The organism is Arthrobacter sp. R3-55, assembly GCF_054161505.1.
In genome coordinates this window covers 1,192,094-1,307,436 of sequence record NZ_CP096423.1, presented here as the reverse complement: position 1 = coordinate 1,307,436, position 115,343 = coordinate 1,192,094, and the positions used below count along the sequence as shown (strand labels likewise).

Annotated in this window: 100 protein-coding genes, 3 tRNA genes and 3 pseudogenes (2 of these 106 running past the window's edge); 52 read left to right on the top strand and 54 right to left on the bottom strand. The window is 62.6% G+C overall.

Features of this window, described 5'->3' with window-relative positions; all coding sequences use genetic code 11:
• Both M1D51_RS06115 and M1D51_RS06110 read right to left on the bottom strand, forming a co-directional pair.
• Positions 1-616: the 5' portion of a DUF2797 domain-containing protein gene (locus M1D51_RS06115; RefSeq protein WP_458108938.1), read on the bottom strand. The gene continues 299 nt to the left of window position 1, outside the view; the window shows 616 of its 915 coding nt (coding positions 1-616); the start codon lies at positions 614-616; the stop codon falls past the left edge of the window.
• A 2-nt stretch (positions 617-618) separates the two neighbouring features.
• Positions 619-1,482: an HpcH/HpaI aldolase/citrate lyase family protein gene (locus tag M1D51_RS06110; RefSeq protein ID WP_172324648.1), complete on the bottom strand. Its 864-nt coding sequence runs from the start codon at positions 1,480-1,482 to the stop codon at positions 619-621.
• Positions 1,483-1,850: 368 nt separating this feature from the next.
• On the opposite strand from M1D51_RS06110, the gene M1D51_RS06105 reads away from it, so the two are divergent.
• The 4 genes from M1D51_RS06105 (at position 1,851) to M1D51_RS06090 (ending at position 5,714) form a co-directional block, all read left to right on the top strand.
• Positions 1,851-2,876, top strand: coding sequence for an ABC transporter substrate-binding protein (locus tag M1D51_RS06105; protein ID WP_458108937.1), 1,026 nt, complete (start codon positions 1,851-1,853; stop codon positions 2,874-2,876).
• Positions 2,877-2,878: 2 nt separating this feature from the next.
• Entirely contained in the window at positions 2,879-3,766 is an 888-nt protein-coding gene (locus M1D51_RS06100) for an ABC transporter ATP-binding protein (protein WP_458108936.1), read from the top strand.
• Positions 3,766-4,677: an ABC transporter permease gene (locus M1D51_RS06095; RefSeq protein WP_458108935.1), complete on the top strand. Its 912-nt coding sequence runs from the start codon at positions 3,766-3,768 to the stop codon at positions 4,675-4,677. The genes M1D51_RS06100 and M1D51_RS06095 overlap by 1 nt, the downstream gene beginning before the upstream one ends.
• Before the next feature lie 104 nt (positions 4,678-4,781).
• Positions 4,782-5,714: a TauD/TfdA dioxygenase family protein gene (locus M1D51_RS06090; protein WP_458108934.1), complete on the top strand. Its 933-nt coding sequence runs from the start codon at positions 4,782-4,784 to the stop codon at positions 5,712-5,714.
• A 97-nt stretch (positions 5,715-5,811) separates the two neighbouring features.
• Here M1D51_RS06090 and M1D51_RS06085 read toward each other — a convergent pair whose 3' ends face one another.
• From M1D51_RS06085 to M1D51_RS06065, 5 genes are all read right to left on the bottom strand, one after another.
• On the bottom strand, positions 5,812-6,771 hold the full coding sequence (locus M1D51_RS06085) for an aldo/keto reductase (protein WP_458108933.1): 960 nt from the start codon (positions 6,769-6,771) through the stop codon (positions 5,812-5,814).
• 43 nt (positions 6,772-6,814) lie between these two features.
• Positions 6,815-8,569, bottom strand: coding sequence for a glycoside hydrolase family 13 protein (locus M1D51_RS06080; RefSeq protein WP_458108932.1), 1,755 nt, complete (start codon positions 8,567-8,569; stop codon positions 6,815-6,817).
• Positions 8,570-8,645: 76 nt separating this feature from the next.
• A complete protein-coding gene (locus tag M1D51_RS06075) occupies positions 8,646-9,521 on the bottom strand; it encodes a carbohydrate ABC transporter permease (RefSeq protein ID WP_458108931.1) in 876 nt (291 codons plus the stop codon).
• On the bottom strand, positions 9,521-10,498 hold the full coding sequence (locus M1D51_RS06070; protein ID WP_458108930.1) for a carbohydrate ABC transporter permease: 978 nt from the start codon (positions 10,496-10,498) through the stop codon (positions 9,521-9,523). Before M1D51_RS06070 ends, M1D51_RS06075 begins: the two co-directional genes overlap by 1 nt.
• Positions 10,499-10,522: 24 nt before the next feature.
• Complete coding sequence (locus M1D51_RS06065; RefSeq protein WP_458108929.1) at positions 10,523-11,797, bottom strand: ABC transporter substrate-binding protein; 1,275 nt, start codon at positions 11,795-11,797, stop codon at positions 10,523-10,525.
• Positions 11,798-12,048: 251 nt separating this feature from the next.
• Between M1D51_RS06065 and M1D51_RS06060 the strand changes: the two genes are divergently transcribed.
• A complete protein-coding gene (locus tag M1D51_RS06060) occupies positions 12,049-13,281 on the top strand; it encodes an ROK family protein (RefSeq protein WP_458108928.1) in 1,233 nt (410 codons plus the stop codon).
• A gap of 16 nt (positions 13,282-13,297) precedes the next feature.
• Here the strand turns inward: M1D51_RS06060 and M1D51_RS06055 are convergent, their stop codons facing one another.
• From M1D51_RS06055 to M1D51_RS06015, 9 genes are all read right to left on the bottom strand, one after another.
• The gene (locus M1D51_RS06055; RefSeq protein WP_172322820.1) at positions 13,298-14,869 is read right to left on the bottom strand and encodes a Na+/H+ antiporter; all 1,572 of its coding nucleotides are present in this window, start codon (positions 14,867-14,869) and stop codon (positions 13,298-13,300) included.
• 106 nt (positions 14,870-14,975) lie between these two features.
• Positions 14,976-15,632, bottom strand: coding sequence for an NAD(P)-dependent oxidoreductase (locus M1D51_RS06050; RefSeq protein WP_458108927.1), 657 nt, complete (start codon positions 15,630-15,632; stop codon positions 14,976-14,978).
• A 65-nt stretch (positions 15,633-15,697) separates the two neighbouring features.
• Positions 15,698-15,771, bottom strand: a tRNA-Met gene (locus M1D51_RS06045).
• A gap of 61 nt (positions 15,772-15,832) precedes the next feature.
• A tRNA-Thr gene (locus M1D51_RS06040) sits at positions 15,833-15,904 on the bottom strand.
• 162 nt (positions 15,905-16,066) lie between these two features.
• Complete coding sequence (locus tag M1D51_RS06035) at positions 16,067-16,312, bottom strand: LysM peptidoglycan-binding domain-containing protein (protein WP_458108926.1); 246 nt, start codon at positions 16,310-16,312, stop codon at positions 16,067-16,069.
• Positions 16,313-16,815: 503 nt separating this feature from the next.
• Positions 16,816-19,035 (bottom strand): DEAD/DEAH box helicase, encoded by a 2,220-nt coding sequence (locus M1D51_RS06030; protein ID WP_458108925.1) that lies wholly within the window; start codon positions 19,033-19,035, stop codon positions 16,816-16,818.
• A gap of 391 nt (positions 19,036-19,426) precedes the next feature.
• Positions 19,427-20,080: an MOSC domain-containing protein gene (locus M1D51_RS06025; protein WP_458108924.1), complete on the bottom strand. Its 654-nt coding sequence runs from the start codon at positions 20,078-20,080 to the stop codon at positions 19,427-19,429.
• Positions 20,081-20,128: 48 nt separating this feature from the next.
• Complete coding sequence (locus M1D51_RS06020; protein ID WP_458109550.1) at positions 20,129-20,803, bottom strand: response regulator; 675 nt, start codon at positions 20,801-20,803, stop codon at positions 20,129-20,131.
• A complete protein-coding gene (locus M1D51_RS06015) occupies positions 20,800-22,314 on the bottom strand; it encodes a sensor histidine kinase (protein ID WP_458108923.1) in 1,515 nt (504 codons plus the stop codon). The genes M1D51_RS06020 and M1D51_RS06015 overlap by 4 nt, the downstream gene beginning before the upstream one ends.
• A gap of 152 nt (positions 22,315-22,466) precedes the next feature.
• Here M1D51_RS06015 and M1D51_RS06010 point away from each other — a divergent pair, with 152 nt between their 5' ends.
• From M1D51_RS06010 to M1D51_RS06000, 3 genes are read left to right on the top strand one after another with little or no spacing between them, the layout of a single operon-like run.
• On the top strand, positions 22,467-23,159 hold the full coding sequence (locus M1D51_RS06010) for a Tat pathway signal protein (protein WP_458108922.1): 693 nt from the start codon (positions 22,467-22,469) through the stop codon (positions 23,157-23,159).
• A gap of 2 nt (positions 23,160-23,161) precedes the next feature.
• Positions 23,162-24,367: a glutathionylspermidine synthase family protein gene (locus tag M1D51_RS06005; RefSeq protein ID WP_172326099.1), complete on the top strand. Its 1,206-nt coding sequence runs from the start codon at positions 23,162-23,164 to the stop codon at positions 24,365-24,367.
• Positions 24,364-25,890, top strand: coding sequence for an APC family permease (locus tag M1D51_RS06000; protein WP_458108921.1), 1,527 nt, complete (start codon positions 24,364-24,366; stop codon positions 25,888-25,890). Before M1D51_RS06005 ends, M1D51_RS06000 begins: the two co-directional genes overlap by 4 nt.
• Before the next feature lie 140 nt (positions 25,891-26,030).
• On the opposite strand, the gene M1D51_RS05995 is transcribed toward M1D51_RS06000, so the two are convergent.
• Both M1D51_RS05995 and M1D51_RS05990 read right to left on the bottom strand, forming a co-directional pair.
• A complete protein-coding gene (locus M1D51_RS05995; RefSeq protein WP_458108920.1) occupies positions 26,031-26,780 on the bottom strand; it encodes a glycosyltransferase 87 family protein in 750 nt (249 codons plus the stop codon).
• Between the two features lie 97 nt (positions 26,781-26,877).
• A pseudogene (locus M1D51_RS05990) lies at positions 26,878-27,261 on the bottom strand (glycosyltransferase 87 family protein); the annotation flags it as partial.
• A gap of 259 nt (positions 27,262-27,520) precedes the next feature.
• Here M1D51_RS05990 and M1D51_RS05985 point away from each other — a divergent pair.
• Positions 27,521-28,696 (top strand): acyl-CoA dehydrogenase family protein, encoded by a 1,176-nt coding sequence (locus M1D51_RS05985; protein WP_458108919.1) that lies wholly within the window; start codon positions 27,521-27,523, stop codon positions 28,694-28,696.
• Between the two features lie 21 nt (positions 28,697-28,717).
• Here M1D51_RS05985 and M1D51_RS05980 read toward each other — a convergent pair whose 3' ends face one another.
• A complete protein-coding gene (locus M1D51_RS05980; RefSeq protein WP_458108918.1) occupies positions 28,718-29,329 on the bottom strand; it encodes a TetR/AcrR family transcriptional regulator in 612 nt (203 codons plus the stop codon).
• 149 nt (positions 29,330-29,478) lie between these two features.
• Between M1D51_RS05980 and M1D51_RS05975 the strand changes: the two genes are divergently transcribed.
• Genes M1D51_RS05975 through M1D51_RS05960 form a run of 4 tightly spaced genes read left to right on the top strand, consistent with a single transcriptional unit; the run spans position 29,479 to position 35,775 of the window.
• On the top strand, positions 29,479-30,813 hold the full coding sequence (locus M1D51_RS05975) for an ABC transporter substrate-binding protein (protein ID WP_458108917.1): 1,335 nt from the start codon (positions 29,479-29,481) through the stop codon (positions 30,811-30,813).
• Positions 30,810-31,778, top strand: a complete 969-nt coding sequence (locus tag M1D51_RS05970; RefSeq protein ID WP_458108916.1) for a carbohydrate ABC transporter permease — start codon at positions 30,810-30,812, stop codon at positions 31,776-31,778. Before M1D51_RS05975 ends, M1D51_RS05970 begins: the two co-directional genes overlap by 4 nt.
• Entirely contained in the window at positions 31,775-32,689 is a 915-nt protein-coding gene (locus tag M1D51_RS05965) for a carbohydrate ABC transporter permease (protein ID WP_458108915.1), read from the top strand. Before M1D51_RS05970 ends, M1D51_RS05965 begins: the two co-directional genes overlap by 4 nt.
• Positions 32,689-35,775 (top strand): glycoside hydrolase family 2 TIM barrel-domain containing protein, encoded by a 3,087-nt coding sequence (locus M1D51_RS05960; RefSeq protein WP_458108914.1) that lies wholly within the window; start codon positions 32,689-32,691, stop codon positions 35,773-35,775. Before M1D51_RS05965 ends, M1D51_RS05960 begins: the two co-directional genes overlap by 1 nt.
• Before the next feature lie 85 nt (positions 35,776-35,860).
• Here M1D51_RS05960 and M1D51_RS05955 read toward each other — a convergent pair whose 3' ends face one another.
• Both M1D51_RS05955 and M1D51_RS05950 read right to left on the bottom strand, forming a co-directional pair.
• The gene (locus tag M1D51_RS05955) at positions 35,861-37,249 is read right to left on the bottom strand and encodes an MFS transporter (RefSeq protein ID WP_458108913.1); all 1,389 of its coding nucleotides are present in this window, start codon (positions 37,247-37,249) and stop codon (positions 35,861-35,863) included.
• A 142-nt stretch (positions 37,250-37,391) separates the two neighbouring features.
• Complete coding sequence (locus M1D51_RS05950; protein ID WP_172326002.1) at positions 37,392-38,258, bottom strand: helix-turn-helix transcriptional regulator; 867 nt, start codon at positions 38,256-38,258, stop codon at positions 37,392-37,394.
• Positions 38,259-38,389: 131 nt separating this feature from the next.
• On the opposite strand from M1D51_RS05950, the gene M1D51_RS05945 reads away from it, so the two are divergent.
• The 5 genes from M1D51_RS05945 to M1D51_RS05925 all read left to right on the top strand — a co-directional run bounded on the left by M1D51_RS05945 (position 38,390) and on the right by M1D51_RS05925 (position 42,163).
• Entirely contained in the window at positions 38,390-39,766 is a 1,377-nt protein-coding gene (locus M1D51_RS05945) for an MFS transporter (protein ID WP_458108912.1), read from the top strand.
• Between the two features lie 29 nt (positions 39,767-39,795).
• The gene (locus M1D51_RS05940; protein WP_458108911.1) at positions 39,796-40,206 is read left to right on the top strand and encodes a (R)-mandelonitrile lyase; all 411 of its coding nucleotides are present in this window, start codon (positions 39,796-39,798) and stop codon (positions 40,204-40,206) included.
• 31 nt (positions 40,207-40,237) lie between these two features.
• Positions 40,238-41,095 carry an aldo/keto reductase gene (locus tag M1D51_RS05935; RefSeq protein ID WP_458108910.1) on the top strand — a complete coding sequence of 286 codons (858 nt, stop codon included), beginning with the start codon at positions 40,238-40,240 and terminating at the stop codon, positions 41,093-41,095.
• Positions 41,096-41,110: 15 nt separating this feature from the next.
• Positions 41,111-41,773 (top strand): flavodoxin, encoded by a 663-nt coding sequence (locus M1D51_RS05930; protein WP_458108909.1) that lies wholly within the window; start codon positions 41,111-41,113, stop codon positions 41,771-41,773.
• A 63-nt stretch (positions 41,774-41,836) separates the two neighbouring features.
• Positions 41,837-42,163, top strand: coding sequence for a carboxymuconolactone decarboxylase family protein (locus M1D51_RS05925; protein ID WP_172322812.1), 327 nt, complete (start codon positions 41,837-41,839; stop codon positions 42,161-42,163).
• A 9-nt stretch (positions 42,164-42,172) separates the two neighbouring features.
• Here the strand turns inward: M1D51_RS05925 and M1D51_RS05920 are convergent.
• Positions 42,173-43,190: pseudogene (locus M1D51_RS05920) on the bottom strand (IS110 family RNA-guided transposase).
• A 390-nt stretch (positions 43,191-43,580) separates the two neighbouring features.
• Here M1D51_RS05920 and M1D51_RS05915 point away from each other — a divergent pair.
• The 3 genes and pseudogenes from M1D51_RS05915 to M1D51_RS05905 all read left to right on the top strand — a co-directional run bounded on the left by M1D51_RS05915 (position 43,581) and on the right by M1D51_RS05905 (position 46,840).
• On the top strand, positions 43,581-43,820 hold the full coding sequence (locus tag M1D51_RS05915) for a hypothetical protein (protein WP_458108908.1): 240 nt from the start codon (positions 43,581-43,583) through the stop codon (positions 43,818-43,820).
• 421 nt (positions 43,821-44,241) lie between these two features.
• Positions 44,242-44,562: pseudogene (locus tag M1D51_RS05910) on the top strand (LysM peptidoglycan-binding domain-containing protein); the annotation flags it as partial.
• 139 nt (positions 44,563-44,701) lie between these two features.
• Positions 44,702-46,840, top strand: a complete 2,139-nt coding sequence (locus M1D51_RS05905; RefSeq protein WP_458108907.1) for a phosphocholine-specific phospholipase C — start codon at positions 44,702-44,704, stop codon at positions 46,838-46,840.
• Between the two features lie 79 nt (positions 46,841-46,919).
• Here the strand turns inward: M1D51_RS05905 and M1D51_RS05900 are convergent, their stop codons facing one another.
• The 4 genes from M1D51_RS05900 to M1D51_RS05885 all read right to left on the bottom strand — a co-directional run bounded on the left by M1D51_RS05900 (position 46,920) and on the right by M1D51_RS05885 (position 51,260).
• Positions 46,920-48,182: a glycosyltransferase 87 family protein gene (locus M1D51_RS05900; protein ID WP_172322810.1), complete on the bottom strand. Its 1,263-nt coding sequence runs from the start codon at positions 48,180-48,182 to the stop codon at positions 46,920-46,922.
• A gap of 4 nt (positions 48,183-48,186) precedes the next feature.
• Positions 48,187-49,356, bottom strand: a complete 1,170-nt coding sequence (locus tag M1D51_RS05895; protein WP_172322809.1) for a cystathionine gamma-synthase — start codon at positions 49,354-49,356, stop codon at positions 48,187-48,189.
• Positions 49,357-49,431: 75 nt separating this feature from the next.
• Positions 49,432-50,817: a cystathionine beta-synthase gene (locus tag M1D51_RS05890; RefSeq protein WP_458108906.1), complete on the bottom strand. Its 1,386-nt coding sequence runs from the start codon at positions 50,815-50,817 to the stop codon at positions 49,432-49,434.
• Between the two features lie 50 nt (positions 50,818-50,867).
• On the bottom strand, positions 50,868-51,260 hold the full coding sequence (locus tag M1D51_RS05885; RefSeq protein ID WP_458108905.1) for a VOC family protein: 393 nt from the start codon (positions 51,258-51,260) through the stop codon (positions 50,868-50,870).
• A 145-nt stretch (positions 51,261-51,405) separates the two neighbouring features.
• Here M1D51_RS05885 and M1D51_RS05880 point away from each other — a divergent pair, with 145 nt between their 5' ends.
• The 3 genes from M1D51_RS05880 (at position 51,406) to M1D51_RS05870 (ending at position 54,261) form a co-directional block, all read left to right on the top strand.
• On the top strand, positions 51,406-52,377 hold the full coding sequence (locus tag M1D51_RS05880; protein ID WP_458108904.1) for a DNA-3-methyladenine glycosylase family protein: 972 nt from the start codon (positions 51,406-51,408) through the stop codon (positions 52,375-52,377).
• 103 nt (positions 52,378-52,480) lie between these two features.
• Complete coding sequence (locus M1D51_RS05875) at positions 52,481-53,449, top strand: ATP-binding cassette domain-containing protein (protein WP_458108903.1); 969 nt, start codon at positions 52,481-52,483, stop codon at positions 53,447-53,449.
• Entirely contained in the window at positions 53,449-54,261 is an 813-nt protein-coding gene (locus M1D51_RS05870) for an ABC transporter permease (protein WP_172322804.1), read from the top strand. Before M1D51_RS05875 ends, M1D51_RS05870 begins: the two co-directional genes overlap by 1 nt.
• Here the strand turns inward: M1D51_RS05870 and M1D51_RS05865 are convergent, their stop codons facing one another.
• Complete coding sequence (locus M1D51_RS05865; protein ID WP_458108902.1) at positions 54,262-55,953, bottom strand: AMP-binding protein; 1,692 nt, start codon at positions 55,951-55,953, stop codon at positions 54,262-54,264.
• Between the two features lie 83 nt (positions 55,954-56,036).
• On the opposite strand from M1D51_RS05865, the gene M1D51_RS05860 reads away from it, so the two are divergent.
• Positions 56,037-56,315 (top strand): putative quinol monooxygenase, encoded by a 279-nt coding sequence (locus M1D51_RS05860; protein ID WP_024817673.1) that lies wholly within the window; start codon positions 56,037-56,039, stop codon positions 56,313-56,315.
• Positions 56,316-56,418: 103 nt separating this feature from the next.
• Here M1D51_RS05860 and M1D51_RS05855 read toward each other — a convergent pair whose 3' ends face one another.
• Together M1D51_RS05855 and M1D51_RS05850 are read right to left on the bottom strand one after the other, a co-directional pair.
• Positions 56,419-56,796 carry a thioredoxin family protein gene (locus M1D51_RS05855; RefSeq protein ID WP_172322802.1) on the bottom strand — a complete coding sequence of 126 codons (378 nt, stop codon included), beginning with the start codon at positions 56,794-56,796 and terminating at the stop codon, positions 56,419-56,421.
• Between the two features lie 90 nt (positions 56,797-56,886).
• Positions 56,887-58,740, bottom strand: a complete 1,854-nt coding sequence (locus M1D51_RS05850; RefSeq protein WP_458108901.1) for a GDSL-type esterase/lipase family protein — start codon at positions 58,738-58,740, stop codon at positions 56,887-56,889.
• A gap of 151 nt (positions 58,741-58,891) precedes the next feature.
• Here M1D51_RS05850 and M1D51_RS05845 point away from each other — a divergent pair, with 151 nt between their 5' ends.
• The 3 genes from M1D51_RS05845 to M1D51_RS05835 are packed head-to-tail and all read left to right on the top strand — an operon-like array spanning position 58,892 to position 61,366.
• Entirely contained in the window at positions 58,892-59,551 is a 660-nt protein-coding gene (locus tag M1D51_RS05845) for a TetR family transcriptional regulator (RefSeq protein WP_458108900.1), read from the top strand.
• Between the two features lie 14 nt (positions 59,552-59,565).
• Positions 59,566-60,573, top strand: coding sequence for an ABC transporter ATP-binding protein (locus tag M1D51_RS05840; protein WP_458108899.1), 1,008 nt, complete (start codon positions 59,566-59,568; stop codon positions 60,571-60,573).
• Positions 60,566-61,366 carry an ABC transporter permease subunit gene (locus M1D51_RS05835; RefSeq protein ID WP_458108898.1) on the top strand — a complete coding sequence of 267 codons (801 nt, stop codon included), beginning with the start codon at positions 60,566-60,568 and terminating at the stop codon, positions 61,364-61,366. Before M1D51_RS05840 ends, M1D51_RS05835 begins: the two co-directional genes overlap by 8 nt.
• On the opposite strand, the gene M1D51_RS05830 is transcribed toward M1D51_RS05835, so the two are convergent.
• Complete coding sequence (locus M1D51_RS05830; RefSeq protein WP_458108897.1) at positions 61,363-61,908, bottom strand: acyl-CoA thioesterase; 546 nt, start codon at positions 61,906-61,908, stop codon at positions 61,363-61,365. The two genes, M1D51_RS05835 and M1D51_RS05830, sit on opposite strands and share 4 nt — an antisense overlap.
• A 177-nt stretch (positions 61,909-62,085) precedes the next feature.
• Between M1D51_RS05830 and M1D51_RS05825 the strand changes: the two genes are divergently transcribed.
• Together M1D51_RS05825 and M1D51_RS05820 are read left to right on the top strand one after the other, a co-directional pair.
• Positions 62,086-62,307 carry a hypothetical protein gene (locus M1D51_RS05825; RefSeq protein WP_172322796.1) on the top strand — a complete coding sequence of 74 codons (222 nt, stop codon included), beginning with the start codon at positions 62,086-62,088 and terminating at the stop codon, positions 62,305-62,307.
• A gap of 89 nt (positions 62,308-62,396) precedes the next feature.
• On the top strand, positions 62,397-63,188 hold the full coding sequence (locus M1D51_RS05820) for a potassium channel family protein (RefSeq protein WP_458108896.1): 792 nt from the start codon (positions 62,397-62,399) through the stop codon (positions 63,186-63,188).
• Between the two features lie 299 nt (positions 63,189-63,487).
• On the opposite strand, the gene M1D51_RS05815 is transcribed toward M1D51_RS05820, so the two are convergent.
• Together M1D51_RS05815 and M1D51_RS05810 are read right to left on the bottom strand one after the other, a co-directional pair.
• Positions 63,488-63,569 (bottom strand) — tRNA-Tyr (locus M1D51_RS05815).
• Positions 63,570-63,697: 128 nt separating this feature from the next.
• Entirely contained in the window at positions 63,698-63,964 is a 267-nt protein-coding gene (locus tag M1D51_RS05810) for a hypothetical protein (RefSeq protein WP_172322794.1), read from the bottom strand.
• Between the two features lie 182 nt (positions 63,965-64,146).
• Here M1D51_RS05810 and M1D51_RS05805 point away from each other — a divergent pair, with 182 nt between their 5' ends.
• The 4 genes from M1D51_RS05805 (at position 64,147) to efeB (ending at position 68,366) form a co-directional block, all read left to right on the top strand.
• Positions 64,147-64,638 (top strand): YajQ family cyclic di-GMP-binding protein, encoded by a 492-nt coding sequence (locus tag M1D51_RS05805; RefSeq protein WP_017200185.1) that lies wholly within the window; start codon positions 64,147-64,149, stop codon positions 64,636-64,638.
• Positions 64,639-64,836: 198 nt separating this feature from the next.
• Positions 64,837-65,691: an iron uptake transporter permease EfeU gene (efeU, locus tag M1D51_RS05800; protein WP_458108895.1), complete on the top strand. Its 855-nt coding sequence runs from the start codon at positions 64,837-64,839 to the stop codon at positions 65,689-65,691.
• Positions 65,692-65,754: 63 nt separating this feature from the next.
• The gene (efeO, locus tag M1D51_RS05795; RefSeq protein ID WP_458108894.1) at positions 65,755-66,927 is read left to right on the top strand and encodes an iron uptake system protein EfeO; all 1,173 of its coding nucleotides are present in this window, start codon (positions 65,755-65,757) and stop codon (positions 66,925-66,927) included.
• Entirely contained in the window at positions 66,924-68,366 is a 1,443-nt protein-coding gene (efeB, locus tag M1D51_RS05790; RefSeq protein ID WP_458108893.1) for an iron uptake transporter deferrochelatase/peroxidase subunit, read from the top strand. The genes efeO and efeB overlap by 4 nt, the downstream gene beginning before the upstream one ends.
• A gap of 17 nt (positions 68,367-68,383) precedes the next feature.
• Here the strand turns inward: efeB and htpX are convergent, their stop codons facing one another.
• Positions 68,384-69,253, bottom strand: a complete 870-nt coding sequence (gene htpX / locus M1D51_RS05785) for a zinc metalloprotease HtpX (RefSeq protein ID WP_458108892.1) — start codon at positions 69,251-69,253, stop codon at positions 68,384-68,386.
• 264 nt (positions 69,254-69,517) lie between these two features.
• On the opposite strand from htpX, the gene M1D51_RS05780 reads away from it, so the two are divergent.
• The 4 genes from M1D51_RS05780 (at position 69,518) to M1D51_RS05765 (ending at position 73,075) form a co-directional block, all read left to right on the top strand.
• On the top strand, positions 69,518-70,306 hold the full coding sequence (locus tag M1D51_RS05780) for a hypothetical protein (RefSeq protein ID WP_172325237.1): 789 nt from the start codon (positions 69,518-69,520) through the stop codon (positions 70,304-70,306).
• 30 nt (positions 70,307-70,336) lie between these two features.
• On the top strand, positions 70,337-70,813 hold the full coding sequence (locus M1D51_RS05775) for a Fur family transcriptional regulator (RefSeq protein WP_017199873.1): 477 nt from the start codon (positions 70,337-70,339) through the stop codon (positions 70,811-70,813).
• Between the two features lie 14 nt (positions 70,814-70,827).
• Positions 70,828-72,309: a catalase gene (locus tag M1D51_RS05770; RefSeq protein ID WP_026539710.1), complete on the top strand. Its 1,482-nt coding sequence runs from the start codon at positions 70,828-70,830 to the stop codon at positions 72,307-72,309.
• A gap of 130 nt (positions 72,310-72,439) precedes the next feature.
• Complete coding sequence (locus tag M1D51_RS05765) at positions 72,440-73,075, top strand: DUF2461 domain-containing protein (RefSeq protein ID WP_458108891.1); 636 nt, start codon at positions 72,440-72,442, stop codon at positions 73,073-73,075.
• Positions 73,076-73,189: 114 nt separating this feature from the next.
• On the opposite strand, the gene M1D51_RS05760 is transcribed toward M1D51_RS05765, so the two are convergent.
• The 6 genes from M1D51_RS05760 to M1D51_RS05735 all read right to left on the bottom strand — a co-directional run bounded on the left by M1D51_RS05760 (position 73,190) and on the right by M1D51_RS05735 (position 80,998).
• The gene (locus M1D51_RS05760) at positions 73,190-74,743 is read right to left on the bottom strand and encodes an amino acid permease (protein WP_458108890.1); all 1,554 of its coding nucleotides are present in this window, start codon (positions 74,741-74,743) and stop codon (positions 73,190-73,192) included.
• Positions 74,744-74,909: 166 nt separating this feature from the next.
• Positions 74,910-75,326 (bottom strand): DUF779 domain-containing protein, encoded by a 417-nt coding sequence (locus tag M1D51_RS05755; protein WP_172326012.1) that lies wholly within the window; start codon positions 75,324-75,326, stop codon positions 74,910-74,912.
• Entirely contained in the window at positions 75,326-76,348 is a 1,023-nt protein-coding gene (gene adhP / locus M1D51_RS05750) for an alcohol dehydrogenase AdhP (RefSeq protein WP_458108889.1), read from the bottom strand. Before adhP ends, M1D51_RS05755 begins: the two co-directional genes overlap by 1 nt.
• Positions 76,349-76,443: 95 nt before the next feature.
• On the bottom strand, positions 76,444-77,967 hold the full coding sequence (gene exaC / locus M1D51_RS05745) for an acetaldehyde dehydrogenase ExaC (protein WP_091549829.1): 1,524 nt from the start codon (positions 77,965-77,967) through the stop codon (positions 76,444-76,446).
• A gap of 96 nt (positions 77,968-78,063) precedes the next feature.
• On the bottom strand, positions 78,064-79,407 hold the full coding sequence (locus M1D51_RS05740) for a GAF domain-containing protein (RefSeq protein WP_458108888.1): 1,344 nt from the start codon (positions 79,405-79,407) through the stop codon (positions 78,064-78,066).
• Positions 79,408-79,555: 148 nt separating this feature from the next.
• Complete coding sequence (locus M1D51_RS05735; protein ID WP_458108887.1) at positions 79,556-80,998, bottom strand: FAD-dependent oxidoreductase; 1,443 nt, start codon at positions 80,996-80,998, stop codon at positions 79,556-79,558.
• 118 nt (positions 80,999-81,116) lie between these two features.
• On the opposite strand from M1D51_RS05735, the gene rarD reads away from it, so the two are divergent.
• Both rarD and M1D51_RS05725 read left to right on the top strand, forming a co-directional pair.
• The gene (gene rarD, locus M1D51_RS05730) at positions 81,117-82,196 is read left to right on the top strand and encodes an EamA family transporter RarD (RefSeq protein WP_458108886.1); all 1,080 of its coding nucleotides are present in this window, start codon (positions 81,117-81,119) and stop codon (positions 82,194-82,196) included.
• 180 nt (positions 82,197-82,376) lie between these two features.
• Positions 82,377-84,809 carry a polysaccharide lyase 8 family protein gene (locus tag M1D51_RS05725; RefSeq protein WP_458108885.1) on the top strand — a complete coding sequence of 811 codons (2,433 nt, stop codon included), beginning with the start codon at positions 82,377-82,379 and terminating at the stop codon, positions 84,807-84,809.
• A gap of 796 nt (positions 84,810-85,605) precedes the next feature.
• Here the strand turns inward: M1D51_RS05725 and gabT are convergent.
• Both gabT and M1D51_RS05715 read right to left on the bottom strand, forming a co-directional pair.
• A complete protein-coding gene (gene gabT / locus M1D51_RS05720) occupies positions 85,606-86,961 on the bottom strand; it encodes a 4-aminobutyrate--2-oxoglutarate transaminase (protein ID WP_458108884.1) in 1,356 nt (451 codons plus the stop codon).
• A gap of 46 nt (positions 86,962-87,007) precedes the next feature.
• Entirely contained in the window at positions 87,008-88,438 is a 1,431-nt protein-coding gene (locus M1D51_RS05715) for a gamma-aminobutyraldehyde dehydrogenase (RefSeq protein ID WP_458108883.1), read from the bottom strand.
• Between the two features lie 143 nt (positions 88,439-88,581).
• Here M1D51_RS05715 and M1D51_RS05710 point away from each other — a divergent pair, with 143 nt between their 5' ends.
• The 3 genes from M1D51_RS05710 (at position 88,582) to M1D51_RS05700 (ending at position 92,033) form a co-directional block, all read left to right on the top strand.
• Positions 88,582-90,024: a PucR family transcriptional regulator gene (locus M1D51_RS05710; RefSeq protein WP_458108882.1), complete on the top strand. Its 1,443-nt coding sequence runs from the start codon at positions 88,582-88,584 to the stop codon at positions 90,022-90,024.
• 75 nt (positions 90,025-90,099) lie between these two features.
• Positions 90,100-91,356, top strand: coding sequence for an MFS transporter (locus tag M1D51_RS05705; protein ID WP_458108881.1), 1,257 nt, complete (start codon positions 90,100-90,102; stop codon positions 91,354-91,356).
• Complete coding sequence (locus tag M1D51_RS05700) at positions 91,353-92,033, top strand: FadR/GntR family transcriptional regulator (protein ID WP_089595901.1); 681 nt, start codon at positions 91,353-91,355, stop codon at positions 92,031-92,033. Before M1D51_RS05705 ends, M1D51_RS05700 begins: the two co-directional genes overlap by 4 nt.
• Positions 92,034-92,043: 10 nt before the next feature.
• Here the strand turns inward: M1D51_RS05700 and M1D51_RS05695 are convergent, their stop codons facing one another.
• The 9 genes from M1D51_RS05695 to M1D51_RS05655 form a co-directional block, all read right to left on the bottom strand.
• A complete protein-coding gene (locus M1D51_RS05695) occupies positions 92,044-93,423 on the bottom strand; it encodes a rhodanese-like domain-containing protein (protein ID WP_458108880.1) in 1,380 nt (459 codons plus the stop codon).
• A 111-nt stretch (positions 93,424-93,534) separates the two neighbouring features.
• The gene (locus M1D51_RS05690; protein WP_458108879.1) at positions 93,535-94,041 is read right to left on the bottom strand and encodes a hypothetical protein; all 507 of its coding nucleotides are present in this window, start codon (positions 94,039-94,041) and stop codon (positions 93,535-93,537) included.
• A gap of 5 nt (positions 94,042-94,046) precedes the next feature.
• Complete coding sequence (locus M1D51_RS05685) at positions 94,047-94,661, bottom strand: hypothetical protein (RefSeq protein ID WP_458108878.1); 615 nt, start codon at positions 94,659-94,661, stop codon at positions 94,047-94,049.
• 54 nt (positions 94,662-94,715) lie between these two features.
• Complete coding sequence (locus tag M1D51_RS05680) at positions 94,716-95,102, bottom strand: hypothetical protein (RefSeq protein ID WP_155854049.1); 387 nt, start codon at positions 95,100-95,102, stop codon at positions 94,716-94,718.
• 435 nt (positions 95,103-95,537) lie between these two features.
• A complete protein-coding gene (locus M1D51_RS05675) occupies positions 95,538-97,004 on the bottom strand; it encodes an FAD-dependent oxidoreductase (RefSeq protein WP_172322572.1) in 1,467 nt (488 codons plus the stop codon).
• A gap of 20 nt (positions 97,005-97,024) precedes the next feature.
• A complete protein-coding gene (cobA, locus tag M1D51_RS05670) occupies positions 97,025-98,302 on the bottom strand; it encodes a uroporphyrinogen-III C-methyltransferase (RefSeq protein WP_458108877.1) in 1,278 nt (425 codons plus the stop codon).
• Positions 98,303-98,392: 90 nt separating this feature from the next.
• A complete protein-coding gene (locus tag M1D51_RS05665; RefSeq protein WP_458108876.1) occupies positions 98,393-99,133 on the bottom strand; it encodes a DNA alkylation repair protein in 741 nt (246 codons plus the stop codon).
• Positions 99,134-99,148: 15 nt separating this feature from the next.
• Entirely contained in the window at positions 99,149-100,060 is a 912-nt protein-coding gene (locus M1D51_RS05660; RefSeq protein WP_026539691.1) for a glutaminase, read from the bottom strand.
• Between the two features lie 5 nt (positions 100,061-100,065).
• Complete coding sequence (locus M1D51_RS05655; RefSeq protein ID WP_458108875.1) at positions 100,066-101,682, bottom strand: PucR family transcriptional regulator; 1,617 nt, start codon at positions 101,680-101,682, stop codon at positions 100,066-100,068.
• A gap of 387 nt (positions 101,683-102,069) precedes the next feature.
• Here M1D51_RS05655 and M1D51_RS05650 point away from each other — a divergent pair, with 387 nt between their 5' ends.
• Both M1D51_RS05650 and M1D51_RS05645 read left to right on the top strand, forming a co-directional pair.
• Positions 102,070-103,500 carry an amino acid permease gene (locus M1D51_RS05650; RefSeq protein WP_458109549.1) on the top strand — a complete coding sequence of 477 codons (1,431 nt, stop codon included), beginning with the start codon at positions 102,070-102,072 and terminating at the stop codon, positions 103,498-103,500.
• A gap of 28 nt (positions 103,501-103,528) precedes the next feature.
• Complete coding sequence (locus tag M1D51_RS05645) at positions 103,529-106,246, top strand: aminotransferase class I/II-fold pyridoxal phosphate-dependent enzyme (protein ID WP_458108874.1); 2,718 nt, start codon at positions 103,529-103,531, stop codon at positions 106,244-106,246.
• A 25-nt stretch (positions 106,247-106,271) separates the two neighbouring features.
• On the opposite strand, the gene M1D51_RS05640 is transcribed toward M1D51_RS05645, so the two are convergent.
• Positions 106,272-107,309: an LLM class flavin-dependent oxidoreductase gene (locus M1D51_RS05640; RefSeq protein ID WP_458108873.1), complete on the bottom strand. Its 1,038-nt coding sequence runs from the start codon at positions 107,307-107,309 to the stop codon at positions 106,272-106,274.
• A gap of 143 nt (positions 107,310-107,452) precedes the next feature.
• Here M1D51_RS05640 and M1D51_RS05635 point away from each other — a divergent pair, with 143 nt between their 5' ends.
• The 6 genes from M1D51_RS05635 (at position 107,453) to M1D51_RS05610 (ending at position 111,807) form a co-directional block, all read left to right on the top strand.
• Entirely contained in the window at positions 107,453-107,701 is a 249-nt protein-coding gene (locus M1D51_RS05635; protein ID WP_458108872.1) for a hypothetical protein, read from the top strand.
• A 216-nt stretch (positions 107,702-107,917) separates the two neighbouring features.
• On the top strand, positions 107,918-109,372 hold the full coding sequence (locus tag M1D51_RS05630; protein WP_458108871.1) for a hypothetical protein: 1,455 nt from the start codon (positions 107,918-107,920) through the stop codon (positions 109,370-109,372).
• Positions 109,369-109,893 carry a hypothetical protein gene (locus M1D51_RS05625; protein ID WP_172322579.1) on the top strand — a complete coding sequence of 175 codons (525 nt, stop codon included), beginning with the start codon at positions 109,369-109,371 and terminating at the stop codon, positions 109,891-109,893. Before M1D51_RS05630 ends, M1D51_RS05625 begins: the two co-directional genes overlap by 4 nt.
• An 86-nt stretch (positions 109,894-109,979) precedes the next feature.
• Positions 109,980-110,534 (top strand): hypothetical protein, encoded by a 555-nt coding sequence (locus M1D51_RS05620; protein ID WP_458108870.1) that lies wholly within the window; start codon positions 109,980-109,982, stop codon positions 110,532-110,534.
• Positions 110,535-110,641: 107 nt separating this feature from the next.
• The gene (locus tag M1D51_RS05615) at positions 110,642-111,166 is read left to right on the top strand and encodes a hypothetical protein (protein ID WP_458108869.1); all 525 of its coding nucleotides are present in this window, start codon (positions 110,642-110,644) and stop codon (positions 111,164-111,166) included.
• A gap of 107 nt (positions 111,167-111,273) precedes the next feature.
• Complete coding sequence (locus tag M1D51_RS05610; RefSeq protein WP_458108868.1) at positions 111,274-111,807, top strand: hypothetical protein; 534 nt, start codon at positions 111,274-111,276, stop codon at positions 111,805-111,807.
• A 57-nt stretch (positions 111,808-111,864) separates the two neighbouring features.
• Here M1D51_RS05610 and M1D51_RS05605 read toward each other — a convergent pair whose 3' ends face one another.
• Positions 111,865-112,422 carry a dihydrofolate reductase family protein gene (locus M1D51_RS05605; RefSeq protein WP_172322583.1) on the bottom strand — a complete coding sequence of 186 codons (558 nt, stop codon included), beginning with the start codon at positions 112,420-112,422 and terminating at the stop codon, positions 111,865-111,867.
• Between the two features lie 693 nt (positions 112,423-113,115).
• Between M1D51_RS05605 and M1D51_RS05600 the strand changes: the two genes are divergently transcribed.
• Positions 113,116-113,733, top strand: a complete 618-nt coding sequence (locus tag M1D51_RS05600) for a DUF305 domain-containing protein (protein ID WP_458108867.1) — start codon at positions 113,116-113,118, stop codon at positions 113,731-113,733.
• Between the two features lie 110 nt (positions 113,734-113,843).
• Here the strand turns inward: M1D51_RS05600 and M1D51_RS05595 are convergent, their stop codons facing one another.
• Both M1D51_RS05595 and M1D51_RS05590 read right to left on the bottom strand, forming a co-directional pair.
• Positions 113,844-114,383, bottom strand: a complete 540-nt coding sequence (locus M1D51_RS05595; protein WP_458108866.1) for a hypothetical protein — start codon at positions 114,381-114,383, stop codon at positions 113,844-113,846.
• 376 nt (positions 114,384-114,759) lie between these two features.
• Positions 114,760-115,343, bottom strand: partial view of an ABC transporter permease gene (locus tag M1D51_RS05590; protein ID WP_172322586.1) — the 3' portion only. It continues 361 nt past the right edge of the window; the window shows 584 of its 945 coding nt (coding positions 362-945); its start codon lies beyond the right edge, outside the window; its stop codon occupies positions 114,760-114,762.

Genomic DNA, 115,343 nt, shown 5'->3' with positions numbered 1-115,343 from the left:
GGCCGCCTAGCAACTCGCGCACCCGGCCGGCATGCTGCCGGTTCAATGCCAAAAGCTCGACGCCGGCACGCGGCTCCACCAGGCCTGCCACTTTGGAGCCAGAACGGACTTGTTGGACGAGGCCGAGCTCGCGGGTGACCATGTCCTCGAGGACGCGGACTACCCGGCCGTCCTCGGCGTGGGCCACATAGGAAGCGTGCACGGCGCCCTGCTCAGCAAGCCGGTTCCACTTTCGCGGCGCGGAGGCCGTGCCTACTTTGGTGGCACCGTTGGCGAAGGTGGCGACGTAGAGCCAGTGCGGCTGCATGAGGTAGGCACGGAGCCCGGCGGGAACGGAGGTGCCACGGTGGAAATCGTGCATCAGCCGGGAGTCGTCCCGGGCAAAACAGGCCCCGCATTGTTTCCCACGTTCTGCTGGGGAACTACCGCGGCAAGGAACGTGCGTGCGATCCCCCGGCCCGTGGACTTTAGTGTGTCCAAGGCACCATAAGCCCGGGATAACGCGCAGGCCCAGGGCTGAGCCCCGGGCCAACGCAATATCAGTGAACCCCGCGTCCGGTGTGAACATACGCAGGGAAGGGGACGAAGAGTCCCAAACGACTCCGTGAACCAGCATGCCTACAGGGAAGGCTGGACTCCGAAAGCCACTGCAAGCTTCATGATCTTCTCGGCGCGGCCCAAACGCGGGAGGTCGGAGCCGTCGCGGATGACCCGGCCGTTGGCCTCGAAGTCGTTCATGAAGTCCGTGGCCCAGGCAACATCCGACGGCGTGGGGCTGATGACCTCGTTGATCACGGTGGTCTGGTCGATGGCCAGGCAGAGCTTGCCGGTCATGCCCATGGTCACCGTGATGCCCGTCTGCTCACGCAGGATGGGGTGGTTGGTACCGACGGTGGGGCCATCGATGGGGCCCGGCAGGTTACCGACACGGCTGGCGACCACCAGTTTGGCCCGCGGGTAGGCCATGGCTTCCGGTGTTGCTGCCATGCCGGTGTCGCGGCGGAAGTCGCCGGAGCCGAAAGCGAGGCGGAACGCACCCTGGGCGCGGGCAATGTGGTTGGCTTCCTCGATGCCGAGGGCGGACTCAACCAGGGCAATCACGGGAGTCTTGCCGTCCATGCGGTGGTAGGACTCAGTGACCTGGTCTGCGGATTCGGTTTTGGCCAGCATCACGCCGAGCAAGCCCGGCGTGCCGCGGAGGCCGGCGAGGTCGTCGGCCCAGAACGGGCTGGTGGCGTCATTGATGCGGACCCACGCCTGTCCACCGGCGGTCAGCCAGTTCACGACGTTTTCACGGGCTGCGTCCTTTTGCGAAGGGTCAACGGCGTCTTCGATGTCAAGGATGATGGCGTCTGCACGTGAACCCGCGGATTCATCAAAGAGCTCCGTTTTCATGGCGTTCACAAGGAGCCACGAACGGGCAATGTCGGCGGGAATGTTGCGGGTGGGCCGAATGGACTCGGCGGCGATGCTAGACGTCATGTATCTACCGTATCCGCCCGGCGGCTCGCAGGGCGAAGAAATGCGCCCGGTTGTGAGGATCAATACGAACTAAACCCCATATGACTGTGGGGTCCCTCAGTATGAAGGCCCGACGACGTCCGCGCCAGTCATGTGCAGCTGACGCGTAGCTGTTGTTCATGGAACTCAACGCAGCGTCTTTGTGTCCTCCGGTTGCCAGGGAAGGCCCAGGATTTCGCCCTGTTTCGGGCTGTTTCGCAGCGTTTCCGGCCGTTACCCGGGCACTTCCCACACAGCACCACCATGGGCTTTCATCGTTCCCAAGCCGTTGCACACGTTCCACATAAGCCGGCCGCCCAACACCCTGCAATCCATCGAAAGTAGCTCCCATGAAACTGCATCTGCCCCTGCTGAGCGTCGCGGCCGCCGTCGTACTAGCGCTGACGGTGTCCGGCTGCGGCGGTGCAGCCGAGGCCGGACAAACCGGCCAGGCCGGAAACGAAGTGAAGGAACTTCGCTACCAGGGATCAGCCAACAACGTGACGTTCCCCGAACTTGCCGCGGACCTCGGATACCTGGGCGACCTGAAACTGAACTGGGTAGGCAACACCACCAGTGGACCCCAAGACATCCAATCCGCAGCCACCAACCAGACCGACGTTGGCGGCGCCTTCTCCGGGGCGGTGGTGAAACTCATCGAGGCCGGAGCCCCCGTCAGGGCTGTCACCAACTACTACGGCTCGGACGAGAAGACCTTCAGCGGGTATTACGTGAAGGCCGACAGCACCATCAAGGAGCCCCGGGACCTGATCGGCAAGAAGATCGCCGTCAACACCTTGGGCGCCCACCATGAAGCGGTCATCAATACCTGGCTGACCAAGAACGGCCTGAGCCAGGACGAGATCAAGCAGGTACAGCTGGTCCCCCTGGCGCCGAACGATACCGAGGAAGCGATCCGCCGCGGCCAGGTGGACGCCGGAACGCTGGGCGGTGTGCTGCAGGACAGGGCCATCGAAGCCGGCGGCCTGCGTTCCCTTTTCAGTGACGTGGAGCTGTTCGGCACCTTCGCCGGCGGCCAGATTGTGCTCCGCAGCGACTTCATCGAGAAGAACCCCACCACCACCCGGACGTTCACCACCGGAGTTGCCAAAGCGATCAAGTGGGCCGCAGAGACGCCCCGGGAGGAAGTCATTGCCCGCTTTGCCAAGATCATCGAGAGCCGCGGCCGCAACGAAAGCACGGCCAACCTGAAGTTCTGGAAGAGCCCCGGCGTCCCGGACGCGGGCGTGATCAAGGACGAGGACTTCACCCGTTGGGAGGCGTGGCTGAACGCCTCGGGAATTGTGAAGGACAAGCTCACGCCCTCCAAGTACTACACGAACGAGTTCAACGATCTCGCCTCGAAGAAGGGATAGTCATGACCGCGAAAATCAGCCTCCGGAACGTCACCAAGGAATTCACGGTCCGGGCCACGAAGACCACCAGCGCCACCCGGCTCACCGCCATCGACTCCCTCAGCCTGGACGTCCGCGACGGCGAATTCCTCACCTTGGTGGGGCCCAGCGGTTCGGGCAAGACCACGCTTTTGGACTTGCTGGCTGGCCTCTCAACGCCGACCTCCGGCGAGGTACTGGTCGATGGCAAGCCTGTGACGGGGCCGGGCAAGGACAGGGCCGTCGTCTTCCAGCAGTATGCGTTGTTCCCGTGGCGGACGGCCTCAGCCAACGTCTCGATCGGGCTCGAAGGCACGGGTCCGGATGGAACCAAGCTCAACCGGCGCCAACGGGCTGCCAAAGCCAGCGAATACCTGGCGCTCGTGGGGCTGGCAGGTTTCGAAGACCGTTACCCGCACGAACTCTCCGGCGGCATGAAGCAGCGCGTGGCCATCGCCCGCAGCCTGGCCTACGAGCCGGACGTGTTGCTGATGGACGAACCCTTCGCCGCCTTGGATGCCCAGACCCGCGAGCAGTTGCAGGATGAGCTCCTCAGGATCTGGAAAGCCACGGGCAAGACCATCGTTTTCATCACGCACGGCATTGACGAGGCTGTTTACCTCGGCGAGCGCGTTGCTGTGCTCAGTGCCCGGCCGGGCCGCCTCAAGGAAATCGTGGACATCACCATTCCGGACCGTGAAAGCGACGAGGACATCCGTTCCAACCCTGCTTTCGTTGAGCACCGCCATCAGGTCTGGACCCTTTTGCACGACGAAGTCCGCCGTGCCCAGGACGCCGGCCACCGAAAAATCCTGCCGGACGGCAGCGCACCGGACGAACCCGCAACCACCATCGAAAGGAGCGCGGCCTGATGACCACCACGCTCATTGAAACAGAAGCCGCTCCCAAGGCGGGCGCCACAGCTGACCCAACGGTCGTCGTCGAACGTTCACCTCAGGATGCTGCTGAACGCACGACGCCGGTGCGCGGCAGACTGCGGCGGGTGGCCTCCGCTGCCGGTTCCGTCCTCTGGAAGTCCACAGCCGTCCTGGTTTTCCTGGCGCTGTGGGAGCTGGGCCCGACGTACTTGGCGAGCCCCTCCACCCGCGTGTTCCTGCCGCCACTCCATGAAGTGCTCCTTGCATGGGGCAAGCTCTTCGAAGCAGGCACCATCCAAGGGCACATCGCGGCCAGCCTCACCCGTTCGGTGGCAGGCTTCGGGGCGGCACTGGTGGCCGGGGTCTCGCTGGGTTTGCTCATTGCCTGGTACGGGCGGCTGAACTCGGTCCTGAACCCCCTGCTTGAGCTGTTCCGCAACACTGCTGCGCTGGCTTTGCTTCCGGTGTTCACGCTGCTGCTGGGGATCGGCGAGGAATCGAAGATCAGCATCGTGGCCTACGCCGCGTTCTTCCCGGTGCTCTTGAACACCATTGCCGGGGTGAAGACCGTGGACCCGCTCCTGATCCGGGCAGCACGTTCTTTGGGGCTCAACAGCTTCCGCCTGTTCCAGAAGGTCATCCTGCCATCCGCGGTTCCCACGATTTTCACTGGCATCCGTATGGCCGGCACGGCGTCCATCCTGGTGCTGATCGCGGCGGAAATGGTCGGAGCCAAAGCCGGGCTGGGTTATCTGATCGTGAACGCCCAAAGCAGCTTCCTGATCCCGGATATGTATGCGGGCATCCTCACGGTGTCCTTGCTGGGCCTCGGCGTGAACTTCCTGCTGGTGGCCCTTGAACGGCACTTCTCCCGCTGGCGGACCGCCGTAGGTGCCGGTGCCTAGTACCAACCAGCTTCCCGGAACCACCATCTTCCTGGAACCAACCCGCTTCCCGGAACCAACCCGGGGCGCCTGCCGCAACCATCACAACAAGTAAGGAACACATCATGACCGTCATTACCGAAACCAAACTCGGGTTCGCCAAGCTGGGCTCCCGTATCGGCGCCGAAATCCGCGGGCTGGATATCAGCGGAGACCTGAGCGAAGAAACTGTGGCGCAGATCCGGGCAGCGCTCAACGAGCACAAAGCGTTGGTGTTCCGCGAAGCCAACATCTTCAATGACGAGGCCCAGGTAAAGTTCGCCTCGCACTTCGGGCCGCTGACCAAGGCGCATCCCACGGTGGCCTCGGTGGACGGCGAGGAGAACGTCCTTCCCGTAGACAGCGAGAACGGCTCGGCCAACAACTGGCACACCGACGTCACGTTCGTGGTCAACCCGCCGCAGGCTTCAACGCTGCGCAGTATTGATCTCCCTGCCTACGGTGGCGAGACGTTGATTGCCTCCTCTGCCGGCGCTTACCAGGACCTCCCGGAGGAGTTGCGCAGCTTCGCGGATAACCTTTGGGCCATCCACACCAATGATTATGACTACTCGGTGCCCAAGAACCTGGAGCACTCCAACGCCGAAGAGCGGCGCAAAGAGTTCACCCGTCTGAAGTTCGAAACCGCCCACCCTGTGGTGCGGGTCCACCCCCTGACCGGCGAGCGCGGATTGTTCATTGGGGGCTTCGCGCAGCGGCTACGGATTGTGGGCCTGTCCAACACCGAATCCAAGGACATCATCCGCCTGCTGCAGGCTTACGTGACGCGTCCGGAGAACGTGGTCAGGGTGAACTGGGAGCCCAACCAGGTGGTCCTGTTCGATAATCGCATCACCCAGCATTGTGCCCCGGACAACTACGATGGCCAGCCGCGCAAGCTCAACCGCGTGACCATCGCGGGCGACATTCCGGTGAGCATCGACGGCAAGCCCAGCCAGGCATTGCAGGGTGACTCGAGCAGCTACTCCGTGGTGGCTCCGATCAGCAGCGCCTCCTAGCCATGTGTTGCTGTCCCCACCCAACTGAGTCGCAGTTGTGCGCGTTTTGAGAGGTCATGGCGCGCACAACTGCGACTCAGTTGGGTTAAAACCGGGGTTAGGGGATGTTGTTTCCCCGGGCTGTCACCCACAGTCCATACCACTGGGCACGAGTCATGTCCTCAGCCACAGCCGCGGCATCGCTACATGCCTTGATGCGCCCGGGATTGGTAGTGCCGATCACCGGCGAGATGCCGGCCGGGTGCTTCATCAGCCAGCCCAGCAGCACTGACTCCGGCGTGGTGTCCTTCTCCCCCGCCAATTTTTCAAGCATCTCCGCGGCCGCCGATTCCGCCGGCGATAATTCCGCAGCCGGTGCACCCGTATAGCGCCCTTGCGCCAAAGAACCATACGCCTGAAGTTCAATTCCCCCAGCCATGCAGTGCTCCAGGGTTCCGTGCGGGAAACTGTACCCCGGCCCTTCTGCGTGGTTGACCAGCACAGTGCTCTCCAGCCAGTCCCGGCGCAGCAGGCTCATTTCCAGCTGGTTCGCCACGATGGGCGTTGCCAGTTCATCCTGCAGGAAGGCGATCTGGGCGCCGGACATATTGGACACGCCCAACTGCCGCACCTTGCCTTCCGCCATTAACTGCCCGACGGCGTCCGCCACCTCGCGCGGGTCCATCAACGGATCGGGCCGGTGCAGGAGCAGTACGTCCACGTAATCCGTCTGGAGTCGTTTGAGGCTCCCGTTGACCCGTTCAAGGATGGCCTCGCGGCTGAGGTCGTAGTGCGTCTGGAGTCCGCGCTCCCCAAGCCTGATTCCGCATTTGGTCTGCAGCTGGATCTTCTCCCGCAGACCCTGCGAACGGGCGAGGACTTCACCAAAGACGGCCTCGGACTTTCCGCTGCGATAGATATCCGCATGATCGAAAAGTTCAATGCCAATCCCCTGGGCGGCTTCAACCACCGCAGCGGCCTGATCAATCTCCCCGGCGCCGTAGGAGGTACCATCCCACGGGCCGCCGAGTCCCATGCAGCCGTATATGAGGCGTCCCCGCCCGTTCGCATTCGTCATGACTTCAGTATTCAGCCCCGGTGTCCCGTCTTGTCCCCGGCGCTTACGCGTTGCTGACAATCCATGCGGTGGTGTCCGAAGGCAGCTTGCCATCCTCCAGCGGACCGCTGGTTACCACTACGTCCCCTGCAGGCAGTTCAACAGCTTCGCTGCCGAAGTTAGTGATGACGTGCCAGCCACCCGGGCGGCTGAAGTGCAGCACGTCCTGGTTCGCGGTCTCTACCCATTCAAGTTCCTCGCTGGTCTGGAGTTCGCTGCGCAAGTGCAGTGCCTTCCTGTAAAGCTCCAGCGTGGAACCTTCCACTCCGTCCTGCGTGGAAACTGCGTAGTCCTTGAACCACTCCGGCTGTGGAAGATGTGCTTTACCCGCACCGAAACCGAAAGACGGGCCTTCTGCGGTCCACGGCAGCGGTACACGGCAACCGTCACGGCCAATCTCAACGCCGGGGTTGCGGAAGAAGGACGGGTCCTGGCGTTCGGAGTCAGGAATTTCGGCGACTTCGCGCAGGCCGAGTTCCTCACCTTGGTAGAGGTAGGCAGAACCGGGAAGCGCGAGCAGCAGGAGCGTCGCGGCGCGGGCACGACGCAAGCCGAGTTCGACGTCGAGCTCTTCAGCCGGTGCGCCGGCCAGCAGCCAGCCCTTGCCGTCCTGGCCCTTGGGTTCGCCGCCGGTGATGTCCTGCGCCGCATTGGTTCCCTGCGCTACCGATCCACCCTTGGGCAGGCCGTAACGGGTGGCATGGCGGACAACATCGTGGTTGGAGAACACCCACGTGGAGGAGGCCCCCGATTCCTTGGCAGCCACGAGGTTGTCCGTGATGATCTTCCGGAACGACCCGGCGTCGTAGTCGGACTGCAGGAGGTCAAAGTTGAACGCCTGGCCCAGTCCCTCGGGGCTGGCGTAACGGGAGCGCCGTGACTCGTGGACCCAGGCCTCGGCGACGGCGGTGCGCGGCGGGTTGTATTCGTTGAAGAGCTTGCGCCACTCGGCGTAAACCTCATGCACCTCATCACGGTCCCAGAACGGGTGTGAACCGTCCGTGAAACCGTCCGTGCCATGGGCTTTGGCTTCCAAGTCAGCCTTCATGGGCAACGGCTCGGATAGGTCCTTGGCCATGCCGTGGGCTACGTCGATGCGGAAACCGTCCACGCCCCGATCCGACCAGAAGCGCAGGGTCTTCAGGAAGTCTTCCCTGATCTCCGGGTTCTCCCAGTTGAAGTCCGGCTGCTCCTTGGCAAAGATGTGCATGTACCACTGTCCGGGCGTGCCATCAGGCTCGGTGATCCGGTCCCAGATGGGTCCACCGAACACGGAGTCCCAGTCCGACGGCGGCAGTTCCCCGTTTTCGCCCCGGCCGTCACGGAAAATGTAGCGCTCGCGTGCCGCTGAGCCCTTGGGCGAGGCCAGGGCTTCCTTGAACCACTCATGACGGTCCGAGGAGTGGTTGGGAACGATGTCCACCACGATCTTGATGCCGGCGGCATGCAGGGCTGCGGCCATCTCGTCGAAGTCCTCCAGGGTACCCAGCTTCGGGTCCACATTGCGGTAGTCATCCACGTCGTAGCCGCCATCCGCGAGCGCGGAAGGATAGAACGGGCTCAGCCAGACGGCGTCGATCCCCAGCTCCTTCAAATACGGGACTTTGGCCGTGACGCCCTTGAGGTCACCGAGCCCGTCACCGTTCGCATCGTAGAAGCTGCGCGGGTAGATCTGATAGACGGCCGCTTGGCGCCACCAGTTCGGATCGGACATGCGGCCGGCGTCTGTACGGTGTGCCTGGGTGGCGGAAGTACTCACGAAACTCCTTTGATTTAGATTCTAAATTTATCTTCCCGACCAGTATGAAACGGCTGCCCGGGAAGGTCAACAATGGTTAGCCCTTGACCGCGCCTTGCGTCACGCCGGCCATGACCCATCGCTGCGTGAACAGGTACGCGACAATCGCCGGTGCCATCGCCATCAGGTAGGACGCGAAGGACACGTGGTAGTTGTTGCTGAACTGCGTCTGGAACAGGTTCTGCCTCACGGGGAGCGTCTGCATTGCCGGATCGGAAATAATCAACGACGGCATCATGAAGTCATTCCACGCGTACAGGAACGCGAAGATCCCCACTGTTGCGCTCATGGGTGCCAGTAGCGGAAAAATCAGCTTCCAGAAGGTCTGCCAGGTGGTTGCGCCGTCTATCCTGGCGCTCTCTTCCAGTTCCATGGGGATGGACCGGAGGAACGCAGTGAACAGCAGCACACTGAAACTCAACTGGAACATGGTGGCCAGCAGGATAACGCCGAACGGGTTGTCCAGGCCGAGGCGGCCGGTGAGCTGGATCTGCGGCAAGGCAACCACGGGGAAGGGAATGAACATTGCGCCCAGAAGGTAAAAGAAGGAATACCTGAAGATCCGCCGCTCCCAGTTGCGCACGATCGCGTACGAGGCTAAGGCAGCCAGGATGATCGTGGCCAACACCGTCCCGGCTGTCACCAGCAACGACATCGCCGCTCCCACGGGGAAGTTCGTCAGGGTCCAGGCCTGGACGAAGCCGTCGAGGCTGAACGGGGCGGGAAAGGAGAAAGCATTGCCGTCCACCGCCTGCCCCTGGGTCTTGAACGCCATGGAAACGGTGACATACAGGGGAAGGAGCACGGTCACTGCGCAGAGGACCAGGACAGTGGTTGCCGGCCAGTTGACGCGTTCAACTTTGGTGCCGGATTTGCTGGAGGCCGGTTTGGTGGTCATCGAGGTGTTGGTCATTAGAGTGCATTCCGTCCGCGGGTCAGCGAGAGCTGTACAAGAGAGATCAGGATGGCCACCACGAAGAAGATCGTGGCGTTGGCCATTTGATAGGCGTAGTCGCCGCCATTGAATCCGGCAATAACAGTCATCGCGATACTTCTGGTTGAGGTTCCCGGGCCTCCGTTTGTCAGCCCCACGATGATGTCGTAGGCGTTGAGGAAGCCTTTGAACCCGAGAATGATGTTGATGACCACATAACCGGCCACCAAGGGAAGCGTGATCTTCACCAACTGCTGGAATTTGCCGGCACCGTCGATTTCCGCCGCCTCATAGACATCTCCGGGAACGGCCACAAGCCCGGCAATGTAGATGAGCAGGGCCCCTGGGACCGCCTGCCAGGCAGTGACAAGCACAACTGCGATCCAGGCAAGGTCCGGGTTGGCGAGCAGGCTGCTTTCCAGCCAGGGAACTCCTGTTGCGGCACCGAGCGATGGCAGGGAGTTGGAGAACAGGAAGTTGAAGACGTAGGCGATGATGATGCCCGAAACCACCATGGGGATGACGAAGATGGTCCGCAGCGCCGTCTTCATACGGATGCGCGCGGTGAGCCCGACGGCAAGAAGGAAAGCCACCAGATTGACGGCAATGACCGTCACTATGGAGAAGCCGAAGGTGAAAAGGTAGCTCTGCAGGATGGCTGGGTCACTGAAAATCGCAATGTAGTTGGTCAGGCCAACAAAGTCCCAGTCGCCAATGCCGATCGAGTTGGTGAAGCTGAAGAAGATTCCGATGATGCCAGGGACGGTGATGGCCAGGGTGAAAAGGACGAGGCTGGGCACGAGGAAGACATAGAAGATGGGCTCAACGCGACGCTTGCTGCGCGGATGCCGGGGACGTGGCCCTTGATGGCCTTTCGCGCGCCGACTCCGCGGGGGCAGATCCTGGTTCCGGCGGCTGTGACCGGAGGTGGTGGTTGGGGTGCTGATGCTGGACATGTGTCTGACTCCCTATGGTCTGCACTACTGGCGGAACGCCAGGCGCGCCCAATCTGCGTCGAGTGTGCTGAGGGTGGATGCCGGATTTGCGCCGAACACGAGTGCTTGGGTGTAGTTCATGATCGGGATGGTGCGGGGAACCAGCACGGAAGGACCCTGATAGACCTTGGCGTCCTCGTAGTACTGCACCATCCCCTCGATCCGGGGATCGGGAACCACTGCGGAGTCCTTGGTAGGGGTGAAACCCAACTGGGATTTGTTGTAGGCCTCAATGACTTCCGGCTGGTAGAGGTACTCCAGGAACTCCCGCGCAGCGTCTTTGTGCTTGGAAGCCTCCGGAATCCACGCCGCGAGGTCCACATTCACGCGAACCCGCAAGTCAGCGGGGTCCTCGGTCATCGGCAGCGGAAAGGTACCGAGTTTGAGATCGGGTGCGGTCTTGGCGATCTCGCTGAACGCCCACGGGCCCTGCAGGTACATGGCAGCCTTGCCCTGCGAGAAAGCCAGGTTGCCATCGCCGTACGCCCGGCTTGCAGCGTCCTTGTTGACGTAGCTCCTGGCCAGCGTCAACATCTTCTGCACAGGCTGGTCAAAGTCCTTCCGGAACGACGTCGAGGACTCCGGCCCCACGTCCACGCCCTGGGCCGCAAGCTTCTTGAAGAAGTCAAGAGTGTCCACTTGGCCACCCACAGAGTAGTCAAACCACCCCTGGGCGATGGTCCAGTCATCCTTCCACGTGGCATAAAACGGCGTAACACCCGCGGCTTTCAGCTTCTCGCAGGCCGCGATCAATTCGCTCCAGGTGGTGGGCACCTTGATGTTGTTGGCCGCGAAGATGTCCTTGTTGTAGATCACCGAGGACGCCATGACCGAGTACGGCAGGGCACTGGTCCGGCCGGGATAGGAACCGTACTGTTCCATGAGCGGTTTGAGGTCTTCACGGATGCGGGAGGACGCCTCCGTACCGGACAGATCGCTCAACGCGCCGCGCTGGACGAATCGCGAAGTCTCCATGTTGTAGTTGGCAAGGGCAATGTCCGGCGGATTGCCGCGAACGAAACTCGCGGACACGACGTCGACGCCGGAAGTGTCCAGGACCACCTCGGTATGGTCCTGCGAAACGTTGTAGTCGGCGACCAGTTTGGTCATGAAACCAATGGCTTCCCGTTTGCTGAACGTGAAGCGGATGGTTTCCTTGCCCGTTTGTCCCGAGCCTGAATCTTCGGCGCAGCCTGAGAGGAGGCCTGCGAGCAGCGCCAAACCCAACCCCATTGCTGCGAAGCGTTTCCTGTGTGTCATTTTCACAGACACCGTTGCCCTTTCGTTTCGCGGGCCTCAGTGGCCGCATGTGCATCGGACGGCGGATGATGCGCCTCGCCGCCCGAAGTTTAGATAGGAGCTAAATTTACGTCCTATCGGTAACCATGGTGAGTGATGGGCGCCACAGGGTCAAGCGTTCGCCCAAATGCGTCGACATTTAAATTTATGTACTAAATTTAGAGAGACCGCTCTATCATTCCGATGGCGGCAGAAGAAGTGGGAGCTTTCGAATGCAGACCGGGACCGCACCGTCGACGCAATTGGTTCGAAGGGTCAACGCCACGGCAATGCTCAAGGCCATGCGCGGCGCGGGAATACTCACCGGAACCGAGCTGATGGCTGCCACCGGACTCTCCCGCGCCACCGTCATTTCCATCTGCGACGAACTCGTCCGGCTCGGCTGGCTCCAGGAATTGGAGAACCAACGAGGAGCCGGTGACTACGTCAAGGGCAGGCCTGCCCGCCGTTTCGCTTTTGACGACAGTGCGGCCAGTGTGATCGGGATCGACATCGGCGCCACCAAGATCACTGCGATCGTGGCCGACATGGCCGGAACGCCACTGTCCAGGGTCACGACGCCGTTCCGCACCTACAACGTTCCGGCCAATGAACGCGCGGACGTGTTGGACCGGATTGCCGCGGATGCCTTGGAGAAGGCCGGCGTAACTGCAGACTCAGTTCTTGCCGTGTCCGTTGGCGTTGCTGCCCCGGTGAGCCGGGAGGGCGAGGTCCTCAGAGCACAGGAATTCTGGAAGTCATTCGACGTCCGCCGGATAGTCTCCGAGCGCCATGGCTGGCATGTACTCCTGGAAAATGATGCAAACCTCGCCGCCTTGGCAGAACGGTGGCAAGGCACCGCGCAAGGAGTCGACAACCTTGTGGTGATGCTGGCAGGAGACCGCTTGGGATCCGGCATCCTCGAATCCGGCCGGCTGCTCCACGGGCATGTGGGCGGCTTCGGCGAGCTGGGATTTCTGGACACCGTGGATGGCGTCGGTGACACCTACGGCATCGCCCACTATGCAGCGCTGTGGGGCAGGGAAGCCCTGGTTGCCGGCGCGGAAACAAAGATGCGGGCCCTCTGCGGCGATGATCCCCAAACCTTGACCGCGGAGATGGTGTTCAGGGCAGCAGCGGACGGCGACGAAGCAGCCGGCGGTGTCCTGGACCGCATGGCGCACCGGATGGCCCGGGTTGTTGGTTCCATCAGCACCTTGGTCAACCCTGAGCTGGTGGTTATTGCCGGAGCCGTCGCAGCATCTGCCGGTTCCCTGATCCCGGCGATGGAACAGCAGATACCGGACTTCACCTTCACTCCCCCACGGCTGGCAACCTCCACCTTGGGAGACGGCATCGTGTCCCTCGGCGCCATCCGCCATGCATTGGACTACGTCGAAGAGCATGCGTTGGATTTGTATCCGGCTTCTGCCTCACATCAGATGGCCGCCGCCGGTCCGGCATAGATCTCCCGGCGTTGCCTTAGTCCGGCATCGACATCGTTCGCAGGTCCAGTTGCCGGAGGACGCGGTCTGCCACCTCGGGATCGGTTCCTGGCTCGTTGCGGGCAGCCACCACTTCCTGGCGGGCGGCGTCCAGGGCAATGGTCTGCACGGCGATGGACAGTTCCCGCCCACGCTTGCGCTTCTCGGCAACGGATTCATTCTGCAGCGTGCCATCCAACAACTCCGCATGGAGACGCCGCATCTTCTCCTTCACAAGGGCCACCTTCTCGGCGGGGAGTTCCTTCATGAGGTCGTGTTCCTTCAAGGCTGCAACAGCGGCCGATTGCGCCCGCTTGGCCAAAACCTTGGCAGCGTCCTGTTCATGTGATCCGTCCTCGGTTGCGTGCAGCACGCGCATGAGCCAGGGAAGCGTCAGGCCGGGCAGGACCAAGGTGGCCAGGAGAACCGCGCAGGCAATGACCAGGATCTCGTGGCGGGCCGGGAACTCGCTGCCGTCCGGCAAGGTCATGGGGAGGGCCAGGGCGAGGGCGAGGGTAGCCAGGCCACGCATGCCGCACCAGGTCAGGATCAGCACTTCCTTGGGCGAAGTAGGTTGCAGCAGGTTCCTGCGCTTGCGTGCGGTGAGGGCAAGGAGTCCCAGCCAGAGGAAGCGCACCACAAAGACCAGGATGCAGATCACCACGGCCATGCCGATCATCCCGAAGATGGCAGTTCCTTCATCACGGATGACGTGGCGGATTTCCAGCCCCACCAAGCCAAAGGCCAGCCCGGTGGCCAGCAATTCCACCACATCCCAGAAGGCAGTGCGGGTGATGCGCTCGGCCGCGTCCTGCGGCCGCGTATGGCGCTGGAGTTCCAGGGCAGTCACGACGACGGCCACCACACCGGAGGCGTGCAGCTCTTCGGCGAGGATGTAGGCGGCGAAAGGAACCACCAAGGTGACAGCACTGCGGGCAACCATGGAGGTCACCAGTTGGGTGATGAACTTGGTCAGCCATCCCATCGCGATGCCGATCAAGACCGCCAGCGCTGCCCCGATGACAAACTGCGGAATGACTTCCGGACCCACGTCCTTGCCGGACATGGTGGCAGCCACCGCCGCTTGGAAGATCACGATCGCTGCGGCGTCGTTGAAGAGTCCTTCGCTCTGGAGGACCGTGATAAGCCGGCGGGGCATGTGGACCCGGCCGGCCACGGACTCCACGGCCACAGGGTCCGGAGGTGCCACCATGGCACCCAGCGCAATGGCAGCGGGGATACCGATGCCCGGGATCATGAGCCAGGCAGCACCGGCCACCACGGCAGTGGAGACCACCACCAGGGCCACGGCCATCAGCAGCAGCGTGCGCCAGCGTACGCGGAACACTGCCCAGGAACTCTTCTGCGCCGTGGCGAACAGCAAGGGTGGAAGGAAGATCGGCAAGATCAGTTCAGGCGAGATCTCAAACTCGGGAAAGCCCGGAATGAACGTCAGGGCAACCGCCAGGAGCAGCATCAGGACCGGGTAGGGAAGCCTCAGCTTGTCCCCCAGGCCCACTGCCACCACCGTTGCAAGCAGCAACCCGACAATGAGCGCCAACTGATCCATTTTCCTGCTTCCCCTGAGGTTGTGCGGCACTTCCCCAGGCCAAGCCGAAAAAGTTCCCTACCAACATATCCCGGCGAGCAGGCCTACCCCCGGGAGGGAGCGCGCATCAGTCCTCGGTGAGTGCGTCCACAACATCTACGGTTCCATCCTTGAACGCAATGGTCCTGTGGATGGTACCCGGCAGTTCCAGGACCGCCGCCGTGACCAAGGCAACGTTCGCCCGCGACGTTTCCGTGCCATTGCCGGGATTCTCCGGCGAAGTCTGGATCAAACCCGTGGCGGGCTCGTTGGTGAGGGTACCCGGACCCAGGACAGTCCAGTCCAGGGCCGTGCCGCGCAGGTAGTCATCCGCGGCCGCTTTAGCTTCCGCGTAGGCAAAGAACGGGTTGTCCGCAGGGACTCCGTGGTCCTTGGCTGCGCCGATGTAGGAGACCATCACGTAGCGCTTGACGTCGGCCTCGGCTGCAGCGTCCATTGAGCGGATGGCTGCGTCACGATCCACGGCATAGGTCCTGGCAGGATCGCCTCCCCCGGCGCCGGCGGACCACACCACCGCGTCATGGCCCCTGAGCGCCTCGACGAGTTCCGCCGTCGTCGAGTTCTCAACGTCCAGGACCGCCGCGGAGGCTCCGGTCTCCGTGACATCCGCCACATGATCGGGATTTCGAATAAACGAGGTGACGTCGTGACCTTCATCACTGAGAATGCGGGACAGATGCAGGGCCACTTTCCCGTGGCCGCCAATGATTGCGATTCGGCTCATGGACCCATTCTGTCCCACTGAACGAAAAAAGACCCCGCAGGCGAAAGCTGCGGGGTCTTGCTCTGTAGCGGTGGGGAGGCTCGATCTCCCGACCTCACGATTATGAGTCGTGCGCTCTAACCAACTGAGCTACACCGCCACGAATGAGAAAAACCTGTGTCAAGCCGGTCAAAACCGCCTTGACACAGGCCCTCATTCAGAGCCCCCCACCGGAATCGATCCGGTGACCTCGTTCTTACCAAGAACGCGCTCTACCACTGAGCTAGGGGGGCAACGAGTAAATACTCTACCGGACGTTTTCAGAAGCTACAAATCGGCGAAAAAACGCGGAAAATCGACGCCGACACAATTTGCGAAGACGAGGTTTTGTTGATCTATTTTCCGCGCCTTTGGTAATGCCGCTGCACCCGCCGCCGGCTCGTCGATTGATCCAGTCAGGGCAGCCGCAGCACCTGCCCCGGGTAGATCCGGTCCGGATTGGGAACGGTGTCGGCGTTGGTGGCAATCAGAGCTCCGAGATCCACCCCGAACTGCGCGGCGATCCCGCTCATGGTGTCTCCCTGCTCCACCACCACCTCCGTGACGCGTGGAGCCACCGGCCCCTGCTGTCCGGCCCCTGCTGCGGCTTCTGCGGCTGCTTCCTGCGCCTGCGGCTGGACTTCCGGGGCCTCGGGTTCCAAGCCCTCCTGACGCGCCTCCTGGCCGCTGCGGCGTTCGCTGCCGCCTGCTGTTCAGCAGCTTGGGCTGCCGCAGCCTCCGCAGCGTCCCGGCCAGCGGTTGAAACCGCGACGGCGGCAGCGTCCTCGGCGGCTTGGGTCACGGCCGTTTGGGCTGCTGCATCCTCTCCTGCCGTTTCGGGGGCAACGGGGGTAACGGGGGCAACGGGCGCAGCGTGCTCCCTGTGGTCCGTCTCACCTGACTGCTTGCCGCCAAAGCCAAGGTTCTTCTTCACGTTGTCCAGCAATCCCATGGAGCACCCTCCTGCGTTCTGCTTGTGTTCAGCCTTGACTCGATCGTACGGCGGAGCACTGTCACAGGGAACCCGGCGTTGTTCGCTGTCCCCATCGCAGAACGGCGCGGACAGCGAACAAGAGCCGGAATAGTGCGTTAAACGCCTCAGGGGGCCGGCTCCAAAGCCGACCCCCTGACGGGAACTACTCAGTGATGATCACCAAGGAAGTGTTTACCACTTGCCCTTGCGGTTGAAATCGCGGTGTCCGCCTTCGCCGCCACTGCGGGGCTTGCGGGCGCCGTCACCGTGACCACCGAAGCGGGAACCACTGGCCTGGCCGCGGTCGCGGTCGCCGAAGCTGCCTGCGGTGCGCTCTGAGCGGTCGCTGTAGGAGCGGCCACCACGGTCAGCGGAGGTACGCTCGCCGCCTTCGGACTTGCGGAAGTCCTTCTTGAAGCCGCCGCTGCCCTTGAAATTGCCGCCACCGCGGTTCTCGCGGTCGCCGTAGCCGCCACGTCCGCCGCCACCCTGGTAGCTGCCACGGTCGCCGCTGGGCTTGCGTCCGTTGTCCAGTTCGAGGTGGATCAGCTCGCCACCGATGCGGGTGCGGGACAGTGCGCGCAACTGCTCGGGGCTGAGGTCCGCCGGGAGCTCCACCAGGGAGTGGTCCGAGCGGATGTCGATCCCGCCGATCTGTGCGGAGGAAATGCCGCCTTCGTTGGCAATGGCGCCAACGATGGAACCCGGCATGACGCGCTGGCGGCGTCCGACGGCGATCCGGTAGGTGGCGTTGCCCTCGGTCAGTGCGCGGGTCGGTCCACGGGAGCCGAAGCCGTCCTTGGAGCGCTCACGCTTCTGGTACTCGGGAGCTGCAGGCAGTTCCTTGACCAGCAACGGCTGTCCACCCTGCGCCATGACAGCGAGTGCGGCAGCGATCTCTGCTGCGGGAACGTTGTGCTCTTCCTCGTAGGAGGAGATGAGGTCGCGGAACGCTGCAACATCCTCGGACGCGAGGGTCTCGGTGATGCGCTCGGCGAACTTGCCAAGGCGCAGCGTGTTGACGGTCTCGGCAGTCGGGAGGTGCATCTGCTCCACCGGCTGGCGGGTTGCCTTCTCGATGGAACGCAGCAGGTACTTCTCGCGCGGCGTCATGAAGAGGATGGCGTCACCGGAACGGCCTGCACGGCCGGTGCGGCCGATGCGGTGCACGTAGGACTCGGTGTCGTGCGGGATGTCGTAGTTGATGACGTGGCTGATGCGCTCAACGTCAAGACCACGGGCAGCGACGTCGGTGGCCACGAGGATGTCGATGCGGCCTTCCTTCAGCGCGTCAACAGTGCGCTCGCGCTGCTGCTGCGGGATGTCGCCGTTGATGGCGGCAGCCTGGAAACCGCGCGACTTCAGCTTGTCGGCGAGGTCCTCGGTAGCCATCTTGGTGCGCACGAAGGCGATAACGCCGTCGAACTCTTCAACCTCGAGGATGCGGGTCAGTGCGTCCAGCTTGTGCGGGCCCATGACCTGGAGGTAACGCTGCTTGGTGTTGGCACCCGTGGTGGTCTTGGACTTCACGGAGATTTCAGCAGGGTTGTTCAGGTACTGCTTGGACATGCGGCGGATCTGGCCCGGCATGGTGGCAGAGAACAGGGCAACCTGGCGGCTCTCCGGAGTCTGCTGGAAGATCTGCTCAACGTCATCGGCAAAGCCCATGCGCAGCATCTCGTCAGCTTCGTCCAGCACCAGGTACTGGAGTTCGGAAAGGTCCAGCGAGCCCTTGGCGATGTGGTCGATCACACGGCCCGGGGTACCGACAACAACCTGTGCACCGCGGCGCAGGCCGGCGAGCTGCGGGCCATAAGCCGAGCCACCGTAGACCGGGAGGACGGTGAAGTCGTCAATGTGCTTGGCGTAGGAAGTGAAAGCCTCGGCAACCTGGAGGGCGAGTTCACGCGTCGGGGCCAGGACCAGTGCCTGGGTCTTGCGTGAAGGTCCGTTGAGGTCGTGGAGTTCAGCCAGGCGGGACAGGGCAGGAACAGCGAAAGCTGCGGTCTTGCCGGTACCGGTCTGGGCGAGGCCGACGACGTCGCGGCCTTCCAGGAGCAGCGGAATGGTGGCTGCCTGGATGGGTGAAGGCTTCTCGTAGCCAACATCCTGCAGGGCGGCCAGAACGCGGCCATCGATGCCAAGATCTACGAAGCGGACGCCTTCTTCTTCCTCGTCTTCTGCCTTGGGGGCAGCAGGCTCGGTTGCTTCTGCCCTGGGGGCAGCAGCTTCGGTGAAGGTGGGGGCTGCGGACTCAGGTGCAGCATTCTCGACGGGGGCAGCGGCAGCAGCCGGTGCTTCAGCTTCGGCAGGAGCGGTGGTCTCGGCTGCAACAGCGGGCTCAGTGGCCTCGGCTGCAACAGCGGATTCAGTGGTCTCGGCGTCGAAGTTTTCGTTGAGATTTTCGGTCATAGGGGGAAATTCCTCATCCATAGGGCAGTCGGCGCGGCCCGGTTGGGCTTGGCCGCAGTACTCGTCGCGAAAACAGGCAAAGTGCCCTGCTTTCGCAAGAAGTCCGGCGCTATCGCAATCCCATGGCAGGACTTCCCGCTGCATCTCTTGGCTGCTATCCCAGCAGTCTGTACAGCGTTTTCTTTAGCCGGCTCTCCCTATGAAAATGCCCGCACACAATTGCGGGCCCCAACACTTACCAGTCCTGCCTCAAGAATTGGGCAGGATAAAGGGATTTCCGGAGTGGGGGATGTTTCAAGTGTAGGGCACAGAGGCCCATCACCGCGACTCGGAAGTCCGCGAAGTACGGGTGAGCTTGTTCACACAGCGGATGCGTGGCTCCCCGGGATGGCTAGAGCCCGTTCCTCCGGAGTACTTTTTCAAAGACCGGGTGGTAGTCCTCCTGCAACCGGATCTCCCCGTCAGCCTCGGCGTCCAGCAGGATCTGCACCAGTTCAGGGGTCGGCTCGCTGAACCACTGGCCCACGGTGATGCCGTGCTTGGGAACGAATGTGCGGTGGATATGGTCCCCGGCGGTGATGGTCCCTGTCCTGATGACGCGGAGGTAGGTGCCCACCCGGCCTGCCTGCGTGAACCGCTTGACCCACTGCGGCTCTTCAAGGACCCGCTGGAAAGTAGCGCAGGGCACACGCGGAGACGTAACCTCAACCTCCACGTCCAGGCCGATCTTCCAGCGTTCACCGATCACCGCGCCCGTGGTGTCGATGCCGGACACCCGTAGGTTCTCACCGAAGAGTCCCGCCGGCACTTCCCGGTGCAGCTCAGCTGCCCAGAAGTCCGCATCGGCCTGCGAATACGCGTACAGCGCTTGGTCTTCTCCGCCGTGATCCACCCGGTTTGCCTGCACGTCCCCGTGCAGCCCGAGCTTATGAACCTTGACAGGGCCATCCACCGGACGCTTGTCCATGGCCGTGACTCCCACGTTGCCGGAATCAGGCAGCAATTGGTGGACACGGCAGACGGCAAGGAGGGATGCGGTGTTCATGGCAACAGTCTACGGACGGTCCTGCCAAGGGTTGGTCCCTTCCGAGGATTAAGGATCAAAACGGTAGCCCATGCCTGCCTCCGTGCGCAGGTGCCGCGGCTCTGCCGGATCCCGCTCCAGCTTCCGGCGCAGCTGCGCGATATACACGCGCAGGTACTGGGTCTCCTTGGCGTAGGCCTGCCCCCACACCTGGGTCAGGATCTGCTGCTGGCTCACCAGCTTGCCTTTGTTGCGGACCAACAGTTCCAGGATGTTCCATTCCGTGGGCGTCAGCCGGACTTCCGTACCGTCCTTCACGATTTTCTTTCCGGCCAGGTCCACCATGAAATCGGACGTGGCAACTGTTGGTTCCTCATGGCCGGTGACGACACGGCGTGAGGCGACCCGAAGCCGGGCAAGCAGCTCATCCAAACCAAAAGGTTTCGTCACGTAGTCGTCCGCACCGGCGTCGAGCGCTTCCACTTTGTCTTCCGAGGCGTGCCGGGCAGAAAGCACGATGATGGGCATGCTGCTCCACCCGCGGATGCGGCGGATGATCTCCACGCCGTCCATGTCCGGCAGCCCAAGGTCCAACACCACGATCTCCACCGGCTGGTTGGCTGCGGCCTGCAGGGCATCGGCGCCGTTGCCCACGGACAACGCCTGGTAGCCATGGGCCTGGAGGGTGATCTGCATGGCGCGGGCAATCCGGGCCTCGTCCTCGACAATCAGCACCAGGGTCATTGCGGACCACCGGTCCACAGTGGCAGCGTGACCACCATGGTCAAGCCGCCACCGGGTGTGGGCTCAGCGTCGAGCCGGCCGCCCATGGCCTCACAGAAGCCCTTGGCGACAGCCAGTCCCAGGCCGATTCCACCTCCGGTACTGTTTCCGGGTGCCGGTGAATCACCAAAGCGCTGGAACGGCTGGAACATGGTGAGGACTTCTTCCCGTCCCACTCCCCTGCCGTGATCCACAATCCGCAGTTCACCGGCCGGCCGGTCCCCCAAGGTGATTCCAGCACCGGCCCGGGCCGTCAGGACAACATCGGAGTCCGGTGCGTACTTCACCGCGTTCTCCACGATGTTGGCCACTACCCGTTCCAGCATGCCGGCATCGGCCTGCACCGGCGGAAGATTGGGCGGAAGCTCGTTGCGGAGAAGCCCTGCCGGAACACCCCGGAGCGCCTGCGGCAACACCTCGGCCCACACGATGCCGGTAAGCAGCGGATTGACCGCATCAGCGGTGATCCGGGACATATCCAGGAGATTGTCCACCAGGTGATCCAGCCGGTCCGCATATTCCTCGATGGTCTCCAACAACTCCCGCTCCACCTCCGGCGGGAAATCCACGTCCTCCTGCCGCAGGCTGCTGACAGCGAGCTTGATACCGGCCAAGGGCGTCCGAAGATCATGCGAGACTGCGCGGAGGATGGATGTCCGCATCTTGTTGCCCTCTGACAGCCGGACGTTGTCCCGGCGGCTCTTCACCAACTGTTGCCGCTCACGCACTGCCACCACGAACGCGCCGAACGCGGCAAGCAGGCGCTGGCGCTGTGGGGACAAAGGGCCACCGCGCAGCAACAGCGTGTAGTGGGGATCGACGACGGCGGCATGATCGGCGGCGGCATGGGTCACCGGCGGATTCGGCCCGGCGCTGGCCAGGACCTGCGATGCAGGAGCAGCACCGGATGGGTACGGTGTTCCCGGGGCCGCGGAACCCAGCAAAGTAACCGCATCCATCCCCAGGTTGACCCGGACCTTCTCAAGGAACGTTTCCAGGCTTCCATCCGAGCTCAGTATCCGCAGGGCCAACCCGCTCAGCGCAGTGGCTTCAGCTTCCGACCGGGCTGCCTCCTGGGCACGCCTGCCGGCCAGTCCCACTGCAAGCGCTACGCCGCAGGCCACCGCCAGGAACACCACCAAAGTGAACAACGTGGTGGGATCGGCAATGGAGAGGGAGCCTACGGGATCGGCAGAGAAATAGTTCAACAGGAAGCTGCCCAGAACAGCAGCGACCACTGCCGGCCACAAACCACCGATCGCGGCAACAGCCACCGCCACCGCCAGTTGCAGCAGCATGATCATGGAAAAGTTGCGGAAATTCAGGACCGTCACAACAAGTTCGACGGCGGGCGGCAGCAGCAATGCCAGCACCAGGCCCAAGATCACCCGTGTCCGGCCAATGCCACGCACCGGCGGGAGCCGCAGCAACACGCCGTCGTCGCCATGGTTTTCTGCCGTTGGTGCCGCCATGGCTCCATCCTTACACGCTTCCCACAATGGGGAGTTCTCCCCAAGTCCTGCGCTTGGCCGTGCCTGCACGGCTTCCAAGGACTAGGCTTGCTCTGAGCATTCTGGTCCGGCGTGGCGCCGGGCACACCAACGGTCTATCCAGGGGGATACACATGGGCCCAAAAGACAGCCCTGACGCAGCCGGCAACAACGGCGGCAGCAGGGACAACAACGCCGACTTCGGAGCGGGCAACAACCCGCCCAAGCCCCCGCCCTGGCAGGTGCCCAAACCCGACCTCCACCCGGAGCTGTTCACACCTGTCCAGGACAACCCGCAGCAGGGCAAGCCGGCCAGGAACAAGAAGGTGCCCGCGGGAGCATCCCCCAGTGGAACCCCCCGGCCCGGCCAGCCCCTTCCCGTGGTGGATCCCTTCGCCAAGGAACGCGAACGCGGTGAGGCCGAAGCAGCCAAGAAGAAGAAGCGCTCGCAGCGGCGCACCGTGGTGGTTGGCCTGGGCGTGACCGCGCTGTTGGCTGGAACCATCACCGCGATCGTGGCCAGCAACGAGCAGGAAGCCGACTACGCCCAGGTCTGTTTCAATGAGGAAACCGGCGAGCGCGTCGATGACAACGATTGCAACAACAGCAGCTCGGCGGGCCGAAGCTCGGGTGTGTACGCGTGGTACTTCTACTCCCGCGGCGCCAGCGTGCCTGCGGTGGGCCAGAACCGTTCCGCCTACCCGAGCTACACCAAGAACGTCCCAACAGGAGCAAAGTCCTCCACGGGCTACAGCACCAAGGGCGGCACCGTCAGCCGCGGCGGCTTTGGCAGCAGCTCCAAAAGCGGCGGAAGCTCGGGAGGCTAGGCGTGCGTCGACTGCCCTCCGAGCCCAGGCCGGACTGGAAGCAAAAGATCGAAGAGCAGGGCCTGGTTTTTTCCACCACCACCATGCCCGATGGCCGCAAAATCGAATACTGGAACGAATCGGCGTACTACGAGTTCACCGAGGACGAGGTGGAGACCCTCGAGAAGACCGCGGAAGACATGCACATCATGTGCTTGGAAGCCGCCAAGTACCTGGCCACCGGAGCCATGGGCGATCTCGGCATCGGGCAGCAAGCCCTGGAACTGGCCGGCGAGTCCTTGTTGGCTGCCGACATGGATATCTACGGTCGCTTTGACTTCATCTATGACGGCAAAGGTGGTCCGGCCAAAATGCTGGAGTACAACGCCGATACCCCTACCGGGCTGATCGAAGCCTCCGTGGCGCAGTGGTTCTGGCTCCAGGACGTTTTTCCGGAAAAGGATCAATGGAACGGAATCCACGAGGCCTTGATCCGGCAGTGGAAGAAGTTGCAGTTCCGCACCGGCATGAGCACCCTGCATGTTGCCCACTCGGAGGCAGAGGAATCCGGGGAAGACTGGATGACCGCTGCCTACATGCGGGACGTCGCCAGCCAAGGCGGTTGGACCACCATCGGCATCAACATGTCCGATATCGGTTGGGACCCCAACCTGAACCGGTTCGTGGACTTGGACAACTTCATGATCAGCACCATGTTCAAGCTGTACCCATGGGAACTGATGATGAAAGAGCCGTTCGGGCAGCGCCTCCTGCAGCGCGCACACAATCCACGCTGGGTTGAGCCGGCGTGGAAGATGCTGCTGTCCAACAAAGCACTGCTGGCGGCCTTGTGGCATCTCTACCCGGACCACGAGAACCTGTTGCCCGCCTACCTCGGCGATCCCGGTCCCCTCAAGGAATGGGTAGCCAAGCCGCTCCACGGCCGTGAGGGCGACAACATCCGTATCCATGCCCCGGGCATTGAGATCCAACAGCCCGGTGGCTACGGCCGTGAAGGCTGGTGCTTCCAGCAGTACCACTCCCTGCCCGATTTCGATGGCAACCACCCCGTCCTGGGACTCTGGGTGGTGGATGGCGAATCCGTTGGTTGCGGCATCCGCGAATCGGACGGCCCCATCACGGACTACTTCTGCCGCTTTGTCCCCAATACCATCGACGCCCCGGCGCCCATCGCGCCCACTGCTACTTCCTACGGAGCCGCACTATGAGCACTGAAACCTCGACGCCGGGTGGCGGCCCGGCGGGCGGCGACCGTACCGCCGTCGTACCTTCCAAAGGCCTCCACGCCGGGATCCTAGACCTTGGCGATTCCGTCATGCTGGGCCTGGCATCCACGGCGCCCGTCTATTCGCTGGCGGCTACCCTGGGGCTCATTGTTGCCGTCAACGGTAACTACACGCCGCTGATCCTGATCCTCGGCTTCATTCCCGTCCTGTTCATCGCCTACGCCTTCCGTGAGCTGAACAGCGCCATGCCGGACTGCGGCACCACGTTCTTCTGGGCCCGCAAGGCGTTCGGGCCCTGGGCCGGTTGGCTTGGCGGCTGGGGTGTTGCCCTGGCAGGAATAGTGGTTCTGGCGAACCTGGCACAAATTGCCGGCAAGTACTTGTGGCTTTTGATCGGTGATGGTTCCCTGGCCGACAACACCTGGCTGGTGACGGCAACCGGTGTGCTGTTCATTCTGTTCATGACGTATGTGAACCACCGGGGCATCCGGCTGGGCGAGCACGTCCAGCGCACCCTGACCTACATCCAGTACATCTCCTTGGGCATCTTTGCGGTGGCCATCGTCTTCCGGATCGCCGGTGGCGCCCCTGAAGGACAGGCCTTCGACTTCGAATGGTTCAACCCGGCCGGCGCTTTTGCCGACCCCGGCGCCGTGGTCCACGGTGTCCTGCTGGCGCTGTTCATCTACTGGGGCTGGGACACATGCCTTGCGCTTAATGAGGAAACCGAGAACCCCACCAAGACACCCGGCCGTGGCGCCGTCATCTCAGCCTCCGTGCTGGTGGCAATCTACGTTTCCGTAGCCCTGCTGGTGATGATGTACGCCACGATCGGAACCGACGGAATCGGCCTTGGCAACGAGGCCAACCAGGACGACGTCTTCCTGGCAATGAAGGACGTAGTACTGGGCCCTTGGGGCTGGCTGATCATCGTCGCTGTGCTGGCGTCGGTCCTGTCCTCCACCCAGACCACCATCCTGCCCACCGCCCGCGGAACACTGTCCATGGGCGTCCATGGTGCGCTGCCGGCCCGGTTCGGCAAGGTCCACGAGCGCTTCATGACTCCGGGCTTCTCCACCCAGGTCATGGGTGCGGTTGCCGTGGTGTACTACGTGGCCATGAGCTTCCTGAGTGAAAACCTGCTGTCCGATTCCATCAGCGCCATCAGCTTGTTCATCGCGTTCTACTACGCCCTGACCGGGTTCTCCTGCGTGTGGTTCTTCCGCTCCACGCTCCGGGATTCTGCCCGCAACCTGTGGTTCCGCGGGATTTTGCCCTTCCTGGGTGCGCTGTCCCTCACCGTGGCCTTCTTCATCTCCGCTGTCCAGATGTGGGATCCGGCCTACGGCGACACCCAGATCTTTGGCATTGGCGGGGCGTTCGTCAGCGGTGTGCTGCTGCTGGCCCTGGGCGTAGTGCTGGCCATTGTGTGCCGGTTCGCTCCATCAACCCGTGGCTACTTCACGGGCGAGCGGGCCGAGGTTGGCGTAGTCCGCGGCGAGTAGCTGCTCTTGCCTGGGCTGCTCCTGCCCGGGCTGCTCTTGCCGGAGTGCCCCGACATGAAAGGGCCGGAAACCCGCATCGCGTGGTTTCCGGCCCTTTCTGCACTCCCGGCCATGCCGATGCTCCCCTTCGGGAAGGGGGCTTAGTGCCCCCGCGAGGCCCACAAACGCAGCCGGGTGGGCACATCCGGAACGTCCTCGATCCGGACTGAGTGGCGCCGCAGCACCACAAGCCAGCACACCAGGATGGCCACAGCACAGAAAACGCCGGCGCTGGAGGCCATGATCCACAGACCGGGAGTCTGGACATTCAGGTCCTGGGAGCCCAATGCCGTGCCGATGGTCTTGGGCGAGAAGAAGAACACCAGTGTCGACACAGCCAGCACGGCGCCCATAACAACCCTTTGGGCTGCGAAACGGGACGGCGTCTCCTTGATGGTCCAGGCGAACGCCGGCAGGACCACGGCCATCCATACCCAGTGGTGGGACCACGAGACCGGGCTGATGAGCAACATGGCAAGTGCCGTCGTCGAAATGGCGATGACCCGTGCGCCTTGGGCGCTGGCCGCCCTGACAAGGACGGCCGCCAGGACGACGGTAGCCAGGCTCAGGACGATCCAGGGCACGGTGACGGCGTCGTGGGAGACCCCGAAGTGCAGGAGTGCGCCCTTGATCGAGAGGTTGTCCACATAACCGGCCCCGCCGATCCTGGACGTATCGGGAAGGATCTCCAGCCAGAACTGAAGGGATTCCGCGGGCCGAAGCAACCAGCCCAGCAACACAGTGCCCGCGAAGCCCACGGCCATGTTCGCCAGCCCACGCCAGTCCTTGCGCATCAGGAAGTACAGGCCAAACACCAACGGCGTCAGCTTGATGCCGGCCGCGATACCCACCAGAAGGCCGGTGCCCCGGAAGCCCTTTCGCTTGGACAGCCCCCCCCAGGAGGTCGATCACCATCAAGCCCATGAGGATGATGTTGATCTGGCCGAACGCCAGGGTTTCACGCCAAGGCCCCAGGAACAGGACAGCCAGGAACAGCGCGGCGGCAATCCAGCAGCTCCTTGTGGAGGACAGTGCACTGCGCAGATCAGGCTTGGATGACCAGTACCGGACGATCGTGACCGCCACCCAGGCCGCCAGGGCGACGCCGGCAACGTTGAACACCATCAGAGCCGAAGTTTGTGGCAACCTTGCCAGCAAGCCAAAAACCAAGGCGGCAAACGGCGGATACGTAAACGGGAGTTGCGGGCCGCCTGCTGACGCGACGCTGGGGCCGTAAAGATCCGATGGAGACGTCCCGGCCTGGTTGAGGATGCTCCCGCCGAACCAGTAGACGCTGAAGTCCAGGCCTTGCTTGGCCCAGTCCGCGAGCATCATCCATACCGGGATTGCCAAGACAACCAGCGGCAGCAGGCGAAGGGCAAGGGCGGACCGTGAAGCCCCGCTGCGCGGTGGTGCGGCTTCCGCCTTGGACCTTAAATCGACGTCAGGCAGTGCCATGCAAAATCCCCCAAGTTAACCAAAAACGCAACGGGGGAAGTGTGCGACCCCCGCCTCCATACTACTGAAGGGGCACCGGACGGCCGGCGGCACGCAATGGTTGCCGGGCCGCCCGGCACCCTAGGATGCTGGAATGAGCGATTCAATGACGAACACCTCCGACGTCCTGGCCCTTGATTCACTGCTGACGGCGGACGAGCTGGCGGTCCGCGAGAAGGTCCGTGACTTCACAGCACAGCGGATCCGCCCGAAGATCGCGCAATGGTACGAGGACGCTCATTTCCCGCGCGGGCTTGCCCCGGAATTGGGCGAGCTCGGCGTCTTGGGCATGCACTTGGAGGGGTACGGCTGCCCCGGCCGGACCGCCGTCGAATATGGCCTTGCGGCCATGGAACTGGAGGCGGGCGATTCGGGAATCCGCACGTTCGTCTCGGTGCAGGGCTCCCTGGCCATGACCGCAATCCACAAGTGGGGCTCGGAGGCGCAGAAGGAGCAGTGGCTGCCGCGGATGGCCGCAGGCGAGCTGATCGGTTGCTTCGCCCTGACGGAACCGGATGCGGGGTCGGATCCCTCGTCCATGAGAACCTTTGCCCGTGAGACGGCGGATGGCTGGGTCCTGGATGGCGCCAAACGATGGATCGGCCTGGCGTCGATCGCGGACGTCATGGTGGTGTGGGCCAATACCGGCGACGGAATCCGCGGCTTCCTTGTTCCCGCGGGAACTGCCGGTGTGACCGCGACGCCGATCGAGCCGAAGCTCTCCATGCGCGCCTCGGTTCAGTGCGATGTAACGTTCGACGCCGTGGAGCTGGGTCCGGAGGCCATCCTCCCTGGTGCCATGGGACTTAGGGGCCCATTCTCGTGCCTGAACGAGGCCCGCTACGGCATCGCGTGGGGTGCCATGGGTGCGGCACGCGACTCCTACGAAGCCGCATTGGAGTACGCCGGAACCCGGCTCCAATTCGGCCGTCCGCTGTCCGGCTACCAGCTCACGCAGGAGAAGCTGGTGAACATGCTGGTGGAGATCCAGAAGGGCACCTTGCTGGCTCTCCACCTGGGCCGTTTGAAGGACGCCGGGCATCTCCAGCCCCAGCAGATTTCCCTCGGCAAGTTGAACAACGTCCGCGAGGCCATCAAGATCGCCCGCGAGGCGCGCACCATTCTTGGCGGCAACGGCGTAACCCTGGATTACTCACCGCTGCGCCATGCCAACAACCTCGAATCCGTCCGGACCTATGAAGGTACAGATGAGGTCCACACCCTGATCCTTGGCCAACACATCACGGGCATCGGGGCCTTCCGCGGCTGACCCAAGTAAGTCGCAGTTGGGTCAGGGTTCGGGGAGGACCACCAGGTTGAAATAGCCGCGCAGGCCCTTCACCACGTCTACCTCGTCCGGGGCCAGCAACCACTGCGTCTGGAGCCCGTCCCAGAGGGCAACCAGGGACATGGCCGCTTCATCAGGATCAACTCCGGGCCGGAGCCTGCCCTGGGCGGCCAGCTCGGCAAAGCGCAGCGCATAGCTCTTCCGGAGGCGTTCGAAGCGCTCGGTGAAGTAAACCCGCCCGGGGTGGGAATCGGTGACGGACTCGGCGCACAGAACGATGTACAGCTCAACCACGCCCGGAATGTTCTCGTTGAAGAGCGCCGTCCGGATGACCGAGTCAACCAGGCCCTCTTCCATGTCGTCAGGGAAAGCATCGCCGGTGATTTCATCGCGGCGTTCCAGGACTGCCATCAGGAGATCGCGTTTGGACGGGAAGTAGTGCAACAGGCTTGTTTGGCTCAGCCCCACCTTGTCAGCAACATCCTGTAACGATCCACCACGGTACCCGTGGGCAGCAAACACCTCGTGGGCGGCGTCCAGGATGGTTCGGCGCCGTTCTTCGGATTTCGCGTAGGGGCCTCGCCGCACTGCGCGGCCCACGTCCTTTGTGGTCATGGCTAGCCAGTGTACATGCGTGTTACGTATCAAAAATGAAATTCGAGTAACCACTCGAATTTTCTGTTACCGTGGTCACACTTGCCGCGGTGGGACCCACGAATCCAATGCCGCGCCATCGTCAACCTGACACGAAGAGGTGAAGGCTCATGACCCGATTCACGCGAAGACAACTCCTGGGCGCAGGCCTGGGAACAGCAGCCATGGGCTTGCTGACCGGGTGCGCTACCCCAGGGACGCAGTCCGTCAACGCTGCCCCCACCATCCCCGCCGCCGGCGAGCCCGTGCGGCTCACCTATTGGGCGTGGCTCAAGGATTTCCAGAAGGTCGCCGACGTCTGGAACGCTGCGCATTCGAACATCCAGGTGGATGTGGTGTGGATCCCCGGCGGCAACTCCGGCGGATACCAGAAGCTCTACTCGGCCTTGGCAGCCGGGGGCGGGCCTGATCTTGCGCAGGTTGAGTTCCGGTCCATCCCGGAGTTCATGCTGGTGAACGGCCTGGTGGATCTCGCCCGCTACGGCGCCAACGACCACGCCCATTTGTACGACCCCACCCTGTGGAAGCAGGTCTCCTACACAGGAGGCGTCTATGGCATTCCCCAGGACGCGGGCCCTATGGGCATGTTCTACCAGCCGGCCATCCTGGACAAGGTGGGCGGCAGCAACCCGAAAACCTGGGATGAGTGGGCTGCGTTGGCCGCCGAACTTCGTTCCGTGGACAGCTACTTGGACTGCTTCCCCATCAGCGATGCCTCCCCGTTCGCCTCATTCGCGGGACAGGCAGGTGCGCAGTGGCTGCGCCCGGAGGAGGATGGCTGGGTCATCAACATGACCGACGACGCCACACTCAACACAGCGCGCTTCTTCGATAAAGCGATCGACGACGACCTCGTCACCACCGCGTACGGCGCCTTCTCCCCGGGCTGGTTTGCGGCAGCGGCCAAGGGTGGGATTGCCTCGACCATCACCGGCAGCTGGGGTGATGCCCTGGTCCAGGGCGTCAGTGGCTCGGAAGGAAAGTGGCGCGCTGCCCCCATGCCCACCTGGGGTGCTACGGGCTTCGGCTCAAGCTACCTCGGCGGTTCCACGGCTGCGGTCCTGGCCAACAGCAAGCACCCCAAGGAAGCACTTGAGTTCGCGGTGTGGCTGACCACGTCCAAGGAGGGCATCGACGCCCAGATCAAGAACAGCGGCATTGGGTGGTCACCCAACCCCGACTTCATCGGCACGGACCGGCAACAGCCATCTGCGTTCTTCGGCGGCCAACGCTACAACGAGGAAGTCTTTGTTCCCGCTACCCGGCAGCAGAACCCGGACTGGTCCTGGTGGCCGGTAACCCAGCAGTCCTTCAACATCCTGAGCGACGGTTTCCGCAAGAAGGCGTTCGGTACCTCGTTGGTGGATTCCATCGCCGCTTCTGAGCAGCAGATCATCACGGTCTTCAAGAACAAGGGCCTCACCATCCGGAAGGAAACGGCATGACGACTACCCGCACCGCACCCACCGTGCAGCGTCCCGCCACCGCAAGCCTCTCAGGCAAACAGAACAAACAGGCCGGCAAGCGGAACGGCGCCGCCGCCCGCGCTCCCTGGGTGCTGCTGGCACCATTCCTGGCCCTCTTCGTCCTCACGTTCCTGCTGCCCATCGTGGTGGCCATCATGTCCAGTTTCACCAAAGTGACCCGCAGCGGGCTCTTCGGGGAAGCCGGCGTGAGCAGTGAGTTCGCCGGTTTCAGCAATTACGCCCAGGCCCTGTCCGATGGCAGTTTCGTTGCCTCGATCGGCAGGATGCTCCTGTTCGGAGTTGTCCAGGTGCCGGTCATGATCGTCCTGTGTACGGCGTTGGCCCTCATGCTCGAGTCGGCCTCGGCAAAGTGGCCGGGCTTCTTCCGCGCAGCGTACTTTCTCCCTTACGGCGTGCCTGGCGTCATCGCGACCATCCTGTGGTCCTTCCTCTATGTCCCCGGCCTCAGCCCGCTGTTCGATGTCGCCAAAGTGGTGGGCCTGACCCCTGATTTCCTTGGTGCCAACAGCGTGCTGTGGTCCATCGCAAACATCGTCACCTGGAGTTACACGGGCTACAACATGCTGATCATCGTGGCGCAGCTTAAAGCCATTCCGGTGGAGCTCTATGAAGCAGCCAAGGTGGACGGTGCTTCAACCTGGCGCGTTGCCCGGAGCATCCAGCTCCCCCTGATTCGTCCGGCACTCATGCTCACCACGGTGTTCTCCATCATCGGTACCCTGCAGCTCTTCGCGGAGGCACAGGTGCTCAAGACCGTGGCCCCGGCCATCGACAGCCAGTACACGCCAAACCTCAGTGCCTACACCACTGCGTTTGCCTACAACGACTACAACGTCGCCGCAGCCCAGTCGGTCATCATCGCCGTGGCCGCCTTTGCCCTGTCCTTCGCCTTCCTCGCACTGACGAACAGGAAGTCCTCATGACCGCCACCGCCACGAAGCCCGCCTCCAACGCCGTCCGCAGCAAACCTTCGGCAGGCCCTGACCGTTCAGCCGGACGACGACGGTCCTCCACCATCATTGTCACCTCCCTTTTGGTGGTGGTGGCCTTGTATTTCCTGATTCCCGTGTACTGGGTCTTCGTAGCTTCCACCAAGTCCACCGCCGATCTCTTCTCCACCAACGGTTTCTGGTTCGCGCCGACTTTCTCCTTGTGGGAAAACATCGGCCGCGTGGTCAGCTACGACAACGGCATTTTTGGCCGCTGGTTCCTGAACTCGGCAATCTACGCAGGTGTCGGCGCACTCCTGGCCACCTACTTTGCTGCCGCTGGAGGCTACGCGCTGGCCAAGTATGAGTTCAGGGGCCGCAACCTGGTCTTCGGCACCATCCTGGGCGGCGTGCTGGTTCCCGGAACGGCCACTGCGCTGCCCCTCTTCCTTCTGTTCAGCCAGATGGGCCTGGCCAACACCTACTGGAGTGTCCTCCTGCCGTCGCTGGTCTCCCCCTTCGGGCTTTTCCTTTGCAGGATCTATGCCCAAGCCACAGTGGATACCTCGCTGATCGAAGCAGCCAGGATCGACGGCGCCGGGGAGCTGCGCATCTTCCACACCATCGGGCTCAAGGTACTGACCCCCGCTTTGGTCACCGTGTTCCTGTTCCAATTGGTGGGTATTTGGAACAACTACTTCCTGCCCTTGGTCATGTTGTCCGACTCGGAGCTGTACCCCATCACGCTGGGCTTGAACAACTGGTTGAGCCAGGTTGACCGTTTGCCTGAATTCTACGAACTGACCACCGGCGGAGTGCTGCTCTCCATCATTCCGCTCAGCATCGCCATGATCGTCCTGCAGCGCTTCTGGCGCGGTGGGCTGACAGAAGGAGCCGTCAAGTAATGAACCCGTCACCCGACGTCCAATACATCACCGATACCGGCCCGGGCACCGGCAACAGGGTCCCGGCCCGCTCCTGGCTGCACACTGACGCGCCCACCCTGTCCCTCAATGGCCAGTGGCGGTTCCGGCTTCTCCCCGGTGCGCCCGGCACACCCGGCGGCCGGGGCGTCCTTCCCCAGGGCGAGGCCGTCGAAGGAGTCTCCGAGGAAGGCTTGGACGACTCCGGCTGGGACCGGATCCCGGTTCCCGCCCACTGGGTGTTGGAGGGCGGGGGCACCTATGGCCGCCCCATCTACACCAACGTCCAGTTCCCCTTTCCCACCGATGCGCCGCATGTCCCGGACGAGAACCCCACCGGTGACTATCGCCGCTCCTTCGAGGTTCCGGAGACCTGGACCCTCGACGAAAAAACAGTGTTGCGGTTCGACGGCGTGGAATCCCGCTACAAGGTATGGCTCAACGGCGTGGAAATCGGCGTAGGGACCGGCAGCCGCCTGGCGCAGGAATTCGAGGTGACTGAGGCCCTCCGTACCGGGCATAACGTGATTGCGGTCCGCGTCCACCAATGGTCGGCATCGAGCTACGTTGAGGACCAGGACCAGTGGTGGATGCCCGGCATCTTCCGCGATGTCACACTCCAAGTCCGCCCCAAGACGGGCATCGAGGACCTCTGGCTGCAGACGTCCTACTCCGCCGGTTCAGGCATCATCGACCCGGAGATCACTGCGGACACAGCCGCCTACCCGGTCCGGCTGTCGGTTCCGGAACTGGACGTCGACGTCGTCTGGGACTCCCCTGCCGACGTCGCCCCGGTGGCGATCACCGCCGTCGAACCTTGGTCCGCTGAGGTTCCGCGCCTCTACAACGCAACGGTGCACAGCGAAGGCGAGACCATTTCGCTTCGACTGGGTTTCCGAACCGTGGAGATCAAGGGTGACCAGTTCCTGGTGAACGGACGGCGTGTGGTGTTCCACGGCGTGAACCGCCATGAAACCCATCCTGACCGCGGCAGGGTTTTCGATGAGGACTTTGCCCGGGCCGACCTTGCCCTGATGAAGCAGTTCAACGTCAACGCGATCCGCACCAGCCACTACCCGCCGCACCCGCGCTTGCTGGACATTGCGGACGAGATGGGATTTTGGGTGATCCTTGAATGCGATCTGGAGACGCACGGTTTTGAACGTCACGGTTGGGTGGGCAACCCCAGTGATGATCCCGCGTGGCGTGAGGCGTACGTGGACCGGATGGAACGCACGGTGGAGCGGGACAAGAACCACCCCTCCATCATCATGTGGTCCCTCGGCAATGAGTCCGGCACAGGCGCCAACCTGGCAGCGATGTCCGCCTGGGCGCATGCCCGGGACGCCGGCAGGCCCGTCCACTACGAAGGTGACTACACGGGCGCCTACACGGACGTCTACTCGCGGATGTACTCTTCCGTTCCGGAAACCGAGGCGATCGGCCGGGACGATTCCGGGGCGCTCCTGCTGGGTTGCTCCGCGGCGGAGTCTGCCCGGCAACGCAGTAAACCGTTCATCCTGTGCGAGTACGTGCACGCCATGGGCAACGGGCCGGGGGCCATCGACCAGTATGAGGACCTGGTGGACCGCTTCCCTCGGCTTCACGGCGGATTCGTGTGGGAATGGCGTGATCACGGCATCCGCACCACCACAGCCGATGGCACGGAGTTCTACGCCTACGGCGGCGACTTCGGCGAGGTTGTCCACGACGGCAACTTCGTCATGGACGGCATGGTCCTCTCCGATTCGACGCCTAGCCCTGGTCTCTTCGAGTACAAACAGATCGTCGCTCCCCTGCGGTTGGGCTTCTCCACCGAAGCGTCCGACGGCGGCATCCGCCGGTTCGTCTCCGTCGCCAACCTGCGGCACACGGCAGATGCCTCGGACGTCGTCCTGCGTTGGCGTACTGAGTTCGACGGCGTTCCGGTTGACTCCGGCGAGCTGGACGTCCTCACACAGGAAGGCAGCCAGCTTGCTGCGGGCAGCACCGCTCGCATTGAGCTCCCGGGGTTCGCAGCTGTGGGAGTCGGTGAACACTGGCTCACGGTGGAGGCTGTCCTCCGCAAGGACACAGGGTGGGCTGAGGCCGGGCACGTCATCTCGGCAGCCCAGCTGGAGATGACCGAAGCACCTGCTTCGCTTCGGCTACCGCGTCCCTTGGCATCCTCCGCACCTGCCGCTCTTGATGCGGAGGGGACCCTCTCCCTGGGACCGGCTGTCTTTGAGGCGGGCCGGTTGATCTCCCTGGCAGGGCTGCCAGTGTCCGGTCCGAGGCTGGAGCTGTGGCGTGCCCCCACGGACAACGATGCCGGCGCCGGCCGCGGGAGCTATGACCTGGCCGACCCGTGGCTTAACAACGGCAACGGCACTCCTGCTCCATCCATGGAAACGGTGTGGCGCGCTGCCGGCCTGGACCGGATCACCGCCAGGGTGGAGAAGGTTTCAGCCGGCGAATCCTCGGTGGTGGTCCGGACCCGCTACGCCGCTGCCGACGCTTCCCAGTGGGTCTCGGTCGAGGAAAACTGGCAGCTGTCCGGAGGCGATCTGTTCCTCCTGGTGGACATCGTTCCCAGCACAGGTTGGGACATCATCTGGCCTCGCGTGGGGGTCCGATTCGAGCTGCCGGCCTCCGTGGACGGGGCGTCATGGTTTGGTGCAGGACCGCGGGAATCGTACCCGGACAGCATGCACGCCACCCTGGTGGGACGGTACTCAGCGGGCATTGACGAGCTCACGGTGCCGTACGCCAAACCGCAGGAATCGGGACACCGCAGTGCTGTCCGGTCGCTTGACCTGCAGCAGGCAGGTTCCCCGTGGCTGAAACTCGACGCCGTCCCGGACTCCCGCGGCCGCCTGCCCGGTTTTACGCTCACCCGGCACACTGCGCAGGAAGTCTCAGCGGCGGGTCACCCGCACGAGTTGCCGGCAAGCCAGGGCAGCTACCTGTACCTTGATGCCGCCCAGCACGGCCTCGGATCCAGGGCATGCGGTCCGGACGTCTGGCCGGACTACGCGCTGCGCCCGGAAGCGCGGACGCTGGCGTTCCGGATCACCGAGGCGGGCTAAAACCCCCGTTGCGGGGCCCGCTTTGCGTGCTCTATTGAGCGAATAGCGCGCAGAGCGGGCCCCGCAACGCACCGGTGGGCATGAGTTAGGCGACGCCCACGGGTTCCTTCTTCACGGCATCTTTACGGATGGTGGCGCTGATCACCGCGGCCACGGTGCACATGGCAGCCGCGCCGAGCCAGGCGTAGTTGTAGTGCCCGGTGGCATCCCGGATAAATCCGGCGAGCAGTGCGGCCACGGCTGCTCCCAGCTGGTGGGCGGCGAATACCCAGCCGAAAACCACGGAACCGTCCGCGCCGAACACCGATCGGCAGATCGCCGCAGTTGGCGGCACTGTGGCCACCCAGTCGAGGCCGTAAACCACCACGAAGATGATCATGCTCGGTTCCACGGACGAGCCCAGCAGCAGCGGCAATACCAGCAGCCCGATCCCGCGGAACTGGTAGTACACCGCCAACAGGACTTTGGGATTGAAGCGATCGGTCAGCCATCCCGAGGCGATGGTCCCCACGATGTCGAAAATTCCGACGACGGCCAACAACCCTGCCGCCGTAGTCTCGGGCATGCCGTGGTCATGCGCGGAGGGAATGAAGTGCGTGCCTATCAGTCCGTTGGTGGTTGCTCCGCAGATGGCGAAACCGGCAGCCAAGGCCCAGAAGGTGCGCACTTTGCTGGCCCGTTTCAGTACCTGCAGGGCACGGACAGCGGCATTGGCGGAGTCCTTCGGCGGCGACAGTGCGGGCGCTCCGCCTCCAGCGGCAGGCTTGCCGGCCGGCGTCGCGACTGATGTCGCACCTGTTGGCGCGTCGCCCGGTTCCTCGGCCCCGTAAGGCAACACCCCGACGTCGGCGGGTGAGTTCCGGAGCCATCTCAGCACCAGCGGGACAACGGCGAGCGCGCCGGCGGCAATGAGCAGGGATGCTCCCCGCCAGCCGGGGTTCTGGGCAAGGGCGGCGATGAAGGGAAGAAATACCAGCTGGCCGGCAGCACTGCCTGCCGTCAGGATACCGATGACCAGTCCGCGGCTCTTGGCAAACCAGGTGTTGGCGATGGTCGCCGCGAACACCAGTGCCATGGAACCTGTGCCGAGCCCGATCAGCAAGCCCCAGGTGAGCAGGATCTGCCAGGACTGGTTCACGAACACCGTGAGCGCCGAACCCAGCCCGATGAGGCACAGCGCAAGTGAGGTGACTTTCCGGATGCCGAACCGTTCCATCAGTGCTGCAGCGAAGGGCGCCGTCAGCCCGAACAGGACCAGGTTGATGCTGACGGCCAAGGACAACACCGTGGTGGACCAGCCGAATTCCTCCTGCAACGGCACCATCAGTACACCGGGTGCCGCACGGAAGCCGGCAGCTCCCACCAAGGCAAGGAATGCCACCGCTGCCACGATCCAGGCAGGGTGGAGCCGGCGGTGTCGGTTGGTGGGTGCCGTCTTCCCGGGCGGTGCACCGGTGACGTCGGGAGCTGTCATGCGGGGATCTCCGTTTCAGGGGAGTCGGGCGTCAGGGTCTCTTGAGGTGCGACGGCGAGATGTTCCTATTGTCAACCCCTCCCCCATTAACCCCATTTCCGGCCGGTTCGGGAAGACGTTGCCGGCTAGGCCGTCGGCGGGTTCAGTGGTGCGGGTTCGAGGTGGTTTTGATGTTGGCGCTCCAGCTGGCGAGGAAGTCGAGTTGATCTTGGGCTTGGCTTCCGGGTTCGGCTGAGTAGGCGATCAGGGTGAGTCCTTCGCCGGGCAGTTCCAGGGCGTCGCCGGTGAGCTCGATCTCGCCGACGAGTTGGTTGCGCATTCTCTTGCGGGCGCTGCGGTGGAACCGCACATTATGCCGGGCCCACCGTGTGGAGAATTCGGTGCTGCCAGCGGCGAGGTCACCGATGAGGCTGTTCAATGCCCGATCGCGGGGGTTCTGTCCGGATTCTGTGCGCATGGACGCTGCGAAGTCGTCGGCGAGGGTATCCCAGTCGACGAAGAAGTCCTTGGACCGGGGATCAAGGAACATGAACCGGGCAAGGTTCAGCGGCAGCTTTTCGGGGCTGAGGATGTCGGTGTAGAGGGCGAAGCACAGGCTGTTGGCGGCCACGACGTCCATGCGGGCGTTCCGGACGTAGGCGGGTGTCCCGGTCATCCCTGCCAAGACTCTTTCGATGCTGGGCCGCACGTCTGCACGGGAACGCCGCGCGGCGGATGCCGGGGTGGGCCCGGCCGCTTTGGCGAGGTCATACAGGTGCGCGCGTTCGGCTTCATCCAGCTGCAGGGCACGGGCCAACGAGTCGAGAACGGACTCGGACACACCTCGCAGGTTTCCTCGTTCGAGCCGGGCGTAGTACTCGGTGCTCACCCCGGAGAGCATGGCTACTTCTTCGCGTTTGAGGCCGCTCACTCTCCTGGTCCCGCCGTAGGCGGGGAGCCCTGCCTGGGCCGGGGTGATGCGTGCCCGGCGGCTCATGAGGAAATCGCGGACGTCGTTGGTGTTGTCCATGCCTTCTAGGCTACGGCGGTACGGGAACGGTCTAACAGGAACTGCCAGTACACCGCACAACAGGCACTCCCGCGCCCGTAAAAGGGCTGGTTTTCTTGAAGAAGACCGTTTCCGTGTTTCGAAAGGACACCATGTCTGTCCCCACTGCCAGCCGTCCAGCTGTCGTCGTCCGACCCAGGGCGTCCCTGATAGTGGCCATGCTGGGATTCTTTGTGGTCGCCTTGGACGCTCAGATCGTCAACGTCGCCCTCCCGGAAATCCGGAATGACCTTGGCGGTGGCCTCTCCGGACTGCAGTGGGTCGTGACCGGGTACACGTTGATGTTCTCTGCCCTCCAACTGTTCGCCGGCACGCTCTCGGACCGTGCAGGCGCCCGGCGCGCCTACGGGTTGGGCATGCTGATCTTCATTGTCGCTTCTGCCGCATGCGCGCTAAGCCCGACGCTGCCGGTCCTTATCGCTGCTCGCATCCTGCAAGGCATCGGGGCGGCCATGATCACCCCCGCTTCCCTGGCCCTGATCCGGGAGGCCTACCATGACCCGGCCTCCCGGGGTCGGGCAATTGTGTACTGGGGCCTGGGCGGTTCAGTGGCCGCCGCTGCCGGCCCGGTCCTGGGCGGGCTGTTGACGCAGCTCGACTGGCGGCTGATTTTCTTCGTCAACCTGCCCGTCGGTGCCGCAGCAATGATGGCCCTTTCCCGAGTCGCGCCTTCGGCCCGCCGTCCCGCGCCCTTCGACTGGGCCGGTCAGGTCACCGCAGTCGCAGCACTGGCGGCACTGACGTACGGCATCATCGAAGGCGCTGAGGCAGGATATGGCAGCCCGGCCATCCTGACACTGTTCGGCATCAGCGCGATCTCAATCGCAGCTTTCATCACCACCCAATCCAAAGGCCGGCATCCGATGATCCCGTTGGATCTGTTCCGGTCCCGGGCAGTGTCCACCGCGCTGATCATCGCTGTGGTGACGATGGCTGCTTTCTACGGCATCGTGTTCGTGCAAAGCCTCTATTTCCAGCAGGAACGCGGATCCTCTGCTCTGGAAACCGGTTTGTTGTTCCTGCCGATGACGGCTCTTGTTGCCGTCCTGAACCCGTGGGTGGCACGGCTGATGGCCCGGTATGGGCATGTGGCGATGATCGCCGCGGGCCAGCTGATCATGACTGCCGGCCTGATCGGCCTGTGTCTGCTTCCTGCGGATGCGCCGGTCCTGCTCGTCGCAGCTTTCATGATCCCGGTCGGCGTTGGTGGTTCGTTCACTGTCCCGCCGATCATTGCCCAGGTCATGGATAACGTCGCCGCCGAACGGGCCGGCACGGCCAGCGGGGTGGTCAACACCGCCCGTCAAGTTGGCGGGTCCCTGGGTGTGGCCATCTTCGGTGCTGTCCTGGCCAGTGGCGAGTTCATGACAGGGCTGCGCGCCAGTCTCGGTGCCACCGCGGTCTTGCTCGTCATCCTTGTCGTCGTATCCCTGGCACCACAGCGTCGTTCGCAACCAACCAGGAACTGATCCAACCCAGTCTCTCGAAAGGAACTTCAATGCGTCTCGCGATTCCGGGCCCAACCTCCAAGGGGCCCACCGAAAAATTCACCGGTGACGTGTATCTGAACGCACTGCAGTCCGGCGACGATCCCTCACGGCTGAACTCTGCCATGGTCCGCTTCAGCCCTGCCGCCCGCACCCACTGGCACTCCCACCCCCTCGGTCAGACACTGCACTGCACCGACGGAGCGGGACTGGTAGCCACCCGCGACGGGAAGGTCATCCTCATGCGCGCCGGAGACACCGTCTACACCCCGCCAGGGGAAGAACACTGGCACGGCGCAACACAGGACAGCCTGATGTGCCACCTGGCCCTGGTCGAACACGACAACGGACACACCGCGACGTGGCTCGAACCCGTCAGCGAGCACGACTACCTGGCCGCCCACACCACTACCCACGCCTAGACCTCAACAGAACGACATTAAGGACAAACCCATGAAAAACGTCACTCTCAACAACGGTATCGAAATGCCCATCCTCGGCTTCGGCGTATTCCAGATCCCCGAAGAAGAAACCCAGGCCGCCGTCGAAGCAGCGCTGGCCACCGGCTACCGTCACCTGGACACCGCAGCCTCCTACGGCAACGAAAACGCCGTGGGCGCCGCGATCAAGGCCAGCGGGATCAACCGGGACGAACTGTTCATCACCACCAAACTCTGGATCCAGCACGCACCCACCGGCAGCGTCTACGACGACACGAAGCGCTCATTCCAGAATTCCCTGAACCGCCTCGGACTGGATTACCTGGACCTCTACCTGATCCACCAGCCGCTCGGGGACTACTACAGCGAGTGGCGCGCCATGCAGGACCTGAACAAGGAAGGCCTCGCCCGCGCCATCGGCGTCTCAAACTTCCACCCCGACTGCCTTGTTGACCTCATCGACCACAACGAAATCGTCCCGGCGGTCAACCAGATCGAAACGCATCCCTTCCATCAGCGGTTCGCGGATCAGGAACTGATGCGCGAACGCGGCGTCCAGATCGAATCCTGGGGACCCTTCGCCGAAGGCAAGAACAACCTCTTCACCGATCCGGTCCTCAGCGCCATCGCCGAAGCACACGGCAAGTCAGTCGCCCAGGTGGTGCTCCGCTGGCTCATCCAGCGCGACGTCGTCGTCATCCCCAAGTCAGTCCGGCCCGAGCGGATGGCCCAAAACCTGGACGTCTTCGACTTCACCCTCACCGAAGAGCAAATGACCACCATCACCACCCTGGACACCGGCGCCAGCCTGTTCTTCGACCACCGCGACCCCGCCATGGTCAGCTGGCTCGGCGGCCGCCGCTACAACTAAAGCGCCGGCAATCCCGTGGCCCTCAACCCTTTGAACGTCAGCCGGCGGTCCGCCCTTCGCGGAGCGGCCGCCGGTCTGACCGGTGCCCTGCTCGCCGCAACAACAGCAGCCTGCACACCCCAAGGACCACCCACCGTGCCCTCAACAGACACCAGGCCCCCACCAAACAGCACAGGACCAGGCCAGGGAGGCCAACGGGTAATGCTCGCCTACTTCTCACGGGCAGGTGAAAACTACTACTACGGAGACCGAACCAACCTGGAGATCGGCAACACCGAGGTACTCGCGGGCATGATCAGCGCCCTGATCCCGTGCCAGGTACACCGCATCGAAGCCGCTGAACCCTACCCGGACAGCTATGACGCCACCGTCGCCCGGAACGTCCGCGAACAGGACGAGGACGCACGCCCGGGGATCAGCAACCCGCTGCCCTCCATACAGCAGTACGACACGGTGATCCTGGCCAGCGGCATCTGGAACGTCAGGGCCCCAATGATCATGACCACGTTCACCACCCATGCCATGAGCGGGCTGGGCAACACCGCACGCGACTACGAACAATCCTGCACCGGTTCAACCATCGGCCAAGGCCTTGCGGTCAAAGGCGAAGAGGTCCGGGACGCCGGAGCCGCCGTCGAATCATGGCTACAACGTTTAGGACTTCTCCCCGCCCGCTAAGCGCTCGGCAGCAACAGCCGGCGCCCGCGCACCTACAGTTACACATATTGAAAGGTTCAGCACATGAGCGATTCACACCAGACCAGGGCACAGCAACTCATCGGCGATTTCGCCCCGAAACTCGTTGATCTCACAGACGGCGTTCTCTTCGGCGACATATGGGAACGCGAAGAACTTCCACCCCGGGACCGCAGCCTGATCACGGTCGCCAGCCTGATCACCAGCGGCAGTACCGACCAGCTCCGCGGGCACCTCGCCCGCGCACGGACCAACGGACTGACCGAGACCGAACTCAAAGAGGCGATCATCCACATGGCTTTCTACGCCGGATGGCCCAAAGCAATGTCAGCCATCACCGTCGCGAAAGAAGTCTTCTCACAAGCTGAATAGCCGACGGGACTAGGGCCTCAGCTTGACGACTCGGTTATGTTCTTGGAGGTCCTTCTTGAGGGCGTAGTAGAGCTCTCTTGCGACGTAGCGTTTCAGGCTGCGGATAACGTCTCCTTTGGAATGTCCTTGCGCCCGTTTGCGGTCTCGATATGCCTGGGATTTTGGGTCGAGTTTGAGGCTACCGACAGTGATCAGATAGATGGATCTGTTGGCTTGGCGGTTGCCACCTCTATGAAGTCGCATTCTGTGGGATCTACCTGAGGAAACCGGCACTGGTGCGACGCCGCAGAGGCGGGCGAACGCGGCCTCGCTGGGGAATCTGTCGATGTTTTCTCCGGCTGTTATCAGTAGCTGGGCAGCGGTGACAGGCCCGACTTGGGGCAGTGCCATCATGGTTGGCGCGATTGCGTGCAGCAGCTTGGTCAGGTGCTTTTCGGTCTCGTTGATCTGAACGGTGAGTGCAGAGATGCGCCGGCCGAGTTCCCGCAGCGCATATTTGGCGGCTTGCTCCGGCGTCCAATCGGTCCTTCAGAATGCCTTGTGCCGTAACGAGGATGTCTCTCACCTGGACAAGTGCAGCCGTGCGGGATTTGATGGCGGAGTCCCGCACAAGATACACGTGACGGATGGCTTCAACGGTGCCGGTTGTGTCTTTGGCTGGTGAAGAGCATTGACCGGAGAGCACTTTGCGGGCTGCTTCTTCTGCGTCTATAGCGTCGTTTTTCCGTGAGCGGCTACGGGTCAATGAGTGTCCCCTGTTGACCTCGATGACATCTACCCCTGCGGCCAGCAGATGCCTTGTTAGGCCGGCCCCATAGGAGCCGGTGCATTCGATGCCGAAGGCGCTGATGATCCCAAAGCCCGAGGACCAGTCCAACAGGTCTTGGTATCCGGCGAGGTTGGCGGGAAAACGGCGGTCATCCAGTAGATGCCCCATGGAGTCCAGAGCTGGCGCGTGGTGAAACATCGAGTGCGTGTCTACCCCGATGGTGACTGCCCTGACGGGCAGCGTCGTTGTGAGAGTCATGTGCGCTCATTCCTATCGACGGATTTTGAGGCGAGCACGATTGACCGGGCCGGGCGGACAAAGCACTGAAGAGCTAAGCTGCACGTTCCTATCAAGTCACAACTCCGTCCGGCCCGATCGCCCTAGGTGAGTGACAGGGAAGCCGAACCGACAGATCTCCGCGTAGACAGTTCGTGCACGAGGTGCCGATCGTCACGAAGCGGGCAAGTCAGGAACTGCTTTCCTGCCACCGTCTCATTTTCAACAGTCGTCTAACTGTTGAGGCTGCGACTCGCGCAGATGCTTCAAACCCAGTGGGCAGGGAGCCGGACCGACAGATCTCCCCCAGTACAGAACCGGCGCAATGTCGGATCGTCAGCCAGCGGATAAGTCAGGAACAACCTCCCTGCCATGTCCAATTCTCCTCAGTGTGCCAGCGGATGGTCGCTGCGTTTGAAGCTGTGCCAGCTCGTGGTGGCGGCGGTCAAGGGCGTGCCGCAGTGGGTGCACGCATCAGCCGACATTGTTGCCTTACCGCAGTCCGTGTGGATGACCTTCATATGGGATACGTCGTTGGGTGCATCCATGTTCTTCTCAGCCCAGAGCTTCCGGCGTCGCAACCAAGTAGTGACCGGTTGGAAAGACGAGTAGCCCCATCAGGTTCAGATCGACCCGGGAGTTCCTACAATCGATAGTGTCTGGGGATTTCTGAATAACTGTTCCGGCGTCCAGGCCGGTTCCAATTGCGCTTGGGGTTCCCATGAATCGGCAGGACAACCCACAACCACAGAACCTGTCATCTGCGATCGATTCCTTTCGCAAGAAGGTGCCGTACCCGCACCTCAAGACCCTGCTGCTGACTGTCGCCATCATGTCCGCGGTGGCCGCAACGCCGCCGTTGGCCGGCAATGGAACAACGTGGAGTCCGACGCCGCCTTCCGGATTGGCACTTGGCCCGCACGCCGTGACGTTCCAGCGCCAGGTGGCTCCCGCCGTCGTGGGTCCAATGGCGGGGCAACTTCCCGACGGCGGCGGGTCCATTGCCCGCCTGCCCGGCAGCCGGGGCGAATGGACCATTGAGGTGGCTGGCTCGGGCGGCCAGGAGATGGTGGATGCCTGCATCGGCCCGGTCCATTACACCCCCACTGATGACTTTTCACTCTTCATCACCGAACACGATTACTGTGGCGGGTGGGCGCGTTTTTCGGGCATCGAGGTGGGCCAAACGGTCACACTCCCCGGCTATGGGACCTATACCGTGGATGCCCGTGGCCAGGTCCCCTTGGGCGGCACCACCAGCCATGTCTCGGCGGCTTTCGACGGCTTCCCCAGGGCCGTCCTGCAGACGTGCATTCCCGGCACCAATCAAATGCTGGTGATTGCCCTCAATTAGGGACGCCGGATTCCCTGCTTGCGAATCCTGGGGTGTGATCTGCGCGACACACCCCGCCGGTTTCCCCCGCTTTCATCCCAGGTTCATCCGCCCTGATTAGGCTGGCCCGGTCAACTCTGACCACGAAAGGTACCCCTGAATGTCCTCGAACAACCCTGAAATGGTTAATCGTTCAACCGATTCGTCCGGGCTCTCCCGCCGCGGCTTCCTTGGCACCGCGGCTGCAGCGACGGCGCTTGCAGCCGCAGGATCGCTGCTGCCGCCCTCGGTGCAGGCAGCCATGGCCAAGCCGGTCCCGCCGGGAAGCCTGCAGTCCATCAAGCACGTCATTGTGCTCATGCAGGAGAACCGCTCTTTCGATCACTACTTTGGATCACTGCGCGGGGTTCGCGGTTATGGGGACAAAGCCGTTACCCGCCTGCGGACCGGTAAGTCCATGTTCGAGCAGCCGCGCGCCACCGGCGGGGACGTGCTCCCGTTCTCCCTGCGCAAAGCGGCCGAACTCGCCGGCAGGCCCGGTTCCGATATCCAGTACCTGGGCGATCTGGACCACTCCTTCAACGGCACCACCACGGCGTGGAACAGCGGCTGGTGCGATCAGTGGATTCCCGCCAAGAGCGCGTCCACCATGACGTTCTACGAACGCCAGGACATCCCGCTGCAATACGAACTCGCGGACACCTTCACCATCTGCGACGCCTACCATTGCTCCGTGAACGGCTCCACCAACCCCAACCGGAATTATCTCTGGAGCGGAACCACGGGCAGCGAACCGGCCAGCACCAAGCGTGCCGTCACCAACGCAGCCTACGGTTATGACCACGGCGGTTACGACTGGACCACCTACCCTGAACGCCTCGAACAGCACGGTGTCTCGTGGAAGATCTATCAGGACTGGGATAACTTCACGGACAACGCCGTGGAATATTTCCAGACGTTCAAGGCGATCGGCCGCAAGATGCTCGCCAAGGTGGATGGAAACCTTCGCACCACCGAGGAGTTCTACGACACCCTTCACGGAAAAGCGCCGGCCGAACAGGACCGGCTCCTCGCACAATTGGAGCAGGGCAGGGCCGGCCTCACCGATGCCGAACGGGCACTGTTCGACAAAGCCATGTGGCGTGGCCGTCCAGACACCCTCCTGGAACGCCTCAGCGCAGACATCACCGGTGGAACCTTGCCGCAGGTCAGCTGGCTGGTGCCTTCCGCAGCCGATTCCGAGCACCCGGGCGCTTCCACACCCGTGGGCAGCGCAAACTTTGTCTATCGCCTGCTGGACACGGTGGCCAGCAACCCGGAAACCTGGGACAGCACCGCAATTTTCCTGAACTTCGACGAGAACGATGGCTACTTTGACCACGTCCCGCCGCCCGTCCAGCCGCGTCCCGCGGCGGGCGAATCCACGGATTGGACCACCGCCAGGCCCATCGGACTGGGACCGCGCGTACCCATGACGGTGGTTTCACCGTGGACCGTGGGCGGCTACGTCAGTTCGGAAGTCTTCGATCACACCTCCGTGCTGCGCTTCCTGGAACGCTGGACCGGCGTTGAAGAACCGAACATCTCGCCTTGGCGCCGCGAAGTCTGCGGTGACCTGACAGGCGTCTTCAACTTCACGTCCCCGGGCACTCCTCCGGTCCTTGACCACCCGGGAGCTGTGCCGGCCAAGATCAGTCGCTGGCGCCCCAATCCCCCGGCCGTGCAGGTGGCCCCGCTCCAGGAGACCGGCAGCCGGCCCGCCCGCCCGCTCCCCTACCGTCCTCAAGTCTCGGGAAACGTTCAGTCCGGCACCCTGGGCCTGACGCTGGCCAACAAGGGATCCCGGTCCACCCACTTCACCGTGTACGGCTACGCCGGCGAGGTCTCCGAACCCCTGCACGTGGACGTTTTGGGAAGCCGGAAGGTGGAACTTCCGGTCGCCTCAGGTGCGTTCGACGTCGTCGTCACCGGCCCCAACCGGTACCACTACGAACTGAAAGGCACGACGACGGGCGCAGCGTCAGGCGTGGATGTCACCGTGACCGGTCGCCGAGGCACCAAAGCCGTGGAACTGGAGTTGAGCAACAACGGCAGGGCAACGGTCACCGTGAAACTGGAGTCCCTGCAGTACGCGCAAATCAGCCAAACCGTGAAGCTGAAGCCCGGGCACACCAGGAAAATCGGCTGCGACACCTTGGAGGGCTGGTACGACCTCCAGCTCACCTCTGCCGATGATGGGTCGTTCAGGAGGCGCCTGACAGGTCGGGAGGAAGACGGCCGCGAAGGCATCTCCGGCTAGCCGCTCCAACGAGTCCCGCCCTTGTTCGCATCCCCCACCGTACATCGGTGGAAGTTGCGCACAAGGGCGGGATTCGTTGCTAGCTGACGTGTTTTCGGGTCCGGGCGGGATGGTAGGCCAGGGCCCAATAGACCAGCATGGCTATTGCGCACACCACGCCAAGGCTGGAGATCATCAGTTGCCATTGGGTCTGCGGGTCCTTGCCCCACTCGGCAGCCCCGGCCCATACTGCGAGGTTCTTGGGGGTCATGAAGAAAGCCACGGTGGAACAAACCGCGATCACCCATCCGGCAGTTCGCATCCGCCCGGATCGTGAAGGAACCCTATGAATGGCAAACGCCATGCTGGGCAGGGCAACAGCAACCCACACCCAGTGGTGGGACCAGGACACAGGGCTGATCAGGAGCATCAGCAGGGCGGTGGCAGAGACTGCGACGAAGTTCTCGTCCGCGTCAACAGCCCACTTGATGATCAGTCCCGCAAGGACCACCAGCCCCAGGGACAGAACCATCCACACCACGTTGGTGAGGGAAGAGTCCGGCATCCCGAAGTGCAGCAACAGTCCCTTGACGGAGAGGTTGTCAACGTACGCCGGACCACCGATACGGCCGGTGTCGGGGAGGATTTTGGTCCAGAAGTTCAGGGAAGCCTGAGGCAGGACTGCCCAGGCAAAGGCAATGGAGCCAAAGAAGCCCGCAGCCATCCAACCCAGCGCCTTGAAGTCCCGGCGCACCAGGAAATACAAGCCAAAAGCCAGGGGCGTCAGCTTCACCCCGGCGGCGAGGCCAATGAGGAGGCCGGCAGGCCAACGGATTTGGCCTGCCCGGACTTTGCCGTACAGGGCGAAATCAACAAGGATCACGCCCATGAGGATGATGTTGATTTGCCCGAAGACGAAGGTGTCCCGCCATGGTCCCAGCAGCAGGATGGCACCCGCCCCCACCAACGCCGTGGTGCGGAAGCGGTAGTCGGCAAAGGCCGCACGCCAGGTCTTCAGGCCGAAATAGTGCCGTGCCAGCCATGCGGCCACGACGCCGGCACCCACCAAGGCGGCGAGGATGAACACCAGGCTGCCCGCAAAAAAGCCCATGCCCGCCAGAGCCGTGAAGAGCAGGGCGGCGAACGGCGGATACGTGAACGGCAGTCCCTCCCTGAAGGCGTACAAGTCGCCGCCTTCCAAGACCTTGCCGCCGCCGTAGAAGTAGACCTCAAAGTCATTCAGCGCCGGCTCGTAGTCCGTGTAGAGGAACCACACCGCGACCACCAGTGTCAGCGCGCCCGCCACGGTGAGGATCCAGCCCCGCTGCGCGGTGGAAGCCACCGTTTGTGAAGGAGAAGCCACAGTGTCAGCCGTTGCTGATCTTGGCAAAGGCCTGCTCAAGGTCGGCGATCAGGTCCTCGGCTTCCTCGATCCCGCAGGACAGGCGCAGGAGATTGACGGGAACGGCCAGTTCGGTGCCCTTGACTGAGGCGTGGGTCATCTCCGAGGGGTAGTTCATCAGGGACTCGATGCCGCCCAGGGATTCGGCGAGGGTGAACACCGAGGTTGACTCGGCAACCGTGCGTGCTGCTGCCTCACCGCCCTTGAACTGCACAGAGACCATGCCGCCGAACTTCTTCATCTGCTTCGCGGCGAGCTCATGGCCGGGGTGGTCCGGCAGGCCCGGGTACAGTACCGCTTCCACCTCGGGACGCTGCAACAGCCATTCGGCTACGGCCTGGCCGTTCTCGCTGTGGCGGTCCATGCGGACGCCCAGGGTCTTGAGCCCGCGGGTGGTGAGGAAGGCATCCATGGGACCGGAAACTGCACCAACAGCGAACTGGATGAAGCCGATCTTCTCCGCGAGTTCGGCATCCTTGACCACAATGGCACCGCCCACAACATCGGAGTGGCCGCCGATGTACTTGGTGGTGGAGTGGACCACAACATCGGCGCCCAAGGCCAGCGGGGTCTGCAAGTAGGGAGACGCGAAGGTGTTATCCACCACCAGGAGGGCACCGGCGTCGTGCGCTACAGCGGCGAGGGCCTCGATGTCGGTGATCTTCATCATCGGGTTGGACGGCGTTTCCACCCACACCATGCGGGTGTTGTTGGCAGCAACAGCAGCCGCAACGGCGTCGAGGTCCGACATATCCACGGGGGTGTTGCCGATGCCCCAGTCACCCAGGACACGGTTGATCAAGCGGTAGGTGCCACCGTAGGCGTCGTTGCCCAGGACAATGTGGTCACCGGGGCGGGCCACGGCGCGGATCAACGAGTCCTCCGCGGCAAGGCCGGAGCCGAACGAGAACGCCGCGGTGCCACCTTCGAGGGCGGCAAGCTGCTCCTGCAACGCATCGCGCGTGGGATTGCCGCCACGGCCGTACTCGTACCCTGAACGCAGGTTGCCGATGCCGTCCTGGGCGTAGGTTGAACTGAAGTGCAGCGGTGGCACCACAGCACCGGTCCGGGGTTCAAAGGCCTGTCCGGCGTGGACGGCGCGAGTGTTGAAGCCGGCGTTGTTGGTGGCAGACATGAAAGCTCCTCTTGGTTCGTGGGGCGGATGGATCAGGGCGCAGGCCGGGACCGGACGCCGGCGCTCTGTTGGGGCCTAGTTGCTGAGGTAGGCCAGGAGGTCATGGCGCGTCAGGATGCCCACCGGGGCACCGGCAAACGTCACCATGACGGTATCGACGTCGGACAGCAGCTCGCGCGCGGCCGAAATGGTCTCCAGGGAGCCGATCACCGGCAGGCGTTCACCCATGTGTTCGGAGATCTTGTCCATCAGCTTCGCTTCGCCGCGGAACAGCTTGCTGGTGAGGCTGCGTTCATCCACGGCCCCCATGACCTCACCCATGACTACCGGCGGTTCCTGCGAGAGGACCGGGATGTGGGAGACGCCGAACTCGTTCATGATGTTGATGACGTCACGGACGGACTCGTTGGGGTGGATGTGGACCAGGTCCGGCATCTCGCCCGTCTTGGATTTGAGGACTTCGCCTACTGAGGACTCTTCGCCGCCGGAGAGGAAGCCGTAGGAGCGCATCCACTGGTCGTTGAAGATCTTGGCCAGGTAGCCGCGGCCGGAGTCCGGGAGGATCACCACCACCACTGCGGACTCGTCCAGGTCCTTGGCGGCTTGCAGTGCGGCCACCACGGCCATGCCGGACGAGCCTCCCACCAGGAGGCCCTCTTCACGGGCCAGTCGACGGGTCATGGAGAAGGAGTCGGCATCGGAAATTGCGATCACCTGGTCCGCAACGGAGGGATCGTAGTTGGCGGGCCACATGTCCTCGCCTACGCCTTCAACAAAGTATGGCCGGCCGGTTCCGCCGGAGTAGACCGAACCTTCCGGGTCTGCGCCGATGATCCTGACCTGGCCGCCGTCGGACTCTGCACGGTCAGCGGAGACTTCCTTGAGGTAGCGGCCGGTGCCGGTGATGGTGCCGCCGGTTCCGGCGCCGATGACCACATGGGTGACCCGGCCGTCCGTGTCCTGCCAGATTTCGGGACCCGTGGACTCGTAGTGGCTGCCGGGGGCGGCGGGGTTGGAGAACTGGTCCGGCTTGAAGGCGCCGGGGATTTCGCTGACCAGGCGGTCCGAAACGCCGTAGTAGCTTTGCGGGCTGTCCGGAGCCACAGCAGTGGGCGTGACCACTACCTCGGCACCGTACGCCTGAAGGACGGCGCGCTTGTCCTCGCCCACCTTGTCCGGCACCACGAAGATGCACTTGTAGCCCTTTTGCTGGGCTACCAATGCCAAACCCACTCCGGTGTTGCCTGACGTCGGTTCAACGATGGTTCCGCCCGGCTGGAGCCGGCCGTCCTTTTCCGCATCCTCGATCATCTTCACGGCGATCCGGTCCTTGATGGATCCACCGGGATTGAGGTATTCAAGTTTCACCAGGACGGTGGCTTTGAGGCCCTCCGTGACGTGGTTGAGCTTGATGAGCGGCGTATTGCCGATGAGGTCCAACACGGACTGGGCGTACTTCATAGGTACAAAGTTACCGCCTGCCCGGTGTACGGCCTGCTTCGGCTCCGCGGCTAGGTTCCGGCGGAGGTGTCGGTCTGCCACACGCCAAGGACGTTGCCCTCTGTGTCCTTGAAGTAGGCGTACCAGCCCATGGTGGGGACGGCGTCCTTGGCCTGGACCACGCTGCCGCCGGCTGATTCCACCTGTGCCAATGCAGCATCGACGTCTTCAACGTCAATGGTCAGGATGGGAGTCTTCAGCGCCTCAGTCCGTGGAAACAGTGCGCCATTGATGGCTCCCGGTTCATTGGGGGTGCCCGTCTCTTCGTTGGTGGGGGCCGTGATCGCCGCCGTGTACTCCATGCCCTCCATGGGCATCAGGGTCCAGCCGAAGGCACTCTGGTAAAAAGTGTTGGCCCGCTCATTGTTGTCCGCGGGGATCTCGAAATGCACCACTCCACCCATGGTTCGCGCTCCTTGATTTTGGAAGTTGTTCCTTCGATATGGCGCGGCCCACCCACGCCACATCAGGGAGTCTAGCGGTGGGCCGTTGCCACCGTAAGGGCTGCGGCGGATGCAGATTGTCAGCCCGGCGTGGGACCATGAAAACATGACCATTGCAGACGCCCCGGCCGTTGTTGCGGCCGCGGCTGATGCGGCCATCCGGTGGCATCCGGGCGCTGCCTTCCGCTTGGACCAGACCATGTTTCCGCTCATGCGGGGCAACGCGGACCCTTCCTTTGCGGTGAACTCCAGCGGTTTCTGGATGGCCTACACCGCCCGCTCGGGGCCGGCCACGGTGAGGCTATCGGCGGGCGGGGTGGGAGTGGAGTCCTTTGTAGACGCCCAAGCCTGGGGACCCGGAGCCGGCGACGCCATCGCGGGAGTACCGCGGTTGCTCGGCGCCGATGACGATTGGTCCGCCTTCGACGACCCCGCCTTCCATGCCACTCTGCCGCGCCTCGTGACAGAAGCACGACGCCGGAACCTGGCCCTGCGGCTGCCTTCCACCGGGCGCGTGGTTGACTCCCTGGTGCCCACCATTTTGGAGCAAAAGGTCACCACCTTGGAGGCACGGCGCGGGTACCGGTATTTGCTGCATCGCTACGGAACAGCCGCCCCCGGCAAGGCCCCCGCAGGGCTCCTCGTACCACCCTCCGCCAGGCAGTGGCTGGCCGTGCCTTCGTGGGAGTGGCACAAGGCCGGGGTTGGACCACAGCGATCGGCCACCGTGATGCGGGCGCTGCAGTCCGCCGTCGCGCTTGAACGCCTTGCCGGGCTGGACCCTGCCCGGGCGAGCGCCGGGATGCAGACCATTCCCGGGATCGGCATCTGGACGGCGTCCGAGGTAGTCCAGCGGACGCACGGGTGCCCTGACTCGATTTCTGTGGGTGACTACCACCTGGCCTCGTACGTGGGCTATGCCCTGACGGGTCGAAAGACTGATGACGCCGGCATGGTGGAGCTGCTGGAGCCTTGGCGCGGGCAGAGGCAACGTTTGGTCCGCATGCTGTATGCCAGCGGCTTCCGCAAGCCCACGTTCGGGCCACGGATGACCGTTCAGGATCACCGCGGTCACTGAGTTTTCATTGCGGACGGGAGCTGTCCGCAGGGCCGTGGACGGCCACCCTGCACGGGTATAGCGTGGCGCCTAGGAGCCATCACCTGCCAGCCCTGGAGTGACCGTGATCCACACCCACAAGCTCACAAAAACCTTCACCGTGAAGAAGGAAACCGTCGAGGCCGTCAAGGGTGTGGACCTGGACGTAGCACCCGGGGAACTGGTTGCCTTCCTGGGTCCGAACGGCGCAGGCAAGTCCACAACCCTGCGGATGCTCACCACTTTGTTGAAGCCCACCTCCGGCTCGGCCACCGTAGCGGGTGTTGATGTCGGCAAGGACCCTGCAGGAGTGCGGGCCCGGATCGGCTACATCGGCCAAGGCAATGGCGGCGGCCACAGCTACCGGGTGGTCGACGAACTCATCATGCAGGGCCGCTTCCACGGAATGAACACCACAGATGCCAAGGCACGCGCCGAAACCCTGATGGCATCGCTGGAACTGGCCGATCTCGCCAAGCGCACGGTGATCAAGCTTTCCGGCGGTCAACGACGACGCATGGACGTGGCGCTGGGGCTGATGCACTCCCCCGGGCTGCTGTTCCTCGATGAACCGTCCACCGGGATGGACCCCCAGAACCGCGCCAATCTTTGGGAGCACATCATGCGGATGCGTGAGGAACACGGGACAACCATAGTGCTGACCACGCATTACATGGACGAGGCCGATTCGATGTCCGAGCGCGTGATCGTGATCGACCACGGCACCATCATTGCGGACGATACCGCCAGCAAACTCAAGGCGAACCTGGCCGGTGACCTGATGGCAGTGGAGGTTGCTGCCGGTTCGGCCTCGGAAGTTCGTGGCCTGTTGGGCCGGGCCGCCGCCGAGGGCGACATCCAGGAAAATGCGTACGACGGCGTGGTCCGCTTCCAGCTTCGGCTGGCCCAGGGGTCGCGGCTGGCGCCCGGGTTGTTGAAGGACATGCACGACGCCGGGGCTCCCGCCCAGTCGCTGGAGTTGAAGCCGCCCACGCTGGACGACGTTTTTCTGGAATTGACCGGCCGCAGCCTGCGCGAAGGAGCTGACGTCTGATGATTGAGCAAGCTGTCGCCCCGGGAGTTGCCTTCCAAAGGCGTGGACCGCGCAGCGTCCTGACTGACACGTGGTTCGTGTTCTGGCGGGAAATGCTGCTCCCGTTGCGGGATCCGTTCTCACTGATTTTCTCCCTCATCCAGCCACTGGTTTTCCTGGGCCTCTTCGGTCCGCTCCTGGGTGCGGCCGTGGGCGCCCCGGCGTTCGGCGGCCAGTCCACCCTTCAGTGGTTCCTGCCCGGTGTGGTGGTCATGATCGCCCTCTTTGGCACGTCCATGACAGGTTCCAACCTGCAGTACGAGCTCATGACGGGCTCCTACGAACGGATCCTTGCCACACCGTTGTCGCGGTCCTCGCTCATGATCGGCCGGGCACTGAAGGAGTGGGCTCCCTTGGTGGTTCAGGGCCTGCTGATCTCGATCGTGTGTATTCCGTTCGGTTTCGTTTTCCATCCCTTGCATGTGCTGTTGGGCCTGGTCATCCTGGGCATCTTCGGAATCGGCCTGGGTGCACTGTCCTATGCCCTTGCCTTGGTTTCCCAGAACAAGGAATGGATCTTCTGGGGTGTCCAGCAGACCTTGCTTTTCCCGCTCATGATCCTGTCCGGGATCATGCTGCCCATCGAAGCGGGCCCCGGGTGGATGAAGGTGGCCAGCCTGTTCAATCCGCTGACCTACCTCGTCAATGCCGAACGCGAACTCTTCTCCGGGAACATTGGCATGGACACCCTCGGGGGTCTCGTGGCCGCTGTGGTGACTGCCGTGGTGGGCCTTGCAGTGGGAATCCGGACCATCAGCCGGAACACCAACTAACTACCTGTTTTTCACGGGGAGGTGTAGCCGGGACACCGCTTCCTGGCGCATGTCCACTTTCCGCACCTTGCCCGAAACCGTCATGGGGAAACTCTCCCGCACCTCCACGTAGCGGGGAATCTTGTAGTGGGCCAACTTCCCGCGACAGTACTCGGCCAGGTCCCCTGCGGTCAGGTCGGCAGCACCGGGCTTGAGGATGATGCAGGCCATCAGTTCTTCGCCGTACTTCTGATCCGGAACGCCGATCACCTGCACGTCCTGGATGGAGGGGTGAAGGTAGAGGAATTCCTCGATTTCACGCGGGTAGATGTTCTCCCCTCCGCGGATCACCATGTCCTTGATCCTGCCCTCGATCACCACGTACCCGTCGTCGTCCATGCGGGCAAGGTCACCGGTGTGCATCCAGCCCTGGGCGTCGATCGCTTCCGTGGTCTTATCCGGCTGGCCCCAGTAGCCCTGCATCACCGCGTAGCCCCGGGTGCAGAGCTCACCGATGATGCCGCGCTCCACCACTTCACCGGACCCCGGGTCAACAACGCGGCTTTCCAGGTGCGGCATGGTCCGGCCCACCGTGCTGGTCCTTTGTGCCAACGTGTCCCCTGCACCGGTCATGGTGGAGACGGGCGAGGTCTCGGTCATGCCGTAGCAAATGGCCACATCCACCATGTGCATCTCATCGATCACCCGGCGCATCACTTCAATGGGACACAAGGATCCCGCCATCACTCCGGTCCGCAGCGTGGAGAGGTCATAGGAAGCAAAATCCGGAAGTGCGAGCTCGGCAATGAACATGGTGGGCACGCCGTATAGTGATGTCCCGCCGAAGTCCTGCACCGCTTCCAACGCCGCCGAAGGACTGAATCCGCGGCCGGGAATGATGGTGGCGGCGCCGAAACTGAGGGCATTCAGGTTTCCGATCACCATGCCGAAGCAGTGATAGAAAGGCACGGGAATCACCACCCGGTCCTGCTCCGTATAGTTCAGGAGCCGGCCGATCGAGTGCGCGTTGTTGAGGATATTGTGGTGCGTCAACGTGGCCCCCTTGGGAAAGCCCGTGGTGCCCGAGGTGTACTGCAGGTTGATGGGATCGTGCGGGTCCAGTTCCGCCATCCGGTCCCGAAGTGCCGAAAGCCCGACGCCGTCTGCCCGGGTGAGGAGTTCGGCGTAGGTGAGCTCGTGGCCGGCTTGAGGCTCTCCGCCGACGAGGTCCAACTCCGCGTTACCCGGGAGAAAGACAATCTCCCGGAGGTCCGGACAGTTACCGGCCGCATCCCTTGCCATTGCCACGTAATCGCTGTTCTTGTCCGATGGCGCAGCCACCAGCATCCGCATGTCGTTCTGTTTGACCACGAAATCCAGCTCGTGGCTCCGGTAGGCCGGGTTCACGTTGACCAGCACTGCACCAATTTTGGCTGTGGCGTACTGGAGAATGGTCCACTCAGCGCAGTTGGGGCTCCAAATACCGATCCGCTCGCCCTTGGCTACACCTGTGGCGAGCAGCGCGCGGGCGAGGCGATCGACGTCGTCGTTCAGCTTTTGGTAGCTCCACCGGCGGGCATCACCGCCCGGAACGGCAGCGGCCTCAATCAGCGCATCCCGCAAGGGAAACCTGGCCGCTATGCCCTCAAAATGGGCACCAATGGTCTCTTCGAGCAGCGGGACGTCAGTGTCTCCGGCAGTGTAGGACAACATGACGGAACGCTACCAAGTGAGGGCGCGCAACAGAACCGTAACCGCCTCCAACCGCGCCGTGTCCTGCCGGTAATGTGGGAGTCATGAGTGAACCCATCGACCTGCAGGCCACGTTCATCCCCAATGAAGGCGAGTTCTTCCGTGTGAAGCTCGCTTTGGAAATCGCGATCGACGAGGTCGTCAATGAACCCGGCTGCATCCGTTACGAACTGACCGAGGCTACCGAAGAGAAGCTCGTCCTCACGGAGCGCTGGGAATCCGAGGAGCTTCTGGAGAAGCATTCCAAGGGCATCGCCGTTCAGGACCTGAACGAGTCCCTCAGTGCGCTCCTGGCAGAGCCGGTCAAGCTCGAACGGCTCTGATCGCGTAATACTACGAGAACGCCTTAAAGCATCGAGGTCGCCGGAATTTTCCGGCGACCTCGATGCATTTCCGGCGAGTTCGGTGTCGAACCGCCGCTTGGTCTTAGTTTTCCTGGGCCTCGGCACGCGCCTTGGCAACATGGGCGTGGACCTCGTCCATGTCCAAGCCCTTCACGGCTTCAATGACCTGCTCAAGCTGCTGGCCGTTGAGCGCACCCGGCTGCGAGAAGACCAGGACCTTTTCGCGGAAAGCCATGAGCGTGGGGATGGACGTGATCCCGGCTTCGGCGGCCAGTTGCTGCTCGGCTTCGGTGTCCACCTTCGCGAAGACGACGTCGGTGTGCTTGTCCGAAGCTGCCCCATAGGTGGGCGCAAACTGGCGGCACGGGCCGCACCAGGCAGCCCAGAAATCCACCAGGACGATGTCGTTGTCCTCGATGGTCGATGCGAACTGTTCTCCAGTGATGTCAACTGTAGCCATGGTTCCACGGTACGCGACCCTGCCCGCTAAGTCCCGCGGAGGGGCGCCCTGTTCGCTTCCCGCGTTACCGGGAATAAAGCAGCCAAACCCCTACTTTGCCAACACGTACTTCAGCGCGGACGCGTAGAGCGGGGCCACTTTGTTGTGGCCGGTCTGGTTCATGTGGGTGCCGTCCAGGTAATCGGCGGCCGCCCCTGCGATGGTTGCCGTACCGGCCAGTGAGATCCGGGGCCACCCGCGAAGCGCGGCCTCCCGGGTCACCAGGCCATCCACCCACCGGCGCTGGGCGTGGCTGGAATCGTACCGTGACAAAACGCCGTTGATCAGGATGGTGCTGCGGGGATATTTGCGTCGAAGTTCGTCCCATAGCCGGTTGGCTTGGGACAGGATGGCTGCATCCGTGGCGCCGATCCTGGCGTCGTTGCCGCCCAGGGTCACCACCACCAGCCCGGGGTTGCCCTGCGGAAGGAGGATCCGGTCCTGCGCCAGCGCATCAGTGGCAGAACCGCCCCCGACGGCGGGACTTCCGGAAACGTAGCCCAGCCCGCCAATGCTTCGGACTACTTGCCGGGGGTACCCGGCCCCGCGGGCACCTTGCTCGCCCCAGGAATCCAGGTCCAGTTGGGAGTCCCCCAGGAAAACCACGGTGGACGCATCCACGGGCTCGGCCGAGTAGAGCTCCTCCGTGGCACCGTTCCATATGGTCTCCAGCTTCTGGAACGCCACGTGCGTACCCCTGTTGTCGCTCCAGGTATCCCGGACGGGCCAGCCGAACTCGCCCGGGTTTGCGGACCACACCTTGTAGGTGGGGTGCCCAACAATCTTTGCTCCGGTGGCCGGTCCCCACACCAGCCAGCCATTGACGAATTGTTGAACGAGTCCTCCCGCCCGGGGAAGTTTGTCCGTGAGAGGGAGGCCCAATTGTCCGGCCGCTCCGCCCAAGGCGTTGTAGCGGTTGTGGACGTCACCGTGCGTGGTGGAGTGCGCCCCTGTAGCGGCTGACCAATAGACGGTGCCGCCCTGGAAGAGCTGGTAGACAAAGGCGTTTTGCCGGACTTCCTCACCCACCGGATACCCCAGGGCCCCGTTTTGGCCTCCAGTGGAGGACCAGTAGCTGCGGATGGCACCGGTCACTGCCTTGGCCCCGGTGGCCGGTGACCACATGATGGTTCCGCGCTGGTACTGCTGTGACGAACCGCCATTTTTCAAACCCAGGGCTTCGTCCGTGGAGGGGTAGCCCAGCTCGCCCTCTTCCATTCCGGATTGACGCCAGCGTTCGCGGATGGCGCCCATGGAAGGGTGTGCCCCGGTGGCCGGGGACCACACCACAAAGCCGCGTTCAAAAGCCTGCCAGGCACCGCCGTCGCGCAGTCCCGTGCTTTCCCCTGTAACCGGGTACCCGAGATAACCGGCTTCGAGACCGGCACGGCTCCATGCCAGATGGATCGAACCGCTGGTCCGCTGGGCACCGGTTCCCGGCGAATACGTGATGGCGCCGCGTTCATAGCTCTGCTTGGAGCCGCCGTTGCGCAGCCCGCTGGCGGTATCGGTTTTGGGATAGCCATGGAAACCCGAAGGCCCGCCCGCAGCCCACCAGGACGTACGCACCGGCCCATTGACCACCACCCGGGCGCCCGTGCGGGCAGACCAAGCGATGTCGCCCCCGGCAAACCGCTGCACGCAGCCGCCGGTGCTCCCGCTGTCGGAACATTCCTCGGCACTGGTGGGGCGCAGCAGTACGCTCCGTGCCCACGCGCAGGTGTTGTACAAGTTGCCGATCGCACCGGTGAGGGGCGGCGTCGAGGTTATTGCGGGCACGGCCAGCGGGGCGGCGGCCTGCGCGGGAAGTGCCGCACCCAGCGTGCCGGGAACCAGCAGCGCCATCGCTGCAGTGCGCAGAAACCAACGACGCACCGGCCCCACTGCCGTCTTAGAAAAGCCCACTTACCAAACCCCCACCTGCTGCCCCACCAATAACACTGAGGCAAGTATCTGCGACGTCGGCACACTCAACACCGGCGACCCAGCCAATGGTGTCACATTGTTATGACCAAGCCACTTGATTGGCATTGAACAGGTGTTTAGTGTTTGAAACATGCGTTCAAGCGCAGAGGATCTCACCACCCGGGCCCGCATCCGCGACGCCGCCATCGGACTGTTCGGCCGCGACGGATTCGCCCGCGCCACAGTCCGGGCAGTCGCCACGCTGGCAGGGGTCAGCCCTGGCCTGGTCATCCACCATTTCGGCAGCAAGGAAGGCCTTCGCGCCGCCTGCGATCAACACGTCCTCGCCCAAACAGCCAGCCAGGGCCTCGGGAAGACCCACCCGGGATCAACACGCCAGCTGATCCAGGACTACCTGAACCACCCGGAACAATACGCCCAGGAGATCGCCTACATCCGCCAAGCACTGGGTGACGAATCCGAGGCCGGCGATGCCTTCTTTGATGCTGTCGTGAGCCAAACGGAGGACATCATCAACGCTGGAATCGCGGCAGGAACCATCCGGAAGTTCGACGACGTCCGGTCCACCGCCGTCGTCATTGCCTCCAACAGCTTGTCCATCCTCATGCTGGGCCGGCACCTCTCAAGGACACTGGGCGAGGTCAGCCCGGAACCCCACGGAATCGGACCTGGGTTGCTGCGTCAACTCACGCTGCCCGCCCTGGAGATCTATACCCACGGGTTCTACACCGATTCGCGGTTCCTTGACGCGGCCCGCGACGCCTTGCAGCAAGAGACCATCAACCACTGAAGGGAGCATGCCCCGTGACCCAGGCAATCGTCGTCGAGGGGTTGCGCAAGAAGTTCGGTCACCGCGAAGTCCTGCACGGACTGGATTTCGCAGTGGAATCCGGGACGGTTTTCGGCGTCATCGGTCCCAACGGAGCCGGCAAGACCACCACCATGCGATGCTTGCTGGACATCATCCGGCCCAGCGCGGGTTTGGTGACCGTGCTGGGGCAGAATCCCCGCCGTGCGGGCACCTCCCTCCGCCGCAGGATCGGATACCTGCCCGGTGAGCTGCATCTGGAAAACCGCACCACAGGCCGCCGCATGCTGGAGCACTTCGCTGCCATCAGCGGACCCGTGGACCCCCGCCACGTCAACGATCTTGCGGACCGCCTGAACCTGGACCTGGACCGCCAAACCCGGAAACTCTCCAAAGGCAACAAGCAGAAGTTGGGGTTGCTGCAGGCCTTCATGCATAAACCCGAGCTCTTGGTGCTGGACGAGCCCACCAGCGGCCTTGACCCCTTGGTCCAACAGGTTTTTCACGCCATGGTCCGCGAGGCAGTGGCCGCGGGCGCCACGGTGTTCCTCAGCTCGCACGTCCTCAGTGAAGTCCAACAAGCAGCTGACGCCGTGGCCATCCTCCGCGACGGCCAAATCGTCACCGTGTCCACGGTGGAGGCCCTGAGGATGGCGGCCGTCCGGCAACTGCGTTTCAACAGCACGGGAACAAACGCGCACGACGTCGGAGCGCTGCTGGCCCGGGTGCCGGGCGTCGCCAACGTCGCGGTTCGCGAGCTCCCCGCCGACGGCCACACCACAGGGACAGTGGTGGCGACAGCAACACTTTCCGGTCACGTGAAGCCCCTGGTCCAGGAGTTGGCGCGACTGAACCTGACGGACCTCGTCCTTGAAGAACCAGACCTCGAAGAGGCCGTGCTGACCTTGTACACCGGGGGCGCTGACACCGAACCTGTGGCCGGCACGGGCACTGTGGGTTCGGCCGGCTCTCCACGTCGCCCGGAAGGAGCGGACCGTGCCTAAGATCCTGCCTCTCTTCACCAAGGCGCTCACCGACTCCTCGCGCTCCACGCTGGGCTGGGCAGTGGGCCTGACGGCGGCGTGCATGCTGTACCTGCCTCTCTACCCGTCCATTGGCGGCAGCGCGCAGATGCAGGACCTGATCAACGCGCTTCCGCCTGAAATGACCAAAGCCCTCAATTACGATCAGATCGCTTCAGGGCCTGGCTACACCCAGGCCACCATGTTCGGGCTGATTGGGTTCCTCCTGATGTCCATGGCTTCCATCGGCTGGGGTGCTGCGGCGGTAGCAGGCGACGAAGAATCAGGGCTGTTGGAATTGACCCTCGCACACAGCGTGACCCGCGCGCAGGTGGTGCTGGAACGAGCCCTCGCCATCTTGGTCCGGACCGCGTTCCTTTCCGTCCTGGTGTTCCTTGTGGTGCTGGGACTGAACGGGCCCGCGCAACTGGGGATCGACGTCGGGCATCTCACCGGAGCGGTGCTGCTGTTCGCCGCCCTTGCCCTGCTCAGCGGAACCGCGGCGCTCTTTGCTGGAGCGCTGACCGGCCGGAAGATGTACGCTGTGGCCGCGGGCGCCGCCGTCGCTGTCCTTGGGTATGTCTTCAACGCCGTGGGAAGGCAAAGTCCCGACGTGGAGTGGTTGTTGAACCTCTCGCCCTATCACTGGGCCTACGGCAACTCCCCTGTGGCCAACGGCGCCGACTGGGGAGCTGTTGCCGGGCTCTTCGGCATCTCCGCAGCCTTCATTGTGCTCGGTGCTTTGGCCCTGCGGCAGCGCGATGTGGGCGTCTAGCTCCAGACGTGCGGGGCGGGGCGGCGTGCGCCGGGGAGTGCATTGTTCTCACGCCATTCATGGATCCATTCGGGTAGCTCAAGGCCCGCAGGAGGGGCTCCGAACTCCGCAATGATTTCCTCCTGGGTGACAGGCTTGCCCTTGGCAACCAATCGCGTGGCAATGTGCGCGCGGGCATAGATCTCGCCGTCCACCACCATGCGCTGTTCAAAGTAGATGGCTTTGGTGTCCAGGCCGATGATGCGGGTCTCGATGGTGTAGCGCTGCCACAGTTGCAGGGACTTGCGGAAGGCGATGGTCTCGCCGGCAGCTACCGGACTCCATCCCTTCTTGCGCATCTTGGTCCAGATCCCGCTGCGGACCATGAGGTCGAAGCGGCCGAGGTCCATCAGGGAGAAATACATGCCGTTGTTGACGTGCATGGCGATGTCGATGTCCGTCGGCAGCACTTTCAGGGGCAGGGAGGACTCTTCCCAAACACCCAGCGGAGAGCGCTTGGCGGAGGTAAAGAGCAGCATGAGGGTGCGAAGAAGCAGATGCATGCCCACAATGTTACCCGTCAGTAACTTTACGGGAAAGGCGTTGACCGCATGGTGGACAGGGAATAGTCCATGACGTGCTTTATGTCCAACGTTTGCACTAACGTTTACCGCCGGTTCATCAAAGGCGTGCAGAATATCTGAAACTCTTCTGTTGAATGACCATCCAAGGGGGACCCTTTGAGCACGCTGCAAACTACCAGGCCACAGGGCCAGGTCTGGCCCGAACTTTCACGCCACCAAAGCGTTGTCCTCCAGGATGCGCGGGGCAACCGCATCGAGGGAACCATCGACGGCATGACCGAGGACCGCAGCACCCTGTGGATCCAGCTCAAGGGCGGCCTCGGCAGGCAACTGATCCACCACCTCGACGGATACTGGCTGGAGACACCCGCCGCCTGAGCGGTTCCACACGCCCTGCCGCCCTTCCCGCAGTACCCTTCGGCTGTCCCCGCAAGGGTAGATGCGCCTGCGATGGCTAGTATTCCCCTATGACACAAGCGCGATACCGGGACCTGGTGGAATGGCCCCTCATGGCCACGGCACTGATCTTTCTCACCGCCTATGGATGGCAGGTCATCGGCAAGGTGAACGGGCCCGATGCGGTGCCGTTCGAGATTGTCCTCTGGATCACCTGGGGTATCTTCGCGCTGGACTATTTCGTCAACCTCTGGCTTGCCGAAGACCGGATGCGCTGGTTCCTCTGGAACCTGCACGAGCTGTTGATCGTGGTACTCCCCTTCTTCCGCCCCCTGCGGCTCCTGCGCCTGGTCACTCTGCTGTCCGTTCTCCAACGCACTGTGGGCGAAACATTGCGCGGACGCGTTGCTACCTACGTGGCAGGCGCAGCGGCGATGCTCATCCTCGTCGGCGCACTGGCAGTTTTGGACGTGGAGCAGAATGACCCCGCAGCGAAGATCCTCAATTTCGGTGATGCCGCCTGGTGGGCTGTCACCACCATCACCACCGTCGGCTACGGAGACCTGTACCCGGTAACCCCCATCGGCAGGATCGTAGCTGCGGCACTGATGATGAGTGGCATCGCAGTGCTGGGTATCGTCACAGCATCGATCGCCTCTTGGCTGGTTCAGCGGATCGAGGAGAACGCCGAGGACGTGGCAGCGGCCGCCGAAGTCAAAGCCGCCGCAGCCGAGGAACCCGTACGAGCCGAGATGGCCGATCTGGTCACCGAGATTGCAGCCCTGAGGATGGAGATCGCCGAACTTCGGGAAGCCACGGAAGCCCGGCAAACCGCGGAATCAGGGCGGGAGCGCGAAGCCTAGGCTCGGCGTCCCGCTGGAGCCCGTACGTTCACCACCTACTTTGGGCAGCCGGATGCCATGACACGCCCTTGGTTACGGCGAGTCGCCGCCTAAGTGCGATCAAAGTGGGTGGTGGCGGCACACTCGTCCGGCACTCTCAACTCCCGCGCTCATCTCCCGCGCTCATCCGAATCTCCGGCCGCACAACGGGTGCGCCGGCGAACAACACCGGGATCCTTGGGCCGGGAAGCCGCCTGGCGAGATCTGCCGGGCATAAAAAAAATCCCCGGAACCACTGGTTCCGGGGATTTTCCTTTGGGTGGCAGATGAGGGATTCGAACCCCCGTAGGCGTTGCCAGCTGATTTACAGTCAGCCCCCTTTGGCCGCTCGGGTAATCTGCCGAACTTCAAAAGAAGATCACTTCCGGGGACCGTTTCTTTTAGATCCGGTAACCGAAGGCAGAGACAACCTTACAGAACTTTCTGCGAAGAATCTAATCGGGGGCAGATGCCAGGGATTTCGCGGTATTTCACGCTTCCCCGAGGATCCGGCCCGCCAGTTTGGCTTCGAACTTCTCCGCCTGCTCGGCGGTGATCTGGTTCAGCTGAACCGCCCGGAGCAGGTCGGCGTGCACTCCGTCCATGCGGGCGGTGGCGTCAGGGACAGGGCTCAGGACGATCGAAGCAGCAACAGCAGCAGCAGCTACAGCACTCGCGGCGGCAACTGCGGCCGTGCCAAGGGAGCCCGCTGCTGCGGACGCGGATTTGCTGATGGACTGGACGGCCTTGCTGCTCATGCTGATCCTCCGGCGATGTGTTCTTCCAACTGGTACAACTCTCAACCGAGCCCCTCCGTTCCAGCAGTGCATGCGCTGTGAGCGAACTGTGAAAGAACTCCCCGGCCCCAACCCCCGGCTTCCGTACTAGGCTGGATGCCAGACCAACCCGCCCTCACAGGGCCCCCAACCTAAGGAGAGTCATGGCAGGCGAATCCACATTCGACGTCGTCAGCAAGGTAGACAAGCAAGAGGTCGCCAACGCACTGAACCAGTCCCAGAAGGAAATCGCGCAGCGATACGACTTCAAGGGCGTGGGCGCGGAGATCGATTTCAGCGGCGAGAAGATCCTCATGAAGGCCAACTCCGAGGACCGCGTCCTTGCCGTCCTGGATGTCTTCCAGTCAAAGCTGATCAAGCGCGGCATCTCGCTGAAGTCCCTGGACCAGGGCGAGCCTTTCCCCTCCGGCAAGGAATTCCGCCTTGAATGCACCATCAAGGAGGGCATCGCCCAGGACATCGCCAAGAAGATCAACAAGATCATCCGCGATGAAGCCCCCAAATCGGTCAAGTCCCAGATCCAGGGCGACGAACTGCGCGTAACCTCCAAGTCCCGCGACGACCTCCAGGAAACCATGAACATCCTGAAGAAGTTCGAAGAGGCAGATCTGCAGTTCGTGAACTTCCGCAGCTAAGCTGCCCGCACCATCCGAAAAGCCGGTGTGCAGCCCCACCCAGGAGCCTGCGCACCGGCTTTTTGCTACCCGAAACTACAGCGATTGTCGTAATGAGTTGGCGCATTAGCACACGATTAGTTTGCGTAATAGTCAAGTCACAGTAGTCTTCTTCCTTAGGTGAGCCTAACTACGGCTTCCCAAGCGAAAGAAAACCACATGACCGCCAACTTCCTGATCGGCCTGCGCGAAGGCCTTGAGGCATCACTGATCGTGGTGCTCCTGATGGCTTATCTGATCAAAACCGGCAGGCGGCATTTGATCTCCCGGGTATGGATGGGCGTCGGTGTTGCCATCGCCATTTCGCTTGGTTTCGGCGCCCTGCTGACCTTCGGCCCCCGCGGCCTGACATTCGAGGCGCAGGAAGCGATCGGCGGCGGCTTGTCCATTCTGGCCGTTGGACTGGTGACCTGGATGGTCTTCTGGATGGCGCGCACCGCGCGCAGCCTCGGGGGCGAACTCCGCTCACAAGTGGACAAAGCGGCCGACGGCGCCGCCTGGGGCCTTGTGGTGGTTGCGGCACTGGCCGTGGGACGCGAAGGCCTCGAAACAGCATTGTTCATTTGGGCTGCAGCCCAGGCCACCGGTGAAACCACCTTGCCCCTCCTTGGCGCCTTGCTGGGCCTGATCACCGCAGCCGGCCTGGGGTACCTCTTGCACCGGGGTGTCCTGAAAGTGAACCTTGGCCGGTTCTTCACGTGGACGGGCGTTGGCCTGATCATCATTGCCGGCGGCGTCCTGGCCTATGGAATCCACGATCTCCAGGAAGCGGGCATTCTTCCCGGTTTGAATAACCTGGCCTTTGACGTCTCCGCCGCCATCCCGCCGTCGTCCTGGTACGGCACCCTGCTCAAGGGCACCCTGAACTTCTCCCCCGCCACCACGTGGCTGGAAGCGGCAGCATGGGTGCTCTATGTGGTTCCGGTACTGTTCCTCTACCTCCGGGCCAACCGTGCGTCGCCGCCCAAGGCCGCAAACCCCGCTTCAATCCCTGCGGTAGCAACCCAGCGGTAACGCCCGCAGTCTTTCCGGGCAACTCCTGCCCCGCGCCTACCTCCAACCAAAAGGAACCCACCCATGCTCGGATCAGCCAACCTCCGCCGCACCCTTGCCGTGATCGGCGCAGCCGCGGCCGTGCCCTTGGTACTTGCCGGCTGCACAGACAACACCAAGGCCACCGGAGCCACGGACGGTCCCATCCAGGTCAGCAGCACCGCCAACGAGTGCAAGGTCTCCACGGGTACCGCACCCAGCGGCAACCTGACCTTTGCTGTGAAGAATGAGGGCACCGAGGTCACTGAGTTCTACCTGCTGGCTGAGGACGGACTGAGGATCCTGGGTGAAGTGGAGAACATCGGGCCCGGCATCACCCGCAATCTGGTGGTCACAGCTCCGGCGGGCAAGTACAACACGGCCTGCAAACCGGGCATGCAAGGACAAGGCATCCGCGCTTCCTTTGAAGTCACCGAGTCGGGCAACAAGCCCACCGTGGACGCCGATTTCCAGAAGCTCCTGGACAATGGTTCCCAGCAGTACGCCGCCTACGTCAAGGACCAGACAGAGCAGCTGATCGTGGGGACCAAGGCCTTCGCTGAGGCCTTTGCCGCAGGGGACGCAGCGAAGGCCCGCGATCTTTACGCTTCCACCCGCATGCATTGGGAGCGGATCGAACCCGTGGCAGAATCCTTCGGCGATCTGGACCCCAAGCTCGATGCCCGCGAAGCCGACCTTGAGCCCGGCCAGGAATGGACCGGCTGGCACCGTGCGGAGAAGGACCTCTTCCCGCCGGCGGAGTACACAGCCATGACTCAGGCTGAGCGCAGTGCCATTTCCACGCAACTGGTGACGGACACCGAGGACCTGGTCACCCGCACCCGCACGGTGGAACTGACACCGGACAAGCTCGGCAACGGTGCCAAGGAACTCCTGGATGAAGTTGCCACGGGCAAGGTCACCGGTGAAGAAGAGATCTGGTCCCACACCGATCTCTGGGACTTCCAGGCCAACGTCGACGGCGCCCGCATCGCTTTCGAGAACCTGAGGCCGGCCCTTGAACAGAAGGACGCCGAGCTCGCCACGTCCTTGGACGAGAAATTCACGGCCCTGCAAACCGAGCTCAAGAAGCACGCCAAGGGTGACGGCTTTGTCTATTACAACGAGCTAAGCCAGGAGCAGGTCCAGCAGCTTGCGGCCTTGGTCGATTCGCTGGGTGAGCCCCTCTCCAAGCTCACCGCAGCCGTGGTGCTATGAGCGGCTGCCCCTTCGGGCACACCGGCGATCCCGGCGACAACCCTGCCGACGCTGAACGCCGCGGCGGGTCCGCCGGCATCGAACGTTCCGGCGAGCCGGCCGCCGTCGTAAACTCCCGGGAAGCGTCCGACGGCGGTGCCCGCGCTGCCGCTGGAACCGCCACCAAAGGCATGTCCCGGCGCGGCTTGCTCTCCCTTGCGGGGGTCGGGGGTGCCGGGGCCGTGGCCGGGCTGGCCGCCGGCTTTCTGGGGCATGACGCCCTGACCGCGGGCGCGGCAGCCGCTGACACCAGCACCGGGGAGTCCGTGGTGCCGTTCTTTGGCGATCACCAGGCCGGCATCACCACCCCGGCGCAGGACCGGTTGCACATGGCTGCCTTCGATGTCACTACCGAGGATCGCAAGGAACTCATCAAGCTCCTCAAAGACTGGACGGCCGCGGCTGAAGCCATGACCACCGGCAACCCCACGGGCAGGACCGGCGCGGTGGACGGGCCCTATGATGCTCCACCGGAAGACACCGGCGAGGCCTTGGACCTGGCGGCCGCCAAGCTGACGCTGACGTTCGGATTTGGCGCCGGACTGTTCGAGAAGGACGGGAAACCGCGGTTCGGACTGGACGGCCGGCGTCCTGAAGCTTTGATTGATCTTCCGCATTTCCCGGGCGACGATCTTCAACCGGGGCGAACCGGGGGCGACATCGTCATCCAAGCGTGCGCCGATGACCCCCAGGTAGCCGTCCATGCCATCCGCAACCTCGCCAGGATCGGCTTTGGAAAGGTCCGGGTCCGGTGGTCTCAGCTGGGCTTTGGCCGCACGTCTTCGACGTCCCGCGCGCAAGTGACGCCCCGGAATCTCTTCGGTTTCAAGGACGGCACCAACAACCTCAAGGTCGAAGACAACACGCTGCTTGATGAGCACGTGTGGGTGGGCTCCGGCCCCGCGGGCGAGCAATGGATGACCGGCGGCAGCTACCTGGTGGCCCGCAGGATCCAGATGCACATCGAAATTTGGGACCGGACCTCTTTGCGGGAACAGGAAGGGCTGATCGGCAGGACCAAGGGAGCGGGCGCGCCGCTGTCCGGCGGAGACGAGTTCACCGCACCCGATTTCACCCTGGCCGGCCGTAACGGCGATCCCCTGATTCCCCTCGATGCCCACGTGCGACTGGCCCACCCGGAGCAAAATGCCGGCGTCAGGATGCTGCGCCGCGGCTACAACTTCACGGATGGCTCGGATGGGCTGGGCCACCTGGATGCCGGATTATTCTTCATAGCGTTCGTCAAGGATCCCCGGACCCACTATGTCCCCATGCAGCTGACGTTGGCCAAGAGCGACACCCTCTCCGTGGAGTATCTGAAGCACACCGGCTCCGGGCTCTTTGCGGTGCCTCCGGGTGTGCAGCAGGGCGGCTTCATCGGCGAAGGGCTTTTCGCCTGACCGCGTTCAACGGGAACCTAGGACAGCGGGCGCCCGGCCATCCGCTCCAAGCGGCTGATGCGCTCCTTCATGGGCGGGTGGGTGGAGAACATCCTTCGCATACCGCCGCCACGGAAGGGGTTGGCGATCATCAGGTGGGACGCGTTGACCAGCCTCTGGTCCTGCGGGAGCGGCAGCTGGGTGACACCGGATTCAATCTTGCGCAGGGCTGAGGCGAGTGCCAGCGGATCGCCGGTGAGCTCGGCCCCGTCTTCGTCGGCGTCATACTCCCGCGTGCGGGAGATGGCCATCTGGATCAGCGAAGCGGCAAATGGTGCCAGCAGCGCCATGGCGATGGTGGCCAACGGGTTGGCGTTGCGGCGGTCCCCGCTGCCGAAGATGAGCAGCATCTGCCCCACGGACGTGATGACGCCGGCCACCGCTGCAGCCACCGACGACGTCAGGATGTCGCGGTTGTAGACGTGCATCAGTTCGTGGCCCAGCACTCCACGTAGCTCGCGGGCATCGAGCAGGTGCAGGATCCCTTCGGTACAGCACACGGCGGCATTTTTGGGATTGCGGCCTGTGGCAAAGGCGTTGGGGGTCATGGTGGGCGAGAGGTAGATCCGCGGCATCGGCTTGTTGGCCCTCACAGAGAGCTCCCGGACGATCTGGTACAGCTGCGGAGCCTGGGCTTCAGTGACCGGGTAGGCGGCCATGGAGCGGATGGCGATCTTGTCGCTGTTCCAGTATCCGTAGGCGGTGGTGCCCACACCGATCAATGCCATGATCCAGATGGGCGTGGTGCTGCGCGTTCCTGCGGCAATGATGGCGCCCAAACCCAACAACACCGCCCACAGCACACCGAAAAGCGCTGCGGTCTTGAGTCCATTGTTGTGTTTATGCACGGTTGCTCTTGCCTCTTTCATCGGCTCTGGCACGGATTCTGTAAGGATTAACGCCGACACCGGTTATCGTGTTCCGTTCCCAGCCTACGGGCCGCTCGCCGCAGGCAGGGCTAAGGCACCGGGTGCTTTGCATCGTAGGCAACGTACGCCCCCCTATTCGCTGGCGAGTCGTGACAATCAAGGACGGGATGTGAGGACCGTCCAACGCTTTCTTCCCACCTGTGGTGCTCCGCTTGGTAGGCTCACCCCGGGGAAGGAGTTGACATGCGCACATCGCGGCAATTGCTGTACCGTTCGGCTTTTTGGGAGATTGCCAGGCCACGTCACCCCCTCACCGCCGGACATGTGCTGATCAGGCTCTCGGACCCCTCAACAGAATTCGCCCACCCTTCAGCCGCCGACTGGCTTTTCTGCCACGGACTGGCCCGCGCCGCCCTGGCAGATGTCCTTGGCTCCACCCGGTGCGCCATCATGTTCGCCCACCAATGGCACCCCCTGGGTTCGGCAATCGGGGAGCCCGTAGCGGAATCTTCCACGCCAACGTTCCACCTGTTCGGGCGATGGGACGGAGAAACCACGACGCCGGGACACCAGTTGTCGCTTCCGGCCCACCGCCGGACCGGCGAAGCGGACCACGATATGGAGGCCACCGACGCTGCCATGCGTGAGTCTTTGCGGCTTGCCCGGCCGGAGGTTGCGGCGGGGCCGGATGCTAAAGCAGCTGCCGCCGTCGAGCCCGTTGCCGCCGTCGAGCCTGTTCCCGGTCCCCTGGTCCGGGCCGTGGACGCAGGACCACGCCACACCGTACTGGAACCTGCCAGGAAACTTGCAGCCATCAGCGAGGTGCGTCCGGCAGAGTTGCTGGCGATCGGTGCAGCGTTGGCCGTTCTTCCCGTCCCCGGAGGTTTCAGTGGAATCAGTTGTGTTGCCTTGGAAGGCCAAGAGCCCGGAGCGCCGTTGCGGGTCCATGCATTGGGCCGATCTGCCGCCGAAGTGGTGAATCCACTGGAAGACTTCCTGGATTCACCAGAAGTTAGCCTTGCCTTATTGTGAACTCCTCAAAATAAGTGTTTCAATGAATGCATGACAGATCACACCGCCGAGCAAGCAGAATGGGCAGCAGCCCTGCATGCCCATGGCCGGCGTGTGACCAAACAGCGGCTGGCGGTGCTCGCCGCAGTCCAGCACCATCCGCACTCTCCGGCAGAAGGCATCCTTGCCGCTGCCCGCAAAGAGCTTCCTGAACTGACGGCGCAGTCCGTTTACGTAGTGCTCAGCGACCTCACGGACCTTCAGATGCTGCGCCGATTCGAACCCCCGCACTCCCCGGCACTCTACGAAACCCGGGTGGGTGACAACCACCATCACGCCGTCTGCATCAGCTGCGGCAAGGTGGAGGACGTCGATTGCGCCGTGGGCCACGCACCGTGCCTCACCCCGCACTGGGATGAGAATTCCAAGCCCATGACCATCCAGATCGCAGACGTCCTGTACCAGGGCATCTGCCAGGACTGCCAGTCCAAACAACAGCTTCCCGTAACTTCCGTAACTCAGAAATAAGAAAAAGGAGAACAATGACTGCCATTTCAACAACCCAGTCAGGTGCCCCCGTAACCTCCGACGCGCACTCGAAGTCCGTCGGCGCTGACGGTGCCATCATCCTCACCGATCACTACCTGGTGGAGAAGCTCGCACAGTTCAACCGCGAGCGGGTCCCGGAGCGTGTAGTGCACGCCAAGGGCGGCGGCGCATTCGGTACGTTCAAGACCACCTCGGACGTTTCGGCCTACACCAAGGCAGCCTTCCTGCAGCCGGGCGTCGAGACGGACATGCTGATCCGCTTCTCCTCCGTTGCAGGCGAGAACGGTTCTCCCGACACCTGGCGTGACCCCCGCGGTTTCGCCGTGAAGTTCTACACCTCCGAGGGCAACTACGACCTCGTTGGCAACAACACCCCCGTCTTCTTCATCCGCGACGGCATCAAGTTCCCGGACTTCATCCACTCCCAGAAGCGCCTCCCGGGCAGCCACCTGCGTGACGCTGACATGCAGTGGGACTTCTGGACCCTCTCCCCCGAGTCTGCCCACCAGGTCACCTGGCTCATGGGCGACCGTGGCCTCCCGGCTTCCTGGCGTGAAATGCAGGGCTATGGCTCGCACACGTACCAGTGGATCAACGCCGCCGGCGAGCGTTTCTGGGTCAAGTACCACTTCAAGTCCAACCAGGGCGTCAAGACCATCACCGGTGACCAGGCTGAGCAGCTTGCCGGCTCGGACGCTGACTTCTACATCCGCGATCTCCAGGAGAACATTGCCGATGGCAACTTCCCCTCCTGGGAACTGCACGTCCAGGTCATGCCTTACGAGGACGCCAAGACGTACCGCTTCAACCCGTTCGACCTCACCAAGGTGTGGCCGCACTCTGACTACCCGCTGATCCACGTGGGCACCATGGAGCTGAACAAGAACCCGGAGAACTACTTCGCGCAGATCGAGCAGGCCACCTTCGCGCCGTCGAACTTCGTACCGGGCATTGCCGCTTCCCCGGACAAGATGCTGCAGGCCCGCATCTTCTCCTACGCTGACGCACACCGCTACCGCGTGGGTACCAACCACGCCCAGATCCCGGTGAACCAGCCCAAGAACCAGGTCAACAACTACAGCCAGGATGGCCAGGGACGTTTCCTGTTCAACTCCCCCTCCACTCCGGTGTACGCACCGAACTCCGTGGGTGGCCCGGCTGCTGTTGAGCCCACCTCACCGGCCGGTGGCTGGGAGAACGACGGCGAGCTCACCCTCTCCGCCCACACTCTGCACGCTGAGGACGACGACTTCGGCCAGGCCGGTACCCTGTACCGCGAGGTCTACGACGACGCTGCCAAGGCCCGCCTCCTGGACACCATCACCGGTGCCGTTGGCGGCGTGAAGAACGCCGACATCAAGGAACGCGCCATCCAGTACTGGACCAACGTTGACTCCGAGCTCGGCGCCAAGCTCCGCGCCAACCTCGGTGCAGGCCAGACCGAGTCCGACGCCGAAGCAGCCAACAAGCTCTAAGCGTCTTTTGCTCCACTGCTTTACCTGATCACCCCGCTGCGGATCTCCGCAGCGGGGTGATCTTTTTGTTTTTCCACATAGCTGCCTTGGACTATGGCTGGGCCGGTAGTGGCGTCTCTAGGATCCTTCTATGAGCACATTCGAAGGCATCCCTACTGCCGCATTCCGCTTTTACGCCGAGCTTGAAGAGAACAACAACCGTGAGTGGTGGCTGGGGAATAAACAGAGGTACGACGCCGAAGTGAAAGGGCCGCTGACTGCCCTCCTTACGGAGTTGGAGCCGCAGTTCGGCCCGGCTAAGATTTTTCGCCCCAACCGTGATGTCCGGTTCTCGCAGGACAAGTCACCGTACAAGACTGCCCAAGGGGCCTTCGCTGCAGGCCAGGAAGGTGTCGGCTATTACCTCCAGATCAGTGCCGACGGCCTGTTGATCGGTGGCGGCTACCACTCCCACACCCCGGCGCAACTGGCGCGATTCCGGGCCGCAGTGGACGCTCCTGACAGCGGACTGGAACTGCAGGAGATCATCGATGCGGTGGCAGGAGCCGGCTTCGCCATCGAGGGCGAGAAACTGAAGACAGTTCCGCGGGGTTTCGACAAGGACCATCCCCGCGGGGAACTGCTCAAGCACAAGTCCCTGTCAGCGGGCGTTGAGGTGGGTGAACCTGGCTGGCTGGCCACTCCCGCAGCCAAGGATGAGATCGCTGCCCGCTGGGAAGTGCTGAGGCCACTGGTTGATTGGGTACGCGAGCATGCGGCGCCGTGACTGCGAAAGTACTGATGGGAAGATCGACACGAAAAAGCGCCCGGAAACCGTTGGGTTTCCAGGCGCCTTCTCCAGCAATATCAGGCAGCTGTCTGACAAGCTGCGGGGATTGGACTAGACCTTGGTGTAGCTGTCCTCGTCCTCGTCGCCCTTGCGCTGGGTGCTTTCAGGAGTACCGTCCACCGAGGCCTTGGCTGCGGCGAACTTCTCGTTGAGCCGCGAATGACGCTGACCGTAGGCGAAGTAGATGGCCATACCGATGACAAGCCAGATCGCGAAGAAGATCCAGGTTTCCACGGCCAGGTTGGTCATGAGGTAGAAGCAGAGGACTGCCGACACCCACGGCAGGACCTTGCCGAACGGGACCCGGAAGGCGGGCTTGAGGTCCGGGCGCTTCTTACGCAGCACCAGGATGCCCAGGCTGACCATCACGAATGCGGAAAGCGTTCCGATGTTGATCATCTCCTCGAGCAGGTCCACCTTGGTGACCCCTGCCACGAGGGCTACGGCTGCACCACAGATGATCTGCAAGCGGGCCGGCGTCGAGCGCTTTTCGCTGGTCTTGGACAGTGAACGCGGCAGGAGCCCGTCGCGGCTCATGGCCAGGACCACGCGGGACAGGCCCATGAGCAGCACCATGATCACCGTAGTCAGGCCCACCAAGGAACCGAACGCGATGATCTTGGCAGCGTCCGTATTGCCCACGGCCTCGAAGGCTGTGGTCAGGGTGGGGTTCTTAACCTCGGCCAGCTGCGTGTAGGAAACCATGCCCGTCAACGCGAGGGAGACCAGGATGTAGAGCAGCGTAACCACCGCAAGGCCACCGAAGATACCGCGCGGCAGGGTCTTCTGCGGGTTCTTGACCTCTTCTGCGGAGGTTGCCACTACGTCGAAGCCGATGAAGGCGAAGAACACCAGGGCTGCGCCGGCGAAGACGCCCAGAGTTCCGTACTGGGCCGGTGCAGCGCCGGTGAGGAAGCCGAAGAAGGACTGCTTCATGACGTCGGCGGCACCGGAGTCAGTAGGCTGCGAGGCAGGGATGAAGGGAGTGTAGTTGGAGAACTTCACGTAGCTGAAGCCGACAACGATCACGAACAGCACCACGGCGATCTTGATCAGCGTAAAGACGTTGCCGACGCGGGCGGACAACTTTGTCCCCAGCACCAGGAGCACAGTGAAGATGGCAACAATGAGGAAGGCACCCCAGTAGAGGTCAATGCCGGCTACCTGGATTGACGGCGGCATCTCCACACCCATCAGGCCAAAGACCGTGCTGAGGTAGATCCCCCAGTACTTGGCGATCACGGCCGCAGCGGTGAAGAGCTCAAGGATGAGGTTCCACCCGATGATCCAAGCAAGGACTTCGCCCATGGTGGCGTACGTGAAGACGTAGGCGGAGCCGGCCACGGGAATCGCGGTGGCGAACTCGGCGTAGCACATGATGGCTAAAGCACAGGTGACAGCGGCGATGGCGAAGGAGATGGTGACGGCGGGGCCGGCAAAGTTTGCGGCAGCCTTGGCGCCAACCGAGAAGATCCCGGCGCCGACAGCAACGGCGACGCCCATGATCATGAGGTCCCAAGTGCTCAGGCTGCGCTTGAGCTTGCGACCGGGTTCGTCGGCATCGGCGATCGACTGCTCGATCGACTTGGTCCTGAAAATGTTCATAAAAATGCCACATTCTGGATGGGAGTGGTATAGGACTCATCAAGAATAGTGTCCGGCCCTTGGACGACCATATTTATCCCAGATAGTGAGACGAACCACGAAACCCCGTGACGGGTGTGACTGGTGGGACGAGGGCGGGTAGCCCCCGTCACACCAGCCAGGAGTCCTAAATGCCGGGCACGTCCCAGTCCATGAGGGTGGAACGGATCAGGAACCGTTTGCCCTCGGGTGACTCCACTGAAAAACCGCTCCCCCGGCCCGGGACAACATCGACTGTGAGGTGTGTGTGCGACCAGTAGTTGAACTGCTCCTTGGACATCCAGAACTCCAAGGGCTGCGGCTCTCCTCCTGCTCCGATATCGAACCTGCCCAGAAGGACATCCGAGTCACCGGTCAGGAACTCCCCCGCCGGATAGCACATGGGAGCCGATCCGTCACAGCAACCACCGGACTGGTGGAACATCAGTGGCCCATGCTGAACCCAGAGCTTGCGGAGGAGTTCCACGGATACCGCGGTGAGCGCCACCCGGGAGAAGTCCTCCCCGGGCAGCGTCACCGCAGCTTCCACGCTGATGTTGTTCATCAGAACGTCAGGACCACTCGGCCGTCGATCTTGGCGTGCTTCATTTCGTCAAAGACCGCGTTGACCTCGGACAGTTCCCGGGTGGAGACCGTTGGCTTGATCTTCCCCTGCGCGTAGAACTCCAACGCTTCCTCAAGGTCCTGCCGCGTTCCCACGATTGAGCCGCGGACCGTGAGGCCCTTGAGGACGATCTCGAAGATCGGCGCCGGGAAGTCTCCCGGAGGCAGCCCGTTGAAGACGATGGTTCCACCGCGGCGCGCCATGCCGATCGCCTGGCCGAAAGCCGAAGGGTGGACTGCGGTCACCAGTACACCGTGGCAGCCGCCCGTTTCACGCTGGATGACCTCCGCCGGATCTTCATGCAGTGCGTTGACCGTCAGCTCGGCGCCGTGTTCCCGGGCCAGGGCCAGCTTGTCATCAGCAATGTCCACCGCCGCTACCCGGAGCCCCATGGCTACGGCGTACTGGACAGCAATGTGCCCCAGTCCGCCGATGCCGGAGATGGTGACCCACTGTCCCGGCCTGGTCTCGGTCATCTTCAGGCCCTTGTAAACGGTGACGCCGGCACACAGCACCGGTGCCACTTCCACCGGGTCCGAGCCTGCCGGGATGCGGGCAGCAAAGCGGGTGTCCACCAGCATGTACTCGCCGAACGAGCCATCCACGCTGTAGCCGCCGTTCTGCTGGGACTCGCAGAGCGTCTCCCAACCGGTGCGGCAGTACTGGCAGTCTCCGCAAGCGGACCACAGCCAGGCGTTGCCGACAAGCTCGCCAAGGGCAACATCGGTGACACCCTCCCCCAGTGCCACCACTTCACCCACTCCTTCATGGCCGGGAATGAACGGTGGTGTCGGCTTGACCGGCCAGTCGCCTTCGGCGGCGTGCAGGTCGGTATGACATACCCCGGACGTAATGAGGCGGACCAGCGCTTGGCCGGGACCCGGCGTCGGGCGTTCCACTTCCTTGACCGTAAGGTCGGTTCCGAATTCCGTAACTACTGCTGCTTGCATGGTGCTGGTCATTGACGATCTCCTTTGATCTGTACGAATGATGGGAGTTTTTGTACACCTGATGCCCCTAAAGCCACTCCAGAAGGGCATCTGCTGTACAAAAACTTTTAGAAGAAGCCGAGCTTGTTCTCGTTGTAGCTGACCAGGAGGTTCTTGGTCTGCTGGTAGTGGTCCAGCATCATGGCGTGGTTCTCACGGCCAATACCTGAGGACTTGTAGCCACCGAAGGCGGCACCTGCCGGGTAGGCGTGGTAGTTGTTGACCCACACGCGGCCGGCCTGGATTTCCCGGCCTGCACGGTAGGCGACGTTTCCGTTGCGCGACCACACTCCGGCACCAAGGCCGTAGAGGGTGTCATTGGCGATGCCGATTGCGTCGTTGTAGTCGCTGAACTTGGTGACGGACACTACCGGGCCGAAGATCTCCTCCTGGAAGATGCGCATCCGGTTGTGGCCTTCGAAAATGGTGGGCTGGACGTAGTAACCGCCGGCGAGATCGCCGGACAGCTCGGCCCGGGCACCGCCGGTGAGGAGCTTGGCGCCCTCCTGCTTTCCGATGTCGATGTAGGAAAGGATCTTCTCCAGCTGGTCATTGGATGCCTGGGCGCCAACCTGGGTATCGGTATCGAGGGGGTTGCCCTGGATGATGCTGTTGGTCCGGGCCACAACGTCGGTCATGAAGGAGTCGTAGATGCCCTCCTGGACCAGTGCCCGGGACGGGCAGGTGCAGACTTCGCCCTGGTTGAAGGCAAAGAGCGTGAAGCCCTCCTGGGCCTTGTCATAGAAAGCGTCATTCTGGTCCGCGACGTCGTCGAAGAAGATGTTGGGGCTCTTGCCGCCAAGTTCCAGAGTGACCGGAATGAGGTTGTTTGACGCGTACTGGCTGATGAGGCGGCCGGTGGTGGTTTCACCCGTGAAGGCGATCTTGCGGATTCGGGAGCTTGAAGCCAGCGGCTTGCCCGCCTCTACACCGAAGCCATTGACGACGTTCACTACACCAGCGGGAAGGAGATCACCGATGAGCTCCATAAGGACCAGGATTGACGTGGGAGTCTGCTCGGCTGGCTTGAGAACTACGGCGTTGCCTGCCGCGAGCGCCGGTGCCAGCTTCCAGACGGCCATGAGGATGGGGAAGTTCCACGGGATGATCTGGCCAACGACGCCCAGCGGCTCCTTGAAGTGGTATGCGGTGGTGTCCTCATCCAACTGGGAGAGGTGGCCTTCCTGAGCCCGGACTGCGGAAGCGAAATAGCGGAAGTGGTCCGCTGCCAGCGGGATGTCGGCATTGAGGGTTTCGCGGACGGGCTTGCCGTTGTCCCAGGTTTCCGCGACCGCAAGGAGCTCAACGTTCTCATCAATGCGATCGGCAATCTTGTTCAGGATCGCTGCACGCTCGGTAGCGGACGTCTTGCCCCAGGAAGGTGCAACCTTGTGGGCGGCGTCCAGCGCCAACTCGATGTCCTCGGAGGTGCCGCGGGCAACTTCGCAGAAGGCCTTGCCCGTGACGGGGGTGATGTTCTCAAAGTAGGCGCCCTTGACCGGGGCAACCCACTCGCCGCCAATCCAGTTCTCGTACCGGTCCTTGAAAGTGACCTTCGAACCCTCGGCACCCGGCTGTGCGTAAACAGTCATTGCTAGCTCCTTTGCTGCGAATCACGGTGGCTATCGCCATTGATCCGAGCCTAGGAGCGGGGAGGTTGCAGCTACGTTGCAACCATGTGAGTCAGCTCACGCTTTCATTTCCCTGTCGATGCGTTCAAGATCAGCCACGACGGCGGCCCGCTTGGGCGAGCGCGGCGGCAGCAGCTTCAAGACGGCAAGGCGGAGGTCGACGTCGTACTTCGCCTCCGGCAGCTCAGCGTACTTGAGGAGCGAATCCACACTGCCGTCGCTGAGCAGCGCCTCCCGCAGCAGATGCGAAACCCTCTCACGCAACTGCACGACGCCGGGCGCCTCCGATCGCGGTAAAAGCCCGCCCTTGTAGATTTCCAAGGCGATGCGGTGCGCACCGCGCTGAAGGCAGCTGAGGACCTGACCGGAATCGGGCAGCAAATCGACCGGCAAACGGTATGGCCGCGACTCGGGGACCGCCTCGGGGCTGAGTTCCTGGATGACTTTGCGGAGGCGGACCATTTCCGCCCTCAGGGTGACAGCTGAGCCATCGCCCGGATACAACTGGGTGCAGAGGTCATCCGCGCTGAGTCCGGCGGGGTGATTGCTGAGGATGGCCAGGATCTCGCTGTGCCTGGCGGATAGAGACACTGTCCTGCCGTCGATGCTGAGCAGGGCCTGATCTCGGCCCAACAACTGCAGGCTGTTTCGGTACAGCGTGTGGCTGGAAGCGGCGGCCGCGCTCCGGCGTCGGGGTTTGTCTTTGACGGCGGCCGCCAGTGTCAAACGTTCAATGCGCAACTGGGCCTGGGCTGCCGCAACGGTCGCCTCCACCAGGGAAAGGGTGTGTGCCGCCACCGCCGTTTCAGTGCCGGTGATGTCCACAACGCCCAGGACCGCGCCGGAATCGGGATCATGGAAGGGAACAGCCGTGCAGCTCCAAGGATGGACAGAGCGCTTGAAATGTTCAGCGCCGGAAATCTGGATGCTCCTATCCAGGGCCAAGGCGGTACCGGGTGCACTGGTACCCACGGAGGCCTCGGACCAGTCGGCGCCCGCCACGAACATCATGCTTTCAGCACGGCGTTGCATCACAGGATCACCATCCACCCACAAGAGCCGCCCGACGTCGTCTCCCACTGCCACCAACAAGCCGCTGTCATGGCTGGGCTGAACCAGGAGCTTCTTGATCACGGGCATGATGGTGGCCAAGGGGTGCTGCCTGCGGTACTCCTCGAGCTCATCGCGGTCCATGGCGAGCGGAGCCTCGGCGACGTCCGGGTTGGCCTGCAGGCTCGCGGACCTCTGCCAGGATTCACGGACCAGGCGCCGCAATCCGGCGATGTCCTCGGGCACTCCGAGACGCAAGGAATCCAAACGCTCATGCCCTGAGAGGGCACGCTTCTGCAGCAACTCCGCGGCCTCGCTGCCTGGAACCGGCTGATGGACTGGATTCCTCATCGAACTCCCTGGTAGTCCGCTATGACAGTGCTCTGCACATGTGGTGGGCGGGACAGTATCGAGAAGTCTAGTTCGAGGAAAGGAGTTTTTGTACAGCTGAAGCCCCTAAAGCAGCCGAATAAGGGCATCAGCTGTACAAAACGCCTTGTCAGCCGCGGGAGATCTGGATCATTTCCTCGCGCGGAACAACTTTGATGCGCTCACGAACAACACTCTCGCCTTCGCCGGTGGATCCTTCGGACCAAGCAGCACCCAGCGCGGCCTCGTGGGCATCCAACCTGTTCCAGCCTTCCCACGTGGTGTACTCGATGCCGCGTTCCTCGAGAAGGTCGATGATGGCCTGCGGATCCGGGTTTTCCGCCGGGGGCAGGTTGAGCCGGTCTTCAAGGAGGAAGCCGATGGTCTCCAACGCATCGCCCTTGGTATGGCCGATCAACCCCACCGGTCCGCGCTTGATCCAGCCCGTGGCGTAGATTCCCGGCACGGGCTCGCCGTCGGCACCCAGGACGCGACCGCCGTCGTTCGGTATGACGCCGCGGCGGGCGTCGTACTCAAGCTCCTCCAACGGCGAACCGTGATACCCGATGGCCCGGTACACCGACTGGACCGGATACTCGATGAACTCCCCCGTGCCCTTGACGTTGCCCGTTCCGTCCAGTTGCATGCGCTCGAACTTAATCCCCGAGACCTTGCCCGGGGTCTCCGGCGAATCCAGGATCTCCACTGGACTGTGCAGGAAGTGCAGGTGCAGCCGGCGGGAGGACGGCTGCTCGGATTCAGCGTGCTCCTCCACCAGCCAGTTGGTCATGGTGTTGACCATGGTCTTGATCTGGTTATTGGTTTTGATGGCCTCGTCCGAGGCTTCGTCGAACTCGAAGTCTTCCGGGTACAGGACAATGTCAACGTCTTTGCAATGCGAGAGTTCGCGCAATTCCAGGGGTGTGAATTTCACTTGGGCAGGACCACGACGGCCAAAGACGTGGACGTCGGTGACCGGGGAGTTCTTCAAACGGGCGTAGACGTTGTCCGGAATCTCGGTGACCAGCAGTTCCTCGGGGTGCTTGACCAGCATGCGGGCGACGTCCAGTGCCACGTTGCCGTTGCCGATCACGGCTATTTCCTTGGCGTCCAGGGGCCAGTCGCGGGGAACGTCCGGGTGTCCGTCGTACCAGGACACGAAATCGGCGCCGCCGAAGGACCCCTCGAGTTCAACGCCGGGAATGTTCAGGTCGGCGTCCTTGATGGCACCGGTAGAGAAGATGACGGCGTCATAGAAAGCCCGGAAGTCATGCAGGGTGAGGTCCCTGCCGTAGGTCACGTTGCCCAGGAAGCGGATATCGCCACGGTCCAGGACTTTATGCAGGGCGTTGACGATCCCCTTGATGCGTGGGTGATCAGGAGCAACCCCGTACCGGATCAAACCGTACGGCGCCGGATACGCCTCGAAAAGGTCGATGCTGACCTCGACCTCGCCGTCCTTGACCTCGTTGGATTTGGTCAGGATGTCCGCGGCATAGACGCCTGCGGGTCCTGCGCCAACGATCGCAACGCGAAGCGGACGATTGGGGGTTGTTGCGGCTGAGTTGGACACCGTTAGCCCTTCCGAAGCAGTGAGCCACGCCCGTTGTTGGGGCGCGCAGATTCCAATTCTAGATGTCGACCCTACGCCCGGACGCTTATATGGCAGGAGTCACGGAAATTCACCAAGATTGCGGAATATTGCGGACGCAGCCGGTGTTGGCGACAATGTGTCGACTCCGGATCAGATAACTGCCAACTCTTCTTCAAACCAGCCCACGACGACGACTGCCGGGGGCGGCGGGAAGGTTACCGGCGGTGCCGGGATCCCGGGCAGTAAGCCTGTACGGAGCGAGTCGACAGCGGGAATCCTTTTTGGAATCGGCGCCTACGGACTGTGGGGGCTCCTCCCCCTCTACTTCTTTGTCCTCATGCCGGCCAGTGCAGTGGAAATCGTGGCGAACCGGGTTGTCTGGTCCTTGATCTTCTGTGCATTGCTCATCACCATTACGCGGGCCTGGCGGGTCTTTGGTGCAGCGGTGAAGGACAAATCAGTTTTCGGCCCCTTGGCTTTGGCTGCGGGCCTGATTGCCATCAACTGGCTTACCTATACTTTCGGGGTCACCACTGGTCACGCCGTCGAGACCTCGCTGGGTTACTTCATCAATCCGCTGGTTTCGGTCCTCCTGGGCGTCTTCGTCCTGAAGGAAAAGCTGCGTCCCCTGCAGTGGGCTGCGGTAGGCATCGGCTTCGTTGCGGTGGGAGTCCTGACCTTCTCCTATGGCCAACTTCCGTGGATTGCGCTAATCCTGGCGTTTAGCTTCGGCCTTTATGGCTTTGTGAAGAAGCGCGTGGGGCCCAAGGTGGACGCCCTCACCAGCCTCAGCGTGGAGACAGTAGTGCTGGTTCCGTTCGCCGCCATCACCATGGTGGTCCTGGGCGCCACCGGAGCCGCTACGTTGACTACCCAGGGAGCGGGGCACTTCTGGCTGCTGGTGGCTTCGGGTGTCATTACCGCCGTACCGTTGCTCTTCTTCGGCGCTTCAGCCCGCCGTTTGCCGATGACCACCATCGGCCTCCTGCAATACTTCGCCCCGGTCCTCCAGTTCGTTGTGGCGCTGACCGTATTCAACGAGACCATGACCACGGCCCGCTGGATCGGCTTCTGTGTGGTGTGGTTGGCCTTGATCCTGCTGACCATCGACATGCTGCGGACCACGCGGAAGAACTCGGTTCTCAAGAAGCGGGCGCGCCTGGCTGCTGCGCAGTAGCCAAGTCCAGAACGCGTTGTGCAGTTCTGTTCATTTCTGTTGAGGGGTTCCGGAAGCGGACATAAGGTTGCGGAAACTTCCCAGCTTTCTGACCACCCTCCCCGCCCTGAGCACCCGCTCCCACGTAACTCGCACCAAGTGGGTTGGGCGCTCCGGGCAACAGTTTTGAACGGAGCAGTTTTGAACTTCAACGGACCCACTTTGAGTCGCCGGACCCTCTTCCGCACGGCAGGCGCAGCCGCCCTGGCAGGTGCCCTACTTTCCCAGGCCGGGCCTTCGTTTGCCGCCTCCGGACTCCAGGAGCTGATAGATCGACGGCGACTGGTTCTCACCGGTGGCCGCAGCGCCGCGGACATTCCCGAACTCGCTGCGCAGCTTGAGGCAATGGGCAAGACCGCCGAAAACTGGTGGAGCTCCATGGACAAGTCTGCAGCGCGCACATCCCTGTGGAGCGACATCCCTTTGACTGGAATCGGACAGTCCGCGGCGGCCACAGGCAACATGGGACTTCACTTCAACCGCCTCTACGACATGGCACTCGGATACGCCGTGCCGGGCAACCCTTATGCCGGCAACCCTGAGCTGGCCGCAGACATTGTTTCGGGGCTTCAGCTCCTCAGCAGCACTGCCTACAAGCCGTCCACCAAGGCGGCAGGCAACTGGTGGTTCTGGGAGATCGGCGTGCCCCGGAAGACCGTGGACATCCTGACTCTCCTCTACGCTGAAGTCCCAGAAGCTCTCCGCACGTCATTGTTGGCTGCCGTCCGGTGGTTCGCGCCCAACCCGAATTGGCGCGGACGTGCCACATCCTTGGCAGAGACCGGCGCCAACCGCGTGGACAAGTCCTTGGCCTGCTGCATGCGGGGCATCCTGGACGGCAATCCCAGCGAGATCGCCCTGGGACGCGACGCCTTGAGCGACACCGTACGCGGCGGGATCAACAGTGTGTTTACCTACGTCACCAGTGGCGACGGCTTCTACGCCGATGGCTCCTACGTTCAGCACTCCTATCTGCCGTACGCGGGAACCTATGGAGTGGTGGCCTTGGCCGGAATCGCAGAGATCATCGCCATGCTGGGTGGCAGCGATTGGGCAGTCAACGACCCCAAGCGAACCGTGCTCCTCGACGCCGTTGAGGAAACCTATGCCCCGTTCGTGTGGGATGGCCGGATCATGGACACCATCCGCGGCCGTGCTGTCTCCCGGCAGCGCGAGCCCGACTACGTCAGCGGCTTCGGGCTCATCTCAGCGGTCCTGTTGCTGGCGCCGGGCTGCGAAGAACCCTACAAGTCCCGGTTCCTGGCCTTGGCCAAGGGCTGGCTGGAACGCTGCGCAGACCAGAAACTGGTGGGGAATCCAACCCAGAGCCTGGCAAAGTCCTTGTTGTCCCTCGGCGTCCTTTCCGACTCTGCCGTGGTTGCTGCACCGGCGCCCGTCTACAGCCGGATGTTTGCTGACCAGGACAGGTTGGTCCATCACCGTCCCCAGTGGGGCTGCACTGTGAACCTTTCCTCCAAGCGCATCGGCCGCTATGAGTGGGGCAACAGCGAGAACAACCTGGGCTGGTACCAGGGCGATGGCATGACCTTCCTATACACCAGGCAGGATCCGTCCCAGTTCAGCGCGGACTTCTGGCCCACGGTGGATCCCTACGCACTGCCCGGCACTACGGTCAATGACCAGGTGCGTGCCAGCGGGGCAGGCGCTGCGGGAACCGGAATTCCGCGGGCCTTCCAGGCCTTCGCGGGCGGGCTCACCATGAAGGGACGTTGGGGCGTGATCGGCATGGACCACCTCAACCACAACAAGACCCTGTCCGGCCGGAAATCGTGGTTCTTCCTGGACGACGCAGTGGTCTGCCTCGGCGCAGGCATTACCGGTACAGGGGGTTCGGCAGTTCAGACCACCATTGAGAACAGGTCCTTCGCGGCCGGTGCCGTTCCTGCGCTGCGCACCGATTCCCGGAACCGAACCATGGCGGCCGGAGACGCCGCCGTGGCTGTGAAGCGGTCCGTACATGTGGAAGGCCATGGCGGCTACGTGTTCTTGGAAGCGCCGGGGGTTTCCGGCAACACTGAAGTGGCCGTGATCCGTCGGACGGGCTCCTGGTTCGACATCAATTCAGGAGCGGACACCGGCGGCAGCAAAGACCTTGTCACGCGGGACTACGTGACCATCACGCACCGCCATGGCAAAGATCCCGTGGGCTCCGGCTATGCCTACATGGTGTTGCCTGCTGCCAGCCATGCCACCACGTTCTCCCAATCCGCGAACCCCGACGTGCACGTGCTCGCCAATTCTGCGGAGGTCCAGATGGTGGAGATAGCCAAGGATCAATTGGTCATGGCCACCTTCTTCGCGGCCGGAACTGGAGGAGGCTACTCCGTGTCCGGGCCGTGCACTTTGGCGGCACACGAAACCGGGGACAAGCTCGGGCTCTCCGTGGCTGATCCGTCCCGGACCCAGTCATCGGTGCGAATCACCGTGGATGGGGCGTGGAGCAAGCTGGCGGATTCCGATGCCGGTATTGCCGTGGTCAGCACCAATCCGCTGGTCATCGAGGTTCAACTCGACGGACATGGCCACCAGAAGAACCTGACGCTGGGCACCTAGGCGCGTTCCGCCGTCGTGCGTCCTGCGGTTGGTTCGCCGGGATCGCGGGAACACTGCGAGGACCCCCGGAAACTTCCAGCGAACACGGCGCATTCCCGCGAACACGGCGCAGCAACCCCCGCCAAACCCCGCCAACGCTCGCTGAGTTCGCGGGAACACTGCGAGGACTCCTGGAAACTTCCAGCGAACACGGCGGTTTCCCGCGAACACGGCGCAGCAACCCCCGCCAAGGTTCGCCGGGATCGCGGGAACACTGCGAGGACCCCCGGAAACTTCCAGCGAACACGGCGCATTCCCGCGACACGGCGCAGCAACCCCGCCAACCCCCGCCAACGCTCGCCGGGATCGCGGGAACACTGCGAGGACCCCGGAAGCTTCCAGCGAACCCGGCGGTTTCCAGCGAACACGGCGCAGCAACCCCCGCCAACCCCGCCAACGCTCGCCGGGATCGTGGGAACACTGCGAGGACCACTGGAAACTTCCAGCGAACACGGCGCATTCCCGCGAACCCGGCGCAGCAACCCCCGCCAAACCCCGCCAACGCTCGCCGAGTTCGCGGGAACACTGCGAGGACCCCCGGAAACTTCCAGCGAACACGGCGGTTTCCCGCGAACCCGGCGCAGCAACCCCCGCCAACCCCCGCCAACGCTCGCCGGGATCGCGGGAACACTGCGAGGACGCTTGGAAACTTCCAGCGAACCCGCCGGTTTCCCGCGAACCCGGCGGCGAGAGTTAAACAAAGGAGGGCCGGGTTCACGAATGAACCCGGCCCTCCCTCTGTGTGAAGCGTTGAAGCTTACGCGTGCGCCTTGATGGCTGCTGCGAGGACCTCGAGGCCGTCGATCAGCAGTTCGTCGCTGATGACCAGCGGCGGGAGCAGGCGGATGACGTTGCCGTAGGTGCCACAGGTCAGGATGATGACGCCTTCCTTGAGGCAAGCGGCAGCAACGGCCTTGGTCAGCTCAGCGTTCTGTTCCTTGGAACCCGGCTGTACCAGCTCGATGGCCAGCATGGCGCCACGTCCGCGGATGTCGCCAACTACGGAAACTTCCCCGGCCAGTTCGCGGAGCTTGCCCAGGGCGAGTTCTTCGATGTGGCGGGCACGGCCGTTGAGGTCGTGCTGCTCCATGGTGTCGATCGCTGCAAGTGCTGCGGCGCAGGCAACCGGGTTGCCACCGTAGGTGCCGCCGAGGCCGCCGGGGTGAACGGCGTCGAGCAGGTCTGCACGGCCGGTGATGGCGGACAGCGGGAGGCCGCCGGCAATGCCCTTGGCCATGGTGATGATGTCCGGGACAACACCTTCGTGGTCAACGGCGAACCATTCGCCGGTGCGGCAGAAACCGGACTGGACCTCGTCTGCGATGAAGACAATGCCCTTTTCCTTGGCCCACTCGGACAGCGCCGGGAGGAAGCCTTCGGCCGGGACAATGAAGCCACCTTCACCCTGGATGGGTTCGATGATGATGGCGGCAACCTGGTCGCCACCGATCTGCTTCTCGATCATGGTGATGGCACGCTTGGCGGCCTCGGCACCGGTGATCTCCGGGTTTTCTTCACGGAACGGGTAGCTCATGGGCATGCGGTAGACCTCGGGCGCGAACGGGCCGAAGTTGGTCTTGTACGGCATGGCCTTGGCAGTCAGCGCCATGGTCAGGTTGGTGCGGCCGTGGTAGGCGTGGTCAAAAGCTACGACGGCGTCGCGGCCGGTGGCCAGGCGTGCAACCTTGACGGCGTTCTCCACGGCTTCAGCACCGGAGTTGAACAGCACGGTGCGCTTGGCGTGGTCGCCGGGGGTGAGGCGGTTGAGCTGCTCGGCAACTGCAACGTAGCCCTCGTACGGGGTGACCATGAAGCAGGTGTGCGTGAAGTGCGCGGCAGCTTCCTGGACAGCAGCGACGACGGCGGGGTCGGACGCGCCGACGCTGGTCACGGCGATGCCGGAACCGAGGTCGATGAAGGAGTTGCCGTCGACGTCGCGGATGATGCCGCCGTCGGCGTCTTCAACGTAGACGGGGACGCCGGAGGCGACGCCGGCAGCAACGACGGCGGAGCGACGCTCGGCAAGTGCCTGCGACTTGGGGCCGGGGAAAGCGCCGTTGATGTTGCGCTTTTGCTCGATGCGGTACGAGAGTTCGTTCGCGGTGGTGGTCATGGGGTGGTTGCCTTTCTGGGAAATTCGTACGGGTGGGGCGGACGCGCTACGCGTCTAGTGCACTCATCACGTGCTTGATGCGCGTGTAGTCCTCCACGCCGTACATGGAGAGGTCCTTGCCGTAGCCGGACTGCTTGAAGCCGCCGTGGGGCATCTCTGCCGTCAGGAGGATGTGGGTGTTGATCCAGACCGCACCGAAGTCAAGGTCGCGGCTCATGCGCATGGCCGTACCGTGGTCGGTGGTCCAGACGCTGGACGCCAGGGCGTATTCGACGTCGTTGGCGAGCTCGAGCGCTTCTTCTTCGGTGCTGAACTTCTGGACGGTGATGACCGGGCCGAAGGTTTCTTTCTGCACGATGTCATCGGTCTGCTTGGCGCCGGAAATGATGGTGGGCTCGAAGAAGAAGCCCTTCTCCCCTGCGCGGTGGCCACCGGTTTCGATCTTGCAGTTGGCCGGCAGGTGCTCCACTACCGAGGTGACGGCGTTGAAGTGGTTCACGTTGTTGAGCGGGCCGAAGTAGTTCTCTTCGTCGTTCTGCGAACCGGTGTGCAGGGTCTTGGTGTGTTCCACCATGGCTGCCACGACGTCGTCGTGCACGGAGTCCTCAACCAGCACGCGGGTGATGGCGGTGCAGTCCTGGCCGGCGTTGAAGAAGGCGAACTCTGCGATGGCTGCGGCGCTCTTCTTGACGTCGGCGTCCTTGAAGACGATGGCCGGAGCCTTGCCGCCAAGTTCCAGGTGTGCGCGCTTGAGGCCCTTGGCTGCCCCGCTTGCCACGGCGATGCCGGCGCGGACGGAACCGGTGATGGACACCAGGCCGGGGACCTTGTGGTCCACCATCATGGCGCCGGTTTCACCGGTGCCGAGGACCACGTTGAGGACGCCGGCCGGGAAGATCTCACCGGCGAGGCGGGCCAGCACCAGGGTGGATTCCGGGGTGGTGTCAGAGGGCTTGAGGACAACTGTGTTACCTGCGGCCAGGGCGGGGCCGATCTTCCAGATGGCCATGAGGAACGGGTAGTTCCACGGCGCAACCTGGGCTACGACGCCGATCGGTTCGCGGCGCACGTAGGAGGTGTGGCCCTCGAAGTACTCTCCCGCGGACTTGCCTTCCATGATGCGGGCTGCACCGGCAAAGAAGCGGAGCTGGTCTGCGCCTGCAGCAACTTCCTCGGAGGCGATCAGGGAACGGACCTGTCCGGTGTTGCGGTGCTGGGCTTCAACGAGTTCGTCGCTGTTGGCCTCCACGGCGTCGGCGAGCTTGAGGAGCATCAGCTGGCGCTGGCCGGGGGTGGCCTTCTTCCAGGACTTGAAGGCCTGGTTGGCCGCGGTCATGGCGGCGTCCACATCGGCCTGCACCGAAATGGGAGACTTGGCGACGATTTCCCCGGTGGCAGGGTTCACGATGTCCAGGAGACCCGTACCTGCCGGCGTAACGAATTCGCCGTTGATGAAGTTCTGCAAGGTTTGAACCACGGTGTGCAACCTCTTTCGGTGTCTGGCATGGGTTTTAGCTGATCAGAGCCTATGCCAGGGAGGGGGTGCAAGGAATAGTCAGCTGCACACACAGGAAGCCCTCGCTTAGTGCGCTTGACCAGCACCGGGTTACGCTTTTAAGCATGGCAATGTCCCTCGCTTCGCTCGTCGCTGTCCCTTCCCTGAAACTCCGCCAGGCCGGCCTCGCAGAAACCACCTGGAACCAGGACATCAGCTGGGTTGCCGTGACGGAATTGGAGGATCCCCAGCGCTTCCTCAGCGGCGGAGAACTGGTCCTCACCACGGGGCTGCGCCTCAAAAGTGCCGCCGACCAGAGGCGCTTTGTCCGTCAGGTCCAGCGCGCAGGCGCCGTGGGTATTGGCTTTGGCATCGGCCTCACCCACGAGGTCGTTCCGGAAGCACTGATTGCCGAAGCCAACCGCTGGGGTCTTCCCCTGGTGCAAGTGCCCTACGAGATCCCTTTCATTGCCATCGGAAAACTCGTGGCAGAGTCGCACTCCGCTGACCATTACTCCAACCTCGAGCGGCTCCTCGCCGGACATCAGATCCTTGCCCGTTCACTCCTCACCGGCGGCGGCCTCAACGAACTCCTCAAGCAACTGGGCAGCATGCTCCGCACGGACGTTGTGCTCACCCAGTTCAGCGCGCAGCTGTACAACAGCGTGGCCGGGAAACCGGCCCCGACGGCGGATGGTTGGGCTTCGTATCCGATTCCCACCGGCCGCAGGGATGCCTGCACTCTCTGGTTGCGGCAGCCTTTTGTGGACTCGGGAATCGTCAGTTATGCGCAGAACCTCATCAGCGTGGAGCTCAACAACATGGTCAAGCAGCGCCAGTCCCAGCGGGCCATGGCCGGCCAGGTGCTGGACGACGTCATCCACGGAACTTTGGAAACCATTGAGGCAGCCCGGCGTTTGGCCGGCGTTGGCATCAACAGCACCCGGAAGAACGTGGTGCTGGTTGCCGAGTCCACAGCCCACCACAAACAACTGGTCAGCATCTCGCTGCCCCAGGCGCTGGAAGCGGGCGTCAGCGCCGTCGTCGGGAAGGACCTGGTAACGGTCATCAGCGACGACGGCAGTTCCGCCACCGCTTTGGCCAAGGGCCTCAGCGATCACTTGCAGGAAGCAGGCATCCACGCTGTCATCGGAATCGGCGGCGCTTATACGAAGCCGAACGGCCTGCGCTGGAGCTACTTTGAAGCGCGCGACGCCGTGGCGCACGGCTTGCCGGTCAACGAGCCGGAGCGCCTGAGCCTGACGTCCCTGCTGCTGGCAAGCGAGGATGTTCCACTGGCGGACATGGCCAGCGAGTCCCTTACGCCCTTGCGGAAGTTCGACGCCGCACATGGCGCAGAGTTGGTGGCCACACTGGAAAGCTACCTGAACCACAACGGCTCAGTCGCCGCCGTGGCTGAAGCCCTCACCTTGCACCGCAACACGGTCCGTTACCGCTTGGCCCAGATCACTGAACTGACCGGGTACGACCCCTCGCAGACGCAGGACCGCGTGCAGCTTTGGCTGGCTCTGGCCGTGCAGCGGCTGGGTTCACGCAACCCGAGGTAGCCCTCCAACGCTTCTCCGCGGAGAGCTTCGCCACAAAACTGTGGACATTAGACGTCAAACGTCTAACCTTTAAATATGGCGACGACTTCTTTGACGACAACTACAGGAAACATCCCTCTGGTCTCCCCCGCGCAAGCGGTCCCTAAGACACGCGTCGTCGCCGTCGTCGGAATTATTGCCGTGGTGCTCATCGGTTTGAATCTTCGCGCAGGCATCACCAGCGCCGCCGCACTGTTCCACGAACTGCAGCAGGTCCTTGGCTACGGTGCTTTGGTGGCCTCCATCCTGCCGTCCATCCCGCTCTTGTGCTTTGCGGTTGCAGGTTTGGGAACGTCCTGGCTGACCCGCCGCGTAGGCGTAGAGAAAGCCATCGCCATCGCCTTGGCACTGTTGGCCGGCGGATTGCTGGTGCGCGGCATTCCAGTGACTGGCGCACTATTGGGCGGTACCGTCCTGGCGATGTCCGGCCTGGCAGTGTGCAACGTGGCCATGCCCTCATTCATCCGCGAGCACTACTCCGAGCGCACCTCAATGATGACCGGCCTTTACACGTTCACCATGTCCGGCGGCGCCACCTTCGCCGCAGTCGTCAGCGTTCCCTTGGCGCAGGAACTCGGCTCACCCTCCATGGGTCTGGCTGCCTGGGGCCTGCTGGGTGTCGCGGCCCTCCTCGGCTTCCTGCCGATAGTCCTGCACACCCACCGGAACTCCACCAAGACTGATCGGCCGCGGGTCTCCATGTGGCCGCTGCTGCGCACCCGGCTGGGCATTCTGATCACCGCGATCTTTACGTTCCAGGCCTTCCTCGCCTACGCCGTGATGAGCTGGTTCGCTTACATCCTCACGTCCCAAGGCCTCAGCGCTTCAGAGAGCGGCCTGCAGTTCGGTGTCATGCAGCTGGTCTCCGTAGCTGCCGGCATGATCCTCCTTGCGTTCGGCTCCCGGCCCGGCATGCTCCGCCCCGCCCTCTATCTCGCGAGCAGCTCCACGTTGCTGGCCATTGCCGCCATGATCTGGCTGCCGACGTCGTTGGCCGTTGTGCCTGCTATCTTGTTCGGCTTCGGCCTGGGCATCTTCCCGCTGGTTTTGGTAATCATCAGCCGCAGCGGACGGTCGACGGCGGAAACCACCGCGCTCTCCACCATCGCCCAATCGCTGGGATACTTGATTGCGGCAATTGGTCCCTTTGGCATGGGACTCCTCCACAGCGCCACCGGCGGCTGGGTGCTGCCCTTGAGCCTGCTCTCCATCGTGGCGGTAGCGCTCATGGTCACCTGCCACCTGCTCACCAGCAAGCGCACTGCCACCAAGACCGGACCGAGGACTGCATGACCCTGACTCCATCGCATCGCCCGGCTCTGGCCGAGGAGATTACTTCCAAGCTGCGGGACATGATCAAGTCCGGCGAATGGCCGCTCCAGGAGCGGATCCCCGCGGAGCCCGAGCTGATGTCCACCTTGGGTGTTTCGCGGGGAACCCTGCGGGAGGCCATCAAGGCGCTGGCCCACTCCGGCATGCTGGAGGTCCGACGCGGCGACGGCACCTATGTCCGGGCCAACAGTGAGATGTCCGGCGCGGCCCAGCGGATGTACTTGGAGCACACCCAGGAACATATCGTTGAAGTCCGACTCGGCCTGGACACCCAGGCTGCCCGCCTGGCCACCAAGCACGCCACCGCCGAAGACCTGGCCGAAATGCGACGTCTCCTGGCGCTACGCCACGATGCTTGGCAGGCCGAGGACTATCCCACGTGGGCCAGCGCCGACTGGGAATTCCACGAGCGCGTTGCCTTGGCGTCAGGGAATCCCCTGCTGCACCAGTTGTACGTTTCGTTCGGTGGCGTGTTCCACAACGACCTCCTCAGGCAGCAGCGCAAGGGCGGCTTCAACGGCATCCCCCGCGAAGGGCACGACGAATTGGTGGATGCCCTCGAAGCCCACGATCCCGACGCGGCCGTCAGCAGCGTCTACCGGAACCTGGACTACTGCTCGGATCAGGCGCCGCGGTAGCTTTTGCTGTTTACGGCACTGTCTCGATTCCGGCTCCGGCGGCGTCCCTGAACCTGGCATTGATCAGGACCACCTCGCGCCCGGCACGATCCAGGAGACTTGCGGCGACACTCGCCCGGTATCCCGTGGCACAGTGCACCCAAATCCTCTGATCCGGCAGTACGGTGCTCCTCCCGAGGAGCTCGTAGACGGGCACGTTCAGCGCACCCTTGATATGGGATGTGTTGAACTCGTCCGGACGCCGGACGTCCAACACCACGTCCTCCGGCTTCCGCTCGCTTGCAAAGAGGTTCCAATCTCCGTGCCCATAGCTCGCCCGGGGAGATTGCGGTGCCAGGGCTCCGATGTCCAGACCCGTTGAGTCAGGCCCGACGGCGGCATCCGGGTTGTCGATGCCGATCCTCGCCAAGTCGCGGATCGCCTTATGCACCTCGCCGTGTGGGCCCAGCAACGTGAGCGGTTGGTTCCAGGGGATCACCCAACCGAGGTAGCTGGTGAAGTTGTCCCCGCGACCGTACTCGAAGCTCACACTGCCTTGAAGGTGGGTATCAGCGAAGGCCACGCGGTGGCGCAGATCCACCACCCACTCCCCTGCCCTCAACCGCCGGCTCAGCTCCACGGGATCAACGGAGTCCGGAACTGTCAGGTCCGGGCGACCCGGTCCGGCCGCATTCAGTGGGCTCATGTGGGCGTAGTAGGCAGGATAGGCGGAGATATTCTCCAGCAACTCTGCAACGAAGTGGTCCTCGTGGGGATCCGTCAGGGCGTGGTTGGACTTTGCCTGCTCAGCAATTGTGGACGATTCCTGGCGGCTCGCGGGCCCGATCGAACAGAACGATCCGAAGCCATGGGTCGGGTACAGCGCAGCCTCCGGACGGGAAGCATCCACCAGGCGCCGCACCGAGGAGTACTGTTCGTGGGCCAGCTTTGCGGTGTCGTGCGGCGATACCAGGTCCGTCCGCCCTACCGAACCATAGAGCAAGCTGCCGCCGGAAAACACAGCCTCCAACCCGCCGTCGTAGGTGTCATCCCTCACCACGTAAGAGAGGTGCGTGTGCGTGTGGCCCGGCGTCGCAACGACCGAAACCGAGAGCCTGCCGACGCGCAGGACCTGGCCGTCAGTGACGGGAACCCTAACAAACGAAACCTCATCGGCCGCGTTCACCAAGTACGCGGCACCGTGCTTCTCCGCCAGAACCAAACCACCAGTGACGTAGTCATTGTGCAGGTGCGTTTCGGCCACATGCGTGATCCGCACGCCGGCTTCACGGGCAGCCTTTTCAACCCGGTCAATGTCCCGTTGAGGGTCAATCACCAAGGCAACGGAGCCGTCGTGCACCAGGTAGCTTCGGTCCCCCAACTGGGGAGTTTCGATGACCACGACGTCCATGGTTCAGGGTACCGCGGGTGCACGGAACGGAAGCAGAGGAGCTTACTGTGGTGATTCCTGCACCAGGAATCACCACAGTAACCTCCTCTTGAGTCAGCCCACCCCTTTGTCTCAGGTTATGGAATCATGATTCTCTTCATCGCTCGGGTCTCCTGAGGCCAGAAACCGGTTCCTCGAAATTGCGATGCTCCAAAAAATGAGAATACCGAGAACTGTTGCAGATGCAAGTGAAAACGCCCCCTCTACCAGCCACTGCAAGAAAATTGAATTAGTGCGCTGGCCCAGCTCCGTTTCTGGTTGACCAATAATGATGGCGATAATCATCGTCATGCCCAATGTGATGGTTGCTCCCCAAAGTGGGGCCACCGAGCCATTCGATTTCTGAGGCGAGAAACGGTTGCGGAAAACCCCCATTGTGACTGCACTGAGAATCACTGTTGCGAGATGGTATTCCCACGCGACCCTCGGAACGATGGCTTGAATAGGGTTGCCTGGAAAATCTGTAATAATCCCGTCCTGGGCGTTTCGAGTTTGGATCAAAAGGAAACCAAGGGCAAGTATCCAAGCAACTGTAACCATCATCGACCCGAGCGTTCGAACAACACTGGTGCTGGGCACGTTGCCTAGTCCAACCGGTTAAGAACGAACGCACGCTTCGATGTGCTTCGCGGCAGTTCGACCGTGTGAGGCAAGTCTTCGAGGCCTTCAACCAGGAGCAGTCCGCGTGCCCGATTACTCTTAACCGAATCTGCCCGCAGGGACTTCGATGTCGGGTTGGCTTCCAGTTCGACATCAGCGGGCACCAGATAGGCGGTAACTCCCTTCGCGTTAGCGGCTGACTGATCGCCCCAGAGATGGAGTGAAAGACCATTCTCATTGAAGTGGGCCCGTGTCATGCAAGCCGTTCCGATGTTTCCTGCCGGCGCCTCGAGGGATACGACCATGCAGACTTCTGACCGATCAGAGCTCACAGCCGCATAGTAGGACGCGCTATCTGTCTTCTTTAGCAGGCGCATGGAATCTCTCGCCAGGTCAGACAAGGCATGGCTTGCGGTTACAGCTGAAGGGGGCAGGTCTATTGCCCGCTGCTCTTGGCCTAACGCAGGGACCAAAACGTCCGGATCCAGCGAACCCTCTTTAGTGGCGAGGGCCGGGGACGCGAAGATGGCCAACGCTACGCTGGAGATCGCGAGTGTGGCAGCGGCGGTCGAGCGTAAGTGCTTTGATGAAAAAGTCATTTGCTACTCCTGAAGGAAGAGGGAAGGAAAGCCAGGTCTCAAATGCAATACGGCTTATTGTCGTGACCTGGCACAATCAACCCCTGTTGTCCCTTGAATTTGAAGCCCGTAGCCCCACCAGCAGTCGCCGTGAGTCAAAGCGGCAGGCAAGTGCGTAAAACGGGTACGGGCATGATTGGGTACGTCAATACCTCCATAGACATAACCGCTGTTATCCCCGCGAGTTCGGACGTACAACTTGCCGCCAAAAGTGGAATTCATGAATCCCTCACCGCCGACATTCGTTCCACCGTATCCGCTCTCTGCGTGCTGCCCTTGCGCCATTGGTTTCTGCAATGCGTAGTAGATGTCCGAGGCACCATGTGCCGCGGCGGGAATTCCTAGCGGAATCACAACCATCATTGCCATGACAGCAGCGGATTTTAGATTTCCAACCTTCATTGCTCCCCCTGAGAAAGCGGCGACTACGATGTCGCCGTCGTGAGGGAATGTTTACATCTTTCTGATCATTGCACCAGTTAATCATTTCTGCAGTGTTAATAATCCCGAATTCGAAGAAATATCTGGATTTCCGCGTCACGAAAGAGCAAAAGCCGTTTCGCGCATTGCGATCTGCGTGCTGCATGATGTGGCAGCTCTGGTCCTGGCAACCGACACTGATCCATGCAAAAAAGACCCACCCTGGTTGGTCCAAGCTGGGTCGTCGATTGATGCTGAACGGTTTGGTAGGCGTAGGGAACACATACTTGGGCGGCCTCTACGAACAACTCTTCGGATAACGAACTAGCTCCAGATATAGCTACTCCCCGAAAGGCAGAACTGATTTCTCAGCTCAACTTCCGGGGAGCAGCTAGATGGGGTGACCCCCTCGTAGTTTTAGACCTGTGCGGCTACGCCATCACGGGAGATATTGACCATGTCCTCGCGCGGCACTACCTTGATGCGTTCACGCTTGACCTCAACACCGTGGGACGTGCCCGCCTCGGTGGCTGCTGCGCCGAGGGCGAGTTCGTGGGCGTCCAGGGCCAGCCAGCCTTCCCAGCTGGTGAACTTCACGCCGCGGGAATCGAGAAGATCCACGACGGCGTCTGCCGCGGGAACCTCGGCGACCGGCAGGTTTTCGCGGTCCTCCAACAAGTACGTGACGGTTTCGAGGGCATCGCCCTTGGTATGGCCGATGAGGCCAACCGGACCGCGCTTGATCCAGCCCGTTGCGTAGAGGCCCGGAACGTGCTGGCCGTCGGCGTCAAGGACGCGGCCGCCGTCGTTGGTGACGACGCCCTTCTTGTGGTCGAACTCAACGTCCGGCAGCGCCGAACCGAAGTAGCCGATGGAGCGGTACACAGCCTGGACCGGGTAGTCGATGAACTCGCCGGTGCCGCGGGCGTTGCCTGTTCCGTCCAGCTCGGTGCGCTCGAACTTGATGCCGGCAACCTTGCCCGGGGTTTCCGGGGAGTCCACGATTTCCACCGGGCTGTGCAGGAAGTGCAGGTGCAGGCGGCGGGAAGCGGTGAGCTCGGAGAGGTCCTCGGGCTGCTCGGCGATCCAGTTGGTCAGCGTGCCAACCATGGTCTTGGTCTGGTTGTTTGTCTGGACCTGGCGATCAGACTCTTCGTCGAATTCGAAGTCCTCGGCGTAGAGGATGATGTCTACGTCCTTGGAGTGCGAGAGTTCACGCAGTTCCAGCGGAGTGAACTTCACCTGTGCGGGTCCGCGGCGGCCGAAGACGTGGACGTCGGTGACCGGGGAGTTCTTCAGGCCGGCGTAAACGTTGTCCGGGATTTCGGTGACCAGCAGGTCATCGGCGTGCTTGGACAACACGCGGGCCACGTCCAGGGCTACGTTGCCGTTGCCCAGGACAGCGATTTCCTTGGCGTCCAGCGGCCATTCGCGGGCAACGTCCGGGTGTCCGTCGTACCAAGAGACGAAGTCTGCGCCGCCGAAGGAACCCTCGAGTTCGATGCCCGGGATGTTCAGGTCGGCGTCCTTGATGGCGCCCGTGGCGAAGATGACGGCGTCGTAGTGCTTGCGGAGGTCCTCGATGGAGATGTCCGTGCCGTAGTCCACGTTGCCGAAGAAACGGATGTCGCCACGGTCCAGGACCTTGTGCAGGGCGTTGACGATGCCCTTGATGCGGGGGTGGTCCGGTGCCACGCCGTAGCGGATCAGGCCGTACGGTGCCGGGTAACGGTCGAAGAGGTCGATGCTGACGTTGAGTTCGCCGCTTTTGACGGCCTCGCTCTTGGTCAGGATGTCAGCTGCGTAAACGCCGGCCGGGCCGGAGCCGATGACGGCGACGCGAAGCGGACGGTCCGCAGAACCTACGGGGGTGCTAATTGACACGGCTGTGTTCCTTCTTCTTCTCAGTTACTGCGGACGCGGGGACGGTTGGGGGTAATAGTGCTGTAGTCAGCGGTCTTGAAGTGCTGCGGTGCAAAGGGGCTGACACGGACAACATCGCCGATCACGATGACCGCCGGGTTGGCCACGCCGACGGCTTCCGCCTGGTCCGCGATGGTCCCCAGAGTGCCGATGGTGACGCGCTGGTCCGGCAAATACCCGTTCTCTACGATACCTACTGGTGTGTCCAAAGGCAGACCCGAGCCTGCCAGTTCAGCCGCGGAATCACGCAATTGGGCCACTCCCATGAGCAACACCACAGTGTGATCCGGGCGTGCGGGGACCTCGGAGAGCTCTTCGTGGCCGGTCACCACGCTGAAGCCCTTGGCCAGGCCGCGATGCGTCACCGGGATACCTGCGGCAGCAGGAACGGAAATTGCCGACGTCACCCCGGACACCACTTCAACCTCGACGCCGTTCTGCCGGCAGAATTCTACTTCCTCACCGCCGCGGCCCAGGACATAGGGGTCGCCGCCTTTAAGGCGGACCACCCGGTTGCCCTTGAGGGCTTCCTCTACGAGAATCCTGTTGATCTCGAGCTGCGGAACGGGATGGTGCCCGGGGGTCTTGCCGACCTCGATCACCCGGACGTCGGGCGCCAGTTCCTTGAGCAGCTCCCGCGGGCCAAGACGGTCGGCAACCACGACGTCGGCCTGGCCCAGGAGGCGACGGCCGCGGACGGTGATGAGACCCGAGTCGCCTGGCCCGCCGCCCACCAAGGCAACAGAACCAGCCGGAGTCTTTCCAGCTGCGTCCGGCTTACGGTGCCGGCGCAGCGGAAGGTCCCCGGTTTCGAGGGCCGTGGCAACTGCGTTCCGAAGGGCCATGGCGCGGCGTGGGTCTCCCCCGGCGTTGATGGCGATCTTGACGTCGTCCACTACGGCAACCGCGGGTGTCCACGCTGCGGATGCTTCGTGGTCCGAGGCGTTGACGCACCAGATGCGCTGCGCCTCGGCGTCGGCTGCTACCTGGGTGTCCACGGCGGGAGTGCCAGTAGCAGTCTGAACGAACCAGACGCCGTCGACGTCGGTTGTGCGGTACTCGCGCTGCTCCCAGGTAAGGAGGCCGGAAGCGGCGAGTCCGCGAAGTGTCTCGGTGGCAACGGGAGCGACCACGGTGACTTCCGCACCGGCGTCGAGCAGTCCCTTGGCGCGGCGCGACGCAACCGGGCCGCCGCCGACCACCAGCACCGGGCGGCCGAGCAGCCGCAGCGCGGTGGGGTAAATGTCCTGTATTGCCATGAAAAAACTGTAGGGCGGCTCCGTAACATGCTTCAAAGGCTCGGAAACACCCGGTAACGCTGGGTAATCCAACGTCACATAATTCCAGGCTTAGCCGGAAGAAACCCTGTCTTTAAGCGTCAGGTAGTAGGCCCGCTGTTCCTTGCCCAGATGCTCGATGGCGTAACGAAGGGTGGTTCGGGGCATGGTGGCAGCGTGCTCGTCAAGGAACGCCAGGAGTCGCTCGCGGCTGCTGCGCCCTGCGTCGCGGACCCAGCCGCCCACTGCTTTGTGGATCAGGTCTTCCTTGTCTCCGAGCAGGATTTCTGCAAGGGCGAAGGTGTCATCCAACTGTCCTTCACGAATGAACGCCGAGGTGGCAACGATGGACGTCCGGCGCTCCCACATGTTCTGCGACCGGGCCAGGCTGTAGAGCGGGTCGCGCGGCTTATTCAGCAGCCATCCGCCCACCACGTTCCCAGCGCCGAGGTCCACCAGGTCCCAATTGTTGATGCGATCGTGCCTCCGCAGGTACAACCCGTAAAGCTCCCGACGCCGTTCTTCCGTGGTCTTCTTTTTCTGCGCCTGGAGAGCCATGATCTTCACGGCACCGGCCCTGGCCTCGTGAATGTCTTGCTCCAGGAGCATCTCCATATCTTCCAGGGGCATGGCCGCGAACTCCTTGGCCAGCGTGAAGACCTCGCCCATACGGACGCCCATGAAGAAGTCGCCCTCGGCATAGTCGCCCTTGCCGGTCTTGAAATAGCGCCGGTATTTGGCTTGCTCGACATCCGACTGGCGGATTTTCAGGCGCTCCAAGAACGCGACGGCGGTGGGCTCGGTTCCTGTCATGCCTCCATCATGCGCCTAAAACACCGACCAGCCGGTGCGCGTGGTGAATTCGTCCAGCGCTGCAACCCCGGCCACGGAATTCCCGGATCGTCCCAGCCCAGGGCTCCACACGCTGATGGAGCACTTGTTCGGGACCACGGCCACTATCCCGCCGCCCACTCCGCTCTTGCCCGGAAGCCCCACCCGGTATGCGAATTCGCCAGCGGCATCATAAGTACCGCACGTGAGCATGACCGCATTGATTCTCTTGGTCTGCGCCGGAGAGAGCAGCAGCGTCCCGTCCGCGCCCAAGCCGTTGGAGGCCAGGAAACGGGTTGCGAGTGCAAGGTCTTCGCACGTCATGGCGAGCGCGCATTGCTTTGCATAGGAATCCAAGACGTCCTCCACCGGGTTTTCCAAGTTGCCGCAGCTTGCCAGGAAGTGAGCCAAGGAAGCGTTGCGGTGGCTGTTGGCCAGTTCGGAGCCGGCCACCTGCTGATCGGTGTCGATGCTGTCCTTGGTGGTTTCCTGACGCATCAGATCCCGCACGGCGTACGCTGCGTTTCCGGTCAGGCTCAGGAGGCGGTCCGTCACCACGATTGCACCTGCGTTGATGAAGGGGTTCCGGGGAATGCCGTCTTCACTCTCCAACTGGACCAGCGAGTTGAAGGGGTTGCCGGAGGGCTCCCGGAACACCCGCTTCCAAATACTGTCTCCGTCGAATGCCAGTACCAGGGCCAGCGCAAAGACCTTGGAGATGCTTTGGATGGAAAAGTCCACGTGGGCGTCTCCGGCTGAATACACCTCGCCCTCACGGGTGGCGACGGATATGCCGAATTGTTGGGCGTCCACGGCTCCCAGTTGGGGAATGTAGTCAGCTACGTTGCCTTGGCCGACATGCGGCTGCACGGCCCCGACGATGTCGTCGAGGAGATTCTGGATATCCATGGTTCCTAGCCCTTGGTCCCTGCATAGGTCCAGAGCCTGATCTGGAGGTGTGCCAGTAAGCGTTCATCCGCTGATTGCAGATCCAGCCCAGCCACTTCGCAGGCGCGGCGGAGCCTGTAATGAACAGTGTTGCGGTGGACGGCCAATTCCTCGGCGCACCGGTTCACGTCACCGAAGAACTCCAGGTAAGTCAGGAGGGTCAGGGCGAATTCCGGGTAGCGACCGCAAAGCCGGGTGATTCCTGCATGACGCAGGGTGGTTCGCGATTCCAGCAACTCCAGCAGCTCCCTGTTCAGGACTGTTGTTTCCACGTCGCTGTAGGAGGCCACACGGACGTCCGGCGTTGCTTCCATGACTTTGAGGACGCTGCGGACGTGATCAAGGGTGGCATGCAGTGCGTCCAAGCGCGGAACGATGGGACCTACTGCTGCCTGCACCTGGAAGTGAAGGTGCGTGGTGGCATCACGAACGATGGTGTTGACCAGCCGGTTGATGGCGGGGAGGGACTTCAGCGGGTCCACGTCGGGGAGGATGATGGCCGTTTCCATCCCCAACGCCCCCACTACGGCGCCCGGTCGGTAGGCTGCGGCGTGGATTGATGCCACTTTGGAGAGCTCTCCCCTGCGGAGCTGAAGCCCCGCCGCGCTCTGGCTGAGCCCGCCCGCCGAGATCAGGACCAAAGCCGCTGGCTTCGACGGATCGATGCCTGCCGATTGGGCCTGCGAATGGACTTGGGCGGTGCCACTGAGCAGGCTGGACACCCGGTCCTCGCGCATCGACTGGGACTGCTCGTTGCGGTGCCGTACCAGTTCGATGGCCGCATGCCGGGCCGCACCCACCATGATGCGGTCCGTGTTCGCCGCCAGAGGTTCAGCACCTTCCTGCAACCAGATGTATCCCATCACCCGGCTGCCGGCGTGAATGCCGATCGCCACACGTTCCCGGAGCCCGGCCTCGAGGTTGGCCTCTACGTGAACAGGTGCTTCAGTAGCTTGGAGGTGCTTGTAGACTCCTGATTCCTTCAGGAGTTTTTGGTACTTTTCAGGGCCACGCCGCGCCAGGATGGACAGTCTGCGGAGCTCATCAACGTCATTGGACGCCGGCGAGTAGGCAAGGACCCTGTTGCCCGGATCTTCGATCACCACGTGGCCGTTGGTCAGCGTGGCTGTGGTTTGGGCGATCGCGAACAGGTCCCGGTGAACGGCGGTAGGTGTTTCCCCCGGCACATCGTTCTCACGGACCCGGTCCAGGGCGATGCTTTCGAACTTATCCCAGCGAAGCCCCGGGGCAACGGCCACCAGTCCAATGCCGGTCGGTTGGAGCAACTCGGCCACGGCTTCCAGCTCGCGTTCACTGCCCTTGACAGCAACTGCTGTGGGACGGCCCGCCATGATGCGGCGGAGCGCAGGGAGCGCCGCACGCCCGCGAACGCCGATCAACATGACCAGGGCGCCTGGGCGGATCTCGTCGTCGTCCTCAGCATCAACAATGACAGTTTCGCGAACAGTTCTGTTGTCCTTTGCCGGGGCCAGCAGCAACCGGGCGTTGCCGACACCCAGGTCTTCCAGGACATCGCTCAATAGGGTGACGACTCCGTCGTCGTCAATTTCCAGGGCTTTCAACGAAGCTATCGCTTCCTCTCCACATCAGTTTCTTCAGCAGTACGCTTCCTCGCCATTGAGGGCGCCGCCGGTACATGTGCGCAGGCACGCACAGCGAGAAACATTACCGGCCCTTCAGAACACCAGTGTTGTCCCCGCGGCACAAGAGCCGGGCCCCGAATTTGGTTCGCCAGCCAATTTGTTGTCGACGGCGGCGACCTAGAGTTGGTGACTGTCCCACACACCACAAAGACTGACTGCAGCGCGGCCAATTTCAGGCGCAACTGCGAGGCAGCCAGCCCCACGTTGTGGAGTATTGAGCCACCCGAGGTGGCAACGGAGTCAAAGGAGACCCCCGAAGTGATACCCACCCCTGCGTCCACACAAACCCTTCCTTCCCCAACAGACCTGGCTGCCAGTCCGCCGTCGACCGCTTTCGCCCAAGAAGAAGCCGGCTACCGCAAGACCCTCAAGCCCCGGCAGATCCAGATGATCGCCATCGGAGGGGCAATCGGTACCGGGCTCTTCATGGGCGCCGGAGGCCGCCTCAACGGGTCCGGACCTGCGCTGGTGCTGGTCTATGCCGTCTGCGGATTCTTCGCGTTCCTGATCCTGCGGGCACTGGGCGAGTTGGTGCTGTACCGCCCCACGTCGGGCTCTTTTGTGTCTTACGCCCGGGAGTTCTACGGCGAAAAAATGGCCTACACCGCGGGCTGGCTCTACTTCCTGAACTGGGCCATGACCTCCATTGTGGACGTCACCGCCGTTGCCCTGTATGTGAAGTTCTGGGGCCAATATTGGGCACCCATCAATGACATCCCGCAATGGCTGATCGCATTGATCGCTTTGGTAGTGGTGCTCTCCCTGAACCTGGTGTCCGTGAAGATCTTTGGCGAGATGGAGTTCTGGTTCGCCATGATCAAGGTGGGGGCCCTGGTGACGTTCCTCGTGGTGGGTATCTGCTTCATTGTTTTCGGCGGCCGGACGGATGTTGGCGTTCCGGGTTTCAACGTCATCGCTGAGAACGGTGGCATGTTCCCCATGGGCTCCGTGGCACCGCTCCTGGCCATCAGCGGCGTGGTGTTTGCCTACGCAGCTGTGGAACTGGTGGGCACCGCGGCCGGCGAAACCGCCGAACCCCACAAGGTGATGCCCAAGGCCGTGAACACCGTGGTGATCCGCATCGGGGTCTTCTACGTGGGCTCCGTCCTGCTGCTCTCGCTCCTGCTTCCCTTCACGTCCTACAAAGCCGGCGAATCTCCGTTTGTCACCTTCTTCTCGCATCTCGGTGATCCACAGGCCGGAGCCATCTCCGCATCCGTGATGAACTTCGTGGTCCTCACCGCGGCATTGTCCAGCCTCAACGCAGGCCTCTATTCCACCGGCCGCATCCTCCGCTCCATGGCGGTCAATGGCTCGGCTCCGCAATTCACCGGACGGATCAGTAAGTCCGGAGTGCCCTACGGTGGCATCCTGCTGACAGCGGTCATCACCTTGGTGGGTGTTGGATTGAACGCCGTCGTTCCATCCCAGGTCTTTGAAATCGTGCTGGAAGTCTCGGCGGTGGGCATCATCGGCGGCTGGGCCACCATCATGTTGTGCCACATCAAGCTCCAGCACTGGGTCCGCAACGGCAAAGTGGTGCGGCCTGCGTTCAGGCTCTTCGGAGCGCCCTTCACTTCCTATCTCACCCTCGGATTCCTGGCCTTTGTGCTGGTCACCATGGGGTTCTCGGAAACAGGCCGCTGGGTGCTCGCGTCGCTGCTGGTGCTGGCGCCGCTGCTGATAGCCGGCTGGTATGCGTATCGCGGCCGTATTCGCACTGCCCTGACGTCCTAGACCCCTTTTCAGTTTGAAAGTGAAACACATGAGCACCCCTTCCCCGTCCCCCAGAATCGGCACCCCCAGCAGGGCTTGGCGTTCCCGTGCCGACGCTTGGGAGTTTTTGGGATACGCCCTCAGGCAGCTCGCCTCGGCCCGACACCAGGAGTCCGGTTTGCTGTCCCAGATCGATAGGACCTTTGCCCTCTTGGCAGCGGTGGAACCGTATTGGGCAGAGCCTGGAGTCAACGCCGTTTCCCAGTTGCGCCAGTTAATCGACGACGGCGAACCTCAGGCCGCGCTCCAGCTTCTGGGCGGTTTGGATCACCTTCCGCTCGCCTCTGCCGGGGAAACAGCTGCGGTGCCGCGCGGGGAGATCCTGGACGAGGAAGTTGTTGACCAGTCCGAGCCAGCGGAACGGCCACGCTTTGAGGTCCTGGTGGTGGACACCGTCGAACCGGACGAGGCCGAAGCGCTCAAGAACACCATGGCTGCGCAGCGCCGCCCTTCGGATGCGTTCACCTACACGGTCAACGTGGTTCCCAGTTATGAGGATGCACTGGTTGCCATCATGCTGAACCCGGATATCCAGTCTGTTGTTCTTCGCCCGGGCTTCTCCCTCCGCAGCTCGCACCTGCTGGGAAGCGACCTCCAGCGGTTCCTGGCCCGGCATACCTCCGCAGACTTGCAGGACTCGCGACCCATCAGACGGATCCTTGCGCTGGCCGAAGCAATTTCCGGGCTGCGGCCGGAACTGGACGTCTACTTGGTGGCAGGGGTCTCCATCGAGTCCCTGGCGGGATCCCTCACCAGGAAGTTCCGGCGGATTTTCCGGCGACAGGATCATCTGGACCTGCATCTGTCACTGCTGTCCGGCGTGGCCGAGCGCTACGAAACACCGTTCTTCACGGCGCTGCAGGACTACAGCCGCCGCCCGGCCAGCGTCTTCCATGCCCTTCCGATTTCCCGGGGTGCGTCGGTGGGGACGTCACCGTGGATCCGGGACATGGCCGATTTCTACGGGACCAACCTGCTGCTGGCCGAAACCTCCGCCACCTCGGGCGGTCTGGACTCCTTGCTGGATCCGCACGGGTCCATCAAACGCGCACAGGAACTCGCCGCGCGGGCCTTTGGTGCGCAACGAACCTACTTTGTCACCAACGGCACATCCACGGCCAACAAGATCGTGCACCAGTCACTGCTTGCCCCGGGGGATGTTGTGCTGGTTGACCGCAACTGCCACAAATCGCACCACTACGCCTTTGTGCTTGCCGGTGCACGTGTGTCCTACTTGGATGCCTATCCTCTGGACAAGTACGCGTTTTATGGTGCTGTCCCTCTGGCCAGCCTGAAGCGCAGGCTCCTGGAGTACCGGCGGGCAGGCCGGCTTCACGAGGTGAAGATGGTGACCCTCACCAATTGCACGTTTGATGGTGTCGTCTACGACGTCGAAAGGGTCATGGAGGAATGCCTGGCCATCAAACCGGATCTGGTTTTCCTGTGGGACGAGGCGTGGTTTGCCTTCGCCCGCTCCCATCCGGTGTACCGCCGTCGAACCGGCATGGCGGCAGCAGCGGCACTGGAAGCTTCCTTCAGCGATCCTGCCTACGCCACCCGGTACGCGGAACAGGCAGCCGCCCTTCATGACCCGGTCACCGGCGAACCTGTTGATGACGAAGCCTGGCTCTCCACCAGGCTGATTCCGGATCCTGCCAAGGCACGCCTGCGGGTCTACGCAACGCAGTCAACCCACAAAACGTTGACCTCGTTGCGGCAGGGTTCCATGATCCACGTGTATGACCAGGACTTCGCCGGCTCCAACCGGGAGTCCTTCCGGGAGGCTTACATGACCCACACGTCCACCTCCCCCAACTACCAAATTCTGGCTTCCCTGGACATTGGCAGACGACAGGTGGAACTGGAAGGTTTCGGCCTGGTGCAACGGCAATCCGACCTTGCCGTGTCCGTGGCCCAAGCCGTGGCCCGGCATCCCCTGCTGAAGAAGTACTTCCGGGTGCTTTCCTCGCGGGACCTCATCGGTCCGCGCTATAGGGAAACCGGCTCCAGCATGCCGCTGCGGGATGGGCTGTCGGAGCTGGAGGACGCCTGGCAGCGGGACGAGTTCGTCATCGATCCCAGCCGCCTCACGCTGGACATCAGTAAAACAGGGATCGACGGCGACACTTTCCGCCACAGCTACCTCATGGACGATCACGGCATCCAGGTGAACAAGACATCACGGAACACTGTGCTGTTCATGACCAACATCGGCACTTCCCGGAGCTCCGTGGCTTACTTGATCGAGGTCCTGGTGAAGCTCGCTGAGGGCTTTGAGAATCCACATCCTTCGTCGCGGGCTCGGACGCTACCTGCCGCCTCCGACGCTTCCCGTCCGACTCCTCCGCTCCCGGACTTCAGCACCTTTGCCGCGCGCTTCCGTGTGGATGATTCCTGCGAGGACGGTGATATCCGGGCCGCTTACTTTGAGAGTTACAAGCCCGATTCCACGGTGTACTTGTCCGCGCCTGAGGTGGCTGCGGCGGTGGCCGGTGGTCAGGAAGTGGTCTCGGCAGGGTTCGTTACGCCGTATCCGCCCGGGTTCCCCATCCTGGTCCCGGGGCAGGTGATCACCCGGCAGACCCTCGAATTCATGGCTGCTTTGGATACGCGCGAAATCCATGGGTTCGATCATGAACGGGGGTACCGGGTGTTCGCGGAGCCTGCTTCTTCTTCTGTTCTCGAGCTGGTGGCGGTGGCGTCCTAGGGTTTCGCGGAAGCCGCAGGCTAAGTCATGGCTTGGCGCTCCAACCGAAGGCAGGGGCGACGTGCTTGGCGACGTTGCCCAGCAGCTTGGCGTTGTAGTCGACGCCAAGCTGGTTGGGCACTGTGAGCAGGACCGTGTCGGCTGCTTGCACGGCTGCGTCCTTCGCAAGTTCGTCGGCCAGTTGATCCGGCTCGCCGATGTAGCTTTTCCCGAAGCGGGACAAGGCGCCGTCGAGAATTCCTACCTGGTCTTGGCTGTCCGCTTGGGCTCGGAGACCGAAGTAATGATTATCCTGCTCATCGACGATCGGAATGACGCTGCGACTGACGGAAATCCTTGGTTCAAAGTCGTGCCCTGCGGCGGCCCAGGCTTCGCGGAACATCCGGATCTGCTCGGCTTGCAGTTCATCGAAAGGCACTCCCGTGTCCTCAGTGAGGAGGGTTGAGCTCATGAGGTTCATGCCTTGCTCTGCTGCCCAGACTGCAGTCTTCCGGGTTCCGGCGCCCCACCAGATTCTCTGCGGGAGGCCGGGTGACTGGGGTTGGATGGGCAGCAGACCTGTGGCCCCGCCGGCGTAATGGGGGTCCGCTTCGGCCACCCCGTGCCCGGCGATGGCTTTGCGGAACAATGCAGTGTGGCGGCGGGCCATGTCGCCACCGTCCTCACCGTCCCCGGGGACGTAGCCGAAGTTGGCTGCTCCGTTCCGTGCGGGTTCGGGTGAACCACGGCTCACTCCGAGCTGCAACCGCCCATCGCTGATGAGGTCCGTGGCTGCTGCTTCCTCGGCCATGTAAAGGCTGTTCTCGTATCTCATGTCGATCACGCCGGTGCCAATTTCGATCCGGCTGGTCCGTGCCGCAATAGCGCTCAGCAGCGGAAAGGGCGATGCTTGCTGCCGGGCGAAGTGATGCACCCGGAAGAACGCTCCGTCGATTCCCAGTTCCTCGGCAGCTACCGCCAGTTCGATTCCCTGCTTGAGGGCCTCGCCGGCCGTTGGCACGAGGGAACCCGGGACTCGGGCCCAGTGACCGAAGGAGAGGAAACCGATCCGTTTGTTGTGCATGTTCGGGACAACTCCGCGAGGGCCCGGAGAATTCCACGGACCCCCTCGTCCGCCTCTCAGCGTCTTCCGAAAGTGATTCAGAATCCGTCGAGCGCATTAGGTATAGTGGAGCCCTCGGCGGTTTATCTATTTGATGGAGTAAAATGAATTTCGACACGGGGGTTGCCGATCGTTTGATCGGTGCATGTCGAGACGCAGCGCGTACGTTGCAGGATCAACGCGGCGGACGGGAATCGATCTCGACTGCTGCTCTTACGGAATTCCGGGGCGTGTTCGCAGACTGTTTCCGGGAAAACGTTGCCGCTGAACGGGCGGCCCGCTCGGAGCTGGTCCACATGTTGGAAGATGTTGCCCGTCAGGTCCACGAAGCGAAGAGCGCCGCGGAGGTTTAGCAGCGTCGCTTGGATCAGGTAACGGAGTGGGCGCTTGCCTCCGGTTGGGCGCGTGCTGGCGGCGGTTTTGGTGTGGATGTAGGGCCGCGCCCGTCGATGGAGGCGACTGACCGTCCGGTGGTGAGAGTGGAGACTGCACGGCAGGGGTTTCGTGTCTGGGCGAGTGGAAGCACTGGTGGGGCGAGTTCCGCTGATCCGGACACCTTGGACTCCGCAGTGTCAACCTTCAGGATCCAGGACGACTCAGACCGAGGCGCGGCCAACAGAGTCAGTGCAGCTGTGTCCGAGTTCGAGGACAAGTGCTCCTGGGTGCACTCTGATCTCGACGCTGTCCGTGGCGGGCTGCGACGGTTCCTGGAAGACAACCATCAGGACGCGACCCGGCTTTCCGACATCGCGTCGACGTTCCGCGCTGCCGGTGGGAGCGGTGACCTCGGGCAGATAACGGTATCGAACGGCGTTCTTGTGCTTGCAACGGCGCCTATGACCTTATCGGGCTCGGCCCTGCTGGGCTACTTGTCCACTGCCTCCGACGCTGACGTGAAGGCATTGGCCACAATACCCGGATGGCAGCAGACCCTGCGAGGCATGGACCCATCGAAAATCGGGGCTTGGTGGGCGGGCATGAAAACGGGAGCCCAAACTGCAGTGAACGAGTCCGGGTTCACGCAGGTACAGGAGCTGATGCTGGCTGCGGCTCCGGCCATGTTCGGCGCTTTGGACGGGATTCCCGCACTGGCCCGGGTCCGGGCTAATCAGTTGAACGCGTCAAGCTTGCTCCGTGCGGCGGAGAACGACCTGGAAACAGCCCGGAAGTTGTCGGGGATCGGGCAAGCCCACCACGACCCGAACCGAACAAAGATGCTGGAAAATGAGGTGGCCTACCTGAAGCAGGTGGAAGCCGGGGACGTGCAGCTTTACCTCTATGACCGGGACCAGTCCCGGATCGTGGAAATGATCGGCACCCCGGGCCCCGACACACGGCACGTGATCACCTACGTTCCCGGAACCTTCACCGGAATGAACGTCTTCTACGAAGGCGGCGTACAGCAGGTCTCGAGATACCTCAATAACAACGTGCCGGGGACGGTGGCATTCGTCTACAAGGATGGGCGGTTCCCCGGAGAGGCGGACACCGCAGGAGGTCCCAACCTGACGAGAATTGGTGAGGCGAACGATGAGAAACTCGCACGCACGTCCGGGCAGCAACTGGCAGGTTTCGAGACCGGGATGCGCACAGACCCCTACCTGAACGGTGCCGAACAAACCGGCATCGGACACAGCTGGGGCCTGGCAAACGTCACCAGCTCCGAAGTCGCCGGAGCCCGATATGACAAAGTAATATCCCTCGCCGGGGCCGGAATGCTCCCGGACTGGAAACCACAGCCAACCACGGAATACTCGAACCTGTACTACTATGATCTGCTCGTCCATGGTCAGGGAGTTCCCAACCTCATCACGAAGAGAGGGGTGGTGTGGGATGGAAATAACCCCATTCATCGGGATGAGTTCGAACAGCACTATTACCGCGGCCCCCACGACGACCAACTTAGGGCGATTAACACCGTCGAAGAAGGGAACATCCTCATGGAAAACCACAACCTCATCGCCTCAAACAGCAAGGACAACCGGAGGGTTTTGGATGAAGTGTCTGAGGTGTTGAAACGATGAAAATTTCCAACTTTGCAGCCTACATCGCCGCGATCGTGACCATTGGTGGCGTCTCAAGCTGCGCAACTTCGGACATTCCAAGAGAGGAACATAACGTGGTTACGCAAGTGAGGTGGCAGGAAGCTAAAGCAAGCACGGAAAAGGAAGCGCTGGAGATCGCGGCCTTGATCCCAAAGGACAAGATTACTTCCATAGTCCAGAAAGAGACGGGCGTTCTCCTATCCTGCAGCAATACCGAACACAACTGGAACGGTTCGACTTCGATCACGCTGACTGAGGGAAGCGAAGCTGAATCTGTCGTGAAAGAACTTGAGACGGCTGCTCGGGCACACTACACGGATCATCGTTTTGAGGTCTCAAGCGACCGGACCATACAAGGCACCTTTCGTGTTGAGATAAGCGATCCGGCCACCTCGGAAATGTATCTCATCAGGGAGGACGATCCCGGCGTCATTCGCATTGCATCAGGTTCGCCTTGCTTCACTTTGCCCGAGGGCATCTACCCGGGTGGGGATTTCTAGATTCTCATGAACAACCAGAACCTCATCGCCTCAAACAGTGAAAACAACGAGCAAGTACTCAAAGACATGCTTGGAATTGTGGCTCGATGAGGGCGCGTCGCGGTGCCATGGCGTTGTGGCTGGTGGCAGCTTCGATCGGGCTCGCCGCTTGCGCTGGAAACCCCAACACGGGTTCAATCCAGTCGACTGTGCCAACACCTACTAAAACACAAGAGGAACCGATGAAAGCTGAACTGAACTGGCAGGAGGCGAAAGCCCACACCCAGGCAATGGAATTGGAGATCGCCGCACTGATTCCAAAAGATGCTGTTGTCTCGATCGATCAGAAAAGGAAGGGCGTGCTGCTGTCCTGCACCAAGACCCAGCACAATTGGAATGGCTCGACGACCGTCACGGTCACCGAAGGAACCAAAATCGAGCCGATCCTGAAAGAAATCAAAACCCACTATCAGAGTGGACAATACGTCGTCGAGGACAGGCTTGATATCAGAGGATCATACGAAGTCCAGATAAGCCCTCACAATACGAGCGCTGAAAACTACATTGTCGCCGAAGGGTTAGCCCCCAACCAGATCCGCATTGATTCGGGCTCTGAGTGTTTCACGTTGCCAGAAGGTATTTACCCGGGCGGGGATTTTTAGATCCTCATGAAAAACCAGAACCTCCTCGCCTCGTACAGCGAGGACAACGTGCACGTGCCCAAGTGCATGCTGGGAAGTGCAATTCGGTGAGGATTCGGAGCGGCGCCGTGGCGTTGATGCTGGTCGTTTCAATCGGGCTTGCCGGCTGCGCCGGAAACCCAAGCGCGAGTTCGACGGAGTCAACCGTGCCAACTGCCAGTGATACACAGGAGGAACCGTTGATAACTGAACTGACCTGGCAGGGAGCCAAAGCCCACACTCAAGCTATGGAACTGGAGATCGCCGCCCTGATCCCAAACAACACCATTGTCTCGATCGATCAGAAGGAGACGGGCATGCTTCTGTCCTGCAACAGCACACACCACAAATGGAAAGGTTCCACGACCATCACGGTCGTTGAAGGAACCAACATCGAGCCGATCGTGAAGGACATCGAAGCCCACTACCGGGCGAAAGGAACGAAAGTATCCGCCGACAGGAATGTCGACGAAGACTATCGAATCCAAATCGATCTGGGAGCCGGGGAGAACTACATCGTCGCAGAAGGCTTGGCCCCAAATGAAATCCGTATCGCCTCAGGATCTGCGTGCTTCACTTTGCCCGAGGGCATCTACCCGGGTGGGGATTTTTAGGTCCTCATGAACAACCACAACCTCATCGACTCAAACAACGAAAATAACATGAAAGCGCTTGAAAACAAGCTTGGAATCGTGACTCGATGAGGGCGCGTCGGGGTGCCATGGCGTTGTTGCTGGTGGCAGGTTCGATCGGGCTCGCCGCTTGTGCTGGAAACCCCAACACGGGTTCAATCCAGTCGACCGTGCCAACGCCTGTTAAAACACAAGAGGAACCGATGAAAGCTGAACCGACCTGGCAGGAAGCAAAGACCCAGGCCCAAGCCATGGAAGTGAAGCTCGCCGCCCTAATCCCAAAAGACGCTGTTATCTCGATCGATCAGAAGAAGAAGGGCATGCTTCTGTCTTGCAACAAAACCCAACACAAATGGAAGGGTTCAACCACCATCACGATTGCCGCAGGAACGAACATTGAGCCGGTGGTGAAGGACATCGAAGCCCACTATCAGAGCAGCCTCTTTGGAGTCAGGAACAGGCTTGACATCAGGGGTTCCTATGAAGTTCAAATGATCGCTCTCAGCGGAAGCGGGGAGAGCTATATTGTTGCCGAAGGCCTGGCCCCAAATCAGATAGACATCGATTCAGGTTCGCCTTGCTTCACATTGCCCGAGGGCATCTACCCGGGTGGGGACTTCTAAAGCGCAGTTCCGCGCGGAGTGGTACAAACTCCACGTCGTCCGGTGCCTGCTCCTTCCTCATTCAGCCCGGCGATAATGCATCGCCACCGCTCCGTTACTGAGCGGCTCTGCTGAGATCAGCTCAAGATGCCGGGTGCTGGGCAGTCCGCCTTGGTAAAGGGTGGGTCCGTGGCCTGTGATCATGGGGTGGATGAGGAATTTGTACTCGTCGATCAGGCCCAATCGGTCCAACTCTGTTGCTAGTTTCCCGCTGCCAACAAGCACCCCTTTGGGAGTCCTGTCCTTAAGCTCCTGAACGGCCGTACCCAGTTGGCCAACCAGCCGATGACTGTTGGTCCAGGGGAAGTCGCTCCGCGTTGTGGAAACGACGTACTTGGGTTTTCCCTCCAAGGTGATCGCCCACTCGCGTAGGGCTGGCGGCGCTTCTACTTCGCCACGGGCAACCAAGGGCCAGTAAACCTCCATCATTTCGTAGGTAGTCCGGCCCCAGAGCATTGCGCCGCTCTGATCCAGGAGACGCGTGAAGTGGGCGTGCGTCTCGTCGTCGGCGATGCCCTCCTGATGGTCCACGCAACCATCGAGCGTGACGTTGATGCTGAACGTTAGAAGGCCCATTCGACGATTCTAGGCCGCGAATCGCAATGGCGCAGCGGACAACGGAGGAATGCCAAGGGCAGGCAGCGCCAGCAGAAAATGAATCGCTCATTTATACCCTACCGGGGTATACTGTCGGCATCGGAAATAGATGAAGGTGGTGAAGCATCGTGAGCAAACTGCTGTCCCCTCAAGCTCTTGCCGCCTCCCTCGTGCGGGCGTTGCTTCTACTTCTGGTAACGGCCGTCATTGCAGGCATATTCGGAATGCACATCATCAGCGGTCCGCATGGGGCAGGGGGAACGCATGCGTCTCATGCGGCATCACCTGTAGTGAGCACCTCCTCATCCCACCACGCGCACGGCCCTTCTCATGAGGTGAGCGGTGCCTCGGCTGGCGACGATCACGGCACGGAATTTGGAAGCTGCTCCTGCACTCAGGCTGCCGGTTGCATCCCATCCCTCACAACAGCTTCCCTGAGCGCTCCCCCACCCGGCACGACAGGCGAAGTCACCCCTGCATCGTGGGAACTGCCCACCATCTTTCCGTCCTGGTCCTACCAACCCCACGGTCCTACACCCGGGCAACTCTGCATCAGCCGTACGTAAGCACTGGATGGCCCGATAACAGCCGGGACCGCACATCCATTCACCATCTGCTGACTACCGGGCGGCTGATTATCACCGCCGCCCGAAATGCAAAGGACTTTTACTCATGAACAGAACTCACTTCACTGTGACCGGAGCGGCTCTCGCAGCTCTGCTTGCCCTGGCTGGTTGCGCTTCAAACCCCGGCTCCGGTTCCATGCCAGGCATGGACCATGGAAGTTCCGGCACCTCCATCAGCCCCTCTGCGAACAGCGGCGACGCCGGGCACAACGCAGCGGACACCATGTTCGCCCAAATGATGATCCCCCATCACTCCCAAGCGGTGGAGATGTCCGATGCCATGCTGGCAAAGGCTGACATCCCGGCCGCAGTAACCGCCTTGGCCGTGAAGATCAAAGACGCGCAGGCACCCGAAATAGAGAAGATGACGGGCTGGCTGAACAGCTGGAACGTGCCTGTCATGGGATCCTCGGCGCATGGCGGCCACGGCATGGACGGCATGCTGAGCGAGGCGGACCTGCAGAAGCTTAGGGATGCCCAGGGTGTGGACGCGGCCAAGCTCTTCCTCACGCAGATGATCGCGCATCACGAAGGTGCTGTGACCATGGCCAAAACCGAGATAGCCCAGGGCAAGAACCCGGAGGCCGTCCAGCTAGGCAAGGACATCGTCACGGCGCAGGAAGCAGAGATTCGGGAAATGCGGGATCTGCTGACCGGACTCTAACCTCACCGTCTGGCGACGCAAGGGCTCGACGGCGGGAGGTCGCCGTCGAGCCTTTGCTCGCCGTCCGGAAGTCGACTGTTATGCAGCGGCCGACTCGAAGTGCCGAGCGCCTAAAGCGTGTCTGGATCAACAATTGTCGTCGGGTAAGGCTTGCCCGGCCTGAGAGGGGAGATACTGACGATCTTCCAGCCTTCCCCGGATTTTGCCAGTTCAACTTTTTGGTCGTAGACGTAGCCTTCGCTGGGGCCTTGCACGCCGTTCACCGGACCGTGTTCCAGCTGTGTCTGCTCCGAAATCTCTACGTTGGCGCCGGCATCGGTGATGGTGAAATTCTTGACGGTGATCTCCGAGCCGCTGTCCGTCAAAAGGACGCCATGGGGAGCAATCGCGTCCCTGCGTTCGTGGAGCTGTCCGTACTCCAGCTCAATACGCTCAACTGCGTCCGGCACGAAATCCTGACTGATCTCCTCCTGAGTGGAGGAGAAGCCGGGGACAACTTGATGATTCCTGCGGTCGATTGCCCGCTCGATAAGAGTCTGAACAGCGGCCTTCGCTTCCGCATCCGGCTGCGGGGCCGGCGCTGCACACGACGTCACGGAAAGCAGTGCAGCTACAGCAACCGACACCAGTGTTCTTTGCTGCCTGGTCATGACCTGCCACCCTTCACACGACTCCCGGGAATCGCCTCCCCCAAATGCAAAGGCTGGTGGCAACGTAGCATGTGGTCCGGGTCGAAACCAGATCCGGCCACGTTGTACGAGTACGCGCGTGGCCTGCCCGCACCCCTTTCCGCCAAATGCCCCTGTAACCACTGATGCGCACGGCGCGAACGGGTGCGAACCCGACGCAGAAGTGGTGCGCCCGGCGCAAACACGTGCTCCAAGTGAAAGGGGGTCCGCCAGAAGCCGCCGCACCCCTTTCCGCCAAATGCCCCTGTAACCACTGATTCGCACGGCGCGAACGGGTGCGAACCCGACGCAGAAGTGGTGCGCCCGGCGCAAACAGGTGCGGGAAACCCCGGCGGACCTAGCGGCTGCTGCCCGCCAGCAAACCCCGGCGCTGGAGCAGTCGCTTCTCGATCGGCCCGAACACCAGGAGCTCGATCAGGATGCCCACAAACAGGATGAGCAGGATCGCGGACATCACAATGGTCATATCGGAGAGCAAACGGCCCTGATCCAACAACGAGCCCAGCCCGAAGCCGATGGTGCCACCTACCGCGATGATTTCGGCGGCCATGAGGGAGCGCCAAGAGAAAGCCCAGCCCTGCTTCAAACCACCTATGTAGCCCGGAAGCGCTGCGGGCAGGACAATCTGCAGCGCCATCTGGAGCCGGTTTGCGCCAAGCACGGTGCCCACGCTGCGGTACTGCGGCGGGATCTGGTCCACGCCGGAGATGAGCCCGTTGATGATGGACGGGATGGCACCCATGAAGACCACGAAGTACACGGTGCCTTCGGACAGGCCGAACCAGATGATGGCGGCAGGAACCCACGCCACGGACGGGAGGACCTGCAAGCCGGAAATGAGCGGCCCGAACGCACGGCGCAAAGGAGCCACCTGAGCCAGGATCAACCCCACGGGGGTGGCGATGACTACGGAGATCAGGA

Bases quoted from the DNA above. Each gene is read 5' to 3' on its own strand.
- M1D51_RS06110 (WP_172324648.1), bottom strand. From the start codon at position 1,482: ATGACGTCTAGCATCGCCGCCGAGTCCATTCGGCCCACCCGCAACATT.
- M1D51_RS06105 (WP_458108937.1), top strand. From the start codon at position 1,851: ATGAAACTGCATCTGCCCCTGCTGAGCGTCGCGGCCGCCGTCGTACTA.
- M1D51_RS06100 (WP_458108936.1), top strand. From the start codon at position 2,879: ATGACCGCGAAAATCAGCCTCCGGAACGTCACCAAGGAATTCACGGTC.
- M1D51_RS06095 (WP_458108935.1), top strand. From the start codon at position 3,766: ATGACCACCACGCTCATTGAAACAGAAGCCGCTCCCAAGGCGGGCGCC.
- M1D51_RS06090 (WP_458108934.1), top strand. From the start codon at position 4,782: ATGACCGTCATTACCGAAACCAAACTCGGGTTCGCCAAGCTGGGCTCC.
- M1D51_RS06085 (WP_458108933.1), bottom strand. From the start codon at position 6,771: ATGACGAATGCGAACGGGCGGGGACGCCTCATATACGGCTGCATGGGA.
- M1D51_RS06075 (WP_458108931.1), bottom strand. From the start codon at position 9,521: ATGACCAACACCTCGATGACCACCAAACCGGCCTCCAGCAAATCCGGC.
- M1D51_RS06070 (WP_458108930.1), bottom strand. From the start codon at position 10,498: ATGTCCAGCATCAGCACCCCAACCACCACCTCCGGTCACAGCCGCCGG.
- M1D51_RS06065 (WP_458108929.1), bottom strand. From the start codon at position 11,797: ATGACACACAGGAAACGCTTCGCAGCAATGGGGTTGGGTTTGGCGCTG.
- M1D51_RS06060 (WP_458108928.1), top strand. From the start codon at position 12,049: ATGCAGACCGGGACCGCACCGTCGACGCAATTGGTTCGAAGGGTCAAC.
- M1D51_RS06055 (WP_172322820.1), bottom strand. From the start codon at position 14,869: ATGGATCAGTTGGCGCTCATTGTCGGGTTGCTGCTTGCAACGGTGGTG.
- M1D51_RS06050 (WP_458108927.1), bottom strand. From the start codon at position 15,632: ATGAGCCGAATCGCAATCATTGGCGGCCACGGGAAAGTGGCCCTGCAT.
- M1D51_RS06030 (WP_458108925.1), bottom strand. From the start codon at position 19,035: ATGACCGAAAATCTCAACGAAAACTTCGACGCCGAGACCACTGAATCC.
- M1D51_RS06025 (WP_458108924.1), bottom strand. From the start codon at position 20,080: ATGAACACCGCATCCCTCCTTGCCGTCTGCCGTGTCCACCAATTGCTG.
- M1D51_RS06020 (WP_458109550.1), bottom strand. From the start codon at position 20,803: ATGACCCTGGTGCTGATTGTCGAGGACGAGGCCCGGATTGCCCGCGCC.
- M1D51_RS06015 (WP_458108923.1), bottom strand. From the start codon at position 22,314: ATGGCGGCACCAACGGCAGAAAACCATGGCGACGACGGCGTGTTGCTG.
- M1D51_RS06010 (WP_458108922.1), top strand. From the start codon at position 22,467: ATGGGCCCAAAAGACAGCCCTGACGCAGCCGGCAACAACGGCGGCAGC.
- M1D51_RS06000 (WP_458108921.1), top strand. From the start codon at position 24,364: ATGAGCACTGAAACCTCGACGCCGGGTGGCGGCCCGGCGGGCGGCGAC.
- M1D51_RS05985 (WP_458108919.1), top strand. From the start codon at position 27,521: ATGAGCGATTCAATGACGAACACCTCCGACGTCCTGGCCCTTGATTCA.
- M1D51_RS05980 (WP_458108918.1), bottom strand. From the start codon at position 29,329: ATGACCACAAAGGACGTGGGCCGCGCAGTGCGGCGAGGCCCCTACGCG.
- M1D51_RS05975 (WP_458108917.1), top strand. From the start codon at position 29,479: ATGACCCGATTCACGCGAAGACAACTCCTGGGCGCAGGCCTGGGAACA.
- M1D51_RS05970 (WP_458108916.1), top strand. From the start codon at position 30,810: ATGACGACTACCCGCACCGCACCCACCGTGCAGCGTCCCGCCACCGCA.
- M1D51_RS05965 (WP_458108915.1), top strand. From the start codon at position 31,775: ATGACCGCCACCGCCACGAAGCCCGCCTCCAACGCCGTCCGCAGCAAA.
- M1D51_RS05960 (WP_458108914.1), top strand. From the start codon at position 32,689: ATGAACCCGTCACCCGACGTCCAATACATCACCGATACCGGCCCGGGC.
- M1D51_RS05955 (WP_458108913.1), bottom strand. From the start codon at position 37,249: ATGACAGCTCCCGACGTCACCGGTGCACCGCCCGGGAAGACGGCACCC.
- M1D51_RS05950 (WP_172326002.1), bottom strand. From the start codon at position 38,258: ATGGACAACACCAACGACGTCCGCGATTTCCTCATGAGCCGCCGGGCA.
- M1D51_RS05945 (WP_458108912.1), top strand. From the start codon at position 38,390: ATGTCTGTCCCCACTGCCAGCCGTCCAGCTGTCGTCGTCCGACCCAGG.
- M1D51_RS05940 (WP_458108911.1), top strand. From the start codon at position 39,796: ATGCGTCTCGCGATTCCGGGCCCAACCTCCAAGGGGCCCACCGAAAAA.
- M1D51_RS05935 (WP_458108910.1), top strand. From the start codon at position 40,238: ATGAAAAACGTCACTCTCAACAACGGTATCGAAATGCCCATCCTCGGC.
- M1D51_RS05925 (WP_172322812.1), top strand. From the start codon at position 41,837: ATGAGCGATTCACACCAGACCAGGGCACAGCAACTCATCGGCGATTTC.
- M1D51_RS05915 (WP_458108908.1), top strand. From the start codon at position 43,581: ATGTCCAATTCTCCTCAGTGTGCCAGCGGATGGTCGCTGCGTTTGAAG.
- M1D51_RS05905 (WP_458108907.1), top strand. From the start codon at position 44,702: ATGTCCTCGAACAACCCTGAAATGGTTAATCGTTCAACCGATTCGTCC.
- M1D51_RS05895 (WP_172322809.1), bottom strand. From the start codon at position 49,356: ATGTCTGCCACCAACAACGCCGGCTTCAACACTCGCGCCGTCCACGCC.
- M1D51_RS05890 (WP_458108906.1), bottom strand. From the start codon at position 50,817: ATGAAGTACGCCCAGTCCGTGTTGGACCTCATCGGCAATACGCCGCTC.
- M1D51_RS05885 (WP_458108905.1), bottom strand. From the start codon at position 51,260: ATGGGTGGAGTGGTGCATTTCGAGATCCCCGCGGACAACAATGAGCGG.
- M1D51_RS05880 (WP_458108904.1), top strand. From the start codon at position 51,406: ATGACCATTGCAGACGCCCCGGCCGTTGTTGCGGCCGCGGCTGATGCG.
- M1D51_RS05870 (WP_172322804.1), top strand. From the start codon at position 53,449: ATGATTGAGCAAGCTGTCGCCCCGGGAGTTGCCTTCCAAAGGCGTGGA.
- M1D51_RS05865 (WP_458108902.1), bottom strand. From the start codon at position 55,953: ATGTTGTCCTACACTGCCGGAGACACTGACGTCCCGCTGCTCGAAGAG.
- M1D51_RS05860 (WP_024817673.1), top strand. From the start codon at position 56,037: ATGAGTGAACCCATCGACCTGCAGGCCACGTTCATCCCCAATGAAGGC.
- M1D51_RS05855 (WP_172322802.1), bottom strand. From the start codon at position 56,796: ATGGCTACAGTTGACATCACTGGAGAACAGTTCGCATCGACCATCGAG.
- M1D51_RS05845 (WP_458108900.1), top strand. From the start codon at position 58,892: ATGCGTTCAAGCGCAGAGGATCTCACCACCCGGGCCCGCATCCGCGAC.
- M1D51_RS05830 (WP_458108897.1), bottom strand. From the start codon at position 61,908: ATGCATCTGCTTCTTCGCACCCTCATGCTGCTCTTTACCTCCGCCAAG.
- M1D51_RS05820 (WP_458108896.1), top strand. From the start codon at position 62,397: ATGACACAAGCGCGATACCGGGACCTGGTGGAATGGCCCCTCATGGCC.
- M1D51_RS05810 (WP_172322794.1), bottom strand. From the start codon at position 63,964: ATGAGCAGCAAGGCCGTCCAGTCCATCAGCAAATCCGCGTCCGCAGCA.
- M1D51_RS05805 (WP_017200185.1), top strand. From the start codon at position 64,147: ATGGCAGGCGAATCCACATTCGACGTCGTCAGCAAGGTAGACAAGCAA.
- efeU (WP_458108895.1), top strand. From the start codon at position 64,837: ATGACCGCCAACTTCCTGATCGGCCTGCGCGAAGGCCTTGAGGCATCA.
- efeO (WP_458108894.1), top strand. From the start codon at position 65,755: ATGCTCGGATCAGCCAACCTCCGCCGCACCCTTGCCGTGATCGGCGCA.
- efeB (WP_458108893.1), top strand. From the start codon at position 66,924: ATGAGCGGCTGCCCCTTCGGGCACACCGGCGATCCCGGCGACAACCCT.
- M1D51_RS05780 (WP_172325237.1), top strand. From the start codon at position 69,518: ATGCGCACATCGCGGCAATTGCTGTACCGTTCGGCTTTTTGGGAGATT.
- M1D51_RS05775 (WP_017199873.1), top strand. From the start codon at position 70,337: ATGACAGATCACACCGCCGAGCAAGCAGAATGGGCAGCAGCCCTGCAT.
- M1D51_RS05770 (WP_026539710.1), top strand. From the start codon at position 70,828: ATGACTGCCATTTCAACAACCCAGTCAGGTGCCCCCGTAACCTCCGAC.
- M1D51_RS05765 (WP_458108891.1), top strand. From the start codon at position 72,440: ATGAGCACATTCGAAGGCATCCCTACTGCCGCATTCCGCTTTTACGCC.
- M1D51_RS05760 (WP_458108890.1), bottom strand. From the start codon at position 74,743: ATGAACATTTTCAGGACCAAGTCGATCGAGCAGTCGATCGCCGATGCC.
- M1D51_RS05755 (WP_172326012.1), bottom strand. From the start codon at position 75,326: ATGAACAACATCAGCGTGGAAGCTGCGGTGACGCTGCCCGGGGAGGAC.
- adhP (WP_458108889.1), bottom strand. From the start codon at position 76,348: ATGACCAGCACCATGCAAGCAGCAGTAGTTACGGAATTCGGAACCGAC.
- exaC (WP_091549829.1), bottom strand. From the start codon at position 77,967: ATGACTGTTTACGCACAGCCGGGTGCCGAGGGTTCGAAGGTCACTTTC.
- M1D51_RS05740 (WP_458108888.1), bottom strand. From the start codon at position 79,407: ATGAGGAATCCAGTCCATCAGCCGGTTCCAGGCAGCGAGGCCGCGGAG.
- gabT (WP_458108884.1), bottom strand. From the start codon at position 86,961: ATGACCACCACCGCGAACGAACTCTCGTACCGCATCGAGCAAAAGCGC.
- M1D51_RS05710 (WP_458108882.1), top strand. From the start codon at position 88,582: ATGGCAATGTCCCTCGCTTCGCTCGTCGCTGTCCCTTCCCTGAAACTC.
- M1D51_RS05705 (WP_458108881.1), top strand. From the start codon at position 90,100: ATGGCGACGACTTCTTTGACGACAACTACAGGAAACATCCCTCTGGTC.
- M1D51_RS05700 (WP_089595901.1), top strand. From the start codon at position 91,353: ATGACCCTGACTCCATCGCATCGCCCGGCTCTGGCCGAGGAGATTACT.
- M1D51_RS05695 (WP_458108880.1), bottom strand. From the start codon at position 93,423: ATGGACGTCGTGGTCATCGAAACTCCCCAGTTGGGGGACCGAAGCTAC.
- M1D51_RS05685 (WP_458108878.1), bottom strand. From the start codon at position 94,661: ATGACTTTTTCATCAAAGCACTTACGCTCGACCGCCGCTGCCACACTC.
- M1D51_RS05680 (WP_155854049.1), bottom strand. From the start codon at position 95,102: ATGAAGGTTGGAAATCTAAAATCCGCTGCTGTCATGGCAATGATGGTT.
- cobA (WP_458108877.1), bottom strand. From the start codon at position 98,302: ATGGCAATACAGGACATTTACCCCACCGCGCTGCGGCTGCTCGGCCGC.
- M1D51_RS05665 (WP_458108876.1), bottom strand. From the start codon at position 99,133: ATGACAGGAACCGAGCCCACCGCCGTCGCGTTCTTGGAGCGCCTGAAA.
- M1D51_RS05660 (WP_026539691.1), bottom strand. From the start codon at position 100,060: ATGGATATCCAGAATCTCCTCGACGACATCGTCGGGGCCGTGCAGCCG.
- M1D51_RS05645 (WP_458108874.1), top strand. From the start codon at position 103,529: ATGAGCACCCCTTCCCCGTCCCCCAGAATCGGCACCCCCAGCAGGGCT.
- M1D51_RS05640 (WP_458108873.1), bottom strand. From the start codon at position 107,309: ATGCACAACAAACGGATCGGTTTCCTCTCCTTCGGTCACTGGGCCCGA.
- M1D51_RS05635 (WP_458108872.1), top strand. From the start codon at position 107,453: ATGAATTTCGACACGGGGGTTGCCGATCGTTTGATCGGTGCATGTCGA.
- M1D51_RS05625 (WP_172322579.1), top strand. From the start codon at position 109,369: ATGAAAATTTCCAACTTTGCAGCCTACATCGCCGCGATCGTGACCATT.
- M1D51_RS05620 (WP_458108870.1), top strand. From the start codon at position 109,980: ATGAGGGCGCGTCGCGGTGCCATGGCGTTGTGGCTGGTGGCAGCTTCG.
- M1D51_RS05610 (WP_458108868.1), top strand. From the start codon at position 111,274: ATGGCGTTGTTGCTGGTGGCAGGTTCGATCGGGCTCGCCGCTTGTGCT.
- M1D51_RS05605 (WP_172322583.1), bottom strand. From the start codon at position 112,422: ATGGGCCTTCTAACGTTCAGCATCAACGTCACGCTCGATGGTTGCGTG.
- M1D51_RS05600 (WP_458108867.1), top strand. From the start codon at position 113,116: ATGAACAGAACTCACTTCACTGTGACCGGAGCGGCTCTCGCAGCTCTG.
- M1D51_RS05595 (WP_458108866.1), bottom strand. From the start codon at position 114,383: ATGACCAGGCAGCAAAGAACACTGGTGTCGGTTGCTGTAGCTGCACTG.